Origin of the sequence: Novipirellula rosea (assembly GCF_039541335.1) — a bacterium.
In the GTDB taxonomy this organism is placed as follows: domain Bacteria; phylum Planctomycetota; class Planctomycetia; order Pirellulales; family Pirellulaceae; genus Novipirellula; species Novipirellula rosea.
Window position 1 is genome coordinate 57,672 of record NZ_BAABGA010000022.1, and the last position, 115,343, is coordinate 173,014.

89 protein-coding genes (2 of these 89 cut by a window edge) are annotated in these 115,343 nt (G+C 55.6%); 29 read left to right on the plus strand and 60 right to left on the minus strand.

What is annotated here, in order from left to right:
- Window positions 1-757: the 3' end of a transglutaminase-like domain-containing protein gene (locus ABD971_RS08560; RefSeq protein ID WP_345321188.1), read on the plus strand. The gene continues 1,445 nt to the left of window position 1, outside the view; 757 of the gene's 2,202 nt are visible here — the last part of the coding sequence; its start codon lies off the left edge, out of view; it ends in the stop codon at window positions 755-757.
- 139 nt (window positions 758-896) lie between these two features.
- Here ABD971_RS08560 and ABD971_RS08565 read toward each other — a convergent pair whose 3' ends face one another.
- The 8 genes from ABD971_RS08565 to csrA all read right to left on the minus strand — a co-directional run bounded on the left by ABD971_RS08565 (window position 897) and on the right by csrA (window position 15,756).
- Window positions 897-1,805 carry a hypothetical protein gene (locus ABD971_RS08565; protein WP_345321190.1) on the minus strand — a complete coding sequence of 303 codons (909 nt, stop codon included), beginning with the start codon at window positions 1,803-1,805 and terminating at the stop codon, window positions 897-899.
- On the minus strand, window positions 1,805-5,614 hold the full coding sequence (locus ABD971_RS08570) for a secretin N-terminal domain-containing protein (protein ID WP_345321192.1): 3,810 nt from the start codon (window positions 5,612-5,614) through the stop codon (window positions 1,805-1,807). The genes ABD971_RS08565 and ABD971_RS08570 overlap by 1 nt, the downstream gene beginning before the upstream one ends.
- A gap of 483 nt (window positions 5,615-6,097) precedes the next feature.
- Window positions 6,098-6,616 carry a flagellar export chaperone FliS gene (locus ABD971_RS08575; RefSeq protein ID WP_345321194.1) on the minus strand — a complete coding sequence of 173 codons (519 nt, stop codon included), beginning with the start codon at window positions 6,614-6,616 and terminating at the stop codon, window positions 6,098-6,100.
- 55 nt (window positions 6,617-6,671) lie between these two features.
- Window positions 6,672-9,446: a flagellar filament capping protein FliD gene (fliD, locus tag ABD971_RS08580; RefSeq protein ID WP_339941996.1), complete on the minus strand. Its 2,775-nt coding sequence runs from the start codon at window positions 9,444-9,446 to the stop codon at window positions 6,672-6,674.
- Between the two features lie 307 nt (window positions 9,447-9,753).
- Window positions 9,754-12,204, minus strand: a complete 2,451-nt coding sequence (locus tag ABD971_RS08585; protein WP_339941995.1) for a flagellin N-terminal helical domain-containing protein — start codon at window positions 12,202-12,204, stop codon at window positions 9,754-9,756.
- Window positions 12,205-12,797: 593 nt separating this feature from the next.
- Window positions 12,798-14,906: a flagellin N-terminal helical domain-containing protein gene (locus tag ABD971_RS08590; RefSeq protein WP_339941994.1), complete on the minus strand. Its 2,109-nt coding sequence runs from the start codon at window positions 14,904-14,906 to the stop codon at window positions 12,798-12,800.
- Window positions 14,907-15,307: 401 nt separating this feature from the next.
- A complete protein-coding gene (locus ABD971_RS08595; RefSeq protein ID WP_345321197.1) occupies window positions 15,308-15,487 on the minus strand; it encodes a hypothetical protein in 180 nt (59 codons plus the stop codon).
- Window positions 15,488-15,528: 41 nt separating this feature from the next.
- Window positions 15,529-15,756: a carbon storage regulator CsrA gene (csrA, locus tag ABD971_RS08600; RefSeq protein WP_339941993.1), complete on the minus strand. Its 228-nt coding sequence runs from the start codon at window positions 15,754-15,756 to the stop codon at window positions 15,529-15,531.
- Between the two features lie 859 nt (window positions 15,757-16,615).
- Between csrA and ABD971_RS08605 the strand changes: the two genes are divergently transcribed.
- Window positions 16,616-17,329 (plus strand): helix-turn-helix transcriptional regulator, encoded by a 714-nt coding sequence (locus ABD971_RS08605; protein ID WP_345321202.1) that lies wholly within the window; start codon window positions 16,616-16,618, stop codon window positions 17,327-17,329.
- Window positions 17,330-17,526: 197 nt separating this feature from the next.
- On the opposite strand, the gene ABD971_RS08610 is transcribed toward ABD971_RS08605, so the two are convergent.
- Window positions 17,527-19,437, minus strand: a complete 1,911-nt coding sequence (locus ABD971_RS08610; protein WP_345321204.1) for a hypothetical protein — start codon at window positions 19,435-19,437, stop codon at window positions 17,527-17,529.
- 471 nt (window positions 19,438-19,908) lie between these two features.
- Here ABD971_RS08610 and ABD971_RS08615 point away from each other — a divergent pair, with 471 nt between their 5' ends.
- The 3 genes from ABD971_RS08615 (at window position 19,909) to ABD971_RS08625 (ending at window position 22,434) form a co-directional block, all read left to right on the plus strand.
- Complete coding sequence (locus ABD971_RS08615) at window positions 19,909-20,574, plus strand: BON domain-containing protein (RefSeq protein ID WP_339941990.1); 666 nt, start codon at window positions 19,909-19,911, stop codon at window positions 20,572-20,574.
- Between the two features lie 148 nt (window positions 20,575-20,722).
- On the plus strand, window positions 20,723-22,231 hold the full coding sequence (locus tag ABD971_RS08620; protein ID WP_345321206.1) for a sulfatase family protein: 1,509 nt from the start codon (window positions 20,723-20,725) through the stop codon (window positions 22,229-22,231).
- Window positions 22,232-22,263: 32 nt separating this feature from the next.
- Complete coding sequence (locus tag ABD971_RS08625; RefSeq protein ID WP_339941988.1) at window positions 22,264-22,434, plus strand: hypothetical protein; 171 nt, start codon at window positions 22,264-22,266, stop codon at window positions 22,432-22,434.
- A 473-nt stretch (window positions 22,435-22,907) separates the two neighbouring features.
- Here the strand turns inward: ABD971_RS08625 and ABD971_RS08630 are convergent, their stop codons facing one another.
- The 3 genes from ABD971_RS08630 to ABD971_RS08640 form a co-directional block, all read right to left on the minus strand.
- Window positions 22,908-24,746, minus strand: a complete 1,839-nt coding sequence (locus ABD971_RS08630) for a hypothetical protein (protein WP_345321208.1) — start codon at window positions 24,744-24,746, stop codon at window positions 22,908-22,910.
- Window positions 24,747-24,771: 25 nt separating this feature from the next.
- On the minus strand, window positions 24,772-25,764 hold the full coding sequence (locus ABD971_RS08635; protein ID WP_345321210.1) for a hypothetical protein: 993 nt from the start codon (window positions 25,762-25,764) through the stop codon (window positions 24,772-24,774).
- A gap of 420 nt (window positions 25,765-26,184) precedes the next feature.
- Window positions 26,185-26,733, minus strand: a complete 549-nt coding sequence (locus ABD971_RS08640) for a carboxymuconolactone decarboxylase family protein (RefSeq protein ID WP_339941985.1) — start codon at window positions 26,731-26,733, stop codon at window positions 26,185-26,187.
- Between the two features lie 322 nt (window positions 26,734-27,055).
- On the opposite strand from ABD971_RS08640, the gene ABD971_RS08645 reads away from it, so the two are divergent.
- The 3 genes from ABD971_RS08645 (at window position 27,056) to ABD971_RS08655 (ending at window position 30,686) form a co-directional block, all read left to right on the plus strand.
- Entirely contained in the window at window positions 27,056-27,256 is a 201-nt protein-coding gene (locus tag ABD971_RS08645) for a hypothetical protein (RefSeq protein WP_339941984.1), read from the plus strand.
- A gap of 370 nt (window positions 27,257-27,626) precedes the next feature.
- On the plus strand, window positions 27,627-28,004 hold the full coding sequence (locus tag ABD971_RS08650; protein ID WP_339941983.1) for a PEGA domain-containing protein: 378 nt from the start codon (window positions 27,627-27,629) through the stop codon (window positions 28,002-28,004).
- A gap of 6 nt (window positions 28,005-28,010) precedes the next feature.
- Complete coding sequence (locus ABD971_RS08655; protein ID WP_345321214.1) at window positions 28,011-30,686, plus strand: hypothetical protein; 2,676 nt, start codon at window positions 28,011-28,013, stop codon at window positions 30,684-30,686.
- Here ABD971_RS08655 and ABD971_RS08660 read toward each other — a convergent pair.
- The 4 genes from ABD971_RS08660 to mnmC2 form a co-directional block, all read right to left on the minus strand.
- Window positions 30,616-31,281, minus strand: coding sequence for a toprim domain-containing protein (locus tag ABD971_RS08660; protein WP_345321216.1), 666 nt, complete (start codon window positions 31,279-31,281; stop codon window positions 30,616-30,618). The two genes, ABD971_RS08655 and ABD971_RS08660, sit on opposite strands and share 71 nt — an antisense overlap.
- 196 nt (window positions 31,282-31,477) lie before the next feature.
- Window positions 31,478-33,976 carry a serine/threonine-protein kinase gene (locus ABD971_RS08665; protein ID WP_345321218.1) on the minus strand — a complete coding sequence of 833 codons (2,499 nt, stop codon included), beginning with the start codon at window positions 33,974-33,976 and terminating at the stop codon, window positions 31,478-31,480.
- Window positions 33,976-34,572, minus strand: a complete 597-nt coding sequence (locus ABD971_RS08670; RefSeq protein WP_339941979.1) for an ECF-type sigma factor — start codon at window positions 34,570-34,572, stop codon at window positions 33,976-33,978. The genes ABD971_RS08665 and ABD971_RS08670 overlap by 1 nt, the downstream gene beginning before the upstream one ends.
- A 159-nt stretch (window positions 34,573-34,731) precedes the next feature.
- Window positions 34,732-35,514: a tRNA (5-methylaminomethyl-2-thiouridine)(34)-methyltransferase MnmC2 gene (gene mnmC2 / locus ABD971_RS08675; protein ID WP_345321220.1), complete on the minus strand. Its 783-nt coding sequence runs from the start codon at window positions 35,512-35,514 to the stop codon at window positions 34,732-34,734.
- A 549-nt stretch (window positions 35,515-36,063) separates the two neighbouring features.
- Between mnmC2 and ABD971_RS08680 the strand changes: the two genes are divergently transcribed.
- On the plus strand, window positions 36,064-36,921 hold the full coding sequence (locus ABD971_RS08680; protein WP_339941977.1) for a DNA-binding protein: 858 nt from the start codon (window positions 36,064-36,066) through the stop codon (window positions 36,919-36,921).
- 27 nt (window positions 36,922-36,948) lie between these two features.
- On the opposite strand, the gene ABD971_RS08685 is transcribed toward ABD971_RS08680, so the two are convergent.
- From ABD971_RS08685 to ABD971_RS08725, 9 genes are all read right to left on the minus strand, one after another.
- On the minus strand, window positions 36,949-37,635 hold the full coding sequence (locus ABD971_RS08685; RefSeq protein WP_345321222.1) for a DUF8091 domain-containing protein: 687 nt from the start codon (window positions 37,633-37,635) through the stop codon (window positions 36,949-36,951).
- Window positions 37,636-37,691: 56 nt separating this feature from the next.
- Window positions 37,692-38,246 carry an orotate phosphoribosyltransferase gene (gene pyrE / locus ABD971_RS08690; RefSeq protein WP_345321224.1) on the minus strand — a complete coding sequence of 185 codons (555 nt, stop codon included), beginning with the start codon at window positions 38,244-38,246 and terminating at the stop codon, window positions 37,692-37,694.
- A 69-nt stretch (window positions 38,247-38,315) separates the two neighbouring features.
- The gene (locus tag ABD971_RS08695; RefSeq protein ID WP_345321226.1) at window positions 38,316-39,695 is read right to left on the minus strand and encodes a L,D-transpeptidase family protein; all 1,380 of its coding nucleotides are present in this window, start codon (window positions 39,693-39,695) and stop codon (window positions 38,316-38,318) included.
- 194 nt (window positions 39,696-39,889) lie between these two features.
- Window positions 39,890-41,044, minus strand: a complete 1,155-nt coding sequence (locus tag ABD971_RS08700; protein ID WP_345321228.1) for a glycosyltransferase family 2 protein — start codon at window positions 41,042-41,044, stop codon at window positions 39,890-39,892.
- A complete protein-coding gene (locus ABD971_RS08705) occupies window positions 41,041-41,847 on the minus strand; it encodes a lysophospholipid acyltransferase family protein (RefSeq protein WP_345321230.1) in 807 nt (268 codons plus the stop codon). Before ABD971_RS08705 ends, ABD971_RS08700 begins: the two co-directional genes overlap by 4 nt.
- A 10-nt stretch (window positions 41,848-41,857) precedes the next feature.
- Window positions 41,858-42,505 (minus strand): Pycsar system effector family protein, encoded by a 648-nt coding sequence (locus tag ABD971_RS08710; protein WP_345321232.1) that lies wholly within the window; start codon window positions 42,503-42,505, stop codon window positions 41,858-41,860.
- Between the two features lie 141 nt (window positions 42,506-42,646).
- Window positions 42,647-43,570, minus strand: coding sequence for a hypothetical protein (locus ABD971_RS08715; RefSeq protein ID WP_345321234.1), 924 nt, complete (start codon window positions 43,568-43,570; stop codon window positions 42,647-42,649).
- Window positions 43,571-43,780: 210 nt separating this feature from the next.
- Window positions 43,781-43,939 carry a hypothetical protein gene (locus tag ABD971_RS08720; RefSeq protein WP_345321236.1) on the minus strand — a complete coding sequence of 53 codons (159 nt, stop codon included), beginning with the start codon at window positions 43,937-43,939 and terminating at the stop codon, window positions 43,781-43,783.
- A 416-nt stretch (window positions 43,940-44,355) separates the two neighbouring features.
- Window positions 44,356-45,516 (minus strand): DUF1559 family PulG-like putative transporter, encoded by a 1,161-nt coding sequence (locus tag ABD971_RS08725; protein ID WP_345321238.1) that lies wholly within the window; start codon window positions 45,514-45,516, stop codon window positions 44,356-44,358.
- A 952-nt stretch (window positions 45,517-46,468) separates the two neighbouring features.
- On the opposite strand from ABD971_RS08725, the gene fliG reads away from it, so the two are divergent.
- The gene (gene fliG / locus ABD971_RS08730) at window positions 46,469-47,518 is read left to right on the plus strand and encodes a flagellar motor switch protein FliG (RefSeq protein WP_339941967.1); all 1,050 of its coding nucleotides are present in this window, start codon (window positions 46,469-46,471) and stop codon (window positions 47,516-47,518) included.
- Window positions 47,519-47,676: 158 nt separating this feature from the next.
- Here the strand turns inward: fliG and ABD971_RS08735 are convergent, their stop codons facing one another.
- From ABD971_RS08735 to ABD971_RS08790, 12 genes are all read right to left on the minus strand, one after another.
- Complete coding sequence (locus ABD971_RS08735; protein WP_339941966.1) at window positions 47,677-48,612, minus strand: lactate/malate dehydrogenase family protein; 936 nt, start codon at window positions 48,610-48,612, stop codon at window positions 47,677-47,679.
- Window positions 48,613-48,831: 219 nt separating this feature from the next.
- Window positions 48,832-49,701 (minus strand): class II aldolase/adducin family protein, encoded by an 870-nt coding sequence (locus ABD971_RS08740; protein WP_339941965.1) that lies wholly within the window; start codon window positions 49,699-49,701, stop codon window positions 48,832-48,834.
- 79 nt (window positions 49,702-49,780) lie between these two features.
- A complete protein-coding gene (locus ABD971_RS08745; protein WP_339941964.1) occupies window positions 49,781-50,056 on the minus strand; it encodes a EutN/CcmL family microcompartment protein in 276 nt (91 codons plus the stop codon).
- Between the two features lie 22 nt (window positions 50,057-50,078).
- Entirely contained in the window at window positions 50,079-50,663 is a 585-nt protein-coding gene (locus tag ABD971_RS08750; RefSeq protein WP_345321242.1) for a hypothetical protein, read from the minus strand.
- Window positions 50,660-50,929: a EutN/CcmL family microcompartment protein gene (locus ABD971_RS08755; protein ID WP_339941962.1), complete on the minus strand. Its 270-nt coding sequence runs from the start codon at window positions 50,927-50,929 to the stop codon at window positions 50,660-50,662. Before ABD971_RS08755 ends, ABD971_RS08750 begins: the two co-directional genes overlap by 4 nt.
- Window positions 50,930-51,040: 111 nt before the next feature.
- Window positions 51,041-52,462, minus strand: a complete 1,422-nt coding sequence (locus ABD971_RS08760) for an aldehyde dehydrogenase family protein (protein ID WP_345321245.1) — start codon at window positions 52,460-52,462, stop codon at window positions 51,041-51,043.
- Between the two features lie 74 nt (window positions 52,463-52,536).
- Complete coding sequence (locus ABD971_RS08765; RefSeq protein ID WP_339941960.1) at window positions 52,537-52,848, minus strand: EutN/CcmL family microcompartment protein; 312 nt, start codon at window positions 52,846-52,848, stop codon at window positions 52,537-52,539.
- A gap of 23 nt (window positions 52,849-52,871) precedes the next feature.
- On the minus strand, window positions 52,872-54,059 hold the full coding sequence (locus ABD971_RS08770; protein ID WP_345321247.1) for an acetate/propionate family kinase: 1,188 nt from the start codon (window positions 54,057-54,059) through the stop codon (window positions 52,872-52,874).
- Window positions 54,060-54,154: 95 nt separating this feature from the next.
- The gene (locus ABD971_RS08775; protein WP_339941958.1) at window positions 54,155-54,424 is read right to left on the minus strand and encodes a BMC domain-containing protein; all 270 of its coding nucleotides are present in this window, start codon (window positions 54,422-54,424) and stop codon (window positions 54,155-54,157) included.
- Window positions 54,425-54,505: 81 nt separating this feature from the next.
- Entirely contained in the window at window positions 54,506-54,802 is a 297-nt protein-coding gene (locus ABD971_RS08780) for a BMC domain-containing protein (protein WP_339941957.1), read from the minus strand.
- 107 nt (window positions 54,803-54,909) lie between these two features.
- Complete coding sequence (pduL, locus tag ABD971_RS08785; protein ID WP_339941956.1) at window positions 54,910-55,653, minus strand: phosphate propanoyltransferase; 744 nt, start codon at window positions 55,651-55,653, stop codon at window positions 54,910-54,912.
- A gap of 9 nt (window positions 55,654-55,662) precedes the next feature.
- On the minus strand, window positions 55,663-56,520 hold the full coding sequence (locus ABD971_RS08790) for a DeoR/GlpR family DNA-binding transcription regulator (RefSeq protein WP_345321250.1): 858 nt from the start codon (window positions 56,518-56,520) through the stop codon (window positions 55,663-55,665).
- Window positions 56,521-57,002: 482 nt separating this feature from the next.
- Here ABD971_RS08790 and ABD971_RS08795 point away from each other — a divergent pair, with 482 nt between their 5' ends.
- On the plus strand, window positions 57,003-57,797 hold the full coding sequence (locus ABD971_RS08795; protein ID WP_339941954.1) for an SDR family NAD(P)-dependent oxidoreductase: 795 nt from the start codon (window positions 57,003-57,005) through the stop codon (window positions 57,795-57,797).
- A gap of 155 nt (window positions 57,798-57,952) precedes the next feature.
- Here ABD971_RS08795 and rimI read toward each other — a convergent pair whose 3' ends face one another.
- The 3 genes from rimI to ABD971_RS08810 all read right to left on the minus strand — a co-directional run bounded on the left by rimI (window position 57,953) and on the right by ABD971_RS08810 (window position 61,617).
- Window positions 57,953-58,429, minus strand: coding sequence for a ribosomal protein S18-alanine N-acetyltransferase (rimI, locus tag ABD971_RS08800; protein WP_339942039.1), 477 nt, complete (start codon window positions 58,427-58,429; stop codon window positions 57,953-57,955).
- A 443-nt stretch (window positions 58,430-58,872) separates the two neighbouring features.
- Window positions 58,873-60,039 carry a trans-sulfuration enzyme family protein gene (locus ABD971_RS08805; protein WP_339941953.1) on the minus strand — a complete coding sequence of 389 codons (1,167 nt, stop codon included), beginning with the start codon at window positions 60,037-60,039 and terminating at the stop codon, window positions 58,873-58,875.
- A gap of 240 nt (window positions 60,040-60,279) precedes the next feature.
- On the minus strand, window positions 60,280-61,617 hold the full coding sequence (locus tag ABD971_RS08810) for a trans-sulfuration enzyme family protein (RefSeq protein ID WP_345321253.1): 1,338 nt from the start codon (window positions 61,615-61,617) through the stop codon (window positions 60,280-60,282).
- Window positions 61,618-62,089: 472 nt separating this feature from the next.
- Between ABD971_RS08810 and ABD971_RS08815 the strand changes: the two genes are divergently transcribed.
- Entirely contained in the window at window positions 62,090-64,147 is a 2,058-nt protein-coding gene (locus tag ABD971_RS08815) for a PQQ-binding-like beta-propeller repeat protein (protein WP_345321255.1), read from the plus strand.
- Between the two features lie 390 nt (window positions 64,148-64,537).
- The gene (locus tag ABD971_RS08820; protein WP_345321257.1) at window positions 64,538-65,671 is read left to right on the plus strand and encodes an NHL repeat-containing protein; all 1,134 of its coding nucleotides are present in this window, start codon (window positions 64,538-64,540) and stop codon (window positions 65,669-65,671) included.
- A gap of 303 nt (window positions 65,672-65,974) precedes the next feature.
- On the opposite strand, the gene ABD971_RS08825 is transcribed toward ABD971_RS08820, so the two are convergent.
- On the minus strand, window positions 65,975-67,117 hold the full coding sequence (locus ABD971_RS08825; RefSeq protein WP_345321258.1) for a sialidase family protein: 1,143 nt from the start codon (window positions 67,115-67,117) through the stop codon (window positions 65,975-65,977).
- A 556-nt stretch (window positions 67,118-67,673) separates the two neighbouring features.
- Entirely contained in the window at window positions 67,674-69,410 is a 1,737-nt protein-coding gene (locus ABD971_RS08830; protein WP_339941948.1) for a hypothetical protein, read from the minus strand.
- Window positions 69,411-70,258: 848 nt separating this feature from the next.
- Between ABD971_RS08830 and ABD971_RS08835 the strand changes: the two genes are divergently transcribed.
- The 3 genes from ABD971_RS08835 to ABD971_RS08845 all read left to right on the plus strand — a co-directional run bounded on the left by ABD971_RS08835 (window position 70,259) and on the right by ABD971_RS08845 (window position 75,012).
- A complete protein-coding gene (locus ABD971_RS08835) occupies window positions 70,259-73,567 on the plus strand; it encodes a WD40 repeat domain-containing serine/threonine protein kinase (RefSeq protein ID WP_345321260.1) in 3,309 nt (1,102 codons plus the stop codon).
- Window positions 73,554-74,597, plus strand: a complete 1,044-nt coding sequence (locus ABD971_RS08840) for a DUF1559 family PulG-like putative transporter (RefSeq protein ID WP_345321262.1) — start codon at window positions 73,554-73,556, stop codon at window positions 74,595-74,597. The genes ABD971_RS08835 and ABD971_RS08840 overlap by 14 nt, the downstream gene beginning before the upstream one ends.
- 70 nt (window positions 74,598-74,667) lie before the next feature.
- Entirely contained in the window at window positions 74,668-75,012 is a 345-nt protein-coding gene (locus ABD971_RS08845) for a hypothetical protein (protein ID WP_345321264.1), read from the plus strand.
- 53 nt (window positions 75,013-75,065) lie between these two features.
- On the opposite strand, the gene ygfZ is transcribed toward ABD971_RS08845, so the two are convergent.
- The 3 genes from ygfZ to ABD971_RS08860 form a co-directional block, all read right to left on the minus strand.
- Window positions 75,066-75,971 carry a CAF17-like 4Fe-4S cluster assembly/insertion protein YgfZ gene (gene ygfZ / locus ABD971_RS08850; RefSeq protein WP_345321266.1) on the minus strand — a complete coding sequence of 302 codons (906 nt, stop codon included), beginning with the start codon at window positions 75,969-75,971 and terminating at the stop codon, window positions 75,066-75,068.
- Window positions 75,972-76,113: 142 nt separating this feature from the next.
- Window positions 76,114-78,066, minus strand: coding sequence for a glucosamine-6-phosphate deaminase (locus tag ABD971_RS08855; protein WP_345321268.1), 1,953 nt, complete (start codon window positions 78,064-78,066; stop codon window positions 76,114-76,116).
- Between the two features lie 134 nt (window positions 78,067-78,200).
- Window positions 78,201-79,136: an ROK family protein gene (locus ABD971_RS08860; protein WP_339941942.1), complete on the minus strand. Its 936-nt coding sequence runs from the start codon at window positions 79,134-79,136 to the stop codon at window positions 78,201-78,203.
- Window positions 79,137-79,377: 241 nt separating this feature from the next.
- Here ABD971_RS08860 and ABD971_RS08865 point away from each other — a divergent pair, with 241 nt between their 5' ends.
- Window positions 79,378-80,193, plus strand: coding sequence for a 3-keto-disaccharide hydrolase (locus ABD971_RS08865; RefSeq protein ID WP_345321270.1), 816 nt, complete (start codon window positions 79,378-79,380; stop codon window positions 80,191-80,193).
- 144 nt (window positions 80,194-80,337) lie between these two features.
- Window positions 80,338-80,781 carry an IS200/IS605 family transposase gene (tnpA, locus tag ABD971_RS08870; protein WP_345321272.1) on the plus strand — a complete coding sequence of 148 codons (444 nt, stop codon included), beginning with the start codon at window positions 80,338-80,340 and terminating at the stop codon, window positions 80,779-80,781.
- 345 nt (window positions 80,782-81,126) lie between these two features.
- Here the strand turns inward: tnpA and metF are convergent, their stop codons facing one another.
- Together metF and ABD971_RS08880 are read right to left on the minus strand one after the other, a co-directional pair.
- Window positions 81,127-81,999, minus strand: coding sequence for a methylenetetrahydrofolate reductase [NAD(P)H] (gene metF / locus ABD971_RS08875; RefSeq protein WP_339941939.1), 873 nt, complete (start codon window positions 81,997-81,999; stop codon window positions 81,127-81,129).
- 159 nt (window positions 82,000-82,158) lie between these two features.
- Window positions 82,159-82,986 (minus strand): phytanoyl-CoA dioxygenase family protein, encoded by an 828-nt coding sequence (locus ABD971_RS08880; RefSeq protein ID WP_345321275.1) that lies wholly within the window; start codon window positions 82,984-82,986, stop codon window positions 82,159-82,161.
- A 462-nt stretch (window positions 82,987-83,448) separates the two neighbouring features.
- Between ABD971_RS08880 and ABD971_RS08885 the strand changes: the two genes are divergently transcribed.
- The 8 genes from ABD971_RS08885 (at window position 83,449) to ABD971_RS08920 (ending at window position 94,718) form a co-directional block, all read left to right on the plus strand.
- The gene (locus ABD971_RS08885; RefSeq protein ID WP_339941937.1) at window positions 83,449-84,693 is read left to right on the plus strand and encodes a metallophosphoesterase family protein; all 1,245 of its coding nucleotides are present in this window, start codon (window positions 83,449-83,451) and stop codon (window positions 84,691-84,693) included.
- The gene (locus tag ABD971_RS08890; protein WP_345321278.1) at window positions 84,690-88,538 is read left to right on the plus strand and encodes an AAA family ATPase; all 3,849 of its coding nucleotides are present in this window, start codon (window positions 84,690-84,692) and stop codon (window positions 88,536-88,538) included. Before ABD971_RS08885 ends, ABD971_RS08890 begins: the two co-directional genes overlap by 4 nt.
- A gap of 353 nt (window positions 88,539-88,891) precedes the next feature.
- A complete protein-coding gene (locus ABD971_RS08895; RefSeq protein WP_339941935.1) occupies window positions 88,892-89,884 on the plus strand; it encodes a TIGR03009 domain-containing protein in 993 nt (330 codons plus the stop codon).
- Window positions 89,885-90,186: 302 nt separating this feature from the next.
- Window positions 90,187-90,933: a ParA family protein gene (locus tag ABD971_RS08900; RefSeq protein ID WP_345321280.1), complete on the plus strand. Its 747-nt coding sequence runs from the start codon at window positions 90,187-90,189 to the stop codon at window positions 90,931-90,933.
- A gap of 46 nt (window positions 90,934-90,979) precedes the next feature.
- Window positions 90,980-91,918: a ParB/RepB/Spo0J family partition protein gene (locus tag ABD971_RS08905; RefSeq protein WP_425571274.1), complete on the plus strand. Its 939-nt coding sequence runs from the start codon at window positions 90,980-90,982 to the stop codon at window positions 91,916-91,918.
- A gap of 286 nt (window positions 91,919-92,204) precedes the next feature.
- Window positions 92,205-93,161: an alpha/beta fold hydrolase gene (locus ABD971_RS08910; RefSeq protein ID WP_345321282.1), complete on the plus strand. Its 957-nt coding sequence runs from the start codon at window positions 92,205-92,207 to the stop codon at window positions 93,159-93,161.
- Window positions 93,151-93,999 (plus strand): triphosphoribosyl-dephospho-CoA synthase, encoded by an 849-nt coding sequence (locus tag ABD971_RS08915; protein ID WP_345321284.1) that lies wholly within the window; start codon window positions 93,151-93,153, stop codon window positions 93,997-93,999. The genes ABD971_RS08910 and ABD971_RS08915 overlap by 11 nt, the downstream gene beginning before the upstream one ends.
- Before the next feature lie 218 nt (window positions 94,000-94,217).
- On the plus strand, window positions 94,218-94,718 hold the full coding sequence (locus ABD971_RS08920) for a 6-pyruvoyl trahydropterin synthase family protein (RefSeq protein ID WP_339946175.1): 501 nt from the start codon (window positions 94,218-94,220) through the stop codon (window positions 94,716-94,718).
- 1,430 nt (window positions 94,719-96,148) lie between these two features.
- Here ABD971_RS08920 and ABD971_RS08925 read toward each other — a convergent pair.
- Window positions 96,149-96,373: a hypothetical protein gene (locus tag ABD971_RS08925; RefSeq protein ID WP_339946176.1), complete on the minus strand. Its 225-nt coding sequence runs from the start codon at window positions 96,371-96,373 to the stop codon at window positions 96,149-96,151.
- Window positions 96,370-97,353 carry a D-2-hydroxyacid dehydrogenase gene (locus ABD971_RS08930; RefSeq protein ID WP_339946177.1) on the minus strand — a complete coding sequence of 328 codons (984 nt, stop codon included), beginning with the start codon at window positions 97,351-97,353 and terminating at the stop codon, window positions 96,370-96,372. The genes ABD971_RS08925 and ABD971_RS08930 overlap by 4 nt, the downstream gene beginning before the upstream one ends.
- Before the next feature lie 74 nt (window positions 97,354-97,427).
- Here ABD971_RS08930 and ABD971_RS08935 point away from each other — a divergent pair, with 74 nt between their 5' ends.
- The gene (locus ABD971_RS08935) at window positions 97,428-98,321 is read left to right on the plus strand and encodes a GIY-YIG nuclease family protein (RefSeq protein WP_345321289.1); all 894 of its coding nucleotides are present in this window, start codon (window positions 97,428-97,430) and stop codon (window positions 98,319-98,321) included.
- 332 nt (window positions 98,322-98,653) lie between these two features.
- Here the strand turns inward: ABD971_RS08935 and dapA are convergent, their stop codons facing one another.
- Entirely contained in the window at window positions 98,654-99,571 is a 918-nt protein-coding gene (dapA, locus tag ABD971_RS08940) for a 4-hydroxy-tetrahydrodipicolinate synthase (RefSeq protein WP_339946179.1), read from the minus strand.
- 173 nt (window positions 99,572-99,744) lie between these two features.
- On the minus strand, window positions 99,745-100,971 hold the full coding sequence (gene lhgO / locus ABD971_RS08945; protein WP_345321291.1) for an L-2-hydroxyglutarate oxidase: 1,227 nt from the start codon (window positions 100,969-100,971) through the stop codon (window positions 99,745-99,747).
- A 93-nt stretch (window positions 100,972-101,064) separates the two neighbouring features.
- Here lhgO and ABD971_RS08950 point away from each other — a divergent pair, with 93 nt between their 5' ends.
- Window positions 101,065-101,253, plus strand: a complete 189-nt coding sequence (locus tag ABD971_RS08950) for a hypothetical protein (RefSeq protein ID WP_345321293.1) — start codon at window positions 101,065-101,067, stop codon at window positions 101,251-101,253.
- A 142-nt stretch (window positions 101,254-101,395) separates the two neighbouring features.
- Complete coding sequence (locus tag ABD971_RS08955; protein WP_339946181.1) at window positions 101,396-102,658, plus strand: HD-GYP domain-containing protein; 1,263 nt, start codon at window positions 101,396-101,398, stop codon at window positions 102,656-102,658.
- A gap of 137 nt (window positions 102,659-102,795) precedes the next feature.
- Here ABD971_RS08955 and ABD971_RS08960 read toward each other — a convergent pair whose 3' ends face one another.
- From ABD971_RS08960 to ABD971_RS09000, 9 genes are all read right to left on the minus strand, one after another.
- Window positions 102,796-103,398 carry a hypothetical protein gene (locus ABD971_RS08960; RefSeq protein ID WP_345321295.1) on the minus strand — a complete coding sequence of 201 codons (603 nt, stop codon included), beginning with the start codon at window positions 103,396-103,398 and terminating at the stop codon, window positions 102,796-102,798.
- Window positions 103,399-103,488: 90 nt separating this feature from the next.
- Window positions 103,489-104,454, minus strand: a complete 966-nt coding sequence (locus ABD971_RS08965; RefSeq protein ID WP_345321297.1) for a lysophospholipid acyltransferase family protein — start codon at window positions 104,452-104,454, stop codon at window positions 103,489-103,491.
- Window positions 104,455-104,566: 112 nt separating this feature from the next.
- Window positions 104,567-105,709, minus strand: coding sequence for an endonuclease/exonuclease/phosphatase family protein (locus ABD971_RS08970; protein WP_345321299.1), 1,143 nt, complete (start codon window positions 105,707-105,709; stop codon window positions 104,567-104,569).
- A gap of 246 nt (window positions 105,710-105,955) precedes the next feature.
- Entirely contained in the window at window positions 105,956-106,459 is a 504-nt protein-coding gene (locus tag ABD971_RS08975; protein ID WP_345321301.1) for a HEAT repeat domain-containing protein, read from the minus strand.
- Between the two features lie 417 nt (window positions 106,460-106,876).
- Window positions 106,877-111,985 carry an MG2 domain-containing protein gene (locus tag ABD971_RS08980; RefSeq protein ID WP_345321303.1) on the minus strand — a complete coding sequence of 1,703 codons (5,109 nt, stop codon included), beginning with the start codon at window positions 111,983-111,985 and terminating at the stop codon, window positions 106,877-106,879.
- Window positions 111,982-112,524: an RNA polymerase sigma factor gene (locus ABD971_RS08985; protein WP_339946187.1), complete on the minus strand. Its 543-nt coding sequence runs from the start codon at window positions 112,522-112,524 to the stop codon at window positions 111,982-111,984. Before ABD971_RS08985 ends, ABD971_RS08980 begins: the two co-directional genes overlap by 4 nt.
- 353 nt (window positions 112,525-112,877) lie before the next feature.
- On the minus strand, window positions 112,878-113,801 hold the full coding sequence (gene rsmH / locus ABD971_RS08990) for a 16S rRNA (cytosine(1402)-N(4))-methyltransferase RsmH (RefSeq protein WP_345321306.1): 924 nt from the start codon (window positions 113,799-113,801) through the stop codon (window positions 112,878-112,880).
- Between the two features lie 241 nt (window positions 113,802-114,042).
- Complete coding sequence (locus ABD971_RS08995) at window positions 114,043-114,972, minus strand: sugar phosphate isomerase/epimerase family protein (RefSeq protein ID WP_345321308.1); 930 nt, start codon at window positions 114,970-114,972, stop codon at window positions 114,043-114,045.
- 223 nt (window positions 114,973-115,195) lie between these two features.
- Window positions 115,196-115,343: the end of a beta-ketoacyl-[acyl-carrier-protein] synthase family protein gene (locus ABD971_RS09000; RefSeq protein WP_345321310.1), read on the minus strand. The gene runs 1,166 nt beyond the window's last position; 148 of the gene's 1,314 nt are visible here — the last part of the coding sequence; the start codon falls outside the window, past its right edge — the gene reads right to left on this strand; its stop codon occupies window positions 115,196-115,198.

The following is a 115,343-nucleotide window of genomic DNA, read 5'->3' on the forward strand; positions in this document are numbered from 1 at the left end:
CTCGTTGAACCCGACACTACCACCGAATCGAGCGGATCCGCTGCTCTACTTTTTCGAGAAACGGCATGCGGCACACTGCGAATACTTTGCTTCAGGTACGGTCGCGTTGTTACGTTCTCAGGGAATTCCGGCACGCTATGTGACCGGATATGTTGTCGACGAATTAGAACCGGACAAGAAGTTTTGGGTCGCTCGCAATCGTGACGCTCACGCTTGGGCCGAAGCTTACGATGCAAAAACCCGAACGTGGTTCCCCGTCGAATCGACCCCTGGGCATCGTTATTCGACGCTCACAGTTGACCCGACCGATGACCAATCGCATAGCCCGTCATGGTCACCGCAACTTGACGACGAAACGATCGCCGACTCGGTTGTCTCGTCGATCAGCGCGTTTCTGGTTGCCATTCGCGCGAACAATCCGGTGCTGGCGATTTTCCGCGTCATGCAAGCACCGATGTTTCTGGTTTTGTCGGTCATGGTTTGGCGGCGATCACGTCGAATCCAGTTGGATTTCGCCGATCCCGCAGACCGTAGGAGTCACAAAATGCTGAGAAAAATGGACCGCCGAATGAAGCGGTTATCGTTGACCCGTGCAGCCCATGAAACGATGCACCAGTTCGCCGATCGCATTGAAACACTCGATCTGAGCAGCGGTAAACTAAAGCGTGAATCGGTCGCGGCCACCGCGGAATGGTACCGCGAGTTCGCTCAGGCTCGTTATCAAGGAAAAACTCCCAGCGCTGTGCCAAAGATCTAGCGTGACCATGGCGGTGGGGCCAGGCGGTAGACCAGCAACGGTGATTTCACTTCTGCACCATGGCTTATAAAAGCCAAATAAAAAACGCGGCGGACCATTGGGTCCGCCGCGTTTTTTGTTTCTCTGCGTTGATGCCACGTTATCGCGTGAACGAGCTCGCAGGCATGGTCGCACTTGCCGGCAACACGCCCTCTTCGGTTGGCGGGGTCGCCATTTTCAGTTCGACCGAAGGCGTTGACGATTTCTCGGCCAACATCGAATTGCGGAACGCTTGCACCGGTGCTTCTTTGGTTTGCGCCGCAGTGCGTGGCGAACGCCGCTGGATCGTCGTGGTGGTTAACCCCGAAGTTCGAGTGTTGATCGAAGCTGCGGCGTCACGATACTCTTGGTATTGAGTCGATAATTTCCGCTCGGCTTTCGCAAGCGTCACTTCCGGTGACTCTTTCCCAGGCAGCATCACGGTCGCGGGAACGCCTTGAACTGTCACCCCTTCTTTCGTGCGGAACGATGCCACAAGCGAAATTCGGCGAGCTTCACCACCCACTGCGTCCCATGGTACCCAAATGCTATAGGATGCCCCGAGATCGCATTGGCTGAAATGGCGTGTGAACTGCTCGGGCGTAAATTCAAACCGCTTCGTTGCTTTATCACTTGTCTCTGCGTTTTCATCAAATCCATGAATCACAAGCGTACCATCGACAGGCACGGCGTGTGATTTTTCATTGTAGAAGAAGATACGTCCCCCGAACCCACGCGTTGGGGTTCGATTGGTTTGTACCAACGTGTCCGGAGTCCAAGTCGCCGCCATTTTGACAGGATTGGGGTAGGGTTCTGGGACTTCGTCTTTCTTCTTGGCCCATGGCATTTTCTCGGCGAGCGATCCGCCTGGTTTCTTAACGCGTTTACCATCGGGGCCGACGGTGATACAACCGACCAGCGAACAAATCATTGCCACGGCAAGTGATTTGACTGCCACATGGCATAGCAAACGGCTAAGGGATCGCCGTCGGGCGACGCTGGCACTGGATGCGTTTTCTAAATAGGTCATTATCGAATCCATGTTTGCGGGGAAATGCTGGGGATCGCTTGCACCGGTTGGGCAGCAGGTTGAACTTCAGCGGCCGTGGGAACGACCGCTCCTAATCGCTGAGGACGATCGCTTGACGCGGCAGCGTAGTCGATCGTTTTGCCAGCGTTTGCGTTCTGCATCCAGCTGACTTGGTTCGCACTCGATTCGGTTCCCGTTTGCGTGTAAGGATTCATCGCGGGGCCGCTAATCGGCGGGCGACTGTTCCCCGATTGATTGGGCACATCGAGATTCGGTGGCGATTGCCACTGGACTTCCCCTTCGTTACCGTGCTGAGTCAACGGTTGACCTGGACGCGGTTGACCGGTTCCTCGTGGTGCGACAGCGTTGGGTAATCCGTTTGGCTGCATTCGATTGCTTCGCGTTTGCGGGATGCCTCGCGGCATTGCATGCTCGGGCACCGTCGATGATTCGTAGATCACTGGCGAATCGTTGAGGGAAGAACCCGCGTCGATCATGGTCGGTTGATCCGAGATGATGACCGACGATGAATTCACACCCGCCGGAGGGCAATACTCTTCGCCATTCATCAGTTCGCCTTGATGGAACTGGTCCACGGTCGGTTGCAAGTCGGGATAGATCGTGCCACCGGTTGCCGGTCCCCACAATCCATAGCCGCCACTCAAACCAACGTCACCGTGCATTTCAACCACATCGGCCAGACACCAACTCATACGGCTCGACTCGGTTGCTTTGACGTAATCCAAGTCCTCTTCGCCGGTAACCAGCATCGGAGTCATGATCACGAGCATTTCTGAACGACGTTCAAACTCTTGGTCGTACTTAAAGAAGTAGCCCAACAACGGGATATCGGCGAGGTAAGGAACTCGGCGGCTAAAGTTGCTACGGGTTTTTTGGATCAAACCACCAAAGATCACCGTTTGGCCACTGTAGGCAGCGACAGTTGATTGTGCAGTGGTGACCAAAATGTCCTGGATCAACACCGAGCCGTCGCCCGTAGGAACCTGGGTTCCGTTGGAAGCGTCACGATCCGAGCGTGTGGCGTCAATGTCCATGATGATCAAACCATCCGCACCGACACGAGGCCGAACTTGCATGATCAAACCAACCTGCAACGGTTCGGTGACGACTTGGTTTCCGGAGATTCCATTTTGGATGACTCCCGTCACTTGCGCGATCGTACGTCCGACCTGAACTAGTGCTTCGGTATTGTCCATCGTCATGACCTGAGGACGGCTGAGAATCTGCAGACGTCGTGCGTCTTGCAGCGTTCGCAGGAGCAAACTGACCGACTCACTTGCCGCACTTAGTACGAAGCCACCGTAGTTGAGATTACCGTTGGTGGTACCGACACCGAAGCTGGTCAAACCGCGCCCTGCCAAACTCTCTTTGCCAAACGAGCTGACGTTGGGCGTCCCGTTACCGTTGTAGTTGAATCCAGGTGTTGACGATGGAAACGCATTCGAAGCGGTGCCACGGTCAAACATCAGCGAGTCCTGCAAGCCAATCTCGCCACCCACTTCGAAAATGTCATCCAAACTGACCTCGGCAAGCAATACCTTGATCAGCACCATAGGGGGACGTCGGTCAAGTTTGTCGATCAATCCACGCACATCTTCATACAATCGCGGCGAAACACTCAGCAGCAAGCTGTTGGTAACCGGTTCAGACACCACGACTAGATCGCGATCGGGAAGGTCATAAGGACCAAGTCCGCCCTGTTGGAACTGCTGGATCGTATTGACGCCTTGCGAGCGTTGTTGAACGTATTGCTGGATCGCTGCGGCGACCGTGTCGCTGGCTTGATGACGCAGCCAAATCACTTCGGTGATGCGTTCCGAGAATCCCGCACCGTCGAGTCGCAGCAAAATGCTCTCGACGACTTCGAGGTCTTCGGCCGAACCGCTGGCGATGATGCTGTTGGTTCGCAGGTCGGTGCTGAATCGCAACGGAACAAGCGAACTGTCGCTACCGGCGGTCGTCGTGGGCAGTCCACCGAGGTTGCCTGCACCGATGCTGGTGCCGCTGGTCGCGGCGTCATCACCAAATAGTTGCGTCAACGCGGTTGTCAATTGAACGGCGTCACCATTTTCGATCGTGAACACTTTGACAAGCGAATCGATGCCGGGAGCTTTATCAAGCTGGCGAATCAGCTCGCCGATCAACGGCATGCTGGCTGCCGGAGCTCGTACGACAATCGAGTTGGCTCCGGGATCGGCGGTGATCACGGCGCCTGCAAGGATGCCCGAATCAAGGATCTGATTTCCGTCACCGTCCACGGCAACCATCGACAACGACGTCGATGGCGTGGTCACGTTGGAATCGCCTCCGGATTCGCTCTCGCCATTGATTGCGGATTGGATCACGGGGGCCAAGTCTTCGGCAACCGCATTGGTCAGCGGGAAGATTTTGATTTCGCTTTGAGCCGAGACTTGTTGCACGTCAAGATCGTTGATCAGCCGAGTCACCTCTTCCATGTCACGAGGTGCACCGCTGACGATCAGCGAATTGGTGCGGTAATCGGCCAGCACGCGAACCCGAGGTCCGATGCCGGGGCGAAGATCGTCGCTGCCTCCTGGTCGGTCGACAAAGAAACTGCGAATCGTTTCTTCGGCATCGGAAGCCGAAGCGTGTTGCAAACGAAAGATTCGCAACCGGCTGGTCTCGTCGACAGGAATATCGACTTTGGCAATCAAATCACGGACGCCGTTGATCGCTTCGGCGCGGCCAATCAGCAGCAGCGAGTTCGGCGAATCGAGTGCCGTGATACTGACTTCGCCTTGACGAGCGGAAAGCACATCGTCGTACAGTTGCTTCAGCAGTGTCGCGACGGCGTTGCTATCGGCATGCCGCAAATTGACCACTTCGATATCGGGTCGAGTCAAGTCGCTCTGTTTTTCGATTTCCTTGATGACTTCCATTACCCGTTCGACGTCGCGTTTTGCTCCGCGGATAATGATCGTGCCCAGCTCGGGAACGAATTGAATTTGGGTGTCGCCAATGACACCCGATCCGCCTTGTTCGTCGGACTCCGCGTCGTTGTTTTGGGGAGCCGCATTGGCAGCCGGGGCGGCGGGGGTGGCGGGGGTGGCGGCAGCGTCTTGTTGAAAGACTGCGTTTTGGAAGGCGTTTTCTGCGGTGATCGGTTTCACCCGGCGAGCATCCAATTCGCCCAGCAGGCGGATGGCGCGCTGGATCGGTGCGGGTTCGGCGTTTTCAAGCCGCATCAGCTCGGTGATCTTGGATTGATCGTGCGACGGAGCGTCTAACGTGTTGATGACTTTCTGCCACCCTTTTTGGTTTTGTTGGGCAGCCATCACGGTCACCATGTTACGACGTCGATCGACCTCGACCGTGGTGCCCTGCAGCGGAGCCGCGCTGAGCTGAAACGATGCGCGTTCGCCGTTGCGGGTCGTCGTGATCGGCAACGGAAGCCCTGCGAGTCGCTTCAAGTCGTCTTCGAATTCACGCCAAGTCACGTTTTTCAGCTGAACGTGCACCGGGCCCGTCGCTGAAGCTTGCTGGACCGCCTCGGAATTCATTAGCGATTGAACATCCGCAGCAATTTTGCGTTGCGCGGATTCGGGGGCCATCACCACCAATTGATTGTTCTTCGCATCGGGTGAAATTTGCACCCCCGGCACGTCGCGATAGATCAAGCTAAGCTTGGTCGCAATCGAGCGTGACTGGGCCGCGGGAACCGAAAGTTTGCGAAGTGCGGGGCCTGATGCATCTTGGGCGTTTACCAAATTGGTACACGGTACCAACGTAAATCCAAGTGTCAGGGTGCTGAGGATCCATCGCCGCATTTGCGACCACCTTTACTGTTGATCGAGAGACGTACTCCATGAACGAACCTACGTGCGCTCTAGCCCGTTCAATAGGAATCATCGGATCAACCGGAACAATCGCTACAGTCAAAATCAACCGCAATCCTTGACATCAATGGAAATTGAGAGAAAGCGAAATGGGTGAGCCACATCGCCCAACACTGTGAAGCATCTTCTGTAGCTACCTTCGCTAGAAGGTGCTGCGTCGCGATTGCGCGGCAACTATCCACGCTCTTGCGAGCGTAGCTACAAAACGCAAATGCCGGAAATTGCCGGCTCTGAATGCATGATCGCGTTAGGCTAAATGGCCAAAAAAAACGCACGGGACGCTTGAAACCGTTCTTGAGCGGTTTCCTGCGTCCCGTGCGTGATTTTCGTTGACGGTTGCGGTTTGCGGCGTTCGCTCGGGGGCTGCCGAGTCGATTTCGAGTTGCCGAGTCGATTTCGAATTGCCGCGTCGATTTAGCCTTGCAAGTTCAGCCCGCCGGAAATTGGGGTGTCGGTGGAAATCGGAGCGGCCGTCGTGCCTGCAGCGGACGCGGCAGGCATTTTTGCTAGCGTCTCGTTGGCACAGACCATTCGCCACGTATCCGCTTCGATCTCTAGGATCTCACGCAGCTCGTCAACCGCATCGGCATCGCTGTTTTGTTCGGCAAGCAACAGGTGTTTGGCGAGAAAAACGTACAGATCGGCTACCTGATTGCAGACCCCTTCTTTGCTGGTGATGCCCGACAACAATTCGGTGATCAAATCGAATAGTTTCAGCGAGTATTCGTTGTTGCCCTTCTTTTCCGGTTGCGTCCGCCATGCATTGGCGAGCACGCGAGCGACCTCGACCGAGCGTTCGAGGATCATCAATCGTAAACGAGCCGGCGTCGCATGTTGGATGCTCGATTCAAGATAGCCATCGGTCGAACGCCGCGATTGTTTGTAACCGCTAGGTTGGTAATTCGATGCGGCATGCGAAGGGGAATAGGACATGCGTTACCTGCCTCCTTGCAGGAATGATTAATTCAGGAGAGAAAGAATAGGAAGATTACGTAGGAATCGTGATTCGCTCAATTTGCGACAAATACGACGAGTTGCCTTGGATTTTACCGATCGCTTCTTCGGTGGCGTAAAACTGTTTCAATAACCGTTCGCGTTCATTGTCGAGTCGGTCGTTCAGCGCCTCGATTCGCGCGTTATTTTGCGTGATCTGCGCCCCTAATGTTTCGGTACGCCCGATCAATAGACTGTTCGAAACTCCCGCAATTCGATCGGCGACCGAATCGAGCCGGTCCGAAAGGCCGGTTTCCGAAGTGGTGAAGAACGCCTCGACCGCTGCGGAGTCGTCGCTCATCGCGTCACTAAATTTCTCAGCGTCGAATTCGAGTTTTCCTTCGCCATTGAATCGAATCCCAACACTACCAAGCGACTTTAAATCGCCCGCCTGAGTGATCGTCCCCGACAGCAACCGGCTGTACGAATCGCGGATCCGATTGGCTTCGCTCGACCCAAACAGCAACCCCACCTCTTGAGCCTCGGCGTTGAAATACGTCAGCGAATCGAGTTTTTCAATCAGTTTGTTGTATTGATCGACAAAGGTTTTGGTCGCATTGGAGACCACGGTGGGATCGTCCTTGACCGAAATCGTGATTGGATCGGTCGATAATTCTTTGAGCGTCAAACTGATGCCGGTGGCAGAGTCGGTGACATCATCATCTGCCGGTCCCACCAAGGCGGAAACCGATTGTCCTGCGATCGTTTGCGTGGTGGCTTCGCCGGCGATGCCCAAATCCGAGGCGGATCGGCCGATACCAACATCTTCGATTGTCAGTGTTTCGCTGCCGCCGGCGGTATCGACGACGGAAATTCCTGTCCCATCGGCATTAATCGATGCAGTGACGCCGATCCCGAGATTGTTGATCGCCGCGGTCAACTGGCCGACCGTCGTGATCCCTTCGACTCGCAAATTCACGGCGCTCGTTTTTCCAAGACTGTCGGTGACTTTGAAACTTCCGAGCGAAATCCCCTTGCCCCCCTTCAGCGAAGCAAGCGGAGTCGATCCGTTGATTTGACTCGATTGTTCACCGTCGGTCCCGAGGTCAAATACGCCATCGCTAGAACTGACGTACCGCTCGGTTCCCCCGTCGGTCGAAACGGCGATCAAAGCGTCCGCACCACGCGATTCCGTTCGTAAGTCGAGACTAAATCCTGTTGTATTGATAGCAAGTTTTCCGGCCTCGCCACCGCGTTGACTGCGAATCCGCAACGAGAACGATCCATCGTCATTCGTCTGGATCGATGCGGTGCCGTAGCGGCCGTCGGTGTTGATCTTGCTGACCAACGATTCAAGCGTATCGTCGGCGGTCACTTCGATCACATCGGCGCTGGTGCCGACGATGGCCGATTTGGTTTGTCCGCCAATCGTTTGATTCGTCGCAGTTCCGGCAATCTTCAAATCCGACGCTGTCGTCGCGGTTCCGCTATTGGCAATCGTTAATTTGCCGCTGCCACCTGCGTTATCGACGATCGAGATCCCATCGCCATTTTCGCTGATCGATGCGGTGACATCAGCCGACAATGCATTGATTTTGTCGATCAATTCGCCGACATTTTTCGCCCCAGCCGTTTTCAGATTGATCGCGCCAAGGACACCCTTGCTGTCCTTGATCGTGAAACTGCCGATGTTGACCCCGAGACCTCCATTGAGGTCTTCGAGCAGCGTATCACGCGTGACGTTTTGTCGATTTAGGTTTTCGCCAACGACAATATCATCGGTCGTCGATGCGGTCAGCCCGAGTTGCGATGCGGTGTCATCGGCGGCGTCGATCGTGAAGTTGCCGGTGCCGCCAGAAACGTCACGCACCTGAAAACCGTTTCGCGCGTCATTCAGTCGTACGGTTAACTTTAACCCCGACGCGGAAATCGCGTCGATCACTTCGCTGGTCGTCGTCGCGGATGACAAGTCGATGCTGGCCGAGGAACCGTCCGAAAGCGTGATATCCAGATTGGTCAGCGGGCCGACGCCGCTGCCGCCAGCCAATTCACTCAGTGCTGCGCCGCGAACCGATTCCGTCCCATCGGGAAGATCCAGCTCGAGTCCCGTCACGGTGCTGCTAGCAACATCGACACCCCAAATGCCGAGGTCCGCGGCAGTTTCGGCGTCGCCGAGTTGCTCGACGATCAAATTGCTGTCGGTCGAGCCCGTGTTGTCGATCAATTGCAGCGAATTGCCCGACGTGGTCGCTCGCACGTTGATATCGGCGTCGTTGATCAGCGAGATCACATCGTCCATGTCTCGCGCACCGGAAAAATCGATCTCTGCCGATTTTCCCGAACGGTCGGTGATCCGCACGACGCCCGGTTCAACGCCGCGGCCATTATTCAGACTCGAAAGCGCCACCGAATTATCGATCAGACTTTCGCCATGATTGATACTGATTTGGCCCGTAAACCCCAATGCGGTATCGGAAGCACTGAATCGCTGTAGAGACGTGGTGTTATGAGTCGACGCCGTTTGCAGTGTCCGCACCACATGGGTACCAACCTGGGCTGCACTTCCGCTTTTGACCGACAACGCATCGCTGTTGGACGACGTTGAGGTCTTGCTTTTAAACAGCGTTGAACTCGACAACCGATTCCCGGCAAGCTGGACGCCAATCACGGACGCCGTCAACTCGGCAATCGCCGCTTGTTTATTTGCCAGCAATTCGGTGCTGGCGACCAAACGGTCACGCGGCTGGGCACTGATGGCAATCAATTGATCGACCGTACCGACGATATCGGTTCCGGTGATCAGTCCGACGGAGGATTGAATTCGCCCCATGAGTGTTTTGCAACGTTAGTAATAGGAGTGCAGCATTGCGAAATGCCGCAACCTGCGTCTTGGACGGTCGAGAAGGGCCAACATGGGCACCCGTTGAGCACCACGCACCCCTTCCATTACTGGATCTGCGCAAGACGCTCCACTATTCCCTACCTCACAATCGACTATTACCAACCCATTCGTCCAGAAAAAGATCCGCTATAAACGGTACTCTGTGACGGTCATTGGGGTTGTCCGAGAATGACATCTAGCCGGCCGAGATCTCTCTCGACCGGCCGTATGCCAGTCAAACAGGAACAATTTAGTCTTATCGTAGAAGCGACAGGACGTTTTGCGGATTCTGGTTGGCAAGCGACAGCACGTTGGTGCCCGATTGAACCAGAATCTGAGCTCGTGTCAGGTTCGCCGACTCTTGGGCAAAGTCCGCGTCGCGAATCGAACTTTCCGCCTCTTGCAGATTGGCCATTGTTTCATTCAAGCTGACCAAGTTGCTTTCGAGCGTCGTCGACTGGAACGCACCAAGTCGACCACGAATGCTGGTCACTTGATCAATGGCCTCGGTGACAATTTGTGCGGCCTTGTTCGGGTCGTTCGTCAGCGATGCGGCTTCGCCACTGCCGAGTTGGAACAGTTTGCCCGAGGTGCCGCCGAGTCGAGCCGATCCGACGCTGCCGATGCCGATTCGAGCTTGTTGGTTGCTGACCACATCGGAACCAAGTTGGAACAGGGCTCCACCCCCGGTGATGGTGAAGTCAACACTGTCGCTCGAGCCGGCTTCGACGGTGATGGCCACGTCAAGCGTCGAGGTGTTGATCGACAACTCGTTGCCTTTGCCGTTGGCATCCACGCCGTTGATCTTGGCCTTGATGTCGGCACCCGTGTCACGAGCTCCGGCACCGATCGAAGTTTCGAACGTGCCTCCGGTTTCTTCTTGAATCACTCGCAGGTCGACGATGGCGTCCGAACCGTATTCGCTGGATGTCAGAACCAGCGAGGTTCCGTCTTTGGTTGCGGTGACGCCGGTCGCGTCTTTGACCAAGTTGATCTGGGTGATCAGGTCATCAATTCCGGTGCCAGCACTGACGTTAAAGACTTCGGAACCCGATTTACCAAGCAGTTCAAAAACGACGTCTTTTGCCAACCCGCCGGTTGCCAATCCACCGTCGGCGAAGGCGGTCGTGCTGTCGGTGTCGGTGCTGCCGTTGAAAGTCGTCAACGTGTCCCCGGCATCCGCTTCGGCGACATAAGTTCCTTCGGTATTGATCGCGTTGACAATATCGGCCACGGCGACATCGGTATCGTCGTCCACGGTGATGGTGATATTGCCGCTGCCATCCACGACCGCCGTCGGGGTCGTGGTTCCATCGACTTTGCTGAACGTGATCGTCGCACCGTTAGCGGTCGCACCGTTAGTCGTTGCGGTCAACGAGATTGACGAGGTCAATGTCGCAGCGTCCGCACCGCCGGTCGGAGCCGTAATGGTCGGATCCGCCGTCGTATTGTCGTAATCACCGACTGGAATCGTGTCACCGTTGGTGATCGCAGCACTGTAACCACTGATGCCGTCAATCGCCGCGCGAATCTCTTCCAATGTCGTCGTACCGCTATCATCGACGATCACTTCAATGTCGCCCGAACCATTAATGCTAGCGCTGGTGGTCGCACCGCTCGTTTTGGTGAAGACCAATCCAATATCGCCTGCTGCGCCCGTGGCGTCGGCGGTAATGTCGATCGTTGCAGTACTGGTCGAAGCGTCGGCACCCCCGGTAAGCGATTCCGATCCGCTGGCCACCACGTCGGTATTGTCGACGTTGACTGCCGCGACACTCGCGAAATCAAAGTCCGTGTTGCCGGACAATTCAGTTGCGATTGCAGCGAGGGTTTTGCCCTCTTCCAGCGTGATCGTCACTTCGCCCGAGACCGAGCTATCGATCGACGATGGCGTTCCCGACCCCACGGTTTGGACGATGATGTCCAAACCTTCGCCCGCAGCACCTTCGAATGCTCCGCCAGCCTTGGTGGTAAGTGTGAAATCACCCGCATTGGCAAGCGTGATCGTACCCGAAGTCGCTTCGGTTTGAGCATTCGCTTGGGTGAATTCGAGTGAACCAGCCGAGCTCGCGGCGGTAATGGTGCGAGACAGATCGAGTGATCCCGCTGATTTTGCTGCGGGGGTCGCATCAGGAATGTTGGCGATCGAGACCGTTGCTTGTTCGGCAGCGGCCGTTACCGAAACCGAAACATTCAGCGAACCGTTAGGACCTAGATTCGCCTGATCGATCTGCAAGTTGCTGATCTTGTTGAAGTTGGTGCCCGCTTTGGTCAAGAAGTCCAAACCACCGTCCAACAGCTTTCGACCTTGGAAAGTCGTCGTTTGAGCGATTCGGTTGATTGCTTCGAGTGAACTGTCGATTTGCAGTTGGTTCGCCGCGATTTCCTCGTTGCTCAGCGCGCCGGTGTTCGCTGCTTCGACAACCAATCCACGGACATCGTTCAGCAGGTTACTGACCTGGCCCAACGCACTGTCGGCGGTGCTGATGATTTGGCTCGCACGCCGTGTGTTGCTGACTGCCTTTCCAAGACTGGTGATTTCCGATCGCAAAGCTTCACTTGCGATCAAGCCCGCCGGATCATCCGAGCCACTGTTGATTCGCAAACCGGTGCTCAAACGCGTCAACGCCGTTTGCAGGTCATTGTTGCTCGATTGCAAACGGTTTTGGGCGACGAGCGAAGGGACGTTTGTGTTGATTCTTGTCATGGTCTTAATTATTCCTGCGGCAAATCGAAAACGTGAAGGTACGAATCCGGCCGAAGTGAACCGGTGTTCCTGGAAAGGCTACGGAGTCCTGAAGACTCAAACCTCGGATCGACACTTTTGCCGACAGTGTGAAGATCGGATGTATCGCTAGAAACTCTGCGGGTATTGTCAGCAAAACTGAATCGGTCGACTCCAAACTGCTCCGATATCAGGCATAGTCGTTACAGCTTGACCAGATAACGCACTTTCAAGGTCCGATTGGGCAAAATGGATTGGACTTTGACAAGTTAGAAACGCCACAACACTTACGACCTGCCCCCCTCTGGTTGCGAGGATCTAGTTTCGCTGGGGAGTTAGGGCGAGAGAAATGAGGGGTGCCGACCGTTGACAGCGGGCTGGGCATCACCAGCGAGGGACAGAATTGTCGGTCTCGACATCCGCGGCGAAGTGCTCAGAAGATTTGAGTCGATCGCATTGGGCATGCGTCATGTCGAATTACACAATCGCCCAAAACGAGAACAGGCCGCTCGAGATTACTCTCGAGCGGCCTGTCGCTACTATTAAAATCGTCTCATCAGACGCTGACTTCGAAATTATCGAAGCAGCGAGAGAACGTTTTGAGGATTCTGGTTGGCAAGCGACAACACGTTGGTGCCCGATTGAACCAAGATTTGGGCACGTGTCAGATTCGCTGACTCTTTGGCAAAGTCCGCATCACGGATCGAGCTCTCGGCTTCTTGCAAGTTGGAAAGCGTTTCGTTCAAGCTGATCAAGTTACTGTCGAGCGTCGTTGACTGGAACGCACCCAATCGGCCCCGGATGCCAGTGACTTGTTCGATCGCTTGGCCGACAATTTCGGCTGCCTTCGAAGGATCGTTGGCCAACGATGCCGCTCCACCCGAGCTCAACTCGAACAACTTGCCGCTGGTTCCGCCCAAGCGAGCGGTGTTCACGCTGTTGATACCGATACGAGCTTGTTGGTTACCGACCACATCGGCACCGAGTTGGAACTTCGCACCGCCACCGGTGATGTCGAAGCTAATGTTGTCGCTCGATCCATCTTCGACGGTTAGCGAAAGGTCGAGTGTCGAAGTGTTGATGTTCAGGCTGTTGCCTTTCCCATTCGCTTCGATACCGTTGACTTTGGCTTGGATGTCCGCTCCGGTATCCCGTTTGCCCGCTCCGACGGCAGCGGTCAGCGTTCCGGAGGCGGCTTCGTTGATCACTCGCAAATCGACCACGGCATCGCTGCCATAGGCGGTTGAGGTCAGGTTCAACGTGGTGCCGTCTTTGGTCGCTTTCACGCCTGTTGCATCGGAAACCAAGTTGATTTGGCTAACCAATTCGTCAATCGAGGTGTTCTTGCTGACGTTGAAGACTTCCGATCCATTGGCTCCTTGCAACTCAAATACAGCCGCTTCGGCCAATCCGCCGCCCGCATCCACTCCGTCCACCAAGTTTGCACTCGCAGCGGTAGAGATGGTCGGATCAAACGTGGTGAAATCACCGCCGGTTTCGATTTCAGCGGTAAAGTCGGTTCCTGCTTCGATGGCATCGACCACCGACGACAGCGTCACGCTGCTGGCGTCATTGACCGTGATCGTGAGTGCTCCGGTATCGGAGTCAAACGATGCTGTCGGAGTCGTGGTGCCGGCATCTTCGACGTAGTTGATGCTAGCGATGTTGCTGGCGGTTCCCGCAACGCTTGCGGTCAGATTGATGGTTGCGGTTTCGGCGGTGCCCGCATCGGCACCTCCTGCCAAAGCTGTCTGAGTCAAGGTCGCAGCACCGACATTGGTTGCACCACCGGTGGTGGTCAACGTTGCATCGTCGTCGTTAGCGTCAACAAACGCGTTGAATGCCGTAGCGATATCGTCCGCCGTGGCGGTCGAGTCGCTTGCCAGCGTAATCGTGTAGTCGTCACCCGATTTACTAACAACTGGCGAAGATCCGCTGCCGCCTGAGGCCACAACGGTAATGGTCAGATCGTCACCGGCCGCACCGGCGGTGTCCGCGGTGAGCGTGAAGTCTTCGCCGCCAAGTGTGAAATCCAAGGTCGACGCGACAGCTGCCGTTTGGCTGGTGAACGTAATATCGCCGGTGGCCGCAGTGGCACTGATTCCCGCAGGAATGTCGGCCACCGCCACGCTAGCTTGTTCCGCAGCTTTGCTGACCGTGACATCCACCGATACCTTCCCGGTGCTGCCCAAGCTGGCTTGGTCCACTTGCAGGTCTTTGACCTTGGCAAAATTGGTGCCGGCGGAAGTTTGAAAGCCCAAGCTGCCGTCAAGCAACTTACGGCCTTGGAAAGTCGTGGTCTGAGCGATTCGGTTGATCGCTTCCAAGGAACTGTCAATTTGCAGTTGGTTCGCCGCGATTTCCTCGCTGCTCAGTGCTCCGGTGTTCGCCGCTTCGACGACCAAGCCTCGCACGTCGTTGAGCAAGTTACTGACTTGGCCCAACGCACTATCGGCGGTACTGATGATTTGGTTGGCACGACTCGTATTGCTGATTGCTTTGTTTAGACCGGTGATTTCCGATCGCAACGCTTCACTGGCGATCAAACCCGCTGGGTCATCCGACCCGCTATTGATTCGCAAACCGGTGCTCAAACGAGTCAACGAGGTTTGCAGGTCGTTGTTGCTGTTTTGCAGACGGTTCTGGGCAACAAGTGACGAAACGTTGGTATTAATTCTGGTCATAGTTCTTTAATCCTCTGATTTTGCGGCCAATCGCATTAACGATGATGGATCCGGCCGCTAGAAAGGACCGGCAGACTTTAGGACTGCCTCGATTTTGGAACCGACCTTCGATTCCTACCCCATGAAGGCACTCTTGTCTGACGAAAAGATGGGTTACGAAAAGCGTGAGGACTGGGAAACTTGATCAAGCTTTCCCCCAGAGATGCAAAAACTCACTAACCGTGGGTGCCTAATCGGCACGATCGTTACAGAGGACGCAAAAACGAAAGAAACCCTGGTCGACGTGGGGACGTCTTCCAGGGCTTCGTGTTGTCTTTTTAATTGGATCTTCGTCGCCAAGGACGCTCTAAACCGACATCATGTCGCTTCGTTTAAAGAACACTCTGGCACCGCAGCTGTTTTTATTGTGCGGTTTGGTATCGCTCGTCGTTGCTCAAGCCCATCCGATCTCTCGCAAACGCGACATCGCCGAAACACATCCAATCAGATTTGTACCAATTGTAGGGTGTTGGCCAAATAGGACCATCGTGACGCCCGAGGCAAGCGGTAAAGTTAACACCGTCACCATCGGAATGGGTCACCGAAATTATTCGTCCTGTCAGGGCAGCTACATCACAGCGATTCAATCGCCTCGTTGCGGGCGAACGTCTTTGGTCGCGCCAGGCCCGGTTTGAGATGATTTGCGATTCTCACGCTGAATCGCATCATAAACTTCCTGCCGGTGAACTGGAATCGATTGGGGAGCTTCGATCCCAAGGCGGACTTTGTCTCCTCGGATATCAACGATGGTAACAACAACATCGTCGCCAATCATGATGCTTTCGTCGCGGTGTCTGGAAAGGACGAGCATGGTGCCCTCGAAGTGGATGGATGGTTTGGGGGGTAATGTTTCTAGTTGAGGAATCCTTCCTCAAATCAAGTCAAGATAAAGGGCCAGCTCGTGGACTGCACTCCTCCTTGAACAAGACTAGAGATCGGATGAAAGCATTAGAAACATTGAGTTCCGTCGCCAAAGTCTCGTCATACCGGTCGTGATGATTCATCCCAACATGATGCATCGCCACGTCTTAACCATTGCATCAGGCTCGCTTTGTCATGATTCACCCCTCGGAGAAGCTCGGGCAGAGCGAGCGAAGCCACCCTCAATCAATTTTAAGGAACAATCGCTGCAAACCGACGATCTTTGGTGGCAATTCAGTAATTCATAATCAAAAAGACTACGGCGGGTTCGGAGTCCCACCACACCCTGTTCGTCTTTCGAAATCCGAAGTACCAGCTCGTGGCCGCAGCGAAGGAAGGTCGCAAATCGGTCGTTGCGATGACTTTGAGAAGCTCGAACTGCGCGACTCCGCACGTTTCCGGCATCAAAACGTTTGTGTCGCCCCCCCCGGAGCAACCCGGAAAACTGTGATCCCACTACGAGAATTCTTCGTATCTACGAAACCTCCGTCGCAGGTCAACAAAAGGGGGGAAAAAACTCAGCAAAAAAAGTGGTTCGGCTGCTATTCGGTTTTTAGGAACAAGGGCGGGGTTTCAACGCCAACGTAACGTTTTGTACATGCATCGTATCTTTGCAATTCGTTGCGTAGATTCCAATTGCCATCTAGACGTAGCCCCGTTAAATGGGGGATATTGATAAGTCGACGTCGCGAGACAAGTGGCGGCTTGTCTCGACTGATAAACACACCGGTAATCGCGTGGCCCACTGAATGATGTTTCGCTCCGTGGATATTTCGAATCGAATCGACAAAGCTCATCAAGTTCATTCCCGCACGTTTGAGTTGTCCAAGACTCAAGTTGTCAATGCTCTGTTGCAGTGGGCTGAAAACGCATCGGGTTCCGAGCCGGATCTGAGCCGCTTTACCGATTGTGTCTACATCAAAGATGCGCACGGTTGCATCATCCGCGAGAATCAAGCTCTCTGCGACGTGTTCGCCAATGGCGGCACGATGATCGGCCGCGCGGTCGGCAATGATGAAACCGATAGCCACATGGACGCCGTCTTGTTGTTGGGCAACCCATGGATCGAGTGTCAGCATTTTGCGCCCAATGCCGATGGCCGCATGTGTGCCTTGCAAACCTATAAGCGACGCCTCGACGAGATCGAAGATCCCGCATTTTGTATCCTCGGAGTCTCGCGAATTCTTGGGTTTGTCGACAAGGACGAAGACGTTCGCCGTTTGTCGTTACGCGAGCAATTCGCCGTTTTTAATACGCTCGACGACATCGATCACACGATCTGTCGCATGATCGCCGATGGGGAATCGACCAAGGACATTGCCGCAGCCGTCAGCTTGACGACGAAATCGATTGAAAATCGCCGTCAACGTATCATGACCTCACTGGGGCTACGGCGGCCCGTCGAGATCGTCAAACTACTTGTGCGGTTGGAAGAAAACCGCATGATCGACCGGATGCGGTAACCGCTCGTTGCACCCTCCTGCTCCGGTCACTACTGCACGGGGCATTACTGCACGGGTCATTAACGCACGGGTCATTAACGCACGGGTCATTAACGCACGGGTCATTAACGCACGGGTCATTAACGCACGGGTCATTAACGCACGGGTCATTAACGCACGGGTCATTAACGCACGGGGCGTGCTCGTGCCACCGCTTGTTATTCCGGTTTCAAGTTGAACGATCCAAAGTGGATCCCGGTGGACTCGTCGTAGGCGAATACGCCGCCGGGGGCAAAGTACTTCTCGAACTCTTCGTACGGCGGCAATTCGTTTCGGCTTAGCAGATTAGAAAAGTTTTTGGCCACGACATTGCGTTCTCCCACGCTGCGTAAAAATTGACGCGAGTCTTTTGATTTTGCCAACTCATACAATTGGCGAAAGTAGTCGGCGCCGCGTACAAAGGAGACCAAAAACGGTTTTTCGCCATCCAGCTTGCCTCCCAATTCACTGGCGACCAAATCGAACTCGGATACTTCGACCAACCGCCCCAGCGATCCTGAATTGGCTTGAATCATGCGAGTGATGAAATTGCGACTATCACCCACAATCAACCAATTACCGAGGATCGCCACACTGGGCTCGGGTTGTCGCAGTGCCGCGGGAACGTTTCGACGATTGCGGGTGGAAGCATAAACCACGGTTCCCGCCACGGTTTCGACCGATAACGCTTCGGGGCGTTTCTCGCGAAATTTTGCAATCACCGCCTTAGCTGCTTCGGGATCTTTTAATTCGAATGCTCGCGCCGTAATTTGGCTGTTCAATTTCACCGGTTGCTCCAGCCAAGTGACGCTGACATAACGTCCGCTCAGATTGCTGAGCACATCCTGTTGAATATCAATTCCAGTCGCTTCGAGGAACGGTTGTTCGACCAATCGCGGCAATGGATCTTCGCCTTGAAAGACAGCAAGGATCTTATTCAAATTTTCATACGTTTTGTCAAAGTCCCATTGCAGTGTGGTGTAAGCGGTGACATCCGAGGGGACCCAGTTTGGCGGCACGATGTCGACCGTTTCTGGTCTCAACACTCCAAAGAAGCCGTCACGTGGGGAATCGATCAGCACATGCAGGTGATTGATGTCGTCAAACGTCTCGCCACCTGAAAACGTGCTGCCGCCCACCCCTTGGATCTTGCTAATCCCGAGTTGTTCTAGCATCGGCCACACTAGCGCGGCGGCACCGCCTCGTTTGACTAATCGCTCGACCAGGTGATAGGGATCCGCAAAAAAGGTCAATTGCGGGCGACTGTCTTCGGCCCCCACGCAGCGTGACATGACATTGGCAAACCGTCCGTTATCGGCCATCGTCGGTGCGTCACTTTTCTCAAGCCAATGTTCCAGTGCGGACTCGGCCGTCCGATAGCCGATGCCAAAAACCACCGTCTGTTGGTGCTGGAAATACTCTACCTGCGGTCGCCCCGGCCGCGGTGGCACCAAGCGGACGAGTTCGACAGCATCGAGGGTGCGGTTGCGGCGAACGTATCCCGCACCGAGCAAACGTTGCTCAATCTGATCGACGATCGCCATCATGTCATCTGTCTGCTGCCCCGATTCGACGATAAACAGTCCTGCTAACGCATTCTGCGATCGTCGCTTGCGTTCGATGCGGCGACGAATTGCATCCGGCGAATCATCCTGTTCCTCTTCTTGATCGACGCTGTTTGTATTTTCGTCAGGCAAGGTGCCGGGAATTAATGCCGCGGCAACTTGGCCACTCGGGATCGCCAACAATTCGTCAAGCGACACGCCGACTTCGCTACTGATCTTGTCAAACAGCTCGGCGGCAGTGCTGTACATGTCTCCGGCGAACGGCTTTAGTTTGGGATCCGCCAACATTCGTCCGACCGACGAGTCGCGAAGGCTCTGTCGAAATTCGTCGGCGTTGTCCACTCGCACGTACAGCAGCGTGTCTTCGGGCAACAGATGCGGGGCTCCCGGCACCTCCGCTTTCTCTTTGGCCATCGCAGGCAACGGCAATGCCGCAGCGGGAACTGCGGCGACCAAAAACAATGCGAGTATCCGAACGTTGACAAAACCGCGGCAAAGGGCAGAGCGACGGAAACCGATTGGCATGACAAAGGTCTTTCAGAAAGCAAGTCAGGGAGGGAAACGAGTGGACGAAACCGCAGGCACAAAGTGGCCTCCGAATCCGAAACTATCGACTAATTCGAACAAAAGGCTAAAGTCTTGGGCTGCGAGGGAAATTATATCGGCTAAGCAAGGACGCTAGTGGCAGCCGCCGAAACTTTCGGCCTGCTTGGCGGTTCAATAGGCTCGTCGATAGAGCGAGCATCGCAAGAAAATCGCATGATTTAATGTCGCCGGAGGCGGTTGCGGTCGTTCCACTGCGAAATCGTGATGCCTCTGTCCGCGGTAAAGTTCAACCAGTTCCAGTACGTCGAGCTACAAAACCGCGGACTGTCGAACTAAAATAGATCCAGTATCAACCGGCGAAGGCCCGCAAACAGCCATTTCGCCCCCCATTTCAGAGTGCTTTGCTAGTAGGCACGCCCGACGAACCCCCATTTCCTACGATCTGATTTCATGATGCATCTACGCCTTTCGCTCTTCGCCGCTGCCATCGTCCTCATGGGCCAGCCAATTTGGGCGCAGCAGTTACAGACGGGTAACACGGGCACCGGCACTACGAACACCGGGACCGGCACGACGGGGGGAACCACGACCGGCGGAGGAACGGCGACAGGGGGTGGTGCGGTGGATGCCGACCAGGCATTTTCACAAATCGAGCGTGGTTCGACTGTCGGAGCGACCGCAAGTACGGGAGCCGGTTTTAACGATCTGGGCGGCGCGGCATCAGGTATCGGTTCGGCCGGCGGGTTCGGAGGCTTGGGCGGTTTTGGTGGCGGGGGCGGAGGCTTTGGTGGGTTCGGCGGATTGGGCGGACTGTTTGGAAACGCCGCCGCATCGACGTCTTCCCGACCGGTGATTCGCACTCGGCTGCGTTCGGCGATCGAAGTCACACCGCGAACATCCACTCAAATCCAGCGGTCCGCCACGCAGCGAATGGTCACGTTGCCAAGCCAAAGCCGGATCTCCGGCGTGAACATCCGGGTCCAGGACGGCAACGCCATCCTCGAAGGGGTCGTGGGCACCGAGAAAGAGCGGCGGATGAGCGAACTACTGCTGCGATTGGAACCCGGCGTCAAGAGCGTCGAAAACCGCATCAGTCTGTCGCCTTCTTTTGAATAAGCCCACGACAACATGAAATAGGCCGGGCAGCGCCGCGTGGTAACGCGACGCATGCCATCGGCACCGTTAACATCGGGTACAATCGCACGGCGTTTTAGCGACGTCCAAGTTTTTGATTGTCTCCCAAGTCCCCCGACTCTTGTTAACAATGCCTCACCGAATCTCTCTCGTCTTCGCCACCATTTTTCTCGGTTGGTCGATCACCACTGCGACGACCGCCACAGCGGATCGTCCCAATATCCTGTGGTTCGTGGTCGACGATATGTCGGCCAACTTCTCGTGTTATGGCGAGACCAAGATCCAAACGCCGCATGTCGATCGGTTGGCCCAAGAAGGACTTCGATTCACGCGAGCTTATGCGACATCGCCAGTCTGTTCGACCTTTCGCTCGGCAATGATTACCGGGATGTACCAAACGTCGATTGGGGCTCACCACCACCGCAGCGGCCGTGGCGAACATCAAATCGTGTTGCCCGACGGAGTGCAGCCGATCCCCGAGACTTTTCAGCAGGCCGGTTACTGGACCTGCATCGGCAGCGGTTTGCCTGGCTACGACGCCAGCGGCAATCCGACGTCGACCAATCGGATGGGCAAAACCGATTACAACTTCAATTGGGACAAAGCGATTTACAACTCGCATGATTGGAGTGGACGCGAATCAGGGCAACCGTTCTTTATGCAGGTGCAGCTGCATGGCGGAAAAATTCGCGGGGCGTCCGAAGCAAAATACAACGCGATCCAAAAACTTATGGTTGCGGAATTCGGCGAGGCCACCGATCCGCAAAGTGTCGAGCTTCCGCCTCATTATCCTCGCGACCCCGTGCTACTGCGCGACTGGTCGACGTATCTGGACAGCGTCAGAATCACCGACGCTCATGTTGGACGTGTCATTGATCGGCTGAAAAGCGAAGGGCTGTTGGAAAACACGCTTGTCGTTTTCTTTACCGATCATGGGATCAGCCACGCGCGAGGCAAACAGTTTCTGTATGACGAGGGCACTCACATCCCACTGGTGATTCGCGGACCGGGGGTTGGCCGAGGCGAAACGCGAACCGATCTGGTCGAGCACATTGACGTCGCCGCACTCTCGTTAGCCGCAGCGGGCATCGAAATTCCGGCAACGATGCAAGGGCAAGACATCCTTGATGAAAATCATCAGCCCAAACAGGCGGTGTTTGCGGCCCGTGATCGCTGTGGTGAAGCGGCCGATCGCATTCGTTCGGTACGCACGGATCGCTACCTGTACATCAAGAACTTCTATCCGCAGCGGCCGCTTCTGATGCCGAGCGAGTACAAAGATGCAAAGCTGATCCTAATGCGACTGCGGCAACTACATTCCGCTGGCAAGCTATCCGCGTTGTCCGAACGGCTGCTCTTTTCCCCGACGCGTCCGGCCGAGGAATTGTACCTGTACGGCGAAGATCCTTGGCAGACGACGAACCTTGCCGCGGATCCCCAGCATGCCAAAGCACTGACGTGGCATCGCCAGCGTTTGCGTAAATGGATCGAGGACACTGGCGACATGGGCCCTGAGTCGCCCGAAGTTTATGTGCTCGAGACTGAAGACCAAATGCAATCGACGCGGAACGAGACATCGCGAGAAAACTACCGCAAGAATTCCGAGCTGTACAAGCAATGGGCTCGCGAAGGCAAGTGAACCAATGTCGCCATCCATGGACTAATCGTTTCATGCTGGCATTCACCAAGCTGCGGTCTCTCACCACGTTGGTAGTGCTCGCGATGTTGGCCGCATCCAGTGCCAATGCCGACGATTACGGGAGGCTCGTGTTCTCGGACGACTTCGATCGCAACGAATCGCAAGAGTTAAAGGACGAACCAGCCAACGGCTGGACTTTCTGACGCCATCATCGGATTGGAAAAGGTTTCGTTCGAAGACAAGAAAAACAATGAATTGAGGGTTAACGGCCTGGTCGTTGGCTCGGATCTACTGAGGGCGGCCGCTGGGAACCGGCCCTACTTCATGTCTCTTCTAGCCCCATCCCGATAGGGATTTTAGCAATTAGCCGGTGGTTTGAGCGTAGCGAACACCACCGGGAATCCTAAACCAACCTCGAAATTGACCCTGATAGGGTCACAGGCAATCGGGCTGCGACCCCTCCAGGGTCGAAATCGAATTCGCACTCTCAATTCCGTAGGTGTCGCTTTGCTTACCTACGGCCAATGTCTTAAATCCCCATCGGGATAGGATCGAGCGGGAATCCACTGTCAACTATTGACGCGTCGACAGCGCGAAGGGCCGGTTCCTACCGGCCGACTCTATCGCCCCGTCAAGGGCGGCCGGTGGGGACCGGCCCTACTGGAAACTGCTGCACTCAGTCGATCGTTACCTTGATCGGCTTGCTGCCCACTTTGACACCGTTGGCGACGATGGCCGTCGGGGCGTCTTTGCCGGCTTTGACAATAAACGATTTTCCTTTGGGAGCTCCCGGAGTGAACGTCTTGCCTGGGACACGGACGGTGTACAGCACTTCGTTGCTGGTCGCATCGATCAGTTGCACCACAGGGTTTTCGACATTGAAGCTCAGCTCACCCAATTTGCCCCAGGATGGCGGGTTGTAGTTGTCGAACTGGGAGATCGTTCGTGGCCAACCGAGATATTGCTCCGCAGCTGGATCGGTGACGTCGACGTTTCGCGGCCAGCATTCCATGCGGATTTCGCGAGTTTTCGTGTTGAAACGAACGATGCCGAAACCGGCCGCACGTGTATTGAGCAGATTGCCAGCCGGTTTTTCTTCCGGATTCGCTGCGGCATAGTTCGTAACCTTGTTGGCGAAACCGTCAAGTTGGTCACCGGTGTAATCGGGAGCACCCGGCTCGCGATTTTTTCCCGGTTCAAGCGGCATCCACCAACGCAGATAAAGGTTGGCGATCGACGGCACACAGAACGACCAAATCGCGTCGCGATGTTCGTCAATGCCGTGATGAAACAAGGTGGCCAAGTGCTGGTCACCTGCATAGTGGAACGCGAACGCTTTACGAAGCTCCGCGAGCGCCCGGTTGCGGCCGGATTGAGGCCAGCCGTTGGAGTCCATGTCGGCATGTAGTCGTCCATTGGCCGTCCCATGAATGTGAGCACCACCACAGAAAATGGTTTGCGACAGCGCGACCTTCATATCGGCATCACGCCAATCCTGTGCCCAGTCGTCAATGAACTTCAACTGACGTTCACCCAACAACACCGCACCGTCGATGTCGACGCTGGCGGGATCATACTCGGGGTTGCGGATGTGATCTGGACGAGGCCCCTGCTTTGGCACTCGACCCGCGGGCCCCGTTTTGAATTTGCGGTCCTCGAGGATTGCGAAGTCGATGTTTCCCCAGTTCAAGTTGGTGAAATAAACGCCAATGCCCTGACCGATTTTGTGAGGATCCACCGGATCGGGAAGATGGCTGGTCTGCGCCCGCTCGACTTCTTTGACGTACACACCTGGCTTGGCATAACCACCGTCGGCGGCTCCGCTGAGCGTTGAGATCTTGCCACTTTCGCCCCACAGGTTGGGTTGGCCGACATCGTGGTCGTCTGGCAAACAGATGGTGGGACGGTCTTTGATGATGTCACCAAAGTCGCGACCGAATTTCAGCCACGCCGCATAGTGTCGATTGTGATCGTAAACTTGGTCGCCGGAAAAGAAGAGCACGTCGGCGTCGACTCGGTTGACATTGTCGATCAGGTCTTGTCGCGAGATATCGCCGCCGTGCGCCGGTTGAATCGAGTTACCGGTAAACCCCGCAACGACGATCTCGTCTTTGTCGACCGGGTTTTTGCGAACCGTGCCCTGATAGAACGCTTCGCTGCCATGCGCGACGCGGTACTTGTACGACTTTGAATCGTCCCAGTTTTCGACTCGAAATGGCGCGGTCCAACCCGCTTCGATGACGTTCGTCCGAGCCACCTCGGTCCACTTGCCATCCTTCTCGATTTCTAAACGGACCGTTTTCGGATCGCTATCGGACAACGGATACAACTGGGCCGTCAATTTCAACGTGTTGTCATGGACCGTATACAAAGCGAAACAAATGAGGTCCTTTTTTTCGACGTTGGGGATGCTTAGATCAGCACCCTTTCGTGCACGCTTCTGCTGGGCAACCGCAGGGGCACAAATCACTAGCAGAGCTAAGCAGCATAGCGTCAGACGGTTCAATAACTTCATCATGTTTCCTGAGGGGGGATATGGGTTAGTCGTTTGTTGGGGAGATTCGAGCGGATGGATTTACTTGTTTAGTGTCAGCGTCGTTTGCATTGCGTGGTCGTCTCCAGAGGATAACAAGATAAAGCGGGATCAGAAAATGTGGCGCACGCAGGATGGTTTCGTGCAGAAATTGGTCGGCTCCCCAATAGTTTAAACTCCACGACATGCCAGCCAAGGGACGAGCGACCGCGGTCAAGAATCCCCAAATCACCGCGTAACCGGCTGCGACCCGGCGTAGCGGCGGAATGAAGATCGCCACGCATACGACGAAGTCGAGCAGGCCGAAGCAACGCAGCATCATGTTGGCGGTTTCATACTCAACATCCAATGCAACGGAAATCATTCCATAAAAGCTGCCGGGCGTCGGCCACCATCCGATCGCATAGCAACCGTGGCCTGCAAACGTCATCACGACCGCGACCATCGCGGTTGCAACCGTAATGCGATGACGCGCTCCGAAGCGGAGCGCCAACACCAATAACACCGGAGCGAGTATTTGCCCGCCGTGCTCAATGAACATCGGTGCCTGATGCTGCGATGCGACATACTTTGCATAGCTCAAAACAGCCAGCAATCCACTGCCACCGACCAGTCCCGCCATTTGGAAGTACGATTTCGAGCGTACTGTCAAAGTCAACACGGTGCACGCGAGGTACAGCCATGTGATGCGAGCGATCCATGTTTGCAGCCAGCCATCGTCGGCGCCGGTTCCGACAAACTCATCCCAACTGATGCCTAATCGATTCGCGAAATCGTACGTGGCGTCTTGCCAGAGCAGGATTCCATAGGGGCCTTCCCAATAGTAGTGCACCCAGGTCCAGCCTGCGAAACAGAGCATCGCGGCCAAACGAAGAACCAGGACCAACATTCGATCGGCGCCGCGCGGGTCCGCTGTTTGTTCGTGCCTCGTCTGTTCGTCTGCCGATCGCTCGTCTCCCGTTCGCTCTGCGGCTGATTCCGTTCCGTTGGCGTTCATCATCACTGAGTCGAGAGGTGCTTTTTGCGGGCGTTCACGAAGGGGCTTCGATTTTGATCCTGTATTGTAATCGGACGACCTTTCAAATTGCAGGCAATTGCCCAGGAAGTCAGGTCAATTCCGTTGGGAAAAGGGAGCGGAAGTCGGCGTTTGTTCGACTTCGGAGTCTACTGATTTAGCACGACATCACCGCTCCTGCGTTGGCCGTTGGGGCGCTAGCCTCGGTTGGATGGTGACGAAACCGTGGTTAGCGCCAAAACGGCTAACTCAATCAGCAGTCTGCTTCGTCGGTGGAGAGGTGACTGCAATAGACTGCAAGAATAGACCGCAAGAAAAACTCACCCCGAATATCCGATGACAACAGCAAAGTTTTAGCAGTCCGGTGCCATCTACATACGCCGAACGGACTTACGAGTTTTGACGTTAAATTGATGCGTACATGGCGTCCGTATCGAGCATTGTCGCATCCGCGATGATGATGGCATAAACCGCCATGGACGCGGTTGCGATCACTTCGAGGATTTGCTCGCTGTCCAAGCCTTGCTGACGCAGACTGGCAAAATCATCGTCCTGCAGTTCATGAGGGCCAGCGGCACATTTGACCGCGAATTGCAGGATGTGACGAATGCGATCGGGCAGTTCTTCGCTGAGTCCTTCCATCACTGCCCGGATCGTGCGGTCCTCGACGCCAAGGATGCGGCAACACGCGGTGTGGGCATCGCGGCAATAATTGCACTCGCGATCCACGGCAATCGCCACAAAGATCAGTTCTTTCGTCGACCTAGGGAGATTCCCATCAAGCAGTATATTTTTGACGAGTCCCCACGTCCCGGCCAACATTCGAGGTGAAGTGCCTTGGACACGGATGAAATTCGGCACCTCGGGAAAGCCCATTCCGAGCTGAAAGTCGCGGTAGATTTGCTCAACCTCTTTGGGGGCGTCAGCCTCGTGCTTCAGTGGGAAGCGTTGCATAATGGATCACCCTCTGTCCTTAACAGCCAAAGTGTCGTAAGCAGCCAATGTATTGCGGGGAACTGGAAAATTTGCGTTCAACGCTGCCGAATCGCCGATTTCGCCACACCCTACTGACTCAAATTTTACCTTTGATACTCGCAGTCCGATAGCTATTAACTGTGGGATAAAGGGATGTGCGATAAAGGGAGTAGGATCGTCGGCGAAATCGAGATATCATCTGCAGGCGGCATGCTCCGAAGCGTCTTGAAACCGATTTTTGAAGCCTGCACCCCTTTTTGCGTCGACTCCCCAACTTCCTTTTTCCCGGTCCGACTTTGCCATGGCCCCCAGCGACCGTCACGAACAAATCCGCTCGCTATTCAATCAGGCGGTAGGCATGGTCGATACCGAGCGTCGTTGGTTTCTTCACTCGATCGAGGACCGCGACCTCGCTGCAGACGTCGAACGATTGCTTGAATCCTCGGCGTGCTGCGGAACCTTTCGTGATAAGAACAAGGATTCCGGTAGCGGGGCCTGTTAAGACGAGCATTTTGAGTCGATCTTGCTGTAGTTACGCTTGCCAGAGCGTGGAATCGTTAATTTGGCATTGGGGTCGCGCCGTGCCGCTGCCCAAAGAAGATCCCACTGTCCGGCGACGGTAGCTAGGTTTTGTGGAATCGCGATCGTTTTGTGCTTGTGAAATTGCGGATTGCGGGGAAATCGATCTAGATTTTCTTGCCGGGGAATTGTTAACACGGCAATTGGTTCTTGTACGCCAGCCCCACTTCCGCGCCGAGAGCGAAAGCTTGCAAACGACTCGTCTGTCACCATCGACGCCATCCCTCCATGCGAATCGCAGCCGCGCTCCGCGTCTGCACTCGTTATGGATTGTCCTTTTTGCAATTCTAGCATTGCCTTCGGTCGGCTGTGTTCGTCGCCGAATGACGGTCCGCACCAGTCCGCCCGGGGCGACGGTTTCGGTCGACAATCAAGTGATTGGCACGAGCCCAGCGGCATCGAGTTTCGTTTATTATGGAACTCGCGAATTCCGGATTGAAAAAGAAGGCTATAAAACCGAAACGATCCGACGTCGCTTCAACCCTCCTTGGTACGAGATGCCAGGACTCGATTTCATCTCGGAAACTTTGTGGCCAGGCGATCTGCGTGACGAACGAATCATTGATGTTGAATTGGTGCCCAAGACGCTCGCCCCGACCGGCGAGATCGTCGAGCGAGCCGATTCGCTGCGAACTCAGTCCCAAACGGGCATGGTTAACGCACCGCGATAGACGACTGTGAAACTCGTCTCTGCTAGCGGACTAGACCGCCTCGTCGCCCCCAGCATCATCCTGCTGTTGTTCGCTACCGTGCTGGTCGGCGTTGACCGACTCGCGTTTCGCGACGTCGGCCACTTCTACACGCCGCTGTATGATTACATCGGTCACCGCACTCGCGGCGAATGGCTGCCGCTATGGAACCCATTGGACCAAACCGGCATCCCGTTGGTCGGCGAAACGACGACCGCCGTTTTCTATCCCGTCCGCTGGATCCTGTTTCTGCTGCCGATCAAGACCGACGCGGCTGTCGGCTGGTACGTTGTCATTCATTTGATCCTCTCAGCGATCACGACCCGCTACGCCGCTCGACGCAGTGGGGCGAGCGAGATCACTGCGACGATTGCCGGGCTTAGCTATTCGCTTTCCGGCTGCGTGTTGGTGTTGTATACGAATCCGCCATTCTTGGTCGGAGCCGCTTGGTTACCGCTGTTGATGTCGGCGCTGATTCAGCGACGGCAAATCCCGCAAACCCAGCGAGTGCTGATGGCTGGTGCCGTGATGGCGATGATGATCTTGGCCGGGGATCCACAAACGGTTGCCAACGTCGTGATTGTCGCGGTGATGGTGGCCTGCGGTCGTTGGGGAATGTCGTTGATCGCTCTGCGGTCTAACGCTCGGACCGGACGGCGAACGGTGAAAAACGAAGGCGTTGTGATTGCGGATCAATCAACGCCAGAAAACAATGTTGTGATCGCGGAGCAATCAACGACATTGCGTGCGGTATTAGCGAGCTGTCTGCTTGCGTCGCTGCTTGCATTGCCTCAGCTTGTCGCATCGGTTTCCTGGAGCGTTCAAAGTGACCGCGTCCTCCGCGATGACGATACAAATTGGCTTGCCCCGCCGTCGCCTCAGTCACGACGCGGTCAAGCTTACCAGTTCTCTGTCGCCCCTTGGCACCTTGCCGAGTGCATTACGCCCAATGCGTTTGGCAGCTTGCTGCCGCAGTACCGCCGGTTGAGCAGTTTGATTCCCGGCGATGGCCGAATCTGGACTCCGTCGGTCTACATGGGACTACTGGTCGCGATTGCGCTACTCAGCACGTTGTTCGCAACGGGTGATGACATCGTCAGTCGCCGGAATGCTCTGACGCGTAACCGTGATATAACCCTCTGGCTCGCCATCACCATCGCCTCCACGCTCGTTTGTTTTGGGCATTTTGGCGTCGTTTGGCTTATCCAAAACGCAACGGGGACGCTTTCACAGACCGACAGCGGCGCCGGAGGACTTTATTGGCTGCTTTACCACTTCGTGCCTGGCTACGATTCGCTTCGTTATCCAGCCAAGTGGCTGCCGATCGCCGCATTCGCCGCGTCCATGGTGACCGCGAAATGGCTTGAACATTTGCCTCGCTATACGTCGTCCACGCGTCGTGCTGTTGGGATGCTGGCGGGCATTCTGGTTATCGCATTCGTCATCGTGATGACGCTGCAAGCGATTCCAAGTCGTTGGATCGGAATCCCCGACCCATTGCCGTTCGATCCTTTTTGGGGGCCGCTGGACATTGCCGGTGGTCTTCGCGAAGTCTCCTGGTCGATCGTCCATTCGATCATCGTACTGGGCTGTTTTGGATGGGGACTATTCCGTTTTTTCGGCAATCGTTTTTCACGCGTTCACACCGCACGCTATTTGCTCGTGATTGTCGCCGTTGACATCACTATGTTTGCAGCGGGCAACATCGCACGCGTCTCTGCGAACCGAGATGCGATTCGTTCGATTCCCATGCCCGTTGCAGACGCGGAAACGTTGACACTGCGAACGCGAACCGGAAAAGGATGGCCACGTGATTGGCGCGAAAGCCGCGATGAGGATCGGTTAACCGAGGTCGAATGGAGCTCGGAAATCGCGTGGTTCGGCCGTTGGCATCTGGCTGATCGTGGTCATGTGCTCAACAACATGACCTCCATCCGCTCGCAAGCCATGGCGATGTTTTGGAAATCGACCGCCGAAGTCACGCGTTCAATGTCGGCGAACGAGCGAGCTGAATTTTGGGCTGCGGTGTCACAGTGGCTAGGCATTGATCAAACGCTGAACGCGACCGAAGAACCGCGGCCCGTTTCCGATTGGAAGCTTGTCGAAACCCAAATCAGTCAAGCAGCGGCGCATCCCAAACTGCAAGTTCACTTTGCGTGGTCAAAGCGAGACGTTCGCGAAGCAAGCCGCGACGATTTTGAATCGCTGCTGCGCGAGGTGCTCTGCGGGAAACACGTGCCCGGTGTCTATGTGGCGGATGTCCGAACCGGCGAATCGTCCGCTGTGAATCCGATCGATGAACTAGCGGACCCACCGAGCAGCCATTGGGTCATCAAAAACGGTACTGCGGATTCACTTGAAATTGAATTGGAGGTGCCAGCCGCCTGCTTGCTCGAGCGAACGACCTACCAAGATGGACATTGGCATGCAAAACTCGTCTCGCTCGATTCGGGGAAATCACAATCAGTCACGGTTCACCGCGTTGACTATTTAAAACAAGGCGTGCTCGTTCCCGCGGGCCGCTGGACAGTCGTCTTCGAGTACCGGCCGTGGTGGATGTCTCCCGCGATCATCGCTGCGGTCGTCGCCTGGATCACGACGCTGACATATTGGGGCAGAAAATCCGGATTGCTTCTTCGGCATCGTGCAATCCCATCTCGCTGACCGCACGGGTATTCGGGTGCAAGCATGTCTTCCGCAAGGTGTCCTCATTCAGACTGGCTAGACCGCGAAAGCGGTTGATCTTGATGCCCTCGATTCCCTTCGCATCGAGCTGCTCGCGGATCACCCGATAATGCTCTTCGCCGTATGCCAACAGCGTATCTTTGTACCGCCGCGCTGAAATCTCGAACATCGGCGCACGCACCACCGACACGCGGCCGGACTCCAGCAACGGTCGCATCCAGCGATAGAAGAACATCATCATCAACGCGCCACAGTGAATCCCATCGGCGTCGGGATCGAACAGTAAAACCACACGCTCATACCGTATCGAATCGAGATGGAAATAATCCTCGATTCCCGAGCCCATCGCATCGATCAAAGCGGCATACAGTTCATTTCGTTCGATCGTACGGCGATTCGATCGCAGCGAGTTCATTGGTTTTCCCTGCATTGGCAATACCGCTTGAAACGAGCTGTCGCGAGCCCGCGCGACGCTGCGTGATGCGGAATCACCTTCGACCAGGATCAATTCGGCTCCGCTACCGAATCCGTGTTGCTGCGAATCGTGAAGTTTGATCGGTTGGCGAGGAAACATCGTGTTTTCGACCCGAGAAAGATTGGGGTGTGCGTGGGGGATCTTATTAAAGATCCCTTGTTTGGTAGCGAAACTCGCCAAGAGTTTCGGGGGGAAAGGCTGGACGAAATTCTTCGCGACTTTCGCGACGCGTAAACCGGGATGTGGGATAAGCTTCCAGCCTGTCCTGTCATGCCCCTGAATGCTTCCGCTCTCGCTACGCTTCGCCGTGTTGCTTCCACCACTCGACCGCATCGCTGCTGGTCCATGGATACTTGATCCGCAGAGCATCGATGGCGGTGGCAAGTTCATCGATCGAAGCGTAACGGTCCGCCGCATTTTTGGCCATGCACTTCAGCACACAATTTCGGACTGGCTCGGGAACATCTTCGCCTCGATGAATCCCCAGCCCGATCGGCTGCTCGCTGATAATCAGTGCAAACAGTGACTCGGGATCGCACTCGGCGAACGGCGGCCGGCCTGCCAACAAGTAATAGGCGACACAGCCGACCGAATAGATATCCGAGCTAGGATCCATCACCGAGGGGGACCGAAATCGTTCGGGCGCCATGTACATCGGCGTGCCTGCCCAGATCACCTCGCGAGTCTGGTAGGTCCCTTTTTCGGGGCTGAGCGGTTTGGCCAGCCCGTAATCAAACACGACCGCCCAGTCACCGATCGAAGGATCCAGCGACAACATGATGTTTTGCGGTTTGATGTCGCGATGGACCAAATCCATGCTGTGCGCCTCGCCCAACGCTTCACAGACTTGCCGCAGCACAAACAACACACGTCCGATCGACTGAAATCCGCTACGTGCAACCACCTCTTGCAGCGTCAAGCCTGACAAGTATTCCATCACGCAATACGCCTCTCCCTCTTCGCTACGACCGTAATCGTAGATTGTCACGCTGTGCGGATTCGTGAGCGAAGCGGCCAAACGGGCTTCGCGGTCAAAACGCAATTGGTCTTCACGATTCTGGCGATCGCTTCGCAATAACTTTAACGCCGCATTTCGCCCCAGCTGCAAGTGCTTGACTTTGTAAACGACGCCCATCCCCCCGCTGCCCAGTTCCGAGATGATTTCGTATCGACTCAGTGGATGGACCGCGGCTTGGTCGCGAGCGGAGCTGCGTGCTAATCGCCCTGCCGACACCAAAGCCGTGACGGTCAGCAGGCTGCCCAGCAGCAAAAAGCTGTACCACACAATTCGGGCCGCCGCGAACGCATCCCGCACATCCTTTTCGACAATTACGGCGAATCGCCAACGTGGAATCCATCGCCAACCGCCCACCACCGATTCACCCGCATAATTTGAATACGGTTCTAGCCGTACCAAGGATTCGCCCAACGTTGCCGCCGAGGCTGATTCGGTCAGGGGTAACGATCGACGAACGACCGCATCCCGTGTGCTCTCGGTGATCAAGCCGCCTGGGTCGCTGACCCGCAACCCTGCCACGATCGTCTCGGGATCCATGTCGAATTTCGAGCGATGAAACAAGCTTGCCGCATGCGGGCTGACGCTGATCATCTCTGCATCGCGGTTGATTGCGTATATATCCAGCCCGCTGGAAACACTGCTCTCATGGAACAACTCATTGAATTCTTTGAACAGCCCAATGCTGTTCACCAACAGTGCGGCAACCACTTCGGAATTGCCATCGCGAATGGGGACGATGCAAGCCATCATCGGCTCGATCGCTTCGTCGACCGTGCCGACTTCGTCTTCGGTCAAACTCGCTGGTCCGTCGCCGCGATCAGGACCATAAATGACCGTTTCGCCTCGCAGCACTCGAGCGACATCCGATGTACCGCTGGGGATCACCGGGTGCCCTAGATCCGAATTGTCCTCACGCCAACTGGCAATCGTCGTAAAGGACTGGTTCCAAACGACAAATTTGACATCCGGTCTACCCGACAAAATTCTCAGCTCACTACGGATCTGCGCCGCTAGTGGAGCCGACTGGAGGACATCCATCTTCGATTTTCGGTCACTCAGTTCGACCAAACCGAGGATCGAATCACGAATCAACGATTGCCGAGCACAGGATTGGACCAATTGAGCCTTGTCGTCAAGAAACCGACCGGTCGCCAGGTCGATGCTATTGCTGACGCCAGTCAATTCGTTACGAAGCGCCAATTGGACGCTGTTGGATACACTGTGGTAGGTCAGATAACCGACGATCAGCGTCGGCAGCACCGCGGCTAACCACAACCAACCCGAATTGATACGCCGAGCACGACGTGATTTATTGGCGAGCAGTAATTCGCTCGGTGAAGTCCGATCCTTTGACCCTCGCGACTCGAAATCTTTGGGCGAAGCATGCGTGCGTTCTGCCCCACGCTGAGTGATCTCGGATGCGGAGACCTTCTTGTCAGCCCGCTCGGTGTCCAATTTATCGGTTCGTGGTGGCTGAGTGATCTCGGAGGCCGAAGCGATCTGTGTTGGCTTCGCCGCACGACTTTGTTTCGCGCTCCCGTCACCGGGTGCAACCGTCGGTTCTCCTAATTCACGTGGTGCCGGCACCGGCATCGCCTTTGCACCCTCGAGCCGAGCTAATTCCGCGTCATGCTCATCGAGCAACGACAGAACGTCAGCCATCAGTTCTTTGTCGTCCCCGATTTCAGTCTCGAGAAATTTTTGCCGCGCCGCACCCGAGAGTTCATCAGCCGCAAAAAAGAGATCTCGGACACGAGCGTAACGATCGGCATTCATTAATCCGATTCAGACTCCGTGCTTGAATCGTCGCCATCCTCGTCACCGCGTCGCAACTCGCGACGCATCCAAGCGCGTGCCATCGCCCAATCTTTTTCGATTGTACGTAGCCCGATGTTCATTTCAGCGGCGATTTCACGCATCGTTAATCCACCGAAGAACCGCAACTCGACGATCCGAGCTTGCCGCTGATTCAGGCTGGCGAGAATGTTCAACAAATCGTCCAAAGCGACGACGTCGTCATCGCGGCTGAGTTGAAACGTGATTTCGTCAGTCAACATCCGGCGATCCCAACCCCCGCCGCGTTTTTGCGATCGCACTTTGCGGGCATGATCGACCAAGATTCGCCGCATCACGGTGGCACCGATGGCAAAGAAATGCGTCTTGCCTTGCCAATTGATCCGCGATTGATCCACCATTCGCATGTAGGCTTGATGAACCAGCGACGATGAACTGAGGCGTTGACGCATCGGTTCGTGCTGTAAAAAACGACCTGCTAAACGGCGCAGGTCATCATACATCAACGTAAACAACCGGTCCGTTTCGGCCGGTTGTCCTTTGACGCTTTTCTCGACGAGTTCATTTACACCATTCATAAGTCTTGCCTGAGCCCAATATCTCCGCCGTGATTATATCAGCCATGGTTCGGATTCGCCATCGAGCAGCGTCTTTTTGCCAGCATCATGAACCGCTTACCGAGGACGCTTGGAGCAACCGCAGCATTACCCCAATCGGGACCGAGCGGTCTCCCCATTCTAATGCCGCGTCGCGACTAAGACTTCACGTTTTCCACCCTCAGGACCACGAATTTTACGAACATCAAACCCGACCGCCTTCAAGCGATCCCGAACTTCCCGTTTCACACAATAGGTGACAAACCGACCATCCATGTTCAGTAGCTTGTACATCACAGCAAGCATGGGTGTCTGCCACAGTTCGGCGTTGGTGTCGGGCGCAAATGGATCAAAATAGATCGCATCAAACGATTCACCCTCGTGCCGCCAACGCAACGCATCGACCAGCTGTATCTGAACGACCTGGTGCTCTCCGGCATGCCAACGAAACTCCGAAGTCAATTTCGGCTCCGCAGATTCGCTGTTTGGCAATTGGCCACATGGTAATTGGGACTCGGGAACGCTCGATCGCCACCGGATGTAATCAGCGACGACGGCGGTATTGTCGACCCATGACTCCGGCGCAAGCTCACGCACAACGTCCGCCGACAACCAATGGTATTCGAGGGCGACGTAATCCAGCGGGGTACCGTGCTTGATCGCGTGGTCCACCGTCAAAAACATCCCCATTCCGGTCCCCAGCCCGATTTCCAAGACACGTGTGGCTTGGCCTGAGGACAACCGCTCTTGGACGCCACTGTTTCGCAAATAGACTTGGCGTGTCTCGGAGATCGCGCCTGAGGAACTGTGATAGCTGTCACCGGTGGCCTTGTTGATCAGCGTGCGACTGCCATCGTCGGTGACTTCGATTTCGAGAGTCGGGTCCTGGCACGGCAATCGGACTCGGTTTGCCCGTTGATTCATCCTCTAATCGACTCCCATAAAGTAAATAGGCTTCGGAATCCAGAAGGTTCCCGGATGTCCCCCCCGCGTTATTCGATGCGCATTCTTGCGCGTCGCTGCGTTCACGACAACCAGTAGTAAGCTGCCCCCTTTATTCTAGCGTCGGGTGCTAGGCGGTCCCGAAACCGGCCAAACGTTGGTTGCCCCCACGATCCCCCCGCCTAAAAACATGCGGGTTTTACGCAAAAAACGTGGTTTTAGAGCATTGAGTTAATACAGCAGGAATCACTGCTTCCTGTATCTCCAATGTTCCGGCATGTCGCAAAACGCTGAGAAAGGGGGCAGGAAGCTATCGAGTCAATCTGCGCCAAACCCTACCCCCCCGTTTTATAGGCGCAAAGAACGCGCAAAGTGCAATTTACGGATCGCAAGCTATTGAGAACCGATATGTTTTCTGTTTTCATAAGTTTGTAAAGCAATTTCACGGCTCGTCATTTGGCGTGATCGCGTGCTCGGCACCGAGACATGTGACATCGCCAGAGCTCATCTGACTCTTATCAAGCAGTCTCCATGCCTACAAAACTACCAACGACGATCACGAAGAAGCTAGGAAAACTTCCGGATGCGGAACTAGCCAATCACGCTGGGTTGCCAATTGAGGCAATCCAAGCGGCTCGCCAGGTTCGCGGCATCATTCCGCACGGTTGGACGAAATGGACGAAGAAGAATATTGCCTTACTTGGTACCCAATCTGACGTCGACATCGCCGCCAAACTGGGTGTGACCAAGACGGCTGTATCGCGTAAACGTGCGCAACTGGGAATCGAGCCTTTTGGGTACTCGCGCAAACAGTTGCGGCACCGCTGGACCAAAGCCCAATTGAAGTGGTTAGGCACAATCTCGGACGCTGAAATTGGACGTCGCTTGGATCTCGACGCGACCACGGTCGCTTCGAAACGTGAATCGCTTGGGATTGATCCGATCCGTAAAGGTCGCCCGGCACGGAAATGGTCGAAAAAGGAACTGGGTTGGCTCGGCAAGCTCTCGGACGCTGAAATTGCTCGCCGTATGAAGATCGGCCGACGCAAAGTGATCGCAAAACGCCAATCGCTCGGAATCGAAAATCCGACGGTTGCGGCGACCGAAGCTCGCTGGACCCCCGAAGTGATCAAGATGCTTGGCAAGATTCCTGACTCCAAAGTCAGTGAGAAAACTGGGATTCCTGTCAGTGCGATTAGCGGTTACCGAAGCCGTCATGGAATCCGGATTAACGGAGCACGTCACACCTGGACTCCCGAAGAGATCAAGATGCTGGGCAAGATTCCGGATGAGGAAATTGCTAAAAAGCTTGGCATCAAGAAGGCGACGATCGCCACGAAACGCCGCCGACTGAAGATCGGAGCTCCCTCGAGTAACGGTCGCGGCTAAGCGTGCCGTCACGCAGCGAGTCAAGCGCTATGCCGCTTTGCGCTCGTAGATAATTCCGCTGCGACGTCGTGATACCATGTTAATCGCCGACATGTGCTTCAGCGTGTACGCGATCTTTTGGGCGACCCAGCGTGGACGATCAATCCAGCTGGCCAAGTCCGAGGTGTTAAAGACGGTCGTTCCCTCGGGCACGTTCACCAGTGTCAGTAGATCGTCGACTGAGCGAAACTCGTGAGTCGATTCAATCGACTCGAGTCCCACGTCATGCACCTTGTAATCTTTGCGTCGCCGGCCACGTCGCCGCTTGCACGGAATCCGAGTCTCGATCACCTGCACCATCGGTACCTCCAGCACCAAATTGGGGTGCGGAAACACTCGTGTGAAATAGATCAGATCCTCAAACACCTCGAGGATGTCGCCCCGCTTGGGACTCATCCGGCTCGACGTGATTGCAGCGCCAGCCTGTTTCGCTTTGGCAATTCGTGTTCGCCAAACCACGGGTTTGACCACACGTAACTTGTGCCGCGCCAACAACTTTTGCGACTTGTCCCGGATCGCCGACAACGAAGCACACTGGATCTCGATCAGTTCATCATCACGTATCGCATCGATCCGATAATCGCCCAGCACGACTTCGGTACTTGCTTCGTCTGGGGCGTAACAGCGTTTGAGTTGTTGGTGCAGTGATGTTTCCAAAGTTCGCTCCGCAGCCAACGTGAATCCATTCGGTTGTTCGACCCATCCTCAGCGAGAATGGCGACTGCCGATTTTTACGGTTCGATGCCAAAATCACGAATCGTGGTCAGTACCTTTAGCTCGAGCCCTTTGGCTGCGAACGCCTCGGCACCTCCGGCCAAGCGGTCGATGATACCGATCACGCAGTCGACTTTTAATCCAAATGCCTCGGCCGCATCGACTGCCTTGATCGCACTGCCACCGCTGGTGATCACATCTTCGACAATCACGACGCGTTGGCCGGGTTGGACAGGCCCTTCGACCTGTTTCCCCATTCCATGCCCCTTGGGTTCTTTGCGAACCATGAATCCTTTGAGTGGCAAGTCGCGTTGGCCAGCGATTGTCACGATCGAGGCGGTGATTGGATCGGCACCAATTGCCATCCCCCCCACCGCATCGGGCAATTCGCCCGCAGCTTGGATCACGCTGAGCATGCCTTCGGCGATCAAGTTCGCCCCTTTGGGATGGAGCGTGATCTTTCGACAATCGAGGTAATAAGAAGCCTTTTTGCCACTGGCGAGCGTAAATTCGCCTGTTTGTAAAGCTTCGGCACGGATCAGGTCTAAAAGTGCGTCTCGGTTGTAGGTCATAAGGCTCAGCGAGGGGTTAGGTAGATGATTTGATGGTGCATGCGATGCGAACAAAGCACAACCAAAATCTTACCGGCGAATCGTCACCGAGGAACCCTGGGTCAAAATCCCATACAGATCGTCGGCATAATCCGCCGCCACGCTGATGCACCCCTGGTCGCTGGGACGTGTTGCATAGGGGCTGCCGTGGATACACAATTGACCGCCAAGATCGAGCCACAGTGATCCATACGGATTATCGGGACTGTTGGCCGGCACGGGAGATCCGCTGGCGCCGTAAAACGGTCGCTCTGATTGCTTGTCTTGAACCGTAAACGTTCCTGGACGTGGCTGAGGATCATTCCCCACGGCGATCGGGAAGCGACCCGCGTACAAATCGCCGAGGAACAATGTCATTTCCTGTTTGCCAAGATCGACGTCGGCTCGGAATGGGCCCCGCACGACTTTCAATTCGGTTCCTGGCAACACGGTGATGGGGTCTTCGATGCCGTTGATATTTGCCAACAATTGCCAAGGCACCTCGTATTTCACGGCGATCTGCATCAAGGTTTCGTGGTGTCCGACGCGATGAGGCTGTTCGAGCAAATGGCGACGTGAATAGATGACTTCGGCCGCAAGCGGATCGAGCCGGCTGAGTAGCTCTTGTCGTTGAGCCGATGGCAGATTGGGTGTGTGATAGAACAGGCTAAGTGTTTCAAGTGCCTCTTTGCGTTGATCCGATTTGTATTGATCGTCGGCCAACTGCAGGGCATTGGCTAGCCCGACGTTGTTTTTGGTGGGATCCGACGTACCGCTGACTGTCGCGATGCTGTCATCGCCGCCGTCCGCCAATTCGGCAAGTGCGGTCCCAGGACCTGCGGAAGGATCAAACGCAACCGAACCGTCTTCGGGAAGCTTGTTCTCGTCGGAGGTAGGGTCGGGCATATCGAATGTCATGTCTGTGGCGCCATAAGCACTCGAACCCGCGGCAGTGCCAAGCGGCGATGCGGCAGCGGGAGATAACCCCGTACTTGCCGACGCTAGACTGGCTTGAGTTCCCGAGCTAGCCCCGAGGTCCATGTAGGCGGGCGTGTCATCGCTGGGCTGATGAACCGTCAAGCTATCGTTGCCATGAGTATCCGAAAGCTGGATCGACACACCACTTGCGTTGGGGCCCGGGGTGGTCGCGACTGAATTGGTCGAACCGGCGGCGGGAAGGTCGTTAAAGGACTGGCCGAAGGTGGGTTCCAAGTTATCGGCGATTGCGGACGATTCAGGCATCCCGCCGTTGATTTCCATTTCGCCCAGCGATTCAGGCAAGCCGCTCTCGATGTCCAGCCCGCCTTCGTCCATCACGATGCGCTCGACTTCCGGTGGCAACGAATCAGGCGGGGTAGTGAGTGACATGTACGCTGTGTACATCACCGTCATCAGCAAGACGATAATTGCCGCAGTTTTCAGCGTTTGCATGACGATTCTCCAACTCTCGGACGCTTCTGGCGACCAGCAAAATGGGCGATTTGATTCCATTCAACCCGAGATGACCTCGGACCATTGCCGCGAACGTAATCAATTACAAAGTGGCAACGCCATAGCATTTCGCCTTCATTCGATGACAAAAGGGGGGGGAGACGCGTCAACGTGATCAACGGAGCGAGTTTTCTCTAATTTCGCCCGCGCCATCGGACTTTTTTTCCTAACATTGCCATTGCTAGCGCAGTCCACTGCAGCCCGATAAACAGCGTGGCGGCAACGCTGTGCAGCAAAACGCCGACAAGCGGTTGCCGAAAATAGAACGCTGCCAAAGCCCGAGGTAGATGGGCGATTAGGACGGCGATCACCCCGATCCCGATTCCCAGCGGTGATTGTTTTACGATTGCAATCGACAACATCACGACCGGCAACACGCTCGCTCCCAAAATCAGTAACGTAAAAACGCCAATCAAGCGTGGATTGGCGATCCCTTCGTCTGCATTCTTCAGCAGACCACGGATCACTTGCCCGCCGTCACGGTACATCCGGCAGCGAGCCAGGGCCGTTCCGTCCACCACATCGGTCATCAGTCCGGATTGGCGGTAGATCCGCGGCAGCTTGACGCCATCATGACGCGACGCATGGATCGCCTGATGAGTGCCAGCCGCGTCGTAGTCGGTTTTCAGCGTCATAAACATTTGCCCACACCCAGCGGCGTAAGCCGGACTCGTACTCGCTCGCATCCTCGCGATTGGCAAAAAACCGAGCAGGATGTAGTGCATCATCGGGATCAGCAGTTTTTCCAGAAACGTCTCCGACTCTTGCTGTGGAAACGCGCTCAGCAAGGCAATTTGATTTGCGTCCTGCCAATCGACCAACGTCTTGATCGCGTGGGGCTGCAGTCGTACATCGGCGTCGAGAAACAACAAACGCGGATAGTTTGCCGAGGACGCCAATTGCCAACATGCATGCTGCTTACCATTCCATTGCGGCGGCAACGGTTGGCCTGACATACAGCGAACTCGCTTGTCCGCCGTTGCCATTTCAAGCACCACCGCCGCAGTCGCGTCATCCGAATCGTCGTCCAGCACCCACACTTCCACTTTGACATCGCGGCTGGCCAACACCGACTGTACACATGCCGCGATTGAATCCGCTTCGTTGCGGGCCGGAATCAGCACCGAGACCTCCGCTGCATCGCTGCGGTGGCGCGGCGACAGATTGTCCTCGGCCGCATCGATTGCCGCTCGAGACCGATTCGGCAACCGAAACCGAGGCAAATTACGCAAAAACATCAAGCTAGGCAACAAAGCCAACCCGAGTGCGACACACGACCAAAATATCATTGCAATTTGTTTCCGTGCGCTGCTTTGAACCGTTGTCCCGTCGCCAACGCTTTTAACCGTCGCATCGAATCGTAAACGATTCCCGCGCCATGTGCGCCCGCCAACAGGTTTTCAAACGCCTCTGAGTCTCTTGCAATCACCCGTTCGCTCAGCACGGTTTGGTTGTGACGCATCCGATCAGTCAACAGTGTTTGCCAATCCGATTTTGATGCGTGTGGATGTTCGGCGACCTTGACGGGCTCGCCGATCCGAAACAAACATTCGGGCAGTCGCTCTTCCCAAAACACGTATTCGATGGCGATCGGCAACACCCATCCTCGCTGCATCCGAGCGCATAGGTGTGCCATTCCTGGCATCAGGACTGCGGAATGATCACGCACGTCCGCGAATCGGCCTTCGGGGGTTAACCACAACGAAGCATCGTTGCTGTGCAGAATCGCCCGGCTCTGCTTTAAAAAAGCCGCCGCGCCTTCGCTGGAATTCAGTTTCACCCCATAGAATCCGAGCTTTGCAAAAACGCGATACTGCTGGAGCGCCGCGGCATCGATCGGAGCAAAGAATTGACGTGGGGTAAACAGCTTTCGATTCAAAAACTGAGCCGTCAATGGATCCCACCACGACGGATGATTCGCGTACACGATCAATGGCTGCTCTGCAGGCACGTTTGCGTGCGAAAGCGAATCTCGCATGATCGCAATCGAATGCAAATTGCGACGCAAGTAAGGCGTTAGGAAGCGGTGGAATCCGTTTGACAGCCATCCGCTTACTTGGGGCCGTAAATCTTCCGGAGCGTTGGATTTCATCAAGCCACGGTTAAAACTGAGTAACGATCAAGTACATCAGCCCCAAGATCGCGCTGAGTGCCAACATCCGAATCGATCGTGAAACAAAGGTGTACTTCGAATTTGAGACATGCGAATCCAACATCATGCAAATTGCGATTTCTCGCTTTAGCCCACTCATCCCGATCCGCTGCATCTCGTCGGCAAACTGCTCGGTTTGATCGATCGTGTAATGAGCGGAAATGGCTGCGGGATGAAAGTGATTGGCACGCCCCAATGAAGGATGTTTACCACAATACCGGAATGGCAAAATGCAGCGAAATGCCAACACGCAAGACCAGATCATCGACGCCAACCACAATAAAAACGTGACCGAAACCAACGACGTCCACCACGATGTCGGATGCGATTGGTCGGCGCGAATGTACTCGTGAATGGTGGGCACCAACACGCCACATAACGCGCCGTTGACCGCCAAGACCGCAGCCGCCTTCGCATCGGCAAATCGAATCCATTCGCCAATAATCTGGTACGTTTCGATCAGATTTTCGGCTTCGAGCGCGTTCTGGGTATCGTCGTCCAGCCGTGGCCGCGTCGAAACCACTGTGCTCGACGCGCCAGCGGACGTGGACGTCGCGGTGTTATTTTCGTTGGCCGTTTCGCTCAACGGTTCGGACATGGATGGGACTCTCTTATAGTTGGGGAAAACGTCGCTGGCGTACCACCAAGCAGGCTTTCAAGCATCGGTACAAACAAGACGGGCACAAAACAGAGCCACCGATGGCGCCGGAACCTGAAGAATTCGCCGCGGACTCTCATCCTAGCTTAGCGGATTCGCATCGAGTTCATGCAGACGACGCTCGCCGCGAATTCCGTCGGCGGGAAAGCCATCCAAGTACGCATTAAAACGAAGTCGAATTGGCTGGCGTTTGCCCATTTTTGACGGATCCATCCATTCGTCCATCGTTGCTTGCCCAACCGGAAAGGTCGTGATCAATCTCGCCGGATTGGTTCCCTCGCGAATTGAATAAACCAATAAACCTCGATTTCGCTCGTCGCCGGTTGATCGCGGAAAGGGAAACAGATCGGTCCGCAGCTGCACGTTGCGATGTCGCCTCTCGAAATCGCTGTTTTGCTTCTTGGAATCGTGTCGCTTGCTGGAATCGTGTTGCTTCCTGTAAACACTGCCGAGCGGAAACGACTCTTCGATACGATGCCCTTTGATGCGAGCGATTTCGTCCAGATTCAGACTGGCCATGCTGCCGACGATTTCCACGGGCGGTTGATCTCGCAATGACAGCTGTGACAGAAAAACTGTCAAATTGCCGAGCAACGTTCCTCGACGTGGCAACGCCTGCAGTGATTGACGCGGCAAACCAAAACCGTCTTCGATCGTTGATTGGATCCAGCGGTCTCGTTTGAATCCGTAGGGCGTCTCGATTCGGCTAAGCAGATAACCGTACGTGTGCTGGATCCCCGCGTGAAATCCAGGCGGCCGCATCGGCACGCCGGTGATCTCGCCGAGTAGCGAGAGGATTTCTGCAGCCACGATGTCTTGGTTTGCCAACTCGTCGGTGTTTACCGATTGTCCCCACCGATTTAGCACGGATCGCTCGTCACCCACTCGCCGCAGATGCCGATACAAACGAGGCATACCAACACGCAATCGTGTGAATCGATCTCGTTCGCTCGCGGCTGCCGATAGTTGCTCGCTCAGCTTCGGTAACGCGGTCTCTAAGTCCAAATGCGGTTCCTATTCCAATCTCGCGATTCCGCTACAAAAGCCAGCTGCGTAGTGCCTACCCAGAATTAAAGATCGGCATCCGTCCTCTAGTGGAGTTGCACCGATCGCACAGCTTTTCGAGTTCGGCGGCAGGATGGTGTGGATAAGCGACACGCCCGCAGATCCATCCGCAACGGCCCCGCCGCGACTGTATTGGCTGGTTCCTAACGTTTAGGGATCTGAGGCCATTGCCTTCTCATACGCATCGACTTCCCGCTGAAAGTCGGCGTCCGATTTTAACGAAGGTTCGTCCCCCGAACCACTACCGCCACAACCGACAAGGGGAACCATGGTGAAGAGCACACCAGCAATGAAGAGTGTTTTAAACATGGGAATCTCGACGTCAAAGGATTTCGAATCTGAAAAGAATGGCCCCGCTGCATTGCGGCGGATTCGATTTCGATCTCACCGCAAGCGTCAGATGCGATACTCGAAATCTATCACTTTCCCGACTTGATCCAACGAGTTTTTCGGACAAGGTCGGCAGATTGCGGAAAACCAAACGGCGTCGTTCTCTATGACTGCCCCCTTACTTAAACTTCCGCCTAAAGTAGCAAACGGGGCGGATTGCCGCTAATCAAGAACCGCTGGCTAAAAAATGTCTTCACCGCAGACGCAAAAAACGAACGAAGTGCCACAATGGGTCTGGAATCAAGCCTTTTAAAATGCGTCTTCGACTCTCGCCAACGAAAAAAGCCGAACTCGCGAAGAGTCCGGCTTTCAAAGAGGGTGTCACTTTCGCCGCATTATTCGAGCGATTGAACTTCTTTAGAAGCGCGTGTTCCGAGGGCGCCCCACAAACCGTAGGTGCTCATTTGACCAGCACCCGCAGGGGCCGCATTCTTGTTGCCTGCTTCGATGCTGTCGGTGATAAACTTGACCGCACCGTCACCCATCAAGACATGAACGCCACCTTGGTGACGGCTTCCCATCGACGAGACTCCGGTACCGCTGTCGCCTGTTTCTGCAAAACAGCTAGGAGCGTTTGGAGGCAGGATGGTTTGCACCGCAGTGTAAAACACACGGCCGTCGGCCCAACGATAACCACGCGATTGGTTTCCTGAGGAGACGTTCGAGGTGAAGAACTGAGGGCGAGCTGGATCGACGTAGGTGTAACAAAGCCCTGGATCGAGTAGCAGCGCCGCGAATGGTGCACTGTTACGATTGTCGGCGATAATTTCGCGTGCTCCCAAACTGGTCGCCATTTCGCCCATCGCAATGGTGTTGGCAAGTCCATCAAGCACGTCGCGGAACGCGGTCTTGTGACGGGACCAAAAGAAACCACGATTAGTAGTTCGCGCTGTGTTAGCCGTGGTACCGTCGTCGCTCTGAGTGTTTTCGGTCATGTCCTGGGTACCGTTGGTGCCTGGACGATAGAAGCCCTTGTGACTCTTGCCACCGGTATTCACATAGTTGATCGTGTCCCCCAAGCTGACAGCGTAGTTGGTCCGTCCAAGTGCCGGGGCGCCGACCCCAGGATCGCTTGGGCAACGGAACGCCGCAACGTCGGTGATCCAAGCGGGATGCGACGTCCAAGGGGTAGGCCCCATTGCCGGATAAATTCCATTGGGATTGCTAATCTGTTCCCACAACGCTTGTTGTTCGTTAAATGGCAACAAGCCGACCAAGGCGCTCAAGAACAGACGATTACTGTTGTTGCTGTTCGGAGACGCAACCAATTCGCGAGTTCCTCCCATATGCAGCGGCAGTTGGTTGTATGCCGAATGATAGTTGTGGATCGCCAAGCCGATCTGTTTAAAGTTGTTGCTACAACTCATTCGCCGGGCCGCCTCGCGTGCCGCTTGAACCGCGGGCAACAGCAGTCCAACCAGCACTCCGATGATGGCGATCACGACGAGCAATTCGACCAACGTGAAGCCAGATCGAGTACGTGCAAAATTCTTCATGTGCAAAATCCAATTCGATAAAACGTTGAAACAAAAGAGAAAATTTCAAATGGACTGACAGCGCATTCCGCAAGCGACTTTGGTCACAAACGGACCAAAACTCACTGTTTTTGAACTGCGTCTTTAGACGTGACCGTGCGATCCTCCACTCACAGATCGCTCGACCACCGATGGCAGATCAGCCTTCACCGCGCATTTGGCGCTCATACAACTCGGCCTCTTTAGCCAAGTCAGCATCGGACTTAACCGGTTGCTCGATTACGGTCGCTGCCTCGCGGTCACCACACCCAACAACAGGGACAACACAGAAAACAGCAGCGACGAGCAGGGTAACTTTCAAGTGATTCATGTACCGCTTAGGGAAAGGAAATGAGAGGGATCGAAACCGCCATTGGACGCTTTGTGAAACAAGAAAAGTGCCTCAAGGTTCCGTTGCTGAATTCTATTTGTGCGAAAACTAATGAATATGGAAATTCCACCAATTTGCTGTTAATCGAACCCGAGAAGTCCCAAACAGGGGTTCATCCGAAGGTCGGTGAGGAGGGGGGCGCCCGGCAAGAGTGCGCAAGTGGTCGAAATTCGGCTCCGCAAAGGAAATCCGACTGTGAAAACGCTTTTTTACGCCGAAACTGCCCTTTGGGATCGAGGTGGACACTTAGTTAAGGATGTGGCATCGTCTCGATGCGTGTTTGCTTCCTCATGCGGCTCACTTTTTCGCCCCATCCCGACTGAGGCTCCGCAATTCGCCCGTCGTTTAAGCGCCGTAAACACGATCCGTTTGAGCGTCGCAAACACGATCCGATTAAGCGTCGTAAACACGATCCGGAAAACCGCTCGCTTGTCTCAAAGGTCGCACGTCCGCTAAATCCAGCACAACAAGCAAACCGGAGTGTCAACGCCAGTGACTCGGCCGATTCGCCGATAAGCTTTTGATAAAGGAAGACTCTCTGCGATGACTGAAACCAAGACAAAAAGCAAATCGATGTCCTCGACCTCGGCGATGTTCAACGAGGAAGGGCTAAAGAAGGCCGCGGTGCTGCTAAGCTCGATGCCGACCAAAACGGCTGCGCGGGTGCTATCCCAATTACCGCCGCGGGCGATCGAAGCGATCAGCATCATGATCGCCCAAACCGATTCGTTTGGTGGCGACGAGCAAGAAGTCGTGATCGCCGAGTTTCTGACCAGCAAAGCGAGCTCGATCTACGCCAGTCCCGGGGGACTCGAGCGTGCCAAGGAACTGATCAAAGAGGCGCTCGGCCGCGATGCCGGTGAATTGCTGGGAAATCTGCAACAGACGATCGAGTCGATGCCGTTTGGCTTTATTAAGAAAGTCGATGCCCAAACGCTGCTGCAGTTCATTGGCGACGAACATCCGCAAACCATCGCGTTGTTGCTCAGCCACGTCCCGTCAAACTATGCGTCCGAAGTGATGTCGGGACTCGATCCCGAAAAACAGCTCGAGGTGATCCGCCGGATCGCTACGATGGGACGCACCAGCCCCGATGCGGTTGCCGAGCTCGAATTTGGTCTCGAGATGCGGCTCAGCAGTATGGTCAACCAATCGCACAGTAACACCGGCGGCGTGGCCAGTGTGGCGGAGATCCTGAACGTTGCCGAACGCAGCGTCGAGCGAAACATCATGGAATCACTCGGACGTGACGATCCCGAATTGTCCGACGAAATTCGCCGCTTGATGTTCGTCTTTGAAGACATCTCGAAACTGGGTGATCGCGATATCCAAGCACTCCTGAAGAACGTCGAAACGTCTCAGTGGGCGATGTCGCTAAAAGGCGCCAGCCAAGTGCTTCAGAACAAAGTGATGAAGAACATGAGCACGCGAGCGGCCGAGAACCTTCGCGAAGAAATGGAGTATCTCGGCAGCGTCCGGATCAGCGAGGTCGAGGCGGTTCAACAAAAGATTGTCGACATCGTTCGCCATCTCGAGGACACCGGCGAAATCTCGCGTCCGACCGGCGAGGAAGAAGAGGAATACGTGAACTAGGCCAGACGCGCTGCAGCAATGCCACGGGAAGGAGTGACAGGAGACAAGTTTACGCAGCCGTTAAGTACGATCCTCGGCTACCTGTCAACCCCCTCGCGAGGCATTGCTGCCTCGGAAGACGCTAATGTATCTGTCTCAGACTACCTACTCGTCCTAGGTTACGCGATACGTGGCAAAACGATATCGAGTGTTTTCTTCAATGCACCGCCACTAGCCCGGATTCCTTGGACCTCTTTCGGCCATAAATCGATTTCCAGCTGATTGATTACCCCGCTGCGACCGACCACGGTCGGCACCGAAAGCGCCACGTCGCGGATTCCGTAACAGCCTCGTTGGACCGAGCTGACTGGCAAAATGCAGCGGCGATCCAGAGCGATCGCGTCAAACACGTCGCGAATGGCGATCCCGACTGCGAAGCCGGCGCCGCCTTTTCGCTTGATCACCTCGGCACCACTGCCACGGGTGCGTGTGAACAGATCGTTGGCCATGGTGGCGTTCCAGCCTGGGAATTTGTCCAGTGGCAAACCGCCCACGGTCGCACTGCTCCAAATCGGCACCATCGAATCGCCATGTTCGCCCAAGATCAATGCCTTGGTTTGTGTCGGCGGTGCGTTTAGCTGCGCCGCAATCAACGAACAGAAACGAATTGTATCGAGCTGGGTTCCCAGTCCGATGACCTGGTCCTCAGGTAAGTCGAGCATTTGTGCGGCGACGTAGGTCAACACGTCGACCGGGTTGCTGACGACCAACACGATTGCGGACGGCTTGGGGCCGGCGGCCTTTACATCGCGAACAATCTGAACGAACAGGTCGGTGTTGCGGTTGATCAGATCGAGCCGCGACTCATCCGGCTTGCGGCGAAGTCCGGCGGTGATACAGATCACATCGCTGTCGGCAATGTGTTCGTAACCGCCACCGACGATGCGTTGATCGGCAACACTGGGGCTGCCGTGCTGCAAGTCGAGAGCTTGGCCAACGGCCATTTCTTGGTTGACGTCAAGCAATGCGATTTCGCGAGCGATTCCGCCGCACTGGATTGCGTACGCGGCACAAGATCCGACGAGTCCACCGGCACCAATGATCGAAATTTTCATGTTGTCAGATTTTAAAAAGCGTTGCGTTATTTGTATTAAAAGTGTGGGCTAGGATTCCAGCCGGTCGTCCCAAGTCTTGATTGAGCTCTCGTCGTAGCGGAAGTCGTCAAGACTTTCGTTGTATTTGCTGAACGGTATTTTCCGACCGCTCCGAAACTCACGCACGAGTTCCGCTACCTCAAAACTGTTGACACGCCTGGCAGCCTGTCCCACTTTGAACTAGGCCTTCATTTGGCGGATCACTTCGTCGGTGATCAGTTTGACGAGTTTCTCTTCGTCGATGCCGCTGGCTGGCGAACTTGCCACTGCAGCCTTGGCTGCCGATGCCACTGCGGCTGGCGGTGGGTTGAACGCACGTTGTGCGACGCCTGCTTCTGCCCACGAATCGCGGAAGATGTCGTTGGCACAAATGTCACAATTCTCGTACTCGCTGGTGTTACGAGGATCCTTGTAGCCCCACTTGTCCTTCAGATCGAGCAGTTCCTTGGACTTTTCTTGGCTCAAGTAGGAAACGTTGCCAAGCTGTTTCGCCAACATCAACATGCGGCAGTACGAATCGAGGATCTCGGTCCACCAATACGCTTGCTCGACCGTTTCGCCGTAGCTGACCGTACCGTGGTTCGCCAAAATCATCACGTTCGTTTTCTTGACAAACGGAATGATCGTGTCGGCAAACGCTTGCCCGCCGGGTGTTTCGTACTTGGTGATCGGCACGTCACCGAGGAACACTTCGACCTCGGGCAAAATGCACTGAGGAATCGGCTCGCGAGCGATCGCAAATGCAGTTGCGTGTGGTGGATGGCAGTGAACGACGCTGCGGATGTCTTCGCGTTGGCGATAGATTTCCAAGTGCAGAAGGGCTTCGCTACTTCGCTTTTTGCGACCCGACAATTGCTTGCCCGTCATGTCGACTAGCGAAATGTCATCCGGAACGAGAAAGCCTTTGCAGTGCAGCGTCGGGGTGCAGAGGACTTCGTTTTCGCTGACGCGGACGGTGATGTTCCCGTCGTTGGCGGCAGCGAATTGGCGGTTGTAAATCCGCTTGCCGATGTCGCACATGTCTTGTTTGATCTTATGAAGATTCTGCATAGCTGCTTTCCTTTATCGTTACGATGGTCCGCTGTGACGCGGTTCACTGAGCAAGAGGGTCTGTGTATATGTGTGTTAATTAAAGGTCGACTTCGTCCAACAACGCGACAATCGAGGCATCGAGTGGTTTGACGTCCGAAAACGGCTGAGCCGCTTCGGGGCCTTCGGCCAATGCCACCCAATCGCCAATCCCTGTCCCGCATAAATCCCACGCGATCACGGTGTCACCGCCGATCGGTTGGTCGCCGAATTGATCCACCGACTCGACCAATTCGACACACCGCAACTTCGCTCCCTGCATCGCCGGATGCGAGCGAGAAAGAGTGACGGTGCCGATCGTGCGAGCGATTTTCATGAGGTTTTGGTTGTTTGTTTCACTATTTCAAAATTCGGGCTGCGACGTTGACCGCCGCAACAAAATTCAATGCGTTCATATCCAGCACCCAAACTTGAGGTGCCAATTCCTTTTCAATCCGATCGACAGTGGCAATCGAACTGACCGTTGCTGCCCGACGTCCGGCACTGCAAATTCGGTAAACCTCTTTGCTCGGTGCGTCGCTTAACACGACCTCGACCGTCGCCGAAGCTCGAATTCCTCGTCGTGCCAACTGCTGCGAAATCGCTGCTGCACGCTCGGGGGTCTCGTTGTCGGTGACCGCCATTTCGGACGGCGTCTGGTTTGTTTTTTCGGTTCGCTTTGTTTCGTTTTTCGCACTGCGAGTGATCGTGATCCCAAGCAGTTTCGCTTCGTCGCGTGCCGCTGGGGTGACAATCGCTTTCGTGGCGACTCGTAATTCTTTCTTGCCGTCCGCGGCTGCTTCCTTGACGGTCGCAACCGAGATGACACCAGAAAGCGGACAGGCGGTTTGCCCGTCAGTTTCCATTTGGTTCTGTTTGACTCGCTCGATGACTTCACGAACGATCTTGGCAATCCATACCGGATCGATCGATGCGTCGCTCATGCGGGTCTCCGTTGGTCAATCAATCCAATCACGCTCCAGCGTGCTGGGGTATTTTCGTGTTTCGTGATTTCGCGAGCATACGATCCGTCGCTCGTTAACATCACTTGGTCCCCTTTGCGACAACCTAAAATGTCCAGTGCGATCAGCGGTGCGCCGTCGGGAGCGTCGTCCACACCGGTCGGCTGGACGATCACAAGCCGCTGGCCCGCCAAGCTGGCGTGCTTCACGGTCGCGCGAGTCGATCCGATCACGGTGGCTGGTTGCATTGAGATGAAGTGTTGGGGGGATGTTTATGTTTTGTGACAGGCTGGAAGCCTGTGTTGCGCTTGATGACAGGCTGGAAGCCTATCCCACATTCAGGCTGGAAGCCTATCCCACTAAACGACTCGCAGTTCGTCGATCATGCTGCAGCGACGCTCGCGAGTGAACGTTGCAGGTGTCGTAACGCCTTCGCCGGTCGGGCCTGCGATCGAGAACGACAGGTAGCCTTCGCCACCGAGTCCAAGCGACGCCATCGAGGGACCGTTTTTGACGTACAACGTCGTGTCCATTTCGCGGCCCATCTTGGTCATGTTATGGACGTTTCGCGAGTGAATCATGGCGGTGTGCCGGAAGCCGTGTTCGTATTTCTTCGCCATGGCGATAGCGTGATCGACGTCACGAGCACGCACGAATGGCAGGAACGGCATCATTTGCTCGACACTGACAAACGGATGATGTTCGTCGGTTTCACCAAAGACCAGTTCGGTACCATCGGGCACCGAAACGCCTGCCGCCTCGGCTAAGACACTGGCGTCGCGACCGATGAAATCTTTGCAAGCCGCGTCGTGTTTGTCGTCGCCGACTTTCACAATCGCTTTGCTGGTCAATCGTGCAATTTGCTCACTGTTCAGCTGGACTGCACCGGCGCGTCGCATTGCGTCCATCATCTTGTCAAAGACGCTATCGACGACGAACACTTCTTTTTCGGCGATGCACAACAAGTTGTTGTCGTACGAGGCACCTAGGATGATGCAGCGAGCGGCGTTGTCAAAATCAGCGGTTTCATCGACCACCACCGGCGGGTTACCCGGCCCTGCGACGATCGCTCGTTTGCCGCTGTTCAGTGCCGCACGTCCAACCGCCGGTCCGCCGGTGACACAGATCAGTGCAACGTCGCGGTGAGCGAATAATTCGTTGGCGCTTTCGAGCGTCGGTTCAGCGATCACACAGATAATATTGTCGATCCCCATCTCCGCAGCGATCGCTTCGTTGAACCGGCGAACGCCTTCGGCAGCAACGCGTTTGCCCGACGGATGCGGGTTGACCACGACGGTGTTGCCGCCGGCGATCATGCTGACGGCATTCCCGGTGATCGTCGGCAAGCTGTGAGTCACGGGAGTGATCGCGCCGATCACGCCGAACGGGGCTCGTTCGATGATCGCCAAACCGTGGTCGCCGCTGAAGCACTTGGTTTCCAAGAACTCGACACCCGGCGACAACTCACCTAGCGTACGCAGCTTTTCGATTTTATGCTCGGGACGTCCGACCTTGGTCTCTTCCATCTCCATCAAACCGAGCTCTTCGCATTGCTCGATGGAGATACGACGAATGATATCGATGATCTTTTTTCGATCTGCGAGCGAGCGATCACGCAGTTGTTCAAATGCACGACGAGCCGCGGTGACCGCTGATGCCGCATCATAGAAAATGCCGTGCTGGCCACCGGCGGGTTTGCCATTGGAAGCGGACGGCATCGGTCCAACTTCGGACAATACTTGAGCGACCACGCTGCGAATCAGGTTTTCGTCGAAATGCATAGTTTGGGTTTCTCGTTAAGTCTGCGTTTTGTACGTCTGTATTGGGAGGGAGAAGGGGCGTCGCTCTGTAGCGACTACTTGTCTCGGTCGTAGACGCTTAGTTTGTCAATGTGTACCGTATCAACGATACCGATGATGCAGGCATCGATCGGCAGCGGTTTCGTTTCGGGAGTCAAGCGTGCACTGCTGCCTTGCACCACCAAAACAAAATCGCCTTCGCCCGCGCCGATCGTGTCGACGGAAATAAACGTTCGTCCGGTTGTGACCAGCCGATCGCGTTTCTCGCCTTCGAGCCGGTAAGGCTCGACGACCAGCAATTTATGACCTGTCATCGAACTCACTTTCTGAGTGCTGACGATCGATCCGGTTACTTTTGCGATAAACATGTTTGGGTGGAGTTCCTATTTGCCTACGCTTGTTGCAACGCGGATACAGTTTGCCGAGCCACGATGATCTCTTCGTTGGTGGGGATCACCCACAACGCCGTCCGGCTCGATTCAGCGTGGAACGTCGCTTCGCCCTTGAGCGATTGGTTCGCAGCCGGATCCAGGACAATGCCAAGCTCTTCGAGCCCTTCGCACACGCGGCCTCGAATCAGATCGTCGTTTTCACCGATGCCCGCAGTAAACACGATCGCGTCGGCACCACCGAGTGCCACGATCATGCCACCGAGATGCCGCCGAATCTCTTCGACATACACATCGAGTGCCAATTGCGAACCCGCATCGCCCGCTTCGGCTGCTTCTTCGACGTCGCGGATATCTCCGCTGCGTCCACTCAGCCCCAACAAGCCTCCTTGGCTTGCCAAATGAGCCAACGCCGCGTCGAGCGTCATTCCGGTTCGCTCGATAATCAGTGGCAACGCAAAGGGATCAAAGTCGCCGACGCGGTTGTTTTGCGGCAACCCCGTTTGCGGCGTCATGCCCATCGTCGTCATCACACTTTGTCGATTCCGGATCGCGGTAATCGAACTGCTGCCGCCCAAGTGACACGAGATCACACGAGCGTCATCGCGTCCGAGTAGCTCCGCACTTCGCGTGGCGATATAGCGGTGGCTAGCACCATGGAAACCCCATTTGCGAATATGAAATTCGTTGGCCCAATCGCGAGGAATGGCGTATTCCTTGCGAGCTGCGGGGATTGTTTGGTGAAAGTCCGTTTCGAACGCCGCCACCAATGGCAGATCCGCAAACCGCTGCTGCATCGCCTTCATCGCGGCAATGTAGGGCGGGTTGTGAGCCGGCGCGGCTGCGTTCATTTCCGCCATCGCATCAAGCACGTCTGCGTCGACGCGGAACACGCCTGACAAACGGCCACCATGCACTGCCTTGAATCCAATCGCCGCTACCTCGGACGCGTCCTTCAGCACACCGTGCTCGGGATCGGTCAATTGAGCCAAACAAGCTTCGACGGCGACCCCGTGATCGGGTACCGACATCGTTCGCTCGTCCGACCACTCGCCGATCGAAACGGTACATTTGCTCTCGGTATCCCCAATGCGATCGACCGCGCCGCGCGCTAAACAACGCTCGTCGGACATATCGTATAAGCGATACTTGAAACTGGTCGAACCAAGGTTGGCTACGAGAACTAGCACTGCAGGCTCTTCGTGGGTAGGAGACAAGGATTCCATTCGCTGCATCGACAGACCGCCCGTCGATGCGGATTCAAACTCAGGTTTTGAATCCGACTCTACGACAAAAAAGCCGACGACAAGCCTTCGCTAGGACGAGCGATAATGTGGCTGCCCACGAGTTCGCCAGCTTGAGCCGCGGCGTTTGCACCCGCTTCGACGGCTGCTCGGACGCTGCCGACGTCGCCGCTGACAACGGTCGTGACATAAGCACCACCAATGTCGACTCGCTTGACGATTGCTACATTCGCAGCCTTCGCCATCGCGTCGGTTGCTTCGATCAGGGCCAACAAACCTTTGGTTTCAATCAAACCGATTGCATCGTTCATGTTCTGTTTTCTTAATTTTTGGATTGGGGTTTTAATGAGAGGACCGGCAGGGCGATTCGCCCCGTCCGCCAGAAGTATCAACTACTTCTTCGCTGGAGCCGAAAGTTTCAGGACCTTGCCCAAGTCATCGTGAGGGCGAGGAATCACCTGCACGCTGACGACTTCACCAATACGGCCTGCTGCAGCAGCGCCGGCGTCAGTGGCTGCTTTGACAGCAGCAACGTCGCCTGTGACGAAAGCGGTGACCAAACCGCTGCCGACTTTGTCCCAACCGAGGAACTGAACATTGGCAGCCTTCATCATCGCGTCGCATGCTTCCATCAGAGCGATAAAGCCCTTCGTCTCGATCATGCCGAGCGCTTCACTAACTTTTGCCATAGGAGTATTACCTTAGGAGGAGAGGAACTAACTGAATGGATAGGAGGTTATGTTTGAACGAAAAATCAAACGCGTGAGCCGACGGCGCTAGCCGCGGGACCATCGTTTTAGTGGTTTTTGCAGGCACAATCGTCTTTGCGAAGTAGCACTTCGGTTGCCGCTTCGAGGTTGCACGCATTGCCTTCGTCGGTGTCGATATGCACTTCCAGCTTCGCCGCTTCATCGGCTCGCACCAACACGTCTTCGAATACGACGCTGCAATCGGGGCTCTTGATTTTTAACTGCATCATGTCGCCGTTCTTGACGCCAAAATGATCGGCGTCGGCGAAGTTCATGTGAACGTGTCGGGCTGCACGAATGACGCCTTGATCCAGCTTGACGGTGCCCGCAGGGCCGACCAACACGCAGCCCGGAGTGCCGTCAATTTTGCCGCTGTGACGAACCGGTGCGTTGATGCCGAGCGAGATCGAATCGGTCAGCGCCAACTCGACTTGGCTAAACGGACGCGTTGGCCCCAATACTCGCACGTTCGGTAACATGCGGCGGCGCGGCCCAACGACCATTACGGTTTGCTTGGCGGCGTAAAAGCCGTCTTGATACAGATCCTTGTCAGGCTCCAGCACGCTGCCGGCGCCAAACAAGATCTCGACGTGTTCGTCGGTCAAATGGACGTGGCGGGCCGAAATACTGACTCGCAAATTGGGTTTGCCATCGACCCAACCCGGAGGCGTTTTTGCGGAGACACCCGCGTAGCCATTCGACGACTTGCCGGCGGCAGCACCGCCCATCGACGCCATCACGGCGCTGCGGACGAGGTGTTCGATACGATTGCGATCGATTGTTTGCGTCATTGCTGTGTTTTAACTTTGTTGTTTTGTGTCCATGTCGTTAACGCCCTGGTCGTTCAGCCCCGCGGCATTGAGCCCGGTTCGCGACGCGTCCTGTTCATTTCGCCCCGACGGATTCGCCAAGACTAGTCCGACCCCCGACGTTTCCAAACGCTCTTTCCACTCAGAATCAATTCCTGAATCGGTCACCACGGCATTCACTTCGTTTAACCCGCATAACCGGCTCAGACTTACCTTGCCAAACTTGCTGCTGTCAGTCACCACGATCGATTGGTCCGCCGCGGCGATCATCGCTTTTTCGCTTTCCACCAGCATCATGTCGCTGTTGAAATAGCCTCGTTCATTGATCCCTGCGACCGACAGAAATGCCTTTCCCACGTTCAGCGTGTGAAGCATCGAGTCGGCCATCGGGCCAATCGCCACTGCGGTTCGCCCGCGAACACAACCGCCGATCATGATCAAATCGATCGATTCACTCGAGGAAAGCAGGTGAGCCACCGGCAAACTGTTCGTCACCACTTGCAGCGGCCGTTTCACTAAATGCCTAGCCAACTCGTAAGTCGTGCTTCCTCCGTCGAGCAAAATCGTGTCGTGATCATCGATCAACTCCGCAGCCACCAAGCCAATGGCACTTTTGGCTGGCCACATCGTGTCTCGACGATTGCCAAACACTCGCATCGTCGCGGTCTTACCCGTCCAGAACACACCGCCGTGCGTCCGCCGAGCATCGCCCGCCTTCTCTAACTCTTCTAAATCGCGGCGAATGGTCGATTCGCTGACCTTCAACGTCTCGGCGAGTTCTCCGAGTGCCGCAAAACCACGGGTCTGGATCAACTCGCGGAGCCGGTCTCGTCGTGATTTTGTTGTCACTGGGGCCTCCTAACCACGAAGTCTTCCTAAGCCGCGTATTTTACTATGAGTGATAGTTTTCTATCATTTTTGCCGGAAATCAATCACCTATCTGGCTCTATGGGAGCTTTTTTGCAAACTATTTGGAAGCTTTGAGCATTTTGGCGTGTGTCCGGGATCGACCGCCGAGAGCATTTTCAGTGGCGAAGGAGAGCGAAATCGCCGACGACTGCTGTGGCAGAGAATCTCAGGCCGGCGTGAAGCGACAAGCTGGCTGCGGAAGCGGCATGAATCGGGTATCGTCGTTGGCTGCTAAATTTTGTGAGTCGTGGGCCGTCAGGCACCGGGTAACGGATAAAACCCGGCCGCTTACAAAATACCCGGCCGCTTACGCGTGTCGGCTCACAAGGCCGACACGCCGTTACCAAGATTCAGCACACACAAGCTAGCGTCACGCCAAGATCGCGGAGTAATCCGTGCCCACCTAAAAACCAAGAGACAAGATGAGCAATTTGAAAGGCAAACGGGCCGTTATCAGCGGCGCTTCACGGGGAATCGGACGCGGCATTGCGATCCAGCTTGCCAAAGCGGGCGCCGACGTGGTGATCAACTACCGCAGCCACGAAGGGGAAGCCGACGAAGCGGTTGCGGCGTGCGAAGCCCATGGAGTCCGCGCGTTCAAAGTCGCAGCCGATTTGGCCGACCAACAGCAAACTGAAGACCTTGTCGATCAAGCGGCCGAGCTGCTGGGCGGCTTGGATATCGTGGTGAGTAATGCCGCTTATAGCGATCGTCACACGATGTTGGCGTCCGATTTGGACGAATTTCGCAAGACGATCGACATCAGTATGTGGGGCGCGTTCTATCTGATCCGCCGCGGTGCGCAGAAGCTTGTTGATGCCGGCAACGGCGGCAATCTTGTCGTCATTAGCAGCCCCCACGCTCACATCGCGATGCCCGGTGCAATGGCCTATAACATGGCAAAAGCCGCGAATGACCAAATGGCGCGGACCGCCGCTTGCGAATTGGCTCAGTACGGTATCCGCTGCAACATCATTCACCCAGGCTGGACCAATACTCCGGGGGAACGCAAGTTCTTTAGCGAACAGACGCTCGAGCAAAAGGGCAGCGAATTGCCGCTCGGACGGTTGGGTGAACCCGAAGAGATCGGTCGCGGCGTCGTTTTCTTGTGCGACCCTGCTAGCCAGTACATTACCGGCAGCACAATCACCATCGACGGCGGCATTCAATTGCCGTTCAAAGAGATGTACCGCGTTGAAGAAGCCAACGCCAGATAACGCCATCGTGGGATAGACTTCTAGCCTGTCATTACAGCATGTATTCGCCGATGACACGGTTGAAGGCTATTTCACATTCGATCAGCGAAACTCGTCGCGAGTTTCGCTGCGGTGGATGGAATGCAAATGACAGGTTTGAAACCCATCCCGCATTCTTAGCCGGCCATTCGCGTGATGCGATTGTGTGGCTGTGCAAGTTCTTCGACGGATGCTTGATAGCGGTACTGCATCAAGTAGGCGTCTTCGATTGTGTCTTCGTAGAAATCACGGAGCACCGAGATTGCTTTGAAGCCAACCGATTTGAAGAACAATTGGGCTTCGAGATTGGTCTCGCGAACTTCCAACATGATTCGGTTGCGGCGTTCGTGCGACAGTTTGCCCAGCAATTTGCTTAGCATCGCATGGCCGACCCCACGACGACGGGCGTCGGGATGCACCGAAAAGTTTAGGACGTGCAATCGGTTCTTGTGAAGTTCATAGATCATGAACCCAACAACTTGGTCGTCCACTTCGGCGACCATACCGATGCAATTGCGTTGACGAAGGCAGCGAATGAAGTCTTCTTCGGTCCAAGCGAACTCAAAGCTCTTATTCTCAATGCCCAGGACCGCCGGCATATCGCGGCGAATCATCCAACGAATGTGAGTGTTTACAGCCTGCTTGGTATCCATGCTGGACTCCTTTCCACCTGAATGAACCAAATGACCTCAGGGGTGGCTTGCCCTCATGGCGTCCCCAAGGTGCGAAAATAATGTCGTCACCAACGACAAGCGAAGATTAGCAGATGCCCTAAAATGGACCAATACAGAATGTGATCTGTCTGAGAATTTCTCAAAAACGTTTCATGCTATCGCAGAATTCACGTGAAATTCACGCGAAACGCAGTGTTTTTGCGACACTTCAAGGTGGACGTCCACACTGTTTCGCAGGCTTCTGCCTGTGAAATTAATGAAAAAGGGAGCCCAACGCTGTGAACGATCTCGTAGCGGAACTCGTCAACAGTTTCGGGGGATTTTGCTGGCGGACGAAAGTCTTGACGACTTCCACTACGCCAAAGAAGAGAATTAATACGTCCTTAGCCGATTGCTTGCGCCAAATCGTTTCGCAAATCTTCGAACGATTCGAGTCCCACGGACAACCGAATCAGTCCATCGGTGATGCCAAACTTTTCGCGATCCGCCGCATCGTAGCTGGCGTGCGACATCGTCGCGGGCTGCTCGATCAACGATTCGACCGCGCCCAGGCTGACGGCCAAATGAAACAGTTTGGTCGATTCGCAAACCTTGGCGGTTTGCTGTTTATCCGCGTCCAATTCAAACGTCACCATGGCGCCGAAGCCTCCATCGAGCGTTTCGGCAGCAAGCGAATGTTGAGGATGCGAGGCGAGTCCGGGGTAGAGGACCGATTTGACTCTGCCGTGCGATTCGAGCCACTGCGACAATTGCAGCGCCGTCGCGGATTGTTCGCGGACTCGCAAATCGAGCGTTTTTAGTCCACGCGAGATCAGGAAACAGCTCAGCGGATCCAACACCGCCCCAGTCGCGTTTTGAATGTAATACAGTTGGTCGTAAAGCGATTTATCACTGACCGCCAACGTCCCCCCCAAACAATCACTGTGTCCGCCCAAGTACTTGGTAGCCGAATGCATGACGATGTCGATGCCACTTTCGAGCGGCCGAATCAGCGATGGGGTTCCAAACGTGTTGTCGACGCCGATCAAACATTTTTTCGCTTTGGCCACCTCGGCCAACTTGCGAAGATCGGGAATCGACAACCTTGGATTGCCGATCGTTTCAGCCCACACCAACTTGGTCTTGTCGGTGATCGCCGACTCGACTGCGGAAACATCGGTCATATCGACCAAGGTGACTTCGATGCCGGCACGATCACAAATTTTGTGCAGCAACCGATAGGCACCGCCGTACAAATCGCACCCCGCAACGACATGGTCACCGCTGCGAAGCAGCATCGTGACGCAGTGGATCGCCGCCATCCCGGACGAAAACGCGAGTGCCCCGCAGCCTCCTTCGAGTGACGCCAGCGTGGTTTCGAGGTTGCGTCGCGTTGGGTTTCCGCTGCGAGAGTAATCAAATTCGCCCCACTCGCCGGCGCCCGGTTGCTGAAACGTGCTGGCAAGGTGGATCGGTGGAACGACCGCCCCGGTCGCAGGGTCGACTTCGTTACCGACGTGAATCGCGCGAGTGCGAAAAGTTGTTTTCTTCAGGTCGTCAGAGTGATTCATGATGCCATGTCTGATTCAGCGTAGCGAAAGTCGCCAAGACTTTCGGAGAGAGAGAGTCGCCTTTTGCTCCGCAAAAGCAGCGTCCGAGCGGGAGGGATCGGTTTCGAGCCTGTCGCACACGGGATGGCTGGGAATACTTTGTCCAGCCTTCATTTCAGGGTAGTGGATCTTGCTAAAGATCCGGCAGCATGGGGGATCATTAGCAAGATCCACTACGGCCAGCCCTATCCCACATTGGGCTTATGCCTCGAGCGCTTGTGCCAAGTCGGCGATCAGGTCTTCGGTGTCTTCGATCCCGCACGACATACGAATCATGTTGTCGGCGATACCAAACCGGACTCGATCTTCGGGGGTGCAGTGATAGTAGCTCATCACCAACGGTTGCTCGATCAGCGATTCGACACCACCCAGACTGGCGGCAATTCGCGGGATTTTCGCAGCATCGACGATTCGCGATGTCTCTTCCCAATCAGCGTCCTTGACCGTAAACGTGATCAATCCGCCATAGCCGCGCATCTGTGCTGCCGCCGATTCGTACGACGGATGCGACTTTAGTCCCGGGTAATAAACACGGTCCACACGGGGGTGGGCTTCCAGAAATTCGGCGATCGCCAAACCGTTTTCGTTATGCCGCTGCATCCGCAGCGCAAACGTTTTTAAGCCGCGTTCGAGCAAGTACAAATTGTGAGGCGAATTGACTCCGCCGAGCACTCCACGCAGCGAACGAACCGATTCCAATTGTTCACGTCGACCGCAAATCACGCCGGCGAGCAAATCGTTGTGGCCGCCGAGGTATTTCGTTGCCGAATGCAGCACGTAATCGACGCCATAAGCGATCGGTTTGATGTTGAACGGAGTCGCCAAAGTCGCATCGATCAGCGTTTCGACTTCGTTGGACTTGCCAACCGCCGCGAATTTTTCCAAATCGATAGTTGTCAGATGCGGATTGGTCGGCGATTCGCTGACCAACATCTTGGTCCGTGGTGTGATTGCGGCTTCGAGAGCCTCGAAATCACCCGTCGGAACTTGGTGGGTCACGACGCCAAAACGCGACAGATGTTTTGCACAAAATTCGCGGCTGCGATGGTAACACTGGTCAAAGAAGACGATTTCGTCGCCACTGCTCAGCTTGGCCATCAACAGACCGACAATCGCGGCCATCCCCGAACTGTACAGAATCGCCTCTTCGGCCCCTTCGAGTGCCGCCAGCTTGGCTTCGACACTTTTTTCGTTGGGATTACCGTAGCGACCATACTCTTCACGTTCTTCTTCGCCATTGACGAAACGCAACAGCGAAGCAGTCGAGTCAAAGGTAAACGTCGACGCCGCATAGATCGGAGCGGTGATCGAACCTTCGGCTTTTTGCCGTTGTTCGCCGCTATGCACGCACTGGGTCGACGCACCGAGCGATTGCTCGTTGGCCAGCCCGCGGGGCGACGTTTTTGGAGAAGCGGGTTTGGCTGCGGAAGGGGTTTCCGAAGCACAGTCCACACCCGAGTTCGTGTCCGCTGAAAGCACGGAATCACTTGTGCGACCCAATTTGGTCGCGTCTGAATCAATCGTCATATTCTTTGTCATGGCTCTTTAGCAGGTTAGGCTGCAAGCGGCCGCAAATCCCAATGTGACGAACCTCCGCCGAGGTCGCCCATTCACGTTAGAAATAGGCTATCCGCCCAAGGGCAACTCGACAAGGGTTTTCCCAAAATTCCATCAAAGCTGGCTTTGTGGTCGATCGGTCGATTGACAGGACCGCCAAAGTTTCACATTTGCCCCCCCTATGGAGACTGCTGGTTTAGCGTAGTGGAAGTCGTCAACGGCTTTCGTTCCATGACGTGTGCCCCCGAAACTCTTGACGGGCTGTTGATTTAATCGAAATGCAAATCGCAACAGTGAGCCGTGGGCCGTAAGGCACCGGGTAGCGCGCGGGACCCGGCCGCTGACGCGTCGCGGCTCAGTAAATCAACATGCCGTTGACGAGTTCCGCTACGCAAAATCAGCAGCCATCTGTCGGCCGGATCTCCGCTCCGCTGCATTCCGGCCTACAAATTCCATGCTTGGCGTGGCGTCCGCTGCGGATGACAATGGCGACATGAGCTGTTGCCGAGAAACGTTCCGTGTCTGGATTCCGATGCTATGCCTGTTTTTTGGCTACTCGGCACTGGCGGAGGAATCTCGGCAAGGTTGGCCACATATTCGCGGCCCCCACTATGACGGCCGCTCCGCCGAAACCGGACTTGCCGACCAGTGGCCAACCGAAGGCCCCCCGGTGCTTTGGACAAAAGAACTAGGTCAGGGCTATTCCGGATTTGTGATCGCCGACGACCGAGCCTACACCCAATACCAAACGTTGACGGGCCAATTTGTGCTTTGCTTGGATGCCGAGACGGGGCAGACGATTTGGCGTTATCGCTACGATTGGCCTTTCCAGCCGACCGGGATGTACCCAGGCCCGCGTAGCACGCCGACGATCGCGGACGACCACGTCTTCTTCGCGACTCCCTCCGGCGCGGTTGCCTGTTTGTCTCGCCAAGGCAAACTCGTCTGGACGCGTGACTTGACCGCGGAACTGGGCGGCAAGGGAACCGAATTTGGCTACGCATGCTCGCCCACCGTGATCGATGGCAAAGTAATCCTGCCGATTGGCGCGGTCGGCGCCAGCATGGTGGCACTCGACCAAGCCGATGGATCGATCGTTTGGAAATCGGGCGATGAACCCGCCAGCTACACTCCGGCGATGCCGATCACGATCAACGGGCAATCACAAGTGATCGGATATCTCGAGAACGACTTGGTGGGATACGATTTGAAAACAGGCGAGCGGTTGTGGAGCGAGCATCTGTCCAGCGGTTACGACGAACACTCTGCTTGGCCGATCTACGACGAGCCCTATCTTTGGACCTCGGCCCCGTTCCAGGCGGGCTCGCAACTTTGGAAATTAAGTGGACGATCCGCCGAGGGCTCCGACGCCACCTGTAGCACAGTTTGGCAAAACCCTCTGATGTCCAACGATGTCTCCTCGAGTGTGTTGGTCGATGGCTACGTGTATGGTTTCGACGTCGCTGAGGCACAATCAAAAGCTCATCGACCGACGCGAGGCTGTTTCCGTTGTCTCGACTTTCTGACCGGGCAACAACAATGGGCCAACGGCATCGCAAAAACGCGTCGAAAAACAGATTTTGAATCCAACCGCGATGCGGCAGTCGTGGGGCACGCCAGCGTGATTGCAGCCGATGGCAAACTCTTTTTGCTTAACGATCTCGGTGACTTGATTTTGGCCGAAGCGAACCCCCGTCAATACATCGAACGAGGCCGAGTGCGTGTGTTGGGAGGCGAGATCAGCTGGACCGCACCGGCATTGGATCAAGGCCGCTTGTTGGTGCGAAACCATGGACGCGCGGTTTGTCTGTTTGTCGGTGAACCTGGATCGCAAACGTCCAGCAACTGGACGACCGCAGCCGATGTGCCGCAAGGCCAAGTGCGAGACTACTCGTTACTGCTGGGCGTCGAACCCGAATACGCGATGGATCCGCCGACCTATCGTTGGCTGTGGAATTGGTATGTTTGTGGAGTGGCGATACTTAGTGTGGCGGGGTTGATTGCCGCGGTTACCGCCGTGCTATTACGCCGACGCGTCACCGCAGATCAATGCCGTGTTGTGTTCGTCGCAGTGGCGGTGTTCTTAGGGATCGTCGCTGGCACTCCGGCGAGTATCGCGACAGGCGATTTCGTGTTTAGCTGGCCGGTGGCACTGTTTGCCTTGTTTGCATTGGCGATCCAGCGGAGCGAGATCCGCCGTCCACTTCGATCACCGCCGGATGGCACAACGAACCAGTCAAACTTGATTTCGCGAAGCAGTTTCGTGGTCTTTCTGATCGCTTGCGTGATCTATTTCGTTGCCTGTCGGCAGATGAGTTTAGTGACCCAGTGGTCCTTTCTGTGGGGATTCTGGGCAGCCGCTCTCGCCCTTGTGACGACGCGTTATTGGCAAAACCGAAAAGGGTGGCATTCACGCGTGATCGAGTGGGTGATGATTCAAATCGCGTTCGGACTCTTTTTCGGATCCACGGCATGGTTGTTGGATTACCGTTACGATTTGGTTTGGTCTTAAGCCAAAGACAGCGATAGCCACGTTGCCACCAGCACAACCCTAACCCACACCGCACCCGGTCAACGAAGCGACATCATTTGTTGTGTGCTTTTGCACGACAAAAAAATGGGTGACAAAAGCATAAGAAACCAAAAGTCCGGTCAGTCAATCTTTTTGCCACCCCTGTTTTTGTCGAATCGATGCGGTCCACGTTGTGCAAACGACTACCGAAAAAAAGGTTTGACCGACTTGTTTGCCAAGCTCGAGCATGATGTGATGGGCGAAACTCGCCTGCGAGTTCCGCGACCTCAGCCATAAGGGCTCAAGAAACAGTGACGCGGTGGTATACTGCGAGCCGTTTGCAAACGATTTTCCTCGTCGTCAATTCACCCTTTGCCAACTGGAGCCTCCATGCTTGACCGCCGATCCTTTCTTCGAAGCGGTGTCATTGCGTCAGCTGCTACCGCTGCGTTGACTCAATCCGTGGCTCTGGTCGACGCAGCAGCCAGCGATGATGGTACCGAATCAAACCTGATCGGACACGGTGACTTTCGCTACCGCGTCAACAAGGAATGGGCACAGGTCAATCCGTTCCGAACACCAATCGATAACTGTCACGAGATGGTGCAGGACTCGCGGGGGCGGTTGGTGATGATCGGTGACGACCCACGCAATAACATCATCATCTTTGACAAGGCCGGAAAGGTATTGGACAGCTGGGGCACTTATTGGCCCGGCGGTCATGGTCTGACTTTGGACGACGAGGGCGGAGCCGACATGCTTTACGTCAGCGAAAGTGGCTGGGCGCGGAGCCTTCAAGACGGAGTGACGATGGTCCGCCAAAACGGATACGTCGCCAAGATGACGATCGATGGCAAGATGATATTTACCATCAGTCATCCGATGACGGTTGGAGCCTACTCGCCCGAAATGCCATTTCAACCGACTGAAACGGCGGTGGCTCCCAATGGTGATATTTACGTTGCCGACGGATACGGCTCGGACTTCATCCTGCGGTACGACCAACATGGGAAATTCATACAGAAGTTCGGCGGACACGATAACGAAGACAAAAACTACAACTTGGCTAATGCGCACGGCATTGCTCTGGACAATCGAGACCCAGCCAATCCCCGACTGATCGTGACCAGTCGTTCCCAGCGAGCTTTCAAATACTTCACGCTCGATGGCAAGTGGCTGAAGACGGTGAATTTGGCCAATCTGCAGATCTGCCGACCAGTGATCCATGGCGATCTTGTCTACGCCGGGGTTTGCTGGAGTCACAACTTCGCCGAGGTCAAAACTGCGAAACCGTGGCTGTACCAGTCTGGATTCACCATGGTGATGGACAGGGACGATCGGGTGATCTCATGCCCCGGCGGCGAGCAACCCATTTACGAGGACGGGATTTTGCAACCGGTGAAACAAGACAAGGCAAGGACGTTCTACCACGGCCACGACGTCTGCATTGACGAAGATGAAAACGTTTACGTGTGCCAGTGGAATGGCGAACGTACCGCTCCGGTAAAACTCGAGCGAGTCTGATCAACAGACTTGCGTCCGAGTCTGTCCGACTGTCCCATTTTTTGTCGACCCTGCATTCATGAGCCGACGACGCTAGCCGCAGGCCTCTAAAACGTTCGTATTGACATCGGATATCAGGGGCGAGTTTTTCTTGCGGCCTATACGGCAGTTACCTCTCCACCGACGAAGTCGGGGGAGAGGTGGCAGAAAAACACCTCGTCTTACAAACACCTTCCCCAAAATCGCTCTTGGACAACGTGCCAGCCAATTCTATCGAGAGGACAAACCTGCCTGACAAGCCGACCGGGCCTATTCCGAATGGGGCTATTTCATCGGTTGTTTCTGATCGATCTCGTCAAGTTTGAATCGGGTCGTCACGACCGAGTGCTTTTCGGGGCCCGGTCGATATTTGATGTAAGTGGTGGCGACAAAGGTCCCATCAGGAAGCAACTCGAAGCCTGAATAGCCACAATCCCTACCTGCGTTGCTATGCAGCAGTTTGATTCGATACTGTCCCTGGCGGTCCGAGATGACATCCTCATACTTCCCGACCCAGGCTACAAAGTGACCGTATGTCTTGGAGCTCTTTGATGTGTCTCGCATCACCATCACCAAGCGTCCATCCGGAGCATAAAGCATCTTGGGACGGTGCCCCGTCAATGCTGCTGGAAGCAGTCGAACCTCGCTCCAGCTCTTCCCGTCATCGTTGCTCACCGAAAAGAGTGAGTGAAAATCTTCGTTGCGAAGCACCATGAGGAGCTGTTTTCCGTCCGGCGATCTGATCACCGCAGGCTGGCCCCAACGCGACTGGGTGCGGACCACTGGACGTTCGGGCGACCAGGTAAGACCGCCATCACGCGACTCGGCTTCCCAGATGTAAGGTTCGGCATCGGGGCGATTGGCGGCAAAAGGGCCTCGGCGGTCACACCACATCACCAAACGCTTGCCGTGGTCAAACGACATGATTGTCTTCGGCGCACACTCAGCCGTTAAACCGGTATCCTTCATCGGTGTCCACGTCGCTCCGCCATCTTCCGAGTACGCCTGTCGAAGTCGTCCAGGAAAGTCGAGGCCACCGAAAACAAAGATGCGTCCTTTGCCACCCGGATCGACCAAATAATGGATCGTTGGCGTCGTCTGGGTTACTTGCCGCCAGTTTTCAGGCACATCAAGCAAGTCGCTCCATGTCTTGCCGCCGTCATCGCTACGGGCCAGCGGACCGAGATGACCGGCGTGATTGATCGACCACGCGCAGTACATCGTCTTGCCGTCGGGAAGCAAAGCTGTGCAGGGGTGCCCTTGATAAATCTCAGCAGTGCCTTGGGCTACGATCGAGTGACGTTCTGTCTCACGCGAGATATCAATGGTCGGAATCGAAATCGTATCATGTGCCTCGAGGCTTAATTCTGTTTCACTGCCGCAAACCGAAGTCAAGCTGCCCCCCAAAAGCATGTTTGCAATAAGCATGATCGCAACGGACGACGTGCAAAAGGTTGGCCGCATCGTGATGAGGGACATCGATTTCCTGTGAGGGTGCAGATGGAATGGTTAAGAAAGTAGGACAGCCAATGCCCCGCTCGATCACGGGACAGGTCGCTGCGTTGGTGGACAAACGAGATATCAACGTGGTAAGCAAAGATCAAGTTGCTACGGTGGGGCGCAGGCCCACGGACAGATTCTCGTGGCTGACGGAGGTCTCAAGCTGGACAGTATAGACTTTCGAAGCACGCGGTGCTTGTTGACGAATTATCTCACGGAATCCCCAACGACGATGCGGATGTCCTCCAGTGGCGTGATTGTCGTTTTGTCTGGCAAATCATAACCCGAAGCGTCAGCAAGGGACCGCATCAAGATTCATTTGTGATGTTGCGTTTGATGACACACCTAGAAGCCTACTGCACATTAAAACGAAAAAAGCGGAGTGAGTCTCTTTTTGAGAGTCTCACCCCGCCTATTCGGAACACTAACGTCCTACGGTATTGCTCAGGCTTCCCTTGCGTCGGGCCTGATCAAATCCGTGTTTCTAGCAACCGCAAGCTGGAGCAGCTTCGCAACCGCAAGAAGGAGCTTCGTCGCAACCGCATGCTGCGTCGCAACCACAGTTGCCGTGGCTGAACAGACGACGGAGCAAGCCACGAACAGGGCCTTCAGTCGCTGGGCAGCAAACGGGAGCTGCTTCGCAGGCTCCGCAAGCATCGCCACAGCAAGAAGCTGGAGCACATACTTGGACTGGAACTTGCTTGCAAACAACTCGTGGAACACAACGTGTTACGGTGTAAGGCTCGCAAACTTTGCGGCACTTAGCAACCTTAACGGTCTTGGTGAAGCACTCTTTCTTGTAAGTGGTGCAGCAAACGGTCTTGGTGCGGCACTCAGGAACCATCGTGCAAACCTTGTAGCAAACTTCCTTTGTGCGGCATTCTGGTACCATTTTGCACACGGTGTAGTTGCAGGTCTTTTGACGGTTTTCGCAAACGATGTTGCAAGTGGTGTAGCAAACTTCCTTCGTGCGGCACTCAGGAACCATTTTGCAGGTCGTGTAGTTGCAGGTCTTTTGACGGTTTTCGCAAACCATCGTGCAGACTTTGTAGCAAACTTCCTTCGATCGGCATTCTGGAACCATCTTGCAAGTTGTCCAGTTGACAACCTTGCTTCGGCACTCAGGAACCATCTTGCAAACGGTGTAGTTTACAACCTTGGTGCGGCACTCAGGAACTCGCTTGCACACGGTGTACGGTACTTCGCGAGTACGGCACTCACGAACGTACTTGGTGCAGCAGATTTCCTTGGTTTCGCAAGTAGGAACCCAAACCTTCTTGGTGCAAGTGGTTGGGCAACCTTGAACACATTCAACGCGGCATTCGCCTGGGCAGTACACGCAGCGGCAAGTGCATGGGTCGTAAGTCCAAGTTCCGGGCTCACGAACCGTACGACGCATCATTTTGCCTGGGATCGTTTCAGTAACGGTGTCCCAGTGGCCACCTTTGACCTGAACGGTCTTGGTGTACTGCTGAGGAACGACAACGCTGTAGTTCTCAGTGCGAACGCGTTGTTCTTGCACGGTGTTGTAAACCGTGTAGTTGATCGTACGCGATTTTTGCTCACGAACAGGAACCATCACGGTGTAGTTGATGGTCTTGCTGTGGTTTTCACGCACAGGGTTCATGACGGTGTAGTTCACAGTCTTCGTGCGGGTTTCCCACACAGGCTTGCGAACGGTGTAGTTGATCACTTTTTGGTGAGTCTCGTACACAGGTTTCATGACGGTGTAGTTAACCGTCTTGGTGTGCTTTTCGTAAACAGGTTTGCGCACCGTGTAGTTGATCACTCGAGTGCGTGTTTCCTGAACAGGCTTCATCACGGTGTAGTTGATCGTTTTGGTACGATTTTCAACGTGAGGAACGTTCACGGTGTACTGAACTTCACGAGTCGTCGTGACAGGCACCATGCGGCTGCCAGTCACTTCTTGATCTTCGTAGTAAGTTTCGTTGCGTGTGCGGTAACGAGTTTCTTGAACTTGCTCGTAAACCGTTTCGCTTACGTTACGCATGACGGTGTAAGAACCACCAGCAACGGCACCGCCATCAACGATGGCTCCGTCACCAGCAACTGCACCTTCAGCAACGCTTCCGTCGGCAACTGTGCTTCCACAGCTGCTACAGCCTTCATAGCTGACTGCGCCGCAATAAGCAGCGCTCGCTGAGTTCACCCCGAAAACGATCGACAGGATCGTCAACGTAGGCAACAATAACCTTTTCATCTTCTAATCTCCACGGTAACAATACGGGTTTTGGACGTAGCTTTCCTGGACCAGCGCACTAGCAACTGGCCCGGCATCAAAATTCGTTTGGTTCGTCACAACCGTCTTCCCATGACCGATTTGTTTCGGTTCCACTGCGTAACGCACTACGCAAGATGGAAGTTGTTTCGATTGAGCAGACTTAACGCACAAGCGAGACGAATCCTGATACACAAACTTCATCGACTACGGGTGAACAGTTACCTACGTAAAGATGACGGGCAAGGTAAAAGATTACGTTTGGGGTGACCTGTTGGTACGAACGTTCCATGCGTATCGACTTTAACGGTCGTAACGACATCTCACTCAAATGGGTGTTCTCACACCGCTTTGTTTAGTAACGAATGATCCTGTTGACCGTTACAATCGCTACCACCAGAAAGCACTTCGCACTGATCCAGACCTTTTCGTTAGAACCAGCAAATTCGCCAACGCGAAGTCGCGGGGCTCTCGGGGAAGCGCCACCCCATGAAAAGTCGCAGTGCAAGGTCGGCACAACGCGGTCTAAGGCGGAAATGAACGCCCGCAAAATAGGGGTCAGCCAAACAGACACCCTCCGCGGGCCCCCTGCAATCAACGCGGGTCGCAGCCGTGCCGCGAGTTGCACGATTGCTGCTCCCTTAGAGACTCACTGCGGTTTTTGCATCAACAAATTACAACCGCCCAGAGGGTTTGCAGTTCCCTCGTCAGGGATCGAGACGTTATAATCTGGCATCAGCGTCGCATGATTTGCCCCATGATTGCTTGAATGATTGCCGCGATGCTCCCGATTGCGAACTGAACTTCCTCTCGGCTTGAAAGGAAATTCGATGCGGAAACACCATGACTTGCCTCCTGATACTCGTTCCCAACTGCCAATTTGTTCCGCTCCGGATGCGAAATTAGAAACGCCAATCACCGCATCTCGCGATCTGGGAGGGATGGCGGATAACTTTTTCCCCACTGCGGGGGAGTGCGTTGATCATTTTCGCATGATCGAGCCACTGGGCGAAGGAACGTTCGGACGCGTTTGGTTAGCTCATGACATTAGCTTGAACCGTAACGTTGCCATTAAATTCCCCAAATTCAATTTGGCAGCGAATCGGCTCAGCTCACGTCGGTTTCAGCGTGAAGCTGAAATTGCCGCAGGTTTAAGCCACCCCAATCTGATCCCGATTTTGGATGCGGTGTTGACGCCCAAAAAGGCGTACATCGTATCGGAATATTGTCCGGGACCCACGCTCGACCAATGGATGCACGAGCAGAACCATTTGGTATCGGTGGATACGGCGGTTTCGATCGTGACCCAGATTGCCAGCGGTTTGAAAGTCGCTCATCAACGCGATCTGATGCACCGCGACATCAAACCATCCAATGTGATCATCAGCAAGGATGAACGAGGGCGGCCGTTTGCGAATCTGACTGATTTTGGTATGGCCCGGTCGATGACCGATGTTCGCGAAACGATGATCGGAACCCCGGTCGGCAGCGCGCCGTACATGTCTCCCGAACAAGCGTGTGGCAGTGTTGATACGCACGGGGCGCACTCGGACGTCTACTCGTTGGGCGTGCTCTTGTACGAGCTTTTGACCGGTGTCTCTCCGTTTGCCGCGCCGACTCAGATGCAAACGATTCGGCGAGTGATGGAATACGATCCGCCAGCGCCTCGCGACATTCGTCCCACGATTTCGCGTGATTTGAGTGCGGTCGTTCAGCGGTGCTTGGAAAAGAAACCGTACCGTCGCTACCACGACGCGGGCGAACTGCATGATGACTTGATTTGTGTTGCCGAGCGGCGGCCGACGTCGGCACGTCCGATTGGTCGCGTCGGCCGGACAATGCGTTGGGCTCAGCGGAATCCTTTGATCGCTTCGCTTGCCTCGGTCGCGGTGATTGGCGTGTTGTTTGGTATCGCGAGCTTATCGATGTTTGCGCTCAATCAGCGAAGGTATGCGATTGAAAGCCGCGAACAAACGGTCCAATTGCAATCGGCATTGCATTACGCGGATCAATCCAAGTCTCGATTGCGGGCACTGCACTACGATAGTGATCTGTCGTTGGCCTACCAGATGTTCAACCGGGGGCAATACGGCGAAGCGAGACGTTTACTCGATCAGCACCGACCCGGCGATGGCGAAGCCGATTTGCGAAGTACTGAATGGTCGCTGCTTGATGGCGAGGTGCGAGCCAAATATGCGTTGTGGGGCCGTCACGCGAAATCGGCGCGTGAATTGGCGATCATGCCCGACGAACAAACTGTCGTCACGACGGGAGACGATGGTGTTTTGAGGTTTTGGGACATTCAAACCGAAACGCTTCGTCACCAGTTATCGGGGTTCGAGAATCAGGGGACTGCGATCGCGGCGATGCCCGATGGCAATTTAGCGATACCCGGTCCGATGTGGCCGCTAGGGCATCGGGGCGTCATCGCCATCAACCCTGATACCGGCAAAACGGTTCGCGCGTTTCACTTGCATCCCACTACAATCGAGTCGATCCGGATAGCGGGTGACACCCTGGTTTCAGGATGCCGCTACAACGACATTAAAACTTGGTCGTTCGAGCTTGGCCGATCGATCGATATCCCTTCGGGAATTCGCAACGAGAGCGTTGGATTGACACCCGACGGCAAAATCATTGTGACGGGCGACCACCGGTCTAACAAATTGTGTTTTTTCGACGCACAATCAGGCCGTTTGATGCGCGAAGTCGATACCCGCGGCGGTGTCTTGCAGCTCGAGTGCAGCCAACAGCGTGACTGGGTTGCCTACACGGTTCGCCAAGAAAACGGCATCGGTATTGCCTCGGTCCACCCCGAATCCGATGAATCGGTATCATCGGCCTGGATCCCTACTCAATCCGAGCCCATGGCGCTCGCGTTTTCCGATGACGTATTGTCGTTGGCGGTTGCCGATTTCCGCGCCGGCGTCGAATGGTTCAAGCAGACCGAAACGGATAGTGACCTGCAGAGTCCCGCGACCTTTGCATCCGCCACGTTTGTCTCGGGTTCTGGCGGCCGGATGACGGATGTGGCGTTTTTGTCGGCCGATTCGCTGATCACGACCGGGCTCGATGGCGCGGTCGAGCGATTTTCGCCCGACCGACTCGGACACGAAGTATTCACGCGGCCTCCGTCTCCGCTGCACTCGTCGGGGACCGTGTTCACGTCCGATTTTCGGCACGTGTTGATCGTGACCTATGGCCCAGAAGACATCCCCAATCGGCTTCAGTACGGCGAATTGCCCGATCGCGACGACGTTGCCGAGCCGACGTCGGGGGCTGCCACTGCGGTTGTTTATCGTGACCTTTGCAAAAGCGAGCGACCGATCGAAGCGATTGCGTTGTCGCCGGACGACCGAATGGTCGCAACGACAAATGATGGCGGCTTGTTGCGTACGATGACGCGTTGGCAGAGCGAGAGTCCGACGGTGAAAACAGCTCAGCTTCCGATGTTTGAATCCAATGACTCCTATGATCGTCTAAGCTTTTCGCCGTCGGGGCGTTATCTAGCGGTGGGCGGCAGAGTCGACATTCTGCAAGTGTTTGACTTAAACGAATCGACTCTCAAGCCGATTTTTTCACGTCACAACGATTCGGGAACACACTGCATTGCCTTTTCACCGGATGACCAACAGCTTGCGTTCATAGGAGGAAATGAACTCGAGGTGATTCACCTAGCTAGCCGCGGATCGCAGCGGTGGCAAACCAGTTTCGAACGTGCCAGTTGCGTCGAATTCACACCCAACGCCAAACAAATTGTCGTGGGATGGGAAGATGGATCGCTGTCGGCCATCGACATCAAATCGAAAAAGCAACAAGCGATGCTGCATGGGGTAACCTTTACGGGTGAATTTGCCATGCGTCCCTCGGCGATTCGCTTTCTCACGAACCATCGGCTATTGATGATGACCGATAGTGGTACACTTCAATTCTGGGACATGGACAAGCAATTGCAGCTGGGCACGATGGCCGTCTGGAAGAGTAACTATTGGGACAGTTACTGTGACGCCATCCGTATGAATCACGATGCAACTCAATTGATTATGGGGTACAATAACGACGATGAATCACGCATCTATCGCTGGCATATCCCAACTCCGGATCGCAAGAAACAGGACAACAGGTATGCAACGCGTTAAAGCTCGATTTGGGTTTCAAAAACATCACGGGCACCGCCCGTTGAGAATTCATTCGCGAGGATTCACTCTCGTGGAACTGCTGGTCGTGATTGCAATCATCGGGGTGCTAGTGGGTCTATTGTTGCCCGCAGTTCAAGCGGCTCGAGAAGCATCGCGTCGCATGTCTTGCAGCAACCACTTGAAACAGATTGGTTTGGGGATCGCCAACTATCACGCGGCGTTCAACCTGCTGCCGCGAGCTTGGTGGTTGGACACGCCACCGGATGCGTTTAACGGCAAACCCTGGGGCGTGACGCTTTTGCCCTATCTCGAGCAGCAAGCCATCTACGACGAATATGACCACGAAGCTTTGCCCGTGGATCAAATGAGCCCGCGCAACGTCGCTTTGGTGCAAACACCGATTGCCGGTTATGTTTGTCCTTCCACACCCGGAACCCCGGCGGATCGCAAATATACCTTCAACGCGGTCCCCGCAGGCTTGCCGTTCACCGCCACGAATATAGCGCCCGCCGATTACTGCCCGACCACCGGCGTCACCGGAACGTACGCCAAACACGCCTACGGAAACGCTTTGTTAAACAACCGCGAAGGCGCGATGCAGGTCGTTAGCGCGGCGTTCGGCGGCCACCAGGATGGCAGCTTTGCTGGGATCCTCGATGGGTTGTCCAACACGTTTCTGATCGGCGAACGCACCGGAGGCCCGGTCGTGTTCAGCGGCGGTCGCGAAGATCCGCTGGCCACCGCAAATCTAATCGGAACCGAAGGGGGCGGATGGGGTGATTTGGTCAATGGCGAACACTGGCTTCAAGGTTCACTGCATGGCGGGCTTTCTTGGCCACCCCAGGACGGCCCCTGTGCGATCAACTGTACCAACGCCCGAGGTTTCGGGTTCCATAGTTTTCACGTCGGGGGTTGCTACTTTGTCTTCGCCGATGGCTCGGTTCGATTCTTTACCGCCTCCATCGATCCTAAAATTCTCTCTGCCCACATTACTCGTCGCGCCGGTGAAGTCATTGATTCTGTTCAGTAATCCTCAATCAGGCATGCTTGTTTGTAGCCTTGTTGTAATCTTTTGCATCCCAGGGTGCAGCGAATCGAACGTGCGTGACGACATGGTGAAAATCATGGGGGTTGTGCTTGTCGATGACGAACCCGCCGAAGGCGTTGTGCTGAGACTGCATCCCAAAACCGGCAGCGCGGCAATCTCGTCTGGAATCACCTCCAAAGACGGCAGCTTTCAAATCTCGACCTACAGCCTGGGCGACGGCGCTCCGGTGGGCGAGTATGTGGTCACGTTTGTGTGGAGTGAGTTTGATAGTCTGACTCGCACGCAAGTCGGCGATCGACTCGGAGGCAAATATGCCTTCGACGACAAATCCAAGATCGAGTGGTCCGTTCCCGAAACGGACGTGTTCGACGCGGGCACGATCCAGTTGCAGCGATAAGTAAAAACAGCGGCGGTGGACTCGGGGTCACAGGCTAGGAAGCCTAACTCCCATCACTCGATTACTGTCGCGACGCAGCCTTCGCAGGTCGCGGTCGCGCCGGGGTCAAAGTGAGTTCGCCGCGCGAATCCGATTGCTAGTCCCTGTTGGTCGTCCAGCTTAGTCACACTCGTCAAACGCACGACGGTTTTTCCGTCCGACTCGAGCGTTGTACCGGGTTCCGGTAATGTGCCTTCGATCGATAATCGCACGCGTTTCTTCTGTACTTGGCCTAGTGCGTCCAGCCGTGCAACCGTTTCCTGGCCAAGATAACATCCCTTGGTGAACGAGATCGTCCACTCGTCGCGATTGATCTCTTGTGGCAAGTTTGATTCGTCAATGTCGATCCCATACCAGGGGAAACCCGCGACAGTGCGTGCATGATGGAACGAGGCTTCGTCACCAAGCGGCTCGGTCAAACCTTCGTTGACACTGGCCATCGCCGCATCAAGGTCACTCCGCGCGATCAACACCATCCAGCTAGCGTCGTTGAGCCAGCGGACGCGGTAGGTTGCACCAGCGGTCTCGCCGATCGAACCGTCCCACCACGTCAATGGATCTTCGTGCGGTGCCGACGGCAAACTGGAGAACAGAAATCCGACAAACTCGTCATCGCGGATCGTCACGACGGCGTCTTCGCGAATCGTATAGCGATCGGCGTGAGCGGCGAAGGTTTCCGATTGGCGTTTCTCAGCGACGCCCGCGGCTCCGATTAAACGAAAGCCGTTTTCGCGACGGTAAATGTGGAAATGCCCGAGCGTTTTGCCTCGTACATCGGTCACAAAACTTTCACAGCCCTGGCCAGCCTCGAGCGATTTCACCTCGTTGGTAGTCAAATTATGCAAAATCACTGCCGCATCGGCCCCGTCGATATCGACAACCGAAAGCGATGAAAGAAGATGAATTTGAGAAGTCGTCATAAGATCAATGATTGGGAAACGAGCGCGGATGGATACCGGAACAACGGCGAGATCTCTACAAATATTTTCGCTGATCGCGGTCAAACGCGTAAGCCCCTGGCGAATGCCGTGTTCGGCCGTTGCTTTGCAGATTCGATGCTGGTTACAGTTCGATGCCCGTTTTGCCGTCCCAGCGAACGAAGCCTTCGATGGCGGCGTATTCGGCCAGCCCCAGCAAGTCGTACCGCTGCGCGGTGTCGGCATTGCGGGCCTCGGCGCGTTGCCAAAATTCACGCATATCCGATCCTGGAAACAACGCGCGATCCTTCTGTGATTCGTGCTTGAAAATCGCAACGCGTTTCCGCTCGACTTCCTGAGGGCTGAGCGGAACCGCCATCTCGATATCTTCGGGAGCCCACTCTTGCCACGCTCCTCGGTACAGCCACACCGCACACGCTTCGTACCACGGATCGTTGCTGCATTGTTGGCAGGCCTGCAGAATCGCACTCAAACAGACCCGGTGGGTACCGTGGGGATCGGACAAATCGCCCGCGGCATAGATTTGATGCGGCTCGATTTTTCGCAGCAACTCGACAGTGATGCGAATGTCCTCGTCACTCAGCGGCGCTTTTTTGACCCGCCCAGTTTGATAGAAGGGCAGGTTTAGGAAGTGCAGGTTCTCGTCTTTCACGCCACAGCAACGGGCGCCTTCCCGTGCCTCGCCGCGGCGGATCAGCCCTTTGATCCGCTGGATTTCATCGCTGTCGACCTGGCCGGATCGTTTCTTTCGCAAGAACTCGTCGACGTGATCTTCGAGCTGCTCGAGTCCTTCGGCGTGGATCTGAAACTCGCGACAAAAATCGCCTGCAAACTCCGCGAACCGGATCGCATCTTGGTCAAAGACCGCGATGTTGCCCGAGGTCTGATAAGCGATATGTGTATCGTGTCCCTGATCGACCAAGCGGATCAGCGTTCCGCCCATCGAGATCACATCGTCGTCGGGGTGAGGCGAAAAAACGATGACTCGTTTGGGGAAGATATCGTCGCGGTGCCCCGGTCGATCGCCGACCTGTTTCGCGTGGGCTGGTTTCCCGCCGGGCCATCCGGTGATCGTGGACTGCAAATGCCGGAATACTCTCAGGTTGATGTCGTACGCGCTGCCGTGATTGGCCAACAGGTCCTGGAACCCAGCTTCGTTGTAATCGGCTTCGGTCAATTTCAATATTGCCTTGCCCAGCCGTGTGGCCAACGAAATGACCGCTCGTCGCGTCGTCGAGTTGTCCCATTCGATGGGCCCGACCAACCACGGCGTGTCAAAACGGGTCAATCCCGACGCGGCCGCCTCGTCCAAAAACACTTCGGCACCTGCGTGTCCTTGCAAAAAGGAAGCGGGGATTGCCGGTGTCGCTTCTTGTTCGACGGTTTGCAAAATGATCGACGCTTTGCCTTCGCCGAATCCGAGCAAAAAGATTTGTTTCGATTCAAGGATCGTGCCGACGCCCATCGTCAATGCATGACGTGGAACGTTCTCGGCGCCAAAAAAATTACTGGCTGCATCGATTCGCGTGACGCGGTCCAAGGTGATCATGCGAGTTCGCGTGGTGCGTTCGCTGCCGGGTTCGTTGCAGCCGATATGACCGATTCGGCTGAGTCCTAGAATTTGCAGATCGATTCCACCCGCCTCGGCAATCTTGGCCTCGTAAGCCGCACAAAACTCAGCGACCTTTGATTTTTCGATCGAGCCATCGGGAAAGTGGATATTGGCTGGATCGATATCCACAAGGTCGGTCAAATATTCATGTAGAAACCGTGCGTTGCTTTGCAGTTCGTCCGGTTGCATTGGATAGTATTCGTCCAAGCTAAAGACGACGACGTTGGCAAATGACAGCCCTTCGTCACGGTGTAATCGAACCAGTTCTTCGTAGACCCGCGTTGGCGACGAACCGGTCGCCAATCCTAAAACGCATGATTGACCCGCTGCCGCACGCGAACGAATCAATGTGGCGATTTCATTGGCCGCCGCGATGCTGGCGTCCGACGCCTTGGCAAAGACGCGGCACGGGATCTTTTCACGCAGCGTGTAATCTGCGGTATTGTCCGTGGATGTTTCCGTCATGATTAAAATCCTTCCTTAAAAATAAGCCGAGTGCCAAGGAGCGAGCGAAAGATAAATATTCAGTTTCGAGTTGGGGCCGAGCCCCAGCGAGCGTGCTTGATGGCTCGATCGAGTCGGCAACTGGGGAGCCGCCCCTACGACCGATCCCGCGCCACCATCGCGGCGCCGATCATGCCCGCCTGGTTACCGAGCGTGGCAAATTCGATTTTCATATTTCCGCCGACTTGGACCAACGTGGTCTGTTTCACACTATTTTGGACGTCTGCTAGAAACCGTCGCCCGGTTTCCGTTTCCATTCCGCCGAAGGTCATCGCGCCGCCCAGCAGCACGACTGCTGGATCGGCAACTTGGCCTAACATGCCGATCGCACGCCCGACGTAAGCTGCGGTATCGGAGATCACTTTTTGGCACAACACGTCGCCGGATTCTGCTCGATTGGCGATCCGCCGCGGTGTCAGCCCCTCGGCCTCTTCACCGCTAAGTTGGACCATTCGAGCAATCACGCCCGCCGCGCCTGCATAAGTTTCCAAGTGGCCGCGACTTCCGCAAGTGCAGGGCAGGGCATCGGCGGAAAAGTCGATTGCGATGTGCCCTAGCTCGCCGGCACAACCATGATCTCCGCCGTGTGGATTCCCCACGACGACCATCCCACACCCCACGCCCGTACCCAAAGTGATCAGGGCTAGCGATTGCACCCCGAGCAAACGCGAGGCATGTTCGGCATAGGCAGCCGCGTTGGCATCATTGACCACCATCGATGGCAAGCCGCTGATCTGAGCCAGCTGATCTCGCAGCGGGACACCAAGCCAACCGTCGAGATTGACGACTTCGCGAAGCTCGAATGCATGCGAATCAAGCACCCCGGGAACGGCCAGTCCCACCCCCGCGATCGGTCGTCCAGAGGCAAATTCCATTGCATGGCGAAACACGTTTTGCGGCGTTTTTAATAGCGAAGTGGCGGTTCGCTCGGTCGCGACAATCTGGCACGCTCCGTCGACCAATCCCAGTTTGACGTCCGTTCCGCCAACATCGATACCAAGATAGAGAGGTGCAGAATCGGAATCAGACATGTGCAGTGGGGGGGGCGATGGAAGCGGTAAGCAATTTGACAGGTGGCAGCAGTGGGGCATCATCATAATCGCAAAACGGTCTGCCGAGTCATGGGGGGGACCACTCATTCCGCGGATGTGGCAAAAATCTGTCGCCGACGATGATCACGCTCGGCGATCCAATGTTCACCGCGATGTGATTAAGATTATGATGAAGGCGAAATCAAATCTCCCCGACTCGTTTCCCTCATGAGTGCCCAACATGTTTCATCCGACGCGGTTTAATCGCATCTTTTTCGCAGCGACCGTTGCCCTATGCTCGTTTTCGTTCGTCCACGCCGAGGAAACGAAAACCGAGAACTCCGAAACTGGAAAATGGGTCTCGCTGTTCAACGGCAAAAACCTTGAAGGATGGACGCCCAAAATCCGCTATCACGAACTGGGCGACAATTTCAAAGACACGTTTCGAGTCGAGGACGGCTTGTTAAAAGTTCGCTACGACGGCTACGACAAGTTCAACGAAACGTTTGGACATCTGTTCTACAAGGATTCGTTCTCGCATTACCGATTCCGGGTCGAGTACCGCTTTCTTGGCGACCAATGCAGTGGCGGCCCTGGATGGGCGTTTCGCAATAGCGGCATCATGATCCATGGCGAAAAGCCTGAAACGATGAGCCGAGACCAGGACTTTCCGGTCTCGATCGAAGTTCAGTTGCTCGGCGGCGACGGAAAGAACCCTCGCACCAACGCAAACCTCTGTACGCCCGGGACAAACGTCGTCAAGGACGGCAAATTGTTCACGCCCCACTGCACCAGTTCAACGTCCGACACGTTTCATGGCGACGACTGGGTGACCGTCGAGATCGAGGTGCGTGGCAACGAAATCATCAAGCACATCATCGATGGCAAAACTGTGCTTCAGTACACCAAGCCACAATTGGATCCGAAGGACGCTCACGCAAAAGAATTGTCCGAGCAACAGGGCGGCATCCAACTGAGCGGCGGAACAATTTCATTGCAATCGGAAAGCCACCCTTGCGATTTCCGCAAAGTTGAAATCATGGTGCTCGAGCAATAGGCTGCGGTTGGTTCGAGTCGAGCGATGTGAGTTGCTCGGAAAAAGAATCGAATTCTACGCGACGCGAGAACTGGTCGGCTTGCAGTCTACCACCCGCACAAACCAAGCCCCAACGGGGACATGCCAACCAATGGAGCGAGCCCAATGTCCACCTATGCCAGCCTGCATTACCACATCGTGTTCAGCACGAAGCAACGCACGAACTTCATCCATCGTTCCTGGGAGAAGCGTCTGCATGAATACCTTGGCGGAATCGTGAAGAACCTTCAGGGGTTTCCGCAAGGCGTTGGAGGCGTCGAGGATCACATTCATCTTTTATGCGGGCTCAAGCCAACGCATTGCATTTCCGATTTTATGCGTGAACTCAAAAAGTCTTCATCTACATGGGTGCACGAGACGATCGGAGAGGATAAATTCGCTTGGCAAGATGGATATTCAGTGTTTTCAGTCAGTGCAACAGCACGCAATGCGGTGAAGGGATACATCAAGAATCAGCGAGAGCATCATCGTGTGAAGTCATACCGAGAAGAACTGATTGAAATGCTTGATGCTGCGGACATAGCGTACGATCCAAAGTATCTGGAATAGCAACCTTCGTTATTATCCCGAAACCGACACATCGATCCCGGAAGGGATCAAAGCGATTAGCCGGTGGTTGAGCGCAGCGACACCACCGGAAACGCGTCGCGCAACGCATGCGCCGACCCTGGAGGGGTCGAAGACGCTTTGACCCTTTCAGGGTCAGTATCGTCTTGTCTAGCTACCCGAGGGTGCGTGGCTGTGCCACGACCCTCGGCTAATTGCTCTAATCCCTATCGGGATTACGACAATGCCGCAGCACAACGCGAAACGCGACCGATTGGTCAGAGCGTTTGTGTGTTCTACATGCCAATCGCCAATTCAACACGGGCGAGCCAATTCAACGCGGGCGAGCTACGAGCAGCAGAGATCCAAGCCATCAAGCAATTTTTCGGCGGCGTCGCTCTTGTTCAGTACGTAATAATGGATGCCAGGCACACCGTTTTTGATCAAATCAATCGTTTGCTCGCGAGCGTGATCGACACCGATGCTGAACTGCGACTCTTCGCAGTCAGTCGCCGTCATGGCGTCGGACAGCAAGCTCGGGATCGCCGCTTTGCACATCGATGCGATCCGCAGCGCTTGCTTGAAATTGGTGACCGGCAGAATTCCTGGCACGATTGGCACCGTGATCCCTGCTGCGACACAATCGTCACGGAAACGATAGAAGTCGGCGTTGTCGTAAAACAATTGGGTCACGACGATGTCCGCACCCGCATCCACTTTGCGTTTTAGGTTTTCCAGGTCGGTCTTGCCGTCCTTGGCTTCCTGGTGCACTTCGGGATAACCTGCGACCAGGATGCCGAAGTCGCTGAAGCGGCTGCGAATCAGCTCAACCAATTCGTTGGCGTAACGCAGGCCACCCTCGACCGCTTCAAATTGCTCGCTCCCCTTGGGCGGATCGCCACGCAACGCGACGATATAATCGACGCCTCGATTTTTTGCTTCGGACAAGTAGTCTTCCAGCTGAGCGACGGTTGAACCCACACAGGTCAAATGAGATGCCACCGGTAATCCGGTGATCTGCTTGACCTTTTCCACGACGTCCAGCGTTGTGCCCCGAGTCGAGCCGCCGGCGCCATAGGTGCACGTGAAGAAACTAGGGTTAAATTCCTTTAAACGCTCGACATTCTTCATCAACGTCTCGATTCCCGCCTCCGTTTTCGGTGGGAAAAGCTCGAACGAGATCGCACAATCGGATGAGTTGAAATGAGACGCTAAAGACATTACTTCTTAGTTCACAGAGGGATTTTCGAGGCCGGCAGCCGGTGCCAACCTACGCATTGTAATCAGATGACGTGCGGGTTGAATCCCCTAGCAAACCGAGGGATGTCGATCCTCGATTCGCCCCCGGAACCCGATCCCGAGCCCCAAAAACCGGCCGAATTACGTGGGACGTTTGGCGCCCGGCCACTCCGCCGGATCCGCAGATCCACGCACCACCACCCCTTTTTGATTCCAGCCCAAATAGGCATGCACGTCCGCCGGGCAATAGCGAAGCGTTAAACCACACCGTCTGCGGTCGCTGACGTTCGGGGACGATCCGTGCAGCAACAAGTCACTGTGAATCGAAATCTGTCCCGCACGCAGCGGAGTTAATTGGTGAGTCCCGTATTGCTCGGGTCGATCCACCGTTTGGTCCAGCACGTTGCCCGCGTTTGAATCGCTGGCCTCAAAATCAATCAGCCCGTGTTTGTGTGATCCCGTGAACACCTCCATGCATCCGTTTTCAGCATCGGCATCGTCGATCGCCAACCACACCGTCACAGCTTTTGTAGGTGTTAACGGCCAATAACTACAATCTTGATGCCAATCGACACGCTTGCCATCCCCCGGCATTTTGCAAAAGAAATGTGATCCCCAGCCGATCACGTTCTCGCCCAACAGGTCCGCGACGAAACGGACGGTTCGCTCGTTTGTCAATAAGTCCCACACGGGTGCATGCTTTAGATGGGCGCTGCTGATCGAGTAGCTGTCTTTGCCCGCAGCAAATGTCTCTGCTAACAGCTGGTCAAAGTATTCGCGGATTTCAGCGATTGCAGCGGAGTCGTAAACGTCCAGCGGTCCGAGGTAACCATCGGCGTTCCAGCGATCGATCTGCTCAGGCGTTAACAGTTGTGGCGAATCGTTGTGGGTAGGGCAAAAGCCAATTTCCCGTTGCTGAGACCCGATCGAATCACGATCGGGAATGATATCAAAGTCAGTTTTGTTCATCAGGGACTTTCCGCTACCGATGCGAGGGCGACGAAACAAAAGGTGAGTCAAGGAATCGGGGGCGGTTGGTAGCCCCGCTATGATTCTCTTCGACAGCAAACACGGTGGTCAACCCACCCCTCGCTCGCGACCCAGCTTTCCTGCCCTGCCTAGAATGCCCGCCTTGCGGCATGCTAGCGTTGATAACCGCTCGATTTTTCGTGAAACATTGCAAATACGACTTGGTCCTTTTTTGCAAGTTTCGTTAAACTTCCAGGCCTACGCAGCCGAGGCACGCTGCCCACACCGTCACAGGTTGGACGCAAACGAAACGATTTTGGTGACGCAAGCGGCAGAGGAACCTTTTGCAATTCTTTTCAAATGATTTGAAAGAACGGCGGCTGTAACGTGTTTTGCAGGGACGCCCACATCGCTGAACTCGCAAAACGGTAATGCCACGGAGTTATCCCAGGGAGGGAACCCATGCCGGGCGAGTCGTTCCGATTTATTCACGCTAGCGATTTTCATCTCGAATCTCCACTCGGGGACCTCGATGCGATCCCGAGTCACCTTCGTGACGCGATGGCCGATGCGCCACGACGCGCGGCAAAGGCGATTTTTGAGGCCGCTTTGGCCGAAAACATCGATTTCGTGGTGTTTTCCGGCGATCTACTGAATCCTCAAGCCGCTGGCCCGCACGGGATGGCGTTGCTGTTGGATTATTTCGAGAAGCTGAACGCCAAGAAAAAGCCGGTATTCTGGGTCGCTGGCAACGCGGATGACCCGCAAAAGTGGCCCGAAGCTGCCCCGCTGCCTCCCAACGTTACGTTGTTTCCCAAGAACAAAGCGATCGCGGTCCCCGTCCAACGCGCCGGACGCACGATTTGTGTTGTCGTCGGCCGCAGCAGCGAAGGTCGTTCGTCGCTGCATGTTCCGAGTTTCCGCGTCGACCCGAGCGACGAATACACCGTCGCGGTCGGTTATGGTTCGTCGGACGCCGACGCGCTGAAAGAAGGCCGTTTCGACTATTGGGCTCTCGGCGGCAAACACAATCGCCAGGAAATCGAAGGAGGTGCCGAAGGAGCCGCGGTTTACTGTGGGTCTCCGCAAGGCCGCTCGCTCGACGAACCCGGCCCGCACGGTTATTCGATTGTGGACGTCGACGCCGACCAAACCACTCGAGTGCACGAAATTGAATGCGATGCATTTCGTTACTGCAAAGTGGATATTGATGCATCCGAGATTGCCGCGGTCGGCAGCATCCGCAATCTATTGGGCGAACGCATCGTCCGGCTCCAGCACGAGAACGGCGGACGCCATCTGCTGATTGGCTGGGATATTTCGGTCAGCAGTGGCGAGAACCTGCATGCAATTGGCGACGCCGAGGAATTGCTGCAGTGGCTGCGACGCGAATTCGGATCGGGAACGCCAGCGGCTTGGACCGCATCCTTGGTCGTTCGCCCGCCACGCCACTACCCCAAGTCGTGGAACGAAGAAGACACGATTTTGGGTGACTTTTTACGTGCCGCGGACAAGCATCGCAAAAACGACGGACGCGAATTGAACTTGCTGCCGTTCACCGAAGAGCACGAAGGGATTCAAAGCACGACCTCGACGCTATTGGCGGACGTTCCCGGTTCGGCACGCGAACACATTCTTGACCAAGCGACGCTACTGGGTGTCGAACTCCTGCGTGGCGGCAAGCCAAATTTGGTGCAAAAATCATGAAGATCAAAGACATTCAAATTGATGGTTTCGGCGTTTGGACCGGATTGTCCGTCGACTCACTTTCCGATGGCATGACGCTGTTTTATGGCCCCAACGAGGCTGGCAAAACAACGCTGATGCAGTTCCTGCGAGCGATGCTGTATGGGTTCACCCCAGATCGCCGCGAGCGCTATATCCCACCGGTTTTCGGCGGCACCCCAGGCGGCGCGATCCGTGTCACGGGGCCCGGCGGCGGCTACCAGATTCGCCGCACCAGCCAATTGACCGACACCGGCGTGACCGGCAACCTGAGCGTCACTGGACAAGACGGGTTGTCGCAAGGCCAGCATCGGCTGAGCAGTTTGCTCGGCCAAATCGACGAGCCAATCTTTACCAACGTGTTTGCCATCGGGATCCGTGAGCTACAAGAACTAAGCACGCTCGACGGTACCGACGCTGCCGATGAGCTTTACAAATTGTCCAGCGGTCTGGATCGCGTTTCGCTCGTCGATGTGCTTCGCAGTTTGCGCGAAGGCCGCAAGAGCATGATCGGCAAGGACAGCGTCATCGACTCGGAAGAGGCGGGCAAGGTCGCCGCGATGATCCGCAAACGCGAGAAGTTGCGGGACGAAGTCGAGCAACTCACCCGGCACGGCCGACGTTGGAGCGAGCTGGCAAGCCAGCGACGATCGCAACAACAAGAAATCGAAGCGTCGTCCGAGCGGATGATCGCTTGGGAACGCGAAGCACGTTGCGTTGAAATCGCGACCAGCGTTTTCGACACCTGGAAGCAACGCGAAGCATTGGCGGCATCGATTGCGGAAACGGAGCTCGAGTCCGAGTTGCCAGACGATGCACCCGGCCAATTGGTCCAGATCGAAGCGATGATCGAGGACAGCAAGGCCAAGATGGAAGAGGTCAAGGCAAAACGCCGTGAGTTGCGGGTCAAGAACGAGCAGTTGCCGGTCAGTAAACGCCTTTTTGACCTGCAGGGCAAAATCGAAGCCGCCTCCGAACAAGCCACTTGGGTGGAGGCGCTCGAAGAGCAGGTCGAGCGTCTGGACGGGCAAATCGACAAGGCCCGCAAGCAGCTCGAAGCGGACGCCGACCGATTGGGAATCGACGAAGCCGACAAGGCCGCGATCACCGAAGGCGATATGTCCAAGCTTCCCGATTTGTCCAAGCAGTCACTAGCGACGCTTTCGGCTCCCGCAAAACGGGTCAAGGAGCAGCTGTTTCTCCTAAAGCAAGCTCGCAGCGAAGGTGCCGAGCATAAGACACGCGCCGAGAAGATGGGCAGTCAGTTGCAGGGCGTCCTGTCGCGAGCTCGGGCGACCAATCTGCAGCAGGCCATCCGCGAAGAAAACGAACTGATTACCGCGCTGCGGCACCGTGCCCAACTCGGCGAACATATCGAAAAGCTGAAGCGGCACTACCGCGATTTGGAAAAAGAAACGGTCGACTTGACCACCGACGAAGCGCTTCCGATGGACCGGCTGATATTGTTGGCTGTCCCCTTTATTTTCGGTGGTATGTCGTTGGTCTATGGCGTGTCGAACATGCTGGGGCTGACCTGGTTCTCGCCGGATCCCGATCCCACCAAAGGCATGTTTTGGTTGACCGTCGGATTCATGGGCATGTTGACGTATTACTTCGGCAAAGAAAACGGGATGCGTTCGACGTCTCGCGATCTGGAGGATTGCGAACGTCAAATCGACACGCTCCGCAAACAGATCCGTGAACTGGAAAGCGAGCGAAACGAAGCCGACTCGACGCTGCCGACCAGCAACGAAACGATCGAGTTGCGAATTCGCGAAAGCGAGCAGCTGCTGGCAGAATTGGAATCGGTCTTACCGACCTACCACAACCACCAAGCGGCGCTGCAATCGTACAAGTCGGCGCGTGAGCGAGCGACCGAGGCCGCCGATGGATTAAGAGATTCGCGTCGAGAGTGGTCTGCGACTCTGAAGCGGTTGGGGCTAAGCGAATCACTTTCCCCATCGAGTGTTCGGAACCTGAGCGATGGTTACGAGACACTGCTTAGCAGTCGACGCCGCTGGGAAGAGCTGAAGACCGAACGGGATCAGCGGAAACGTGAACGGCAAACCTTGGCTCGCCGGATCGAGTCGCTGTACATGGAAGCGCTCGATCTGCAAGAGAACATCACCGCAAAGAATCCTCGTGATGACGAGGAAGAAGACGACAGCGAACAGGCCGCCAAGAGAAGTCGCGTGCGGTCGAACCCGCTGGACCAATTGAATCATCTGCATGAAGAGCTGTCTCGCCAGCAACATTGGATCAAACAACGCCGCAGTCTGAAAGAGCAAGACCTCAAGCTGAAGAAGCAGCAAAGCGGATATTTTCGGGCGATCCAGCGCGGCGAAACGCAGCGGCGTGCGCTGTGGGCAAAATGCGGCGTCGCCACTCCCGAGCAGTTCTATGGGCTGGTTGATAGCAAAGCGAGCTTGGCTGAGATGCGAAAAGAGCACACTGAGCTCGACAAGCAGGTTCGGTCGATGATTGGCACGCATGTGGAATACGATGCCGTCGCTCGCGAGATCGAGGGTGCCAAGCAAAGCGACATCGAACGCCGCTGGGATTCGTTGACGACACGGATGAGCGAGACCGAAGCGCGAGTGGCTCAATTGCGAACGCAGCAGGGCGAGTTGGCTCAAGAGATGAAGCAGCTTGGTGAAGACTCGCGATTGACCACGGTTCAGTTAGAACTGGCTTGTATCGAGCGAAAGATCATGGCGTCGGCGCGTCGCTGGCAAACGCTTGCAATGGCAAGCTGCCTGCTCGAAGACGTCTGCGGAACGTTCGAACGCGAGCGTCAACCCGAGACGTTACGAGAAGCGTCGTCGTTCCTCAACCAATTGACAGACGGAAAGTACAACCGGATTTGGACGCCGCTGGGCACCAACCGATTGAAGGTGGACGACACGGATGGCAAGTCGTTGCCATTGGAAGTGCTGAGCCGCGGAACCCGAGAAGCAGTCTTCATTGCATTGCGATTGTCGTTGGCTGCGGCCTACGCTCGTCGCGGAGTCATGTTGCCGTTGGTGCTAGACGACGTGCTGGTCAATTTTGACCGTGACCGAGCGATCTACGCTGCACGAACACTGAAGACGTTTGCCGAGCTAGGGCATCAAGTCATGATGTTCACTTGCCACGAGCACATCGTCGATATCTTCCATGAAATCGACGTCCAGGTCCGAATGATGCCGCCGCAGGGGCAGCCGGGCCGCGCCGAGATTTTGCTACCGCAAGAACGCATCGAAGAAGAGCCGGTCGAAGAAGAGTACGAAGAGGAGGTCTACGAAGACGAGCCCGAAGAAGCGGCCCAACAAGAGGTTTTGCAGGACGAGGCCGAAGAGGAGCCCGCACCGGCGCCCGTGGTCGTGGTGGTCAAAGAGGAACCCAAGCCCGTTCCGAAAATCCTGTACGTCCGCAAAGACATCCCCAAAGTCCAGGCCAAGCCTGAACCCGTGGCCGAGGCTCCCAAGCCCGAGCCGGTCGTTGAAGCCGTTCGCCCCGAACCAGTGAAGCCCGAACCGGTAAGGCCCGAGCCTCCGAAACCGGAACCCAAGCCACAACCACGACGCCCCGAACCCAAACGCGTCAAGTCGATCGTCATCGAACCTGAATACATCGACGATGAAATCGACTACTCGGACCCCGAACCGTCGATCCAATGGGCATGGTTCGAACGCGAGCCATCGCGTCAACTTGTCTCTTCCGAGGAAAAGCTCGCTTCGGTCGCTCGTAGCGAGTGGACCGAATCGGGCGAAGCTGATCCCGACGAGGCAATGCCCGAAGAGGTCTGGGACAAGAACAATCCGTGGTGGCGTGCGACGGCTGAGTAAATGCGTGTGTCGGTGCTCATGAGCTCGACGAGTGGATTCGCAGCAACGGGCGACGCGGTTGTCTAGCATCGGGCGGCGTCCAGTGAATCGGGGATACCAATCCGCCTCGCGTCTTGATCGCGAGAGCGATCGAGGACACTGGCCCAAGCAAACGCGAAGCCCGTGAGTCGAGGATGGCGATTGCCCCCTTTGCTCACGCTATGGCTGTGGCGAGACAGGGCGTTTGCCGAAAACTTTTGTGATTCTCTCTTTCGCCACTGGCGGGATGCTTGTTAGAGTCGACTCGGCGAATCGGACCATATGGAAATGGTCGAGGCCCGAGTATCACGACTTTTATCAAACAGGCGTCACGGATGATGCGACCACACTTGACAAAGCTGCTTGCTGCGGCACTGGCCGTCACTTTGGCTACCAATTTCCATTCCGCATTGGCTCAGCAAACCGCGCCCTCTTACGCGCAGGACGGTGGCAGAGCGGCTCAAGCTCAAGTCGCTCGCCAGCAAACGCAAGCCAATGCAGCGGCCCCCGCGCAATCAGCTCAACCTTTTGCTCCGCTGAACGCCGCTCAGCAAGCTCAACTGCAACAATTGCTGCTTGCATGGCAACAGCAGAGCCAGGGGACGCGCACGCTTGACTGCAAGTTCCAGCGTTGGCACTACGACAACCTCGCTGCCCCGGTTGGCCGACATGCGACTCGCGCCGATGGCGTGATCAAGTACGCAGCACCCGACAAGGGCGTCTTTCGGGTCGATTCGCTGGTCTTCTACAAAGGTGAGAAGGAAGGCAAGCCTATCTACGAACCTCAAGCCGGCCTGTTTGGCGAACATTGGGTGTGCAATGGCAAGCAGTTGATCGAAATGGATCGCAGCCAGAAGCAATGCAAGATCCAAGACCTGCCCGCAGACATGCAAGGGCAACAGATCTTCAACAGCCCGCTGCCCTTCGTCTTCAACCTCGACGCCGCTGAAATCCAACGTCGCTACTGGGTTCGCCAAGTCGCCGCCCCAAACGACAAAATTGTCCTGATCGAAGCTTGGCCCAAGCGACAAGACGATCGTGCCCAGTACAAGATGGTGCAAATCGCATTAGAGAAGGAAACCTTCCTTCCTCAGGCCTTGATCATGTACGCTCCAAACTTCCACGCTCAGAACGCACCGAAGTGGGATCACTATGAATTTGTTGATATGAAGCGAAACGGTGTTGGCAATGCGATCGCCAACTTCATGGACAACTTCATCCAAGAACGCCCACCAGCGGACTGGACGATCTTCCGCGATACGTTCAACCCGAACGCGGAACCCGAAGCACAGCAAGCTGCAAACCCCAATGGCGGCCAAATCAAGTAAGTCGCTCGCTCGCAGCAACGCATGAATACTAACGAAGCCCAGGATTAAACGTCCTGGGCTTTTTTTCGTTTGGTTGCGGAGGACCCGGCTCTCATTACTGCGTGGTAGTGGATCTTGCTAAAGATCCCCATGCAGCAGGATCTTTAGCAAGATCCACTACCTCACCCTGAATACAGAATTGCCTAGCGGAGTCAACGCCAGTTTCTTGTGAAACCAGACTTGTTTCACCGGAAACATTTCGCGTACTGTTCGTTCTTGCCGCTAATGAAACGCGGCCAGTCTCGAATAGGAATGTGGACACCGTGGGAAGGATTCTTTGCGTGGTCAATCAAAAGGGAGGCGTGGGTAAGACAACCACGGCCGTCAACCTTTCGGCTGCATTAGCAATGTCCGGACAACGAGCGTTGTTAGTCGACTTGGATCCTCAATGTAATGCCACCGGTTCACTTGGGTTAGAGCCGTCCGATGGACACGCCATCATCAACCCGGAACCGATCGGCAGTAAAATCGTCGAAACCGAGGTCTCGAACCTCTCGATCTTACGCGGCAGCCGGACTTTGCAAGATGTGGATCGTTTGGCGGATGCCGGCGAGACCGAAACATCGCAGGTTCGCAAACATCTCGATTCGATCATCGATCAATACGACTTTATCTTGGTCGACTGTCCGCCCAGCGTGGGCCCACTGACTCAGACCGCGTTGACGGCCAGCACCGAGGTGTTGATGCCAATCCAATGCGAATACTTCGCAATGGAAGGTCTGACTCAATTAATCCAGACAATAAAGAAGGTCATCGTTGCCACGGACGGCAGACTGACCTTTGGTGGGATCCTCTTAACTATGTATGATCCCTACCTAGAACTGACCCGCGAGGTCGACGAGGAAGTACGAGACTTCTTTGGCGACATCGTGTTTGACAGTGTCGTGCCTCGAGACGTTTCGCTGAGCGAAGCCCCGAGCCACGGCCAAACCGTGTTTGAGTATGCACCGCGATCCCGCGGCGCGTTTGCTTATACCCAGCTGTGCATGGAGGTGCTCGAGCGTGACTAGTGCAACAACGAAGGATCGACGTTTAGGTAAAGGGCTCGCCGCGCTATTGGGCACGCCACTAGACGAAGATGGTAATCCCGTCCATGAATCGACCGATTTGGGCGGCGGCGGTGGCAGCGAGAAAGAGAGTGGTGGGGCGAAGGTCCAATCGCTTGAACTCAAAGTCGACGAGATCCAGAACAACCCGTTCCAGCCTCGCCGGGAATTCAATCCTGATGAGATCGCGTCGCTTGCCGAAAGCCTCAAGAACCATCAGCAATTGCAACCCGTGCTGGTTCGCATCGTCGATGGCAAATACCAGCTGATCAGTGGTGAACGCCGTCTCCGCGCGACCATTCACGCGGGATTGAAAACGATCCGGGCGGAAGTCCGCGAGGCCGACGATCGGTTGGTCGCCGAATTGGCGATCATCGAAAACTTGCAACGCAAAGACCTGAACCCGATCGAAAAGGCGTTGTCCTTCAAACGCTACATCGACGAACACAAATGCAAACAGGACGACCTGGCTCGTCGCTTGAGCATCGACCGCAGCACGATCGCGAACCTGATGCGTCTGCTGGAGCTTCCCGAGGCGATTTTGGACCTGCTGCAGGCGGGCGAGATCAGTGCCGGCCATGCACGTGCCCTGCTGCCGATCGGTGACGAGGAAGTTCAAATTCGCACCGCCGGCAAAATCATGGAAGACAGCTGGAGTGTGCGTGCGACCGAGACGCATGTCGCTGAATTGCTGAAGGCCGAAGAGGATGCCGAAACGGGCAAAAAGATCGTTAACGCGACCCGCCAAAAACGCAAATCGGTTTCGCCACAGATTGAATCGATGCAGCAAGAGATGCGGATGATCTTTGGTACCAAGGTCGAGATCAAAAGCTCTGCTCGCGGTCGGGGCAAAATCACACTGCACTTCTCGGATCCCGACGAGTTCGAACGTCTTCGCGCCATCCTGGCCGATGCCGGCCAACCGCCGCGATTGAAGGTCGCCGGGTAAAAGGCGAGACACGAAGTGTGGGAGGCACGGAGACACGGAGACACGGAGACACGGAGACACGGAGACACGGAGACACGGAGACACGGAGACACGGAGACACGGAGACACGGAGACACGGAGACACGGAGACACGGAGACACGGAGACACGGAGTGTGGGGAAGACTCCCACTCTCCCACTCTCCCACTCTCCCACTCTCCCACTCTCCCACTCTCCCACTCTCCCACAGTTTCCCGATTGTTTCACGGGTGGTTCCCTAAGTCGGCAAACTGAGCGATATTTCGGCAATGAAATCGATTGCTGAAGACTTGTTGCCTTACCAATCAGGCGAATTGACCATTGGATCGCACACCCTGCGTTTTCTTGATGAAGGCGCGGGCGAGCAGACGCTGCTGTGCGTGCATGGCAATCCGACCTGGAGTTTCTACTGGCGTTCCATTGTCGAGCGGTTCAGTCCGACCCACCGCGTCGTTGCGGTCGATCACCTCGGTTGCGGACGCAGCGACAAACCGGTTCGCGGACGCAATGCCGAAAAGGGGCAATTCCCCTACCGGTTGGCCGACCACCGCGACAATCTAGTCCACTTGATCGACGCGCTCGATCTGAAACGGGTCACGCTGATCGCCCACGACTGGGGCGGCGCGATCGGATTGACGTCGATGCTGAAACGCCGTGACCGACTCGAACGGATCGTTCTTTTAAACACGGCCGCTTTTCCGCCTCCCTACGTCCCATGGCGGATTGCCGCGTGTCGTATTCCTGTATTGGGATCCGCGGCGGTGCGTGGGCTGAACGCGTTCGCCGGTGCCGCGATCACGATGGCGATGTCCCGCAACTCGCTGCCCAAAGACGCGGTGCGTGGGCTGTTGGCCCCCTACAACTCGTGGACCAACCGTGTTGCCAACGATGCCTTCGTCCGCGACATTCCGCTGACCAGCAAACATCCCACGATGGCAACGCTTCGCCAGCTCGAATCGGATCTGCCATCGCTGGCGTCGGTCCCCTCGCTGTTGGTGTGGGGGATGAAAGATTGGTGCTTCCGTCCGGAATGTCTGCGTCGCTTTCAACAGGTTTGGCCGAACGCCGAAGCGGTCGAAATTGCCGACGCCGGTCATTACGTGATCGAAGATGCGAACGCCGAAGTCATCGAGGCAATTTCGAAATTCCTGCAAACGGAAATGGGCGAGCGTCCTTCAGCGGAACCGGCAGCGAGCGAACAGCAAAGTGAATCGCATGGCTCGTAAGCCTTTGGACGCAGTGCGATCGAAAGTCCGCTCGATTGGCGACGCGGTTCGCTGGGCCTGCGTCCTCGAGTCGACCGCCCCCAAAGCAGGGAATGTTTATCCCGGCCGTTCGTTCAGCAACTTAAGTTACGGTGACTTCATCGTCGCGGCAGAGATCGCGGCCGAATCCTTTGCGATGCCCGGCCGGCATTTCAGCGAGATGGTACTCGGTGCCGTCCGCCAGACAAAACTTGCCACGAGCTCGAATGTTAATCTGGGCATTTTGCTGCTGATCGGTCCCATCGCCGAGGTGGCTCATCGCGATGTCGATGCCGAGCTGCAACCTGCGGTAGCGTCATTACTCGATGGCCAGAATCAAGACGACGCGGCCTGTATCTTCGAAGCGATACGGGTTGCCACCGCTGGCGGGCTCGGCGAAGTTGACGAGATGGATGTTCGCGATGCTGCCAGCTCGGGAACCGACTTGATCGCCGCGATGCGATTGGCCGCCGAGCGAGACTTAGTGGCTTATCAATATGCCAACGGATTCAAAGACTTGTTCGATCGGGTCGTACCGCTTGTCGAAAAAGCGATCATAGAGAGCGGAGGCATTTTGGGGGGCATTAGCGACGCCCACATTGACCTCCTTGCAGATCACCCCGATTCCTTGATCGCCCGAAAGTGCGGCGACGAGATTGCCAACGCGGTCCAGCAGCGGGCAAGCAAATTGGACAAACGCGACAGCGTCGCGGTTGAAGAATTGGACGCCTATCTTAGAAGTGATGGCAATCGGTTGAACCCAGGAACCACGGCCGATCTGATTGCCGCCGCCCTATTCGTATTATTAGTGAGAGCTTAGGTGGACTGCTAAAACTTTGGGGGTGTTGTGACTTTTGTTTGCGCTGGTTTTCTGTCACCTCTCCCCCGACTTCGTCGGTGGAGAGGTAACTGCAGCATATAGCCGAAGAAAATTTCGCTCCCAATATCCGATGACAACATCAAAGCTTTAGCAGTCGAGCACTAGCCCAATGCCATAAAACTCGCCTACTTCTCCGTTACACAACATTAGATCCCATCATGACCCAAGCCACTTTCCGCGTTGACGTGACCAAAGAGCAGTTCGTTTTTTCGGCGGCTCACTTTATTACCTTTGCCGGTGACATTTGCGAACGGATCCACGGCCATAACTATGCGGTCCGCGCCAGCGTCGAAGGGCCGCTCGACGAGAACCGCTACGTTGTCGACTTTATCGCGCTGCGAGATGCCGTGCTGGCTCAGACAACTTTGTTGGATCATCACATTATTCTTCCCGAACATCATGCGGAGATCAAAGTCACCAGCGATGCGAAGGAAACCACTGCCCGGTTTCGCGATCGCCGCTGGGTGTTTCCCAACGAAGACTGCGTGATCTTGCCTGTGGTGAACACGACGGCCGAAGAGATCGCTCGCGTGATCGCCGAGCGTGTGAGGGAAGCGACTCGCGAAAAATTCGGCACCGCGCTCAGCTGGATCGAAGTCGCGGTGGACGAGAACCACGGCCAATGGGGTGTTTGCCGTTTGCCATGGCAAACCGTTTAATGTTTTGTCGAGCGTCGTTTCGAGGGTAGCGGAACTCGTCGAGAGTTTCGTTCGGTTACCGCTTCGCCCCATAGCGGCCGAAAGTCTTGCTGGCTTTCGCTACGTCGCCCCTTGGCGGACGAAAGGCTTGGCGACGTTCGCTACTGCAGCGTTTTTCGGGGGATGCATAGCCCCATCTGCGAAGCGTTTTACGGGAATTCATGCCGATCCTGCGGCCCTTTTTCCCCGTCAACTGCTACCACCAATACGTCCCCAACCAAAATGCTAGCAGGATTGAGATTCTGAGGGGAACTTGTCTGCTGATTCGCTATTCGCGCCGATACTTCATTGTGTGAGAGGGAAACGCTAAGCCGCTTCACTCTCGCTAGCTCTGTCGTATCACAAGTCAACGTGGTTCGCTGTGTCTGACTTCCGTTGATCAGGGTTACGCACTACTACAAGTCGCTCGCTTTGATCGGCTTGGCCCTAACGCGGCAGTGCTAGCTCAACCTTCCCATACCTAAAAAAAACTTTTGGAGATAACCACGATGCGTCGTGTATTCATTCCCGCTTTGCTAGCCGTTGCCTTCGTCGCTAGCTCCTCGGTCAATGCAAGTGCATTCGGCCTGTTCGACAAACTTTGTAACAAGGGCTGTGACAGCTGTTGTGACGTAGAGCCTGCATGCGGATGCGAAGCCCCCGTTGCTTGCGGTTGTGCTGTTGAGCCAACTTGCGGAGCCGAGCCTTGCTGCGACAGCGGTTGCGGAATCGCTAAGCCAGGTCTTCTGTCACGCTTGTTCCACAAGCACCACGGTTGTGACTCGTGCGTCGAGCCAGCTTGCGGTTGCGAAGTCATCGAGCCAGCTTGCGGTTGCGAGCCAGCTTGCCCACAACAATGTGGCCCAACCTGTGGCGAAAAGGTCAAAGGATTCTTGAAGGGTCTGTTCCACAAGCACCACAACTGCTGTGACGCTGGTCCAACTTGCGGTTGCGAAGTTGCACCTGCTCCTTGCGGATGTGCAGAGCCTAGCTGTGGCGCTGGTTGGTAGTCCAACCGAGTCGACAAGATAGAATGATCGACTAGCCGTTGCATCCCATCCGATAACGCAACGTCCCCCCTAGTCATGCTAAAAGAAAAACGAAATCCTCGGCGGCTGCCACGAAAGCCGTCGAGGATTTTTTTTGTGTCGGTTCGGAAGCAACCTTCCGTCCGAATGCTGCACAACAGCGTCATTTCAAGGTCGTGGAACTCGCGTCAGTATTTCGGATCAGCTGGCACATTCAACGAAAATGATGACGACTTTCGCAACGAGCGACCCTAATACTGAGCGCTGAGAAACCAATCGTCCTTTGACTCGGTTTTATTTTAGGGCAGTGGGCGAGGCGACGAGTCCCCTATGCCCAGCTAATTGAAAGGACTCGTAGCCTCGTCCACTTCGTTAGATGAAGCACTACGACGCACTCTCTTTTGCGTCGTCGTGCGTCTCAGCCTGTTTGCCTTTCAACCTTTCGATTGTCCAACCGATCGAGGCGTAGACGCGGTTGAATTCGGCCACAAAATCCTCGGCGCTCTCGTCCGGCAGCGCGATCGGCCCACTCACATACCGACCTGTTTCCTTGGCGTTCTCGTTGTGAATCACCGCTTGGCATTCTTTGCCTTCGCGTGGACTGCTCACTCGGTTTCTCCGCGCCACACCACCGACGGATGCGGGAACCCAAGTCGTTTGTCGACTCGATTGTATGGCGGTTTGCCTTCTTGAAAACGTTTCAGATTGACGCATGCCAGATCGACCGTGTCATCGACACGTCGATAGGACTGCGCCCCAACATGGGGTGTGATGATGACTTTGGGATCGTCCCACAACAAACTCGATTCGGCCAGCGGTTCGACCTCGGTCACATCCAATCCCGCACCGGCAAGGTGGCCGCTCGCTAACGCGTCCACGAGCGCTGATTCGACCACCACGCTACCTCGCGCGACGTTGATCAGATAGCTGCCCGGTCGCATCTTGCTGATTCGCTCTTTGTCGAACAGCCCTTGGGTGCCCGCGTTCAGCGGCAGCGTCAAGATCACGATATCACTGACCGCCAACAGTGCGTCCAATTGATCAGCCGGCAACAGCTCGTCCACCTCGTCAGGTTTGTCGACCGGGTAGAAATCGGTGGCGACGATGCGGACATCCCACGGAGCGAGCACTCGCGAAATCATCCGGCCGTTGCCGCCCAAGCCGACAATTCCAACTGTCTTGCCTCGCAGATCGTCCGTAGGCAACCGCGTGAAATCGCGTTTCGCCTCGGCTCGAAAAAACAACGGCAGCGACCGCAGCAGACCAAACAGCAACGAGAAAGTTTGCTCGGCTACTTGGGGTGCGAATAGTCCCGACGCGCTGCTGACCGGGATATCGGAATCGATCACACCGGGAACCAAGCAATGATCCAATCCCGCCGCAGACGATTGAATCCACTGTAACCGGTTCGCTTTGAGCACCCGGTCCCAATCGACCGGCACCTTGGCATGTCCGATAAAGATGTCGGCGGTGGGCAATAACTCGTCGATCCGTTCCTGTCCCGCATTGACCACTTCGGCGTCGGGCGCCGCCGCTTGGATCTGCTGGATATGTTTTTCAGTCACCGGAAAACAGAGAACGATTCGCATGGCTGTGATAGGCTGGAAGGAAATGAAAGTTGGCCATTGGGAAGTTCACGATCACCCCCCCGCACCGAACAAAAATGTCCACCAAGAACTTACCGTCAACCCGCCCACTCACAAAGGTGGCTTGGTTCGCCCTCATTCCAGTCGCGTTCGTTCTGGTCGCGACGCCAGCGACGGGGCACGATTTTTCCAAGGCGGAGATCGATGCCGCGTTCACCGTCGCCTCCTCCGGCTACAGTGCGGACGAGGTGATGATCCAGGATGAGCTGAGGAGCCGCTTTCTATCGGAGCTTTCAAGAGCCGATCCGCGTCCCGATGGATTTGAACGAGAGGCGATGCTGTCGCTTTTGCAATTACGCAAATCAGGAAAGTTGACATCCAAGGCGACCCGCCGCGGCAAACCCGTCGACGAATCGATCGTTCCGATCGCCGAAATCGCCGCTCGCGTGGTGATGGACCGCCATCGGGTTTCCAGCGACACGCTGCTCGCGGATCCAGCGTTTCGTGAGGAACTCGATCGCGAAGCCCAAAAGATCTCGCCGGGAACGGACTCCGTCGCGGTCCGCAAAGCAGTCTTGTCACTGCGAAAACGCCGAGCACTCAAACCCGAATTGGTGCTCCGCGTCGCCGATTGGCAACGCAAGATCGAAACGCATTCGCTTGATTCGTTGCGACAGGCTATCGCGTCGGAGGAGATCGGCGACGGACCGGGGGTCTATCTGTTTCGCACGGCCAGCGGCTATTTGTATATCGGTGAAGCCAAGAATATGCGTCTCCGGCTGAGCGATCATTTCAGCGGCAGTGATCGAGCATCGTTGGCCGAGTATCTCCGCAGTGAAGCGTCGGCCGGAGTGACCGTCGAGCTTCATCTATTCCCGAGCGACAGTCCGGCCAAGCGAGTGACCGTACGTCGTGCTTACGAAAGCGAATTGATCCGCAGTCGGCAACCGCGACTGAACGTACGGCCGTGAACCAGCATCGCAGCATTCCGTAGCGGGACGGGGCACGCTTGGACTGCTAAATCTTCGCTGTTGTTATCGGATAATGGCGGTGACATTATCTTCCGGCTTGTATAGCAGTTACCTCTCCCCCAACGAAGTTGGTGGAGAGGTGGCAGAAACCGGCGCAACCAAAAATCACAACAAGCCCAAAGTTTTGCAGCCCAACGCCATCTACTTTGGTAGCGGTGCGGCACGAGCCGCCCGGTCGCGGCGTAAAGAAACGTTCGAATTAGACCGGGCGGCTTGCGCCGCACCGCTAACAAGGCGGTTGATAACTTAACGCCCCCAAACCACGGTCGCTGCTAATTCACCAGCGCGGAATTCATGCCGTAGGCGAACAAGGTTTCCTTGAGTTTTTCCATCGACGCATCGTCCAGCGTGGTCATTGGCAATCGCAATTCGCCCGAGTCGCGGCCGACCATCATCATGGCCGCCTTTAGCGGGATCGGGTTGGTCGACAACCCGAGCATGTTCTGGCACAGAGCGAACAATTTGTGATGCATCGCCATCGCTTTAGCAAAATCGCCACTGGCAGCTGCATTGACCAATTCGATCATATCCCGCGGCACCAAATTCCCTACAACCGACACAATCCCCTCCGCACCGACGCTCATCATCGGCAACGTCAACGAATCGTCTCCACTCAAAACGGTCAAATCGGTGGTACCGACGATCGCCGAGCATTGATCGAGTTTTCCAGTCGCTTCCTTGACCATCGTAATCCCGTCGACCTCCGCCAAACGCTGGATGGTTTCCACGTCAATTTCTTTGCCACAACGGCCGGGGATGTTGTAAACGCAAACCGGGATGTCGACCGCTTCGGCGACCGCTTTGAAGTGTTGGTAAAAACCTTCTTGCGTCGGCTTGTTGTAGTACGGTGCAACCTGCAGCGTCGCATCGGCCCCTTCGGCTGCCGCTCGCTTGGTCAATCGCAATGCTTCGGCGGTGCTGTTGCTGCCGGTGCCGGCCATCACTTTGGCACGTCCGGCCACACACTGAATCACTTCGGCAATGACTTTTTCGTGTTCGTCGTGCGAAAGCGTCGGTGATTCCCCAGTCGTTCCGACGGGAACAATACAGCGGGTGCCAGCTTCGAGTTGGAATTCGACTTGTTCTTTCAGACGCGGGTAATTCACCTCACCATCGGTGAATGGCGTGACAATCGCGACCGAAAGGCCAGCAAAATCAGATCCCTTTCGTGGGCGGGTCTCAAAAGTCATATTAGAATCGCGTTCTTGGAATTGGAGGTGCGTCAGAGCCAATGACACGTGTCACCGGCTTTGGTTCAGCTGAAAACCTAGTGTTTCGCCCCCTGATTCGTCAAGCGTCCCGCCCTCGATTCACGGTGACTCTGGGCGCTCGCAACGCGGTAAACGCGGTGTCAAATGCTCTCTTACTTCGTTTCGTCCGCGTCAAAACGGTCCACGATTTTGCCACCGATCGCTAGCGACGCGGTTGCCGCTGGCGAGGGGGCATTGAGTACGTGGATCGCATGCGCGGTCGTCTCGATTAAAAAATCATCCACCAACTCACCCTCAGGCGTGACCGCTTGCGCCCGCACACCTGCACGGCCGGGGCGCAAGTCGGATGCACGGATCGAGGGAATCAGTTTCTGCAGTGCCGAAACGAAGGCCGCTTTTCGCAGCGAACGGTGGATCTCGCCCGCCCCGGTCCGCCAATACTTGCGGGCTAATTTCAGGAATCCGCCGTAGCGAAGCGTTTCGAGCAAGTCGGCGGGATTAAACGTCCGCCAATCGTAACCGTGCCGCGACAACGCTAACACCGCATTGGGCCCGCACTCGACACCGCCGTCGATCATCCGCGTGAAATGGACCCCCAAAAACGGAAACGACGGATCGGGAACCGGATAGATCAAATGGCGACACAGATGCTCGCGTTCGGGCACAAGGTCGTAATACTCGCCGCGAAATGGGACAATTTTGACAGTGGGGTGACCCCCGGCCATTCGCAAGATGCGGTCGCTCTGCAGTCCCGCACAATTGATCATCCGCCCACAGTGGATGGTTCGATTTTTACAGTCCGTGATCGCCACCGACGACGAAACCGATTCAATTCGTTTCACCTTGAACGACAAGACGACATGCCCGCCGCCTCGTAAAATTTGCTGCCGCATCGCCTCGCACACTTTGGCATAGTTCACGATCCCCGTCTCAGGCACATGCAGCGCCGCGACTCCCGCGACCGATGGCTCGATCTCGCGAAGTTCGTCGGTATCGATGCGGCGATATTCCACTCCGTTTTCCGTTGCACGCTTCGCAATCGCATCCAACCGTTCGGCCTCGATTTCATCGGTGGCCACGACCACCTTGCCACAACGGTCCCAAGCAATTTGGTGCTCGTCGCAAAACGCTTCCATCAATGCTTTACCGCTGCGGCACGTGATCGCTTTCGCCGATCCCGGCTTGTAATAAATGCCCGAATGTAACACGCCCGAGTTGTGGCCGCTTTGATGCGCTGCAACATGCGATTCCGCTTCGACAACGCAGACCGCAAGCGATGGGTGTCGCTGAATCAACGTCGTCGCCGTCGCTAGCCCCACGATCCCGCCACCGATAATGACCACGTCGCAGGTAGCGGGGATCGAAGCGTTGGAATTCATTGAGCGATCTGTATGGGAGTGGGGCTATATGGGAGTAGGGCTATATGGGAGTAGGGCTGTATTGAGGGAAACGCCATTTTGGAGGCTAAGGACGTGACATTTACCCAGATTCGAAATTGGCCCGCAATTCACGTTCGCATGTCCCCCGAACACGGCTGGCCCGCAAAATCATTACCCAATGAATCGGAAATGCGAACGACCCCACGCCACAAAGGTGCGGGAATCCGCAATCCGACGTTACAGACCCAGTCCGGGTTTGTCGTTGCCGAATTTGTAACATAGGTTTCGATTGAGCCATTGTGTAAACGGGGCAAATTCTACCTCGTTTGGCGGTCTGCGTCAGCGAAACGCCATTAGCGTACTCTCAAGGTCCGCTTTTGAGCAGTGATGGCAACTCTATTGATTCATCGGGAATTGGCGGCAAATGTCACGATCAGAAACGGTCGAACTACCTCTGGAAAAATTGTGCGCTGGGGCGACGTGTGGATATCCCATTCTCAGCAAAGAAGGGGTATTGTTGCTCGGTTCGGGAACGCACATCACCCCGGCGATCGTTACTCATCTGCAAGAACAAAACGTCGACGTCATTGCGGTCCACCCCAACGATATCGCGGAATTAACCGGTAAACACCTGCGAAGGGGCACCCCCGCAGAATCGGCGCAAGGCGAGTCAAAATTCTCAGGCGTCTGGGAGGAGGCGTTGCCGCTGAAGGATTTGCTCGTTGATCGCCATGACGAACCCTTGAGCAGCGAACGGACGGAGGAATTAAACAAGTGCATGAGCACTGCGAAAGCACGTTTCGAACAAATCAACCACGCCTTGCAGACTCGCGACTTTGATTCCATTTCGCCACTGACTGCCACCTCGGACTCGTTCGCACGTTCGATGATCGACGATCATGACCAAACTGTCGGCGAGATCGGGGCGGCGAGTAACGATGTTGCTCTTGAGCGTCGCTCGGTACAGATGGCGGTGATGGGGATGGCGGTCGCCGTCGAAATGGGGCTGGATGGTCCCACCGCACTGGAGATTGGCTTGACAGGTTTGCTGCACGACATCGGTTTGTACGTGCTGGATCCGAAATTCCGTGACCCCACCCAAAAACTCTCGCATTCCGAGCGATGGGAATATGAAAAGCATCCGGTGATTGCGTTTGATTGTGTCGCAGCGATTCCGGAAACCCCGTCGTCCGTTCGGATCGCAGTGCAACAAGTTCACGAGCAATACGATGGATCGGGGTTTCCCCGTGGTTTGCGTGGAGCCCGGATTCATCAATACGCCCGCATCTTGAATGTGGTCGATGCCTACATTCAACTGATCTCACCCTCGACCAATCGCTGTGGCATCCTTCCGCACAACGCCGTCGGCTTGATCCTGCATCAAGCGACTCGCGGCACCTTTGATCCCGAGGTGGTACGAGCGTTCTTGAACACCGAGTCGCTCTACCCGCTAGGCAGCCATGTTGAATTGCGATCCGGCAGCACCGCGATGGTCATCCGCCGTTCGCCGCATAGCTATGCGTGCCCGATGCTGATGCGAGAAGACGGGGAACGGGTACAGGAAGACAACGCCGAAAACCGGATCATTCGACCGATCGCCTCGCCGAAGATCGAACAGATGCGGATTCCGCCCTCCAAGATGCCTTCGATCAACTGGAATCCCGCCGACAACGTCTTGATGGTGTGATCGCTGCTCGCGAGCCGACCGGAACCCCGATTCCAGGCGACGTTAGGCAGCGAACGTTGCTGTGATTTTCCCAATCGCATCCAGAGATTTCCCGCAACGCGTCGAGGGTTGCCGCAGCGAGGCTTGTCATATGCCGCTCATCCGCCACCACTTGGGGGCTGTACCCAATCGATTGCCGCGCGTCTGGAATCCGCATTCACATCAAGTTTCAGCGTGGAAATGATTCGGTCGATTTCCTGGGACGGATTTTGCAGGATTGCATCGTATTGGAGCTTGAAGACGTTGGCGTTCGCAAAATCAAAGTCATGAATTGCATTCCACAATTTGTTCTGGATTGGCACCGTCATCTCGCCAAACCAATTGCGTTTGCGTAGACCCGCGATCGACGCTTCTCGTTCTCGCTGGCTCCAGACGAAAACCGTCTCCTCGCCCCACGCCTTGCGTAGGTCGGCAAGCGACAGACAGAACAACGGATGTTTTGCCCCGCACGGTGATGTACCAAACGACTCACGACCTAAGATCCAGTTGCGTAGTACCTCTACACGAATTCGTTCGCTCGCCTGCGAGTGACATTCGGGCTCAGGCCAAAAATGGCGAAGGATACAAGATAAGTCGTAGGGCTCGTAGAAGCATTCATTTTCGTGCCAATACGGGGCGCCCATATCAACCCCCAGACGATCCAACACTCCAGCGACACAGGTGGATCCAGAGTTGTAAAGTCCGATAACGACAATACGCATCAGAAATTTCCGAAATCAAGAACGTTGCTCAACCAAATACATTGGCTGCCCATGTTAACCGTAAATCGATAGCCTCGTTGCAGTAATGAATTAAGCAGCGAGCTTAGCAGCTTCTTTGGCCAATCGCTTTGCAACACGCTCCGGTGGTTGACGCCACCTGCGGTGTAACCACCAATATTGTTCGGGCGCCAATTTGATCGCAACGGCGAGTCGTTCGTTGTACCACTGAGTCAACGTCGTCACCGATTGGCAGACTTCGGCGGTGTCATCAAGCGGATCGGCGATACCGACACAGCCCGATTCGAACTGCATCGGTTCGCCATTTTTGCGAATGGTATAACTGACCAACATCGGCGCATTGGAGCTGAGCGAGAACAGAGCTAACGCTTTGTGGCTCGATGCGGGAACGCCCATAAACGGCAACCAGCAACCTTTGTCACCGGCATGTTGATCGGCTAACAACGATAACACCCCACCTTGCTTTAGGTGTTGATCAATTAACGGCGCACACCCTTCTTTGTCGACCATCACTTGGCCTTTGGCACCGCGAAACCGCTGGACCCAACGATGCAAGAACGGATTGTCCAATTTACGTGCGATCGTGGTGGTGCTGAATCCCATCAACCCAAGCACATAGCCGCCAATTTCAAAGTTGCCAAAATGTCCCGTCACGCCAACGGTGGGGCGATCGTTTAGCAGCGATTTCAAAATGGTGCGATTGTCGCGAAACGTCATGTACTCGCTCCAGTTCGTCAGATGCAGTCGACGCTGTGCCCATGCGATTTCGCAAACCATCAAGATCAAGTGCTGCCACATCGCCCGCGACAAGGCGGATCGTTCACGCGGATCGGCGTTGGGGAAAACGCGAGTCAGGTTTTCTTCCGTCGCGCGGTGGCGAATCTTCAGCGGTCCCGCAGCCAACCACGCCACTGCATTGGCAAACGATTGTCCCATGTCCAACGGCAACGTCTGGATCACGGCAACCAACAACCGAACCACGCAGTAGGCGGCAAAGTCGATCACGGTGGTTTTGAAGCGAAGCAATTTCTGTTTCACAGCGAGTGAATCCGAAGGAACAAAGTGGAAAATGCAGAGTGATTCAAGTTTTGAATTGCCAGAGGCACGTTAGCCTATAGCCTGGGCGTAATTCCCAGGGCTTACTTCTAAACTAGCGAATCATTTGAGTCGACTCGTTACGTGTTGCAACCGATTCACCCAGTGGAACTTCATAGGCACTGAACTCGGCCCACAGGGGCATGTGGTCGCTGACCAACAACGCCTGTTCCTCGGTAAGTCCCAGGTCTTTTTGAAAATCGATTACCCCAAATCGTCCCGTATATTCGCGAGTCATTTCACGGTCGATCAAGATATGATCATAGGTTTTGCTGTGCCGCGTGTTGGTCAGCGTGTTGCCTGCAATCGAAAAGACATTGGGGATCATTGCCAATTCCTGCAAATGGTCGGCATCGACGTTCAAATCGCCCAGCAGGATGCAGTCCTCTTCGCCCATCCTGTCGTACTCGAATTGGCGAACACGGACAAACACATCATCTAGCACATTGATTTCGTTGCTAGTCGCATTCGGCGTGACTTCGTCAGGGTCGGTGTGTGCGTTGATCATGGTAAAGCTGAATGGTTTGCGTCCATCACGAGGGGCCGTGATCGCTTGGAATGACGCCACCATCGGTTCGCGGTGCATCCGATCGGCGTTGTCTTGGACGACATAGTCGCTGTCGCGGATCATCTGAATTCGTGTTTGATCCCAGACATATGCGTAGCACTCGGTTTGCGAAGTGCGACCGATGGGAGGGCTGACGGTGGCAGTGTAGCGTGCTCCCGATGAATTGATCAAAGCGACGAGTCGTTCCACGGGGACGCTATTTCCGCCGCGAACCTCTTGGATCGCCACCAAATCAAATTGGCTGACAATTTGAGCCAACGTTCCCATCACGTCGACCCCTTCGACGACTCGCGTCGAGGATTTTTTGTCGCCGAACATTTGGATATTGAAGGTGGCCAAGCGGATCGTTGCAGCTGACCGCTGGCCCAACGGGCTGAGCGTAACCGACTGAAACGCAGTCCCACTAACCGATTCACTCGTCGTGGCGCTTTCAGCACCCGCATCGAGTGCAGATAGGTCGATGCGTCCGGTGACAACCATCACCAACGCAGCGGCGATCCCCGCGAAACTGACCGAAGGTCCGATCCAACGGACAAAAGGAATGTAGCTAAGAACCGAACGCGCGCGGGAACTCGATTGTTTGCGAGAACGCGAGCGACTGCTCTGTAATAAATTCGATAGTAAGCCCATCCCGGCCTCCTTGCCGATGGTTGCTTTCGGTACGTCGTTGATCGCTCCGCGATCCTAACGCTGCTTCAATTCGTCGTTGTTTGCGAGTGTCTTGTTCACAAGTGCTTTTTCAGGACCAAAAATCGGGTTGTCGTAGCGGAAGTCGTCAACGACTTTCGTCGGACTTCCCCATGCGGTTTTCCCCTAACGCTGTGAAACGCTCACGCCGGTTCCGCGACGCTAAAATCAAACGGTCTTCCCCGCTGACTACGCGGCCTTGCCGATCGTCTTGATCGCTTCCTTGGCTAACCGTTTCAATCGAGGCGGCGCGGCCTCAGCCGCTTTTTCAAGTGACTCGATCGCATTGGCAGCCGCTGGCCCAATCTCTGCCAACGCCCACACCGCGCGTTCTCTCGCGGGCAGGTACATCGAATTCAGCACGCACGACTGCAGCGCATCCACGGCTGTGGCCGCTTCCATTTTCAATCGCCCCAGCATCGTTGCCGCCCAATAACCGATTTCGCCATCTTCGCTGTGAAGCAGCAATTCGGCGAGCGAATCCACATCCGCAGGCGTCGGCGTGACAGCCTGGCTGAGCGCTTCGGCGGCCCACATGCGGACGTCGTCATCCGAGTCGCCTGCGAGCTGGACGCATTGCACGGTAACGCCCGTCACCGCGTCCTCTTGATGCGAGATTTTTCGTAGCGTCGCAACACGCTGGTCAACGCTATTGCTGGCCAATCCAGTGGCCCAATCGATATTTGCACTCATTCCCCTGCCCTCCCTCTGCAGCGATCGCTTTGACGGTCAAACGTACGAAGGTCCGCCGAAAGAGCCGAGTTTTTGGCAATGTATACGACGAGCCTCACACGATACCGGGTTAGCAAAATCGTTCAGTTTCACGCAAGAGCAAGTTCGATCGCCACGCGAATGCAAGCAATGCAAATGCAACGCAGTGAGCAGGGCCGGTTCCTACCGGCCGACGCCGCCGAGCCGGTAAGGACATGCGGTGCGAACCGGCCCTACTCGAATCATGATCACGCGGAGCGAAGTGTTGTCTGTGTAGTGGACGAGGCGACGAGTCCGTCGTGCGGCCAAGTCCCGTCGTGTCACCAAAATTGCTGGGACTCGTTGCCTCGTCCACTACGGTCCAAGGTGGCAGTGGACCTACGTTCATTCCAGTAAAACTCAGCGGATTTCGATCACCATCGGTTCGGTCCACTGTTTTTGCTCGGCGGTGTAGTACAGGTACGCTCGCGACGCCGGTCCGGTGTATTTGCCTGGGATCGCAGCGGTCACACCAAACTCGATTTCCTTGACCGCATCAGGCTCGATGGTCCGCCAGTAGAAGATTACCTCGCGTCCGTTGAGTTCGTAGTAGTCAAACCGCCCTGCCTTTTTCAGCTCGTCCAACCGCTCGATTTGCGGTTCCAAACCGCCAGGCAGCCCGACGATCGCGACCGTCATCGGTTGCCCTTCGTTGGTCGTGTTGACCAAAGACGCTTTGACCGTCAACGAATCGCCTGCCGCGACGTTGCCATCCTTGTCAGACTGACCCGCCAATTTCGTGGTCACTTTCACGGGACACGCATCGTCGGATTCCGGCGTGGTCGCATTGTAAGAAACGTCCACGGTGTACGACAGATTTTTCACCCCGTCGGCTTGCAACGTCAGTTCGACCGAATCGGATTCGCTGAGCTTCGCTGCGATCGATTGACCGAGTCCGGCTATCTCGACCGCCGAGCCGCTGCGGATGTCCTGCGGAATCTGAGTTTGGCCAATCACCTTGCCATCGAGCAACACGCTCAACACCGCACCGGCGGCGCTGACGTCTTGTTGATTGGAATGCGTGATTAACGCCTTCAGTGCCAACACAGTCGCTTGCGTTGACCCGAACCCGCCATTACCCGTTCGGTTGGCACGAATCCATTTCGCAGCCCCATCGGCGTTGGATTCGTATTTCGCTGCCTTGCTCCATGCCAACAATGCCAAGGCGGTCGTTTCCATCTTTTTCGACAATCCGCCACTGGACACAACCGTCGTTGCTCCTTCCAAATGACCGTCTTCCTGTTGCAACTGTGTCAATCGATCAAGCAGTTTACGCCCTTCCTTAGTCCGGTTGACGTTCATCAGCGTCGCAGCGGACAGCGAGATCAAATACGGATCATTCGACGACTCGGCCACCCGAGCAAGTTGGTCAAGCTCGGCTTTCAACTCGTTCGCCGTTCGTCGCGACTGTCCCGCCGCAACATCAGCCTCCGAAAGAGCCCACAACACATACGCGTTGACGATTTGCTGCTCGACGGACCAGACATGCAAGTGGCGTGGATTCCGTTTAAAACCACCTTTGCCGTCGCGACGGCTCATCAACCAGACTCGCGTTCGCGTGATCATTTCTTCGCTGACAACCATCACCTTGGTCATGTCGTTGAACTGCATCAATCCGAATGCGGACAACGCCTCGTGCCCTGGATCGTTACCGAACCATTCGTAACCCCGTTTTTCGCACTCAAAGCTTGTCAGTTTCCCGTAGCCTCGTTCAAGCATACCCATCGCTCGCTGCGCGAATTCGGGATTGGCGGATTCTGATTTCTGCAGATACAACAGCGCCATCGTGTTGGGATAGTTCGTTGCTGAGGTTTGCTCGAAACAACCATGGGGTTCTCGCAAAATACTGTCGATTCCGGACATCACGTCCGCGACCGGCGACGGATAAGCTCGCACGGCAACCGCCAGCGAACCGTCGACAAAATCAGCGGGGATCGACAGCGGCACCGCTGCTTGATCACTCAACCGGCCTGCGATCGAGACGTTCACCGGATATCCCGCCGGTGCGATGTGCAGTTTCCGCCGGATGGAATCTTGCAGCGATTCAGTGCTGCCGCGAATTTCGACCATCGCGTCCTGTTCGGCCGAACCTGCCAACACGTTGATCGACATCAATTCGCGACGTCGCTCGCCGGCAGCCAACGACAAAGTGCGGCTCGTTTCGCCAAGCGGCTGGAGTGCCGAATCGGTTTCGATCGACATCCCCACATTCATCTCTGCCTTGGTCGCATTGATCACTGCAACCGGCAAATCGATGCGGTCTCCGGTGGTCACTTCCAGCGGCATCTTGGGTTCCATTTGGAACGGCAACCGTGATGTCACGGCACCCGCAAACGATCCAATCCGGCCGCTGGTGGCGTGCGCATCGACGCTGACTCGAAACGTGGTCACCGAATCAGACAAGTCAAATCGGATCGACGCACGTCCTTCGGAATCGGTGATCAGAAGCGGTTGCCAGTACAGCGTTTCGGCAAAGTCTTCGCGGATTTCAGGATCGCCCACGACATGGCGATGAGCGTACTGGCGAACAGGAAAACGAAGTTCGTCCAACAACTGAGACGCCAGCGAATCGGCATCCAATCCGCGAGCCGCCAACAATCGCTTCAAGTCGTCTGCGGTCAACGATTCGGTTTCGAACATCGCACGACTTTGGTCGAATTCGTGACGATATTTCCCACCAAACCCACCTCCGCCCATCGACATCGCTTGGTTGTCCATTGCATTGTTGTTGAGATTGTCGCGTCTCGATTGAACGAAGCCGCTCTGTACCGCCGGTGCGACCGCTGGCATATCCATTCCCATCCTTTCCATCTCCATGCCGTCCATCGCAAAGTCATCCATAAACATCCCTTCGGCCGCGTTCTTTCCTTCGTTCGGCGCCGACGTTTTTGCGGGGGCCTCTTCGACGGTTGCTGCATCCGCCGAAACCGATGCACGTTCGCTATATTCTGGCACACCACACCCATAGATGAACAAGGTTGCCGTGGCCAGCAACAACAGACTGGCGAAGCGAGCACTCGAAGCACGTCGCATTCGCACCGCAATCGAGATCATCCAAAGCAGCACAATCATCGCCATCAGAATCCTCATTTGAAACAGCACTAATCGCCACGCTGCCGACACCGCCTCGCGGTACCGCGTCCACTGTTGAGCTTGATGTCCGTTGGTTTGAAAGCTCGCCTGAGTCGCCGACAACCGGTCGCCGTCAAGTTCCAGCAGTCGCACTAACTGTTCGCGGTAATCAACGTTGGGTTGGTCCGACGATCCGCTGACAAAGCGTCGCCACCCCTGCGTCCCCAGTAACAAGTCAACCGATTCGGCCGCCTCGTCACTGTCACTCAAGTAGAAATTTGCATGCTCGAGGTCCTCGGGCTTTTGAATCTCGCTGGTCAACAAGAAATGAGTACGTAAATTCGGCCGTTCGGTATCATCCAAACGCAGTGCCGCATCATCGACCACAGCAACGCCCAGCACCGCCGGTGTCGGTTCGCCCGTTTCGTCACGCACTTGCAGAGTCAACCGCGTCGATTCGCCAGGCGATCGATCGAGCCCTTCGGCGGATTCGACGATCTCGACTTGCAATTGGTGCTGCTGACGACAAAACACAAGTCGTTCCACTAACGGCAAGGCTGGCGTTTTGTTGGTATCCAGCACGGTTACTCGCACGACCCCGCTGGTCCGTTTGCCCACCGGAATCGACATCGAGTTGGTTCCAGGTGTCAGGGTCACGGTTTGTTCGTTGACTAATTGGCCTCGGCATACCGCTCGCACCAACACGCTCCGCTGCACCGTGCTGCGAACTTGCATCGTGATCGGTTCGCCCGCGTCAAAGACGCCGACACCCGTATCGATCACAGGCAACTCCTTCACCACCGCAGGCAACCTGACCAAATTGTGGACGTCGATGGGCGAACTGACTCGCAACGAATAACGCTCACCACGCTTGGGCACAAATTCAAATCGGCCCATTCCATCGCGAGTGGTTTCCAGCGTCGCCGCTTGGTGGCCGTCGCGAGTTTGCACTTCGCCCTTGATGTCGATCGGTTCGCCGAGTGAATTACGAGCGACGAAGTAGACGCGGTTTCGTAGCCCATCGACCAAATAGCCGCCCTCGGGATAAAACTCGACGTCCACTCGTCCCAATTGAATCGGGATCGTCTTGACTTTGGTCTCTTGCGTTCCGCCGTCATCGATCACGACCGCCAATTGCCCAGCACCTTTGCGAATATCGGTCGGCAATTTGAACGAGATCGAATAGGTGCCCGAGTCCGTCGTCTCTGCGACTTCCTCGAAAATCACCTCGTCGTCGACTTTGGCAACGATCGCTACGGAAGTGTTGGCCAACATGCCTCCCTCGGCTCGCTCGGCCTTGAAATCGGCTTCCACGGTATCGCCCGGTCCGTAGCTGCGTTGGCTAAATTCCAGTTCTTTCTTGAATCGCGGCACTCGGTACGCACGCACTTGGAACTCGCGACGTTCTTCGGGAAAGAACCCATCCAAACTTTTCGCGACCAACGTGTACGATCCTCCCGGCGCGGATTGCGGGATCGTGAATGCCCCGTTTCCGACCGCTCGCTCGGTCAATCCTTCGCTAAACATTCCCGCCACCGCAGCACCACTGGGGTCGATCAATTCGTAGCGGATCGGCACGTCCACTTTAGGACGAAACGAAGTGCGCTGGAGCGTCAAGGATCGAAAGTAAACGGTTTCGCCGGGGCGATAAACGGGACGATCGACGGTCAAGTAAGTCAGGCAGCGTGTTGGTTCCAGCGGCACCATGACACTCGATTCGGAGCGTATGCCGTTCGCCGAGGTGGCTTCGACGCGGAGTTGTGCTTCGCTGGGGATCACCAAGTCATCGGGCAAAACAATTTTGCCGACGCCAAGATGGTCTGTTTCGGCGACCCCGGAAAACAACGTCACGTTGCGTGCCAGAACCGAGAACGACAACATCGCCGGAGTGACTTGAAATCCGCTGACGCTCGATACAGATCCGTCGAGTTTGGTTGTCTTGACCAGGAACTCGTTGGACGCGTTTGCACGGTCGAGCACTTTGGCTTCGATACGTACTGCTGCGATTGGTTTCACAGGCAGTTCAGAAAATTGCCACCAACCGACAACGAAAAACGCCAGCAGTGCGGCGAGTCCCGCGAGCAGCGTCGGCGCTACCCAGACCGATGATTTCGAAACCTGAGCCGACGGCGCTAGCCGCGGGCCCTGCAATTCGTCGTCAACGAGGACCGCGGCTAGCGCCGTTGGTTCAGGTTGGATCGGCAATTTTGCCGCGTCGGCAATGTCGCTCGCCAACTTCAGCGTGTTGGCCCACTCGGCGGCAACGTCGGCATCGGACACGATCGCGGTACGAAGCGCGGTCGCTTCGGATTCGTCCAGCAGATCGTAGTGCAGCTCCAACAACGCCTGTCGCAATTCGTCTTTGTCTTGGTATTGATTATTTTGATTCGTATTCATGATTGGCCTCCCACTGATTCACGCAGCTGGCGGATGGCGATTCGCATTCGCGTTTTGACGGTTCCGATCGGCAATGACATCGCTTCGGCAATCTGCTCGTAAGTCATGTCACCGTTTTGGCGAAGAAGAAAGACCTCGCGTTCTTCTTCGCGAAGCCGGAGGACTTGGGCCTGCAGCACCGAGAGCTGTTCGTCTCTCAGCAGTGCGGCGTCGGGTGAGTCGGCGGTCGAGACCATTTCGGTTTCCTCCAAGATTGGTTGCCGCCGCCGATTCCATGCAGCTTTGCGACAATCGCGGCCGGTGTTCAGTGCAATCCGAAACACCCAAGCCCTCAAATTCGAGACCTGATCCATCTGTTGTCGATGCCGCCAACACTTCAGGAACGTTTCCTGCAGCGCATCGCGAGCGTCTTCACGATTTCCGACCAAATAGAACAGCGTCCCGATCAATTCTCCGTGCGCATCGGCAAACTGGGCCTCCAATCGCGATCGGAGCCGTGGGTCGAGCGTGTCATCAGAACTTGCGGGCGTTGATTCCATGGGTCTAAAGATAAGACGAGCTAGCCCATGGCAGGGATTTCAAAAAGAAAAAAAAGTTATCCCGTAGCGGAAGTCGTCAAGACTTTCGGACCACGCCTGCTTTTTAGGACGTTCGGAGCAATAAATGGCGGGCGGTAGTGGACGAGGCTACGAGTCCTGCAGCTCCACTGAGCCAAAAAGGACTCGTTGCCTCGTCCACTACGGAAGACGCCGCCAGTTATTCTTGTGACGGTCCTTAGTAGCGAAAGTCGTCAAGACTTTCGAGAAATTCACAATCCACACCGAAAGTCTTGGCGACTTTCGCTACGGGATTTGAAGGGGCTTGATGACAGGCTGGAAGCCTATCCCATATTTTAGCGGCGGCGGGCGACTCGCAGTTTGGCACTGCGGCTGCGGGCGTTATGCGCCACCTCAGATTCGGTAGGTCGCAGCGGCTTTTTCGTCAACACTTCCCAGCGATCGTCGTCCCGGAACGCGTTTTTGACGATCCGGTCTTCGAGCGAATGGAAACTGATGATCACCATTCGGCCGCCCGGCGACATCCAATCCGGAGCGTCACGAAGCGTTCGCTCCAGAATCCCGAGCTCGTCATTCACGGCGATTCGCAGTGCCTGGAAGGTCCGCGTTGCTGGGTGAATGTCGTGATTGCGGCTGCGAGGCACACAGCGGCGACAGATTTCGACCAATTCATTGACCGTGCTGATCGGTTGCCGCTCGCGTTGTTTCGCCACGATCGCTCGAGCAATTCGGCGACTGAAACGCTCTTCGCCGTATTGGTAGATGGCGTCGGCGATCTGTTTTTCGTCGTGCTGAGCCAACCAGCGACTCGCGGGTACTCCGTTTTCCGGATCGAATCGCAGATCCAGCGGCCCGTCGACGGTGTAGCTGAAACCACGGTTGCGATCGGCCAATTGGTCACTCGACAACCCGAGATCCAACACCATCGCGTCGGCGCTCGTCAGATCAAATTGGTCGAGCGCCTTAGCGGCCTGCTCGTAGCTGGCCAAGAAAACGGTCAGCCGAGGGTCGTGCGTTTCGCTCTCCACGCGTGCACTGACCGCAGGATCACGGTCCAAACCGATCACGCGAGTGTCGGCGTCCTCGATCGCTTCGAGCAACAACCGCGAGTGACCGCCGCCACCGTACGTTCCATCGATCACCACCTTGGGCGGCGTTTGGGCCACCTCAGGATTGGCGACCCAATACACCACCTCGTCCGGCATCACCGAGACGTGGCACGTATCGATATCGCTCGGCTCAGCTTCTTCGTTGGACAACGTCTCTTCCTAGCGTTCGGTTATAGGTGCATGATCTAGCCGAACGATTCTACAGGATCGCGAGAACTATCCAACGGTATTGACGCCGGCCTAGCCGTAGCGGAGTTCGTCAACGGCTTGTTTATTTAGTGAGCCGCGACGCGTAAGCGGCCGGGGCCCACGCACTACCCGGTGCCTTACGACCCACGGCTCACTAAATCAAACCTTAACGGCTGAATTACCGGTTGCTTGCTCAATCGGCTCAGCCGACGGACTCGTTGCACTGCAGTGCCTTGTCCAAATTGCGGCTCACTTCCTTCAAGCGATCCAAATCGCCACCACCAACTTCGGCAGCCAACCATCCGGTGAACTTGATATCGCGCAGAGCTTTCTTCACGCTTGGCCAATCGATATCGCCTTCGGTAATCTTGGTGAACTTGCCCGTCTCACGCGAGAAACCTTTGATATCGAGTTTCTTGATTCGCTTGTCGAGCGTGCGAATCCAAGCCGCAGGATCGCCAAATTTCCAGTGGTTGCCGATGTCAAATTGAGCGCCAACCCACGGCGAATCGAACTCGTCAATGAACGCGGCAAAGGCGTCGGCCGTTTGGTCCGTCCCGCCATTGGGATCGTAGAACATTTCGTTCCACACGTTTTCCATCAAAATCGAAACGCCCAACTTCTCGGCGTCCGGAAGCGCTTGACTAATATTATCGACCGCTCGCTTGTAGCACTCGTCCGCGGTTCCATCCGAACCACGCCCTGGCACCAACAGCATTGTGTCGGCACCCACAGCGGCGGTTTGCTCGAGTCCCTTGCGAAGACTCGCCAGCGCTTTGGCTCGCGTCTCGGGGCTGGCGTCGGTGTGACGCACACCCCAGTGATCGGCACCGACCGTACCGTCGATGATCAATCCCGTTTCTTTCGCCGCCGCGTTGGCTTCGTCGACATCGAAACCAGGTGCGTTCAGTTCGACGCCTTCAAAACCCGCTTCTTTTGCCGCGGCGAATTTTTCGGTCAGCGAGCCGTCGACACGGATCATGCCAATTTTGAGCGTTTTGCGGAGCCATGGTTTATCGGCGGCAGCATCCGCAGCTGCGGCGGTCGATGGACGCATCATTGCCAAACCAGCGACCGAGGCCGCACCGAGTTGCAAGACTTGACGACGTTGAAACAGCGTTTGTTTTTTCATGGTGGGAATTCACTCGCAGAGCAAAGGTGGGATTCGGGGTGAAGGTCGCCGCCCATTCTAAACGCGTTTCGCCATCGAGCGGCGCGCGAACCGCAGGAAATTTGTCAGCGGTAGCGAAAGTCGCAGAGACTTTCGGCGATGCGAGTGGGGGGGACGTGGGCTGATGACAGGCTGGAAGCCTATCCTACATTGAGGGGGCGAAAGTCTTGACGACTTCCGCTACTTATGCAACGAATCGGCGGATGCGGACGGCGGACGCTTGGCCTTGCGGGGTCACGTTCACGCTGATGAACTCGTCGCCCGCCGGAACACCCGCATCCAAACATGCGTTGATCGGGCACGCTGGATCGAGGTTCTCGCAATTCAAAATC

What these genes read in the sequence shown, in the direction of transcription:
- ABD971_RS08565 (WP_345321190.1), bottom strand. Translation starts at nt 1,805, where the DNA reads ATGACCTATTTAGAAAACGCATCCAGTGCCAGCGTCGCCCGACGGCGA.
- ABD971_RS08570 (WP_345321192.1), bottom strand. Translation starts at nt 5,614, where the DNA reads ATGCGGCGATGGATCCTCAGCACCCTGACACTTGGATTTACGTTGGTA.
- ABD971_RS08575 (WP_345321194.1), bottom strand. Translation starts at nt 6,616, where the DNA reads ATGTCCTATTCCCCTTCGCATGCCGCATCGAATTACCAACCTAGCGGT.
- fliD (WP_339941996.1), bottom strand. Translation starts at nt 9,446, where the DNA reads ATGGGGCGAATTCAATCCTCCGTCGGACTGATCACCGGAACCGATATC.
- ABD971_RS08585 (WP_339941995.1), bottom strand. Translation starts at nt 12,204, where the DNA reads ATGACAAGAATCAACACAAACGTCCCTTCGCTCGTCGCCCAAAACCGT.
- ABD971_RS08590 (WP_339941994.1), bottom strand. Translation starts at nt 14,906, where the DNA reads ATGACCAGAATTAATACCAACGTTTCGTCACTTGTTGCCCAGAACCGT.
- csrA (WP_339941993.1), bottom strand. Translation starts at nt 15,756, where the DNA reads ATGCTCGTCCTTTCCAGACACCGCGACGAAAGCATCATGATTGGCGAC.
- ABD971_RS08605 (WP_345321202.1), top strand. Translation starts at nt 16,616, where the DNA reads ATGATGTTTCGCTCCGTGGATATTTCGAATCGAATCGACAAAGCTCAT.
- ABD971_RS08610 (WP_345321204.1), bottom strand. Translation starts at nt 19,437, where the DNA reads ATGCCAATCGGTTTCCGTCGCTCTGCCCTTTGCCGCGGTTTTGTCAAC.
- ABD971_RS08615 (WP_339941990.1), top strand. Translation starts at nt 19,909, where the DNA reads ATGATGCATCTACGCCTTTCGCTCTTCGCCGCTGCCATCGTCCTCATG.
- ABD971_RS08620 (WP_345321206.1), top strand. Translation starts at nt 20,723, where the DNA reads ATGCCTCACCGAATCTCTCTCGTCTTCGCCACCATTTTTCTCGGTTGG.
- ABD971_RS08625 (WP_339941988.1), top strand. Translation starts at nt 22,264, where the DNA reads ATGCTGGCATTCACCAAGCTGCGGTCTCTCACCACGTTGGTAGTGCTC.
- ABD971_RS08630 (WP_345321208.1), bottom strand. Translation starts at nt 24,746, where the DNA reads ATGAAGTTATTGAACCGTCTGACGCTATGCTGCTTAGCTCTGCTAGTG.
- ABD971_RS08635 (WP_345321210.1), bottom strand. Translation starts at nt 25,764, where the DNA reads ATGATGAACGCCAACGGAACGGAATCAGCCGCAGAGCGAACGGGAGAC.
- ABD971_RS08640 (WP_339941985.1), bottom strand. Translation starts at nt 26,733, where the DNA reads ATGCAACGCTTCCCACTGAAGCACGAGGCTGACGCCCCCAAAGAGGTT.
- ABD971_RS08645 (WP_339941984.1), top strand. Translation starts at nt 27,056, where the DNA reads ATGGCCCCCAGCGACCGTCACGAACAAATCCGCTCGCTATTCAATCAG.
- ABD971_RS08660 (WP_345321216.1), bottom strand. Translation starts at nt 31,281, where the DNA reads ATGTTTCCTCGCCAACCGATCAAACTTCACGATTCGCAGCAACACGGA.
- ABD971_RS08665 (WP_345321218.1), bottom strand. Translation starts at nt 33,976, where the DNA reads ATGAATGCCGATCGTTACGCTCGTGTCCGAGATCTCTTTTTTGCGGCT.
- ABD971_RS08670 (WP_339941979.1), bottom strand. Translation starts at nt 34,572, where the DNA reads ATGAATGGTGTAAATGAACTCGTCGAGAAAAGCGTCAAAGGACAACCG.
- mnmC2 (WP_345321220.1), bottom strand. Translation starts at nt 35,514, where the DNA reads ATGAATCAACGGGCAAACCGAGTCCGATTGCCGTGCCAGGACCCGACT.
- ABD971_RS08680 (WP_339941977.1), top strand. Translation starts at nt 36,064, where the DNA reads ATGCCTACAAAACTACCAACGACGATCACGAAGAAGCTAGGAAAACTT.
- pyrE (WP_345321224.1), bottom strand. Translation starts at nt 38,246, where the DNA reads ATGACCTACAACCGAGACGCACTTTTAGACCTGATCCGTGCCGAAGCT.
- ABD971_RS08695 (WP_345321226.1), bottom strand. Translation starts at nt 39,695, where the DNA reads ATGCAAACGCTGAAAACTGCGGCAATTATCGTCTTGCTGATGACGGTG.
- ABD971_RS08700 (WP_345321228.1), bottom strand. Translation starts at nt 41,044, where the DNA reads ATGATATTTTGGTCGTGTGTCGCACTCGGGTTGGCTTTGTTGCCTAGC.
- ABD971_RS08705 (WP_345321230.1), bottom strand. Translation starts at nt 41,847, where the DNA reads ATGAAATCCAACGCTCCGGAAGATTTACGGCCCCAAGTAAGCGGATGG.
- ABD971_RS08710 (WP_345321232.1), bottom strand. Translation starts at nt 42,505, where the DNA reads ATGTCCGAACCGTTGAGCGAAACGGCCAACGAAAATAACACCGCGACG.
- ABD971_RS08720 (WP_345321236.1), bottom strand. Translation starts at nt 43,939, where the DNA reads ATGTTTAAAACACTCTTCATTGCTGGTGTGCTCTTCACCATGGTTCCC.
- ABD971_RS08725 (WP_345321238.1), bottom strand. Translation starts at nt 45,516, where the DNA reads ATGAAGAATTTTGCACGTACTCGATCTGGCTTCACGTTGGTCGAATTG.
- fliG (WP_339941967.1), top strand. Translation starts at nt 46,469, where the DNA reads ATGACTGAAACCAAGACAAAAAGCAAATCGATGTCCTCGACCTCGGCG.
- ABD971_RS08735 (WP_339941966.1), bottom strand. Translation starts at nt 48,612, where the DNA reads ATGAAAATTTCGATCATTGGTGCCGGTGGACTCGTCGGATCTTGTGCC.
- ABD971_RS08740 (WP_339941965.1), bottom strand. Translation starts at nt 49,701, where the DNA reads ATGCAGAATCTTCATAAGATCAAACAAGACATGTGCGACATCGGCAAG.
- ABD971_RS08745 (WP_339941964.1), bottom strand. Translation starts at nt 50,056, where the DNA reads ATGAAAATCGCTCGCACGATCGGCACCGTCACTCTTTCTCGCTCGCAT.
- ABD971_RS08750 (WP_345321242.1), bottom strand. Translation starts at nt 50,663, where the DNA reads ATGAGCGACGCATCGATCGATCCGGTATGGATTGCCAAGATCGTTCGT.
- ABD971_RS08755 (WP_339941962.1), bottom strand. Translation starts at nt 50,929, where the DNA reads ATGCAACCAGCCACCGTGATCGGATCGACTCGCGCGACCGTGAAGCAC.
- ABD971_RS08760 (WP_345321245.1), bottom strand. Translation starts at nt 52,462, where the DNA reads ATGCATTTCGACGAAAACCTGATTCGCAGCGTGGTCGCTCAAGTATTG.
- ABD971_RS08765 (WP_339941960.1), bottom strand. Translation starts at nt 52,848, where the DNA reads ATGTTTATCGCAAAAGTAACCGGATCGATCGTCAGCACTCAGAAAGTG.
- ABD971_RS08775 (WP_339941958.1), bottom strand. Translation starts at nt 54,424, where the DNA reads ATGAACGATGCAATCGGTTTGATTGAAACCAAAGGTTTGTTGGCCCTG.
- ABD971_RS08780 (WP_339941957.1), bottom strand. Translation starts at nt 54,802, where the DNA reads ATGGCAAAAGTTAGTGAAGCGCTCGGCATGATCGAGACGAAGGGCTTT.
- pduL (WP_339941956.1), bottom strand. Translation starts at nt 55,653, where the DNA reads ATGACGCAAACAATCGATCGCAATCGTATCGAACACCTCGTCCGCAGC.
- ABD971_RS08795 (WP_339941954.1), top strand. Translation starts at nt 57,003, where the DNA reads ATGAGCAATTTGAAAGGCAAACGGGCCGTTATCAGCGGCGCTTCACGG.
- rimI (WP_339942039.1), bottom strand. Translation starts at nt 58,429, where the DNA reads ATGATTCGCCGCGATATGCCGGCGGTCCTGGGCATTGAGAATAAGAGC.
- ABD971_RS08805 (WP_339941953.1), bottom strand. Translation starts at nt 60,039, where the DNA reads ATGAATCACTCTGACGACCTGAAGAAAACAACTTTTCGCACTCGCGCG.
- ABD971_RS08810 (WP_345321253.1), bottom strand. Translation starts at nt 61,617, where the DNA reads ATGACAAAGAATATGACGATTGATTCAGACGCGACCAAATTGGGTCGC.
- ABD971_RS08815 (WP_345321255.1), top strand. Translation starts at nt 62,090, where the DNA reads ATGCTTGGCGTGGCGTCCGCTGCGGATGACAATGGCGACATGAGCTGT.
- ABD971_RS08820 (WP_345321257.1), top strand. Translation starts at nt 64,538, where the DNA reads ATGCTTGACCGCCGATCCTTTCTTCGAAGCGGTGTCATTGCGTCAGCT.
- ABD971_RS08825 (WP_345321258.1), bottom strand. Translation starts at nt 67,117, where the DNA reads ATGCTTATTGCAAACATGCTTTTGGGGGGCAGCTTGACTTCGGTTTGC.
- ABD971_RS08830 (WP_339941948.1), bottom strand. Translation starts at nt 69,410, where the DNA reads ATGAAAAGGTTATTGTTGCCTACGTTGACGATCCTGTCGATCGTTTTC.
- ABD971_RS08835 (WP_345321260.1), top strand. Translation starts at nt 70,259, where the DNA reads ATGCGGAAACACCATGACTTGCCTCCTGATACTCGTTCCCAACTGCCA.
- ABD971_RS08840 (WP_345321262.1), top strand. Translation starts at nt 73,554, where the DNA reads ATGCAACGCGTTAAAGCTCGATTTGGGTTTCAAAAACATCACGGGCAC.
- ygfZ (WP_345321266.1), bottom strand. Translation starts at nt 75,971, where the DNA reads ATGACGACTTCTCAAATTCATCTTCTTTCATCGCTTTCGGTTGTCGAT.
- ABD971_RS08855 (WP_345321268.1), bottom strand. Translation starts at nt 78,066, where the DNA reads ATGACGGAAACATCCACGGACAATACCGCAGATTACACGCTGCGTGAA.
- ABD971_RS08860 (WP_339941942.1), bottom strand. Translation starts at nt 79,136, where the DNA reads ATGTCTGATTCCGATTCTGCACCTCTCTATCTTGGTATCGATGTTGGC.
- ABD971_RS08865 (WP_345321270.1), top strand. Translation starts at nt 79,378, where the DNA reads ATGTTTCATCCGACGCGGTTTAATCGCATCTTTTTCGCAGCGACCGTT.
- tnpA (WP_345321272.1), top strand. Translation starts at nt 80,338, where the DNA reads ATGTCCACCTATGCCAGCCTGCATTACCACATCGTGTTCAGCACGAAG.
- metF (WP_339941939.1), bottom strand. Translation starts at nt 81,999, where the DNA reads ATGTCTTTAGCGTCTCATTTCAACTCATCCGATTGTGCGATCTCGTTC.
- ABD971_RS08880 (WP_345321275.1), bottom strand. Translation starts at nt 82,986, where the DNA reads ATGAACAAAACTGACTTTGATATCATTCCCGATCGTGATTCGATCGGG.
- ABD971_RS08885 (WP_339941937.1), top strand. Translation starts at nt 83,449, where the DNA reads ATGCCGGGCGAGTCGTTCCGATTTATTCACGCTAGCGATTTTCATCTC.
- ABD971_RS08890 (WP_345321278.1), top strand. Translation starts at nt 84,690, where the DNA reads ATGAAGATCAAAGACATTCAAATTGATGGTTTCGGCGTTTGGACCGGA.
- ABD971_RS08895 (WP_339941935.1), top strand. Translation starts at nt 88,892, where the DNA reads ATGATGCGACCACACTTGACAAAGCTGCTTGCTGCGGCACTGGCCGTC.
- ABD971_RS08910 (WP_345321282.1), top strand. Translation starts at nt 92,205, where the DNA reads ATGAAATCGATTGCTGAAGACTTGTTGCCTTACCAATCAGGCGAATTG.
- ABD971_RS08915 (WP_345321284.1), top strand. Translation starts at nt 93,151, where the DNA reads ATGGCTCGTAAGCCTTTGGACGCAGTGCGATCGAAAGTCCGCTCGATT.
- ABD971_RS08920 (WP_339946175.1), top strand. Translation starts at nt 94,218, where the DNA reads ATGACCCAAGCCACTTTCCGCGTTGACGTGACCAAAGAGCAGTTCGTT.
- ABD971_RS08930 (WP_339946177.1), bottom strand. Translation starts at nt 97,353, where the DNA reads ATGCGAATCGTTCTCTGTTTTCCGGTGACTGAAAAACATATCCAGCAG.
- ABD971_RS08935 (WP_345321289.1), top strand. Translation starts at nt 97,428, where the DNA reads ATGTCCACCAAGAACTTACCGTCAACCCGCCCACTCACAAAGGTGGCT.
- dapA (WP_339946179.1), bottom strand. Translation starts at nt 99,571, where the DNA reads ATGACTTTTGAGACCCGCCCACGAAAGGGATCTGATTTTGCTGGCCTT.
- lhgO (WP_345321291.1), bottom strand. Translation starts at nt 100,971, where the DNA reads ATGAATTCCAACGCTTCGATCCCCGCTACCTGCGACGTGGTCATTATC.
- ABD971_RS08955 (WP_339946181.1), top strand. Translation starts at nt 101,396, where the DNA reads ATGTCACGATCAGAAACGGTCGAACTACCTCTGGAAAAATTGTGCGCT.
- ABD971_RS08960 (WP_345321295.1), bottom strand. Translation starts at nt 103,398, where the DNA reads ATGCGTATTGTCGTTATCGGACTTTACAACTCTGGATCCACCTGTGTC.
- ABD971_RS08970 (WP_345321299.1), bottom strand. Translation starts at nt 105,709, where the DNA reads ATGGGCTTACTATCGAATTTATTACAGAGCAGTCGCTCGCGTTCTCGC.
- ABD971_RS08975 (WP_345321301.1), bottom strand. Translation starts at nt 106,459, where the DNA reads ATGAGTGCAAATATCGATTGGGCCACTGGATTGGCCAGCAATAGCGTT.
- ABD971_RS08980 (WP_345321303.1), bottom strand. Translation starts at nt 111,985, where the DNA reads ATGAATACGAATCAAAATAATCAATACCAAGACAAAGACGAATTGCGA.
- ABD971_RS08985 (WP_339946187.1), bottom strand. Translation starts at nt 112,524, where the DNA reads ATGGAATCAACGCCCGCAAGTTCTGATGACACGCTCGACCCACGGCTC.
- ABD971_RS08995 (WP_345321308.1), bottom strand. Translation starts at nt 114,972, where the DNA reads ATGAAAAAACAAACGCTGTTTCAACGTCGTCAAGTCTTGCAACTCGGT.